At 60.3% G+C, this 110,621-nt stretch carries 98 protein-coding genes, 1 tRNA gene, 1 other RNA gene and 2 pseudogenes (1 of these 102 cut by a window edge); 37 read left to right on the top strand and 65 right to left on the bottom strand.

Going from position 1 to position 110,621, the window contains the following annotated elements; genetic code table 11:
- Nucleotides 1-64 precede the first annotated feature (64 nt).
- The 4 genes from deoD to CCANI_RS03530 all read left to right on the top strand — a co-directional run bounded on the left by deoD (nt 65) and on the right by CCANI_RS03530 (nt 4,233).
- Nucleotides 65-781 carry a purine-nucleoside phosphorylase gene (gene deoD / locus CCANI_RS03545; protein ID WP_146325471.1) on the top strand — a complete coding sequence of 239 codons (717 nt, stop codon included), beginning with the start codon at nt 65-67 and terminating at the stop codon, nt 779-781.
- Nucleotides 782-783: 2 nt separating this feature from the next.
- Nucleotides 784-2,205 (top strand): MFS transporter, encoded by a 1,422-nt coding sequence (locus tag CCANI_RS03540; protein WP_146325470.1) that lies wholly within the window; start codon nt 784-786, stop codon nt 2,203-2,205.
- Nucleotides 2,206-2,280: 75 nt separating this feature from the next.
- Nucleotides 2,281-3,207 carry a CPBP family intramembrane glutamic endopeptidase gene (locus tag CCANI_RS03535; RefSeq protein ID WP_146325469.1) on the top strand — a complete coding sequence of 309 codons (927 nt, stop codon included), beginning with the start codon at nt 2,281-2,283 and terminating at the stop codon, nt 3,205-3,207.
- A gap of 90 nt (nt 3,208-3,297) precedes the next feature.
- Complete coding sequence (locus CCANI_RS03530) at nt 3,298-4,233, top strand: CPBP family intramembrane glutamic endopeptidase (protein ID WP_146325468.1); 936 nt, start codon at nt 3,298-3,300, stop codon at nt 4,231-4,233.
- Between the two features lie 21 nt (nt 4,234-4,254).
- On the opposite strand, the gene CCANI_RS03525 is transcribed toward CCANI_RS03530, so the two are convergent.
- From CCANI_RS03525 to CCANI_RS03490, 8 genes are all read right to left on the bottom strand, one after another.
- Entirely contained in the window at nt 4,255-5,253 is a 999-nt protein-coding gene (locus CCANI_RS03525) for a nuclear transport factor 2 family protein (RefSeq protein ID WP_186750379.1), read from the bottom strand.
- 1,603 nt (nt 5,254-6,856) lie between these two features.
- Nucleotides 6,857-7,234: a transfer-messenger RNA gene (gene ssrA, locus CCANI_RS03520) on the bottom strand.
- A gap of 185 nt (nt 7,235-7,419) precedes the next feature.
- Nucleotides 7,420-7,911: an SsrA-binding protein SmpB gene (gene smpB, locus CCANI_RS03515; protein ID WP_146325467.1), complete on the bottom strand. Its 492-nt coding sequence runs from the start codon at nt 7,909-7,911 to the stop codon at nt 7,420-7,422.
- A 19-nt stretch (nt 7,912-7,930) separates the two neighbouring features.
- Nucleotides 7,931-8,833 (bottom strand): permease-like cell division protein FtsX, encoded by a 903-nt coding sequence (ftsX, locus tag CCANI_RS03510; RefSeq protein ID WP_146325466.1) that lies wholly within the window; start codon nt 8,831-8,833, stop codon nt 7,931-7,933.
- Between the two features lie 20 nt (nt 8,834-8,853).
- Complete coding sequence (gene ftsE, locus CCANI_RS03505) at nt 8,854-9,543, bottom strand: cell division ATP-binding protein FtsE (RefSeq protein WP_146325465.1); 690 nt, start codon at nt 9,541-9,543, stop codon at nt 8,854-8,856.
- A 171-nt stretch (nt 9,544-9,714) separates the two neighbouring features.
- Nucleotides 9,715-10,131 carry a YbaN family protein gene (locus tag CCANI_RS03500; protein WP_146325464.1) on the bottom strand — a complete coding sequence of 139 codons (417 nt, stop codon included), beginning with the start codon at nt 10,129-10,131 and terminating at the stop codon, nt 9,715-9,717.
- A 45-nt stretch (nt 10,132-10,176) separates the two neighbouring features.
- The gene (gene prfB / locus CCANI_RS03495) at nt 10,177-11,277 is read right to left on the bottom strand and encodes a peptide chain release factor 2 (protein ID WP_146325463.1); all 1,101 of its coding nucleotides are present in this window, start codon (nt 11,275-11,277) and stop codon (nt 10,177-10,179) included.
- 55 nt (nt 11,278-11,332) lie between these two features.
- On the bottom strand, nt 11,333-11,800 hold the full coding sequence (locus CCANI_RS03490; protein WP_146325462.1) for a hypothetical protein: 468 nt from the start codon (nt 11,798-11,800) through the stop codon (nt 11,333-11,335).
- Nucleotides 11,801-11,882: 82 nt separating this feature from the next.
- Between CCANI_RS03490 and CCANI_RS03485 the strand changes: the two genes are divergently transcribed.
- Complete coding sequence (locus CCANI_RS03485) at nt 11,883-12,710, top strand: inositol monophosphatase family protein (protein ID WP_146325461.1); 828 nt, start codon at nt 11,883-11,885, stop codon at nt 12,708-12,710.
- Between the two features lie 4 nt (nt 12,711-12,714).
- Nucleotides 12,715-13,494 carry a histidinol-phosphatase gene (hisN, locus tag CCANI_RS03480; RefSeq protein ID WP_146325460.1) on the top strand — a complete coding sequence of 260 codons (780 nt, stop codon included), beginning with the start codon at nt 12,715-12,717 and terminating at the stop codon, nt 13,492-13,494.
- Nucleotides 13,495-14,122: 628 nt separating this feature from the next.
- On the opposite strand, the gene CCANI_RS03475 is transcribed toward hisN, so the two are convergent.
- From CCANI_RS03475 to CCANI_RS03460, 4 genes are read right to left on the bottom strand one after another with little or no spacing between them, the layout of a single operon-like run.
- On the bottom strand, nt 14,123-14,479 hold the full coding sequence (locus tag CCANI_RS03475; protein WP_146325459.1) for a biotin/lipoyl-containing protein: 357 nt from the start codon (nt 14,477-14,479) through the stop codon (nt 14,123-14,125).
- Nucleotides 14,480-14,488: 9 nt separating this feature from the next.
- On the bottom strand, nt 14,489-14,740 hold the full coding sequence (locus tag CCANI_RS03470) for a hypothetical protein (protein WP_146325458.1): 252 nt from the start codon (nt 14,738-14,740) through the stop codon (nt 14,489-14,491).
- Nucleotides 14,741-14,743: 3 nt separating this feature from the next.
- Nucleotides 14,744-16,300, bottom strand: coding sequence for an acyl-CoA carboxylase subunit beta (locus CCANI_RS03465; protein WP_146325457.1), 1,557 nt, complete (start codon nt 16,298-16,300; stop codon nt 14,744-14,746).
- 13 nt (nt 16,301-16,313) lie between these two features.
- Nucleotides 16,314-17,810: a methylmalonyl-CoA carboxytransferase subunit 5S gene (locus tag CCANI_RS03460; RefSeq protein ID WP_146325456.1), complete on the bottom strand. Its 1,497-nt coding sequence runs from the start codon at nt 17,808-17,810 to the stop codon at nt 16,314-16,316.
- A gap of 745 nt (nt 17,811-18,555) precedes the next feature.
- Between CCANI_RS03460 and CCANI_RS03455 the strand changes: the two genes are divergently transcribed.
- Nucleotides 18,556-19,143, top strand: coding sequence for a DM13 domain-containing protein (locus CCANI_RS03455; protein ID WP_146325455.1), 588 nt, complete (start codon nt 18,556-18,558; stop codon nt 19,141-19,143).
- 38 nt (nt 19,144-19,181) lie between these two features.
- On the opposite strand, the gene CCANI_RS03450 is transcribed toward CCANI_RS03455, so the two are convergent.
- Both CCANI_RS03450 and CCANI_RS03445 read right to left on the bottom strand, forming a co-directional pair.
- The gene (locus CCANI_RS03450; protein WP_146325454.1) at nt 19,182-20,561 is read right to left on the bottom strand and encodes an MFS transporter; all 1,380 of its coding nucleotides are present in this window, start codon (nt 20,559-20,561) and stop codon (nt 19,182-19,184) included.
- A 117-nt stretch (nt 20,562-20,678) separates the two neighbouring features.
- Entirely contained in the window at nt 20,679-21,326 is a 648-nt protein-coding gene (locus CCANI_RS03445) for a hypothetical protein (RefSeq protein WP_146325453.1), read from the bottom strand.
- 90 nt (nt 21,327-21,416) lie between these two features.
- Here CCANI_RS03445 and CCANI_RS03440 point away from each other — a divergent pair, with 90 nt between their 5' ends.
- From CCANI_RS03440 to CCANI_RS03420, 6 genes are all read left to right on the top strand, one after another.
- Complete coding sequence (locus tag CCANI_RS03440; RefSeq protein ID WP_146325452.1) at nt 21,417-22,034, top strand: SOS response-associated peptidase family protein; 618 nt, start codon at nt 21,417-21,419, stop codon at nt 22,032-22,034.
- A gap of 13 nt (nt 22,035-22,047) precedes the next feature.
- Nucleotides 22,048-22,347: a hypothetical protein gene (locus tag CCANI_RS03435; RefSeq protein WP_146325451.1), complete on the top strand. Its 300-nt coding sequence runs from the start codon at nt 22,048-22,050 to the stop codon at nt 22,345-22,347.
- Between the two features lie 920 nt (nt 22,348-23,267).
- Nucleotides 23,268-23,597: a hypothetical protein gene (locus tag CCANI_RS03430; RefSeq protein WP_222432969.1), complete on the top strand. Its 330-nt coding sequence runs from the start codon at nt 23,268-23,270 to the stop codon at nt 23,595-23,597.
- Between the two features lie 359 nt (nt 23,598-23,956).
- Nucleotides 23,957-24,079 carry a hypothetical protein gene (locus CCANI_RS03425; protein WP_290211537.1) on the top strand — a complete coding sequence of 41 codons (123 nt, stop codon included), beginning with the start codon at nt 23,957-23,959 and terminating at the stop codon, nt 24,077-24,079.
- Nucleotides 24,080-24,381: 302 nt separating this feature from the next.
- A complete protein-coding gene (locus CCANI_RS13565; protein WP_353959427.1) occupies nt 24,382-24,852 on the top strand; it encodes a transposase family protein in 471 nt (156 codons plus the stop codon).
- A gap of 227 nt (nt 24,853-25,079) precedes the next feature.
- Nucleotides 25,080-25,508 carry a hypothetical protein gene (locus CCANI_RS03420; RefSeq protein WP_146325449.1) on the top strand — a complete coding sequence of 143 codons (429 nt, stop codon included), beginning with the start codon at nt 25,080-25,082 and terminating at the stop codon, nt 25,506-25,508.
- Nucleotides 25,509-25,557: 49 nt separating this feature from the next.
- Here the strand turns inward: CCANI_RS03420 and CCANI_RS03415 are convergent, their stop codons facing one another.
- The 8 genes and pseudogenes from CCANI_RS03415 to CCANI_RS03390 form a co-directional block, all read right to left on the bottom strand.
- On the bottom strand, nt 25,558-25,830 hold the full coding sequence (locus tag CCANI_RS03415; protein WP_146325448.1) for a hypothetical protein: 273 nt from the start codon (nt 25,828-25,830) through the stop codon (nt 25,558-25,560).
- 289 nt (nt 25,831-26,119) lie between these two features.
- The gene (locus tag CCANI_RS13560; protein ID WP_353959426.1) at nt 26,120-26,296 is read right to left on the bottom strand and encodes a DUF4411 family protein; all 177 of its coding nucleotides are present in this window, start codon (nt 26,294-26,296) and stop codon (nt 26,120-26,122) included.
- Nucleotides 26,297-26,392: 96 nt separating this feature from the next.
- Nucleotides 26,393-27,199 (bottom strand): hypothetical protein, encoded by an 807-nt coding sequence (locus CCANI_RS03410; protein ID WP_146325446.1) that lies wholly within the window; start codon nt 27,197-27,199, stop codon nt 26,393-26,395.
- A gap of 153 nt (nt 27,200-27,352) precedes the next feature.
- Nucleotides 27,353-28,099, bottom strand: a complete 747-nt coding sequence (locus tag CCANI_RS03405; RefSeq protein WP_146325781.1) for an ATP-binding protein — start codon at nt 28,097-28,099, stop codon at nt 27,353-27,355.
- Nucleotides 28,096-29,760, bottom strand: coding sequence for an IS21 family transposase (gene istA, locus CCANI_RS03400; protein WP_146325780.1), 1,665 nt, complete (start codon nt 29,758-29,760; stop codon nt 28,096-28,098). The genes CCANI_RS03405 and istA overlap by 4 nt, the downstream gene beginning before the upstream one ends.
- A 307-nt stretch (nt 29,761-30,067) precedes the next feature.
- A pseudogene (locus CCANI_RS13555) lies at nt 30,068-30,205 on the bottom strand (ATP-binding protein); the annotation flags it as partial.
- Between the two features lie 48 nt (nt 30,206-30,253).
- On the bottom strand, nt 30,254-30,748 hold the full coding sequence (locus CCANI_RS03395; protein WP_146323810.1) for a DUF4411 family protein: 495 nt from the start codon (nt 30,746-30,748) through the stop codon (nt 30,254-30,256).
- Nucleotides 30,748-31,905, bottom strand: a complete 1,158-nt coding sequence (locus CCANI_RS03390) for an ImmA/IrrE family metallo-endopeptidase (protein ID WP_146323811.1) — start codon at nt 31,903-31,905, stop codon at nt 30,748-30,750. Before CCANI_RS03390 ends, CCANI_RS03395 begins: the two co-directional genes overlap by 1 nt.
- A gap of 208 nt (nt 31,906-32,113) precedes the next feature.
- On the opposite strand from CCANI_RS03390, the gene CCANI_RS03385 reads away from it, so the two are divergent.
- On the top strand, nt 32,114-32,563 hold the full coding sequence (locus CCANI_RS03385) for a hypothetical protein (RefSeq protein WP_146323812.1): 450 nt from the start codon (nt 32,114-32,116) through the stop codon (nt 32,561-32,563).
- A 319-nt stretch (nt 32,564-32,882) separates the two neighbouring features.
- On the opposite strand, the gene CCANI_RS03380 is transcribed toward CCANI_RS03385, so the two are convergent.
- A tRNA-Met gene (locus CCANI_RS03380) sits at nt 32,883-32,956 on the bottom strand.
- A gap of 97 nt (nt 32,957-33,053) precedes the next feature.
- On the bottom strand, nt 33,054-36,029 hold the full coding sequence (locus CCANI_RS03375; RefSeq protein WP_146323813.1) for a UPF0182 family protein: 2,976 nt from the start codon (nt 36,027-36,029) through the stop codon (nt 33,054-33,056).
- 75 nt (nt 36,030-36,104) lie between these two features.
- Between CCANI_RS03375 and CCANI_RS03370 the strand changes: the two genes are divergently transcribed.
- Nucleotides 36,105-36,614 (top strand): PPA1309 family protein, encoded by a 510-nt coding sequence (locus tag CCANI_RS03370; RefSeq protein WP_146323814.1) that lies wholly within the window; start codon nt 36,105-36,107, stop codon nt 36,612-36,614.
- Between the two features lie 51 nt (nt 36,615-36,665).
- Nucleotides 36,666-37,340 (top strand): hypothetical protein, encoded by a 675-nt coding sequence (locus tag CCANI_RS03365; protein WP_146323815.1) that lies wholly within the window; start codon nt 36,666-36,668, stop codon nt 37,338-37,340.
- On the opposite strand, the gene CCANI_RS03360 is transcribed toward CCANI_RS03365, so the two are convergent.
- On the bottom strand, nt 37,304-38,380 hold the full coding sequence (locus tag CCANI_RS03360) for a YlbL family protein (protein ID WP_186750133.1): 1,077 nt from the start codon (nt 38,378-38,380) through the stop codon (nt 37,304-37,306). The genes CCANI_RS03365 and CCANI_RS03360 overlap by 37 nt on opposite strands.
- A gap of 81 nt (nt 38,381-38,461) precedes the next feature.
- Between CCANI_RS03360 and CCANI_RS03355 the strand changes: the two genes are divergently transcribed.
- Entirely contained in the window at nt 38,462-40,024 is a 1,563-nt protein-coding gene (locus tag CCANI_RS03355; protein WP_146323816.1) for a zinc-dependent metalloprotease, read from the top strand.
- 99 nt (nt 40,025-40,123) lie between these two features.
- Here the strand turns inward: CCANI_RS03355 and CCANI_RS03350 are convergent, their stop codons facing one another.
- Complete coding sequence (locus CCANI_RS03350; protein ID WP_146323817.1) at nt 40,124-40,567, bottom strand: hypothetical protein; 444 nt, start codon at nt 40,565-40,567, stop codon at nt 40,124-40,126.
- A gap of 1,184 nt (nt 40,568-41,751) precedes the next feature.
- Here CCANI_RS03350 and CCANI_RS03345 point away from each other — a divergent pair.
- Complete coding sequence (locus tag CCANI_RS03345; protein ID WP_146323818.1) at nt 41,752-42,741, top strand: putative endonuclease domain-containing protein; 990 nt, start codon at nt 41,752-41,754, stop codon at nt 42,739-42,741.
- Between the two features lie 1,093 nt (nt 42,742-43,834).
- On the opposite strand, the gene CCANI_RS03340 is transcribed toward CCANI_RS03345, so the two are convergent.
- Together CCANI_RS03340 and CCANI_RS03335 are read right to left on the bottom strand one after the other, a co-directional pair.
- The gene (locus CCANI_RS03340) at nt 43,835-44,290 is read right to left on the bottom strand and encodes a hypothetical protein (protein WP_146323819.1); all 456 of its coding nucleotides are present in this window, start codon (nt 44,288-44,290) and stop codon (nt 43,835-43,837) included.
- Between the two features lie 21 nt (nt 44,291-44,311).
- Nucleotides 44,312-44,806: a M48 metallopeptidase family protein gene (locus CCANI_RS03335; RefSeq protein ID WP_146323820.1), complete on the bottom strand. Its 495-nt coding sequence runs from the start codon at nt 44,804-44,806 to the stop codon at nt 44,312-44,314.
- Between the two features lie 28 nt (nt 44,807-44,834).
- Between CCANI_RS03335 and CCANI_RS03330 the strand changes: the two genes are divergently transcribed.
- Nucleotides 44,835-45,692 carry a hypothetical protein gene (locus CCANI_RS03330; protein WP_146323821.1) on the top strand — a complete coding sequence of 286 codons (858 nt, stop codon included), beginning with the start codon at nt 44,835-44,837 and terminating at the stop codon, nt 45,690-45,692.
- A 299-nt stretch (nt 45,693-45,991) separates the two neighbouring features.
- Here the strand turns inward: CCANI_RS03330 and CCANI_RS03325 are convergent, their stop codons facing one another.
- The 9 genes from CCANI_RS03325 to CCANI_RS03285 form a co-directional block, all read right to left on the bottom strand.
- On the bottom strand, nt 45,992-48,052 hold the full coding sequence (locus CCANI_RS03325; RefSeq protein ID WP_146323822.1) for an ATP-dependent DNA helicase UvrD2: 2,061 nt from the start codon (nt 48,050-48,052) through the stop codon (nt 45,992-45,994).
- On the bottom strand, nt 48,036-48,770 hold the full coding sequence (locus CCANI_RS03320) for an NAD(+) diphosphatase (RefSeq protein WP_146323823.1): 735 nt from the start codon (nt 48,768-48,770) through the stop codon (nt 48,036-48,038). The genes CCANI_RS03325 and CCANI_RS03320 overlap by 17 nt, the downstream gene beginning before the upstream one ends.
- Entirely contained in the window at nt 48,767-49,843 is a 1,077-nt protein-coding gene (locus CCANI_RS03315) for a potassium channel family protein (RefSeq protein ID WP_146323824.1), read from the bottom strand. The genes CCANI_RS03320 and CCANI_RS03315 overlap by 4 nt, the downstream gene beginning before the upstream one ends.
- Before the next feature lie 49 nt (nt 49,844-49,892).
- Complete coding sequence (locus tag CCANI_RS03310) at nt 49,893-53,183, bottom strand: ATP-dependent helicase (RefSeq protein WP_146323825.1); 3,291 nt, start codon at nt 53,181-53,183, stop codon at nt 49,893-49,895.
- The gene (locus CCANI_RS03305) at nt 53,176-56,289 is read right to left on the bottom strand and encodes an ATP-dependent DNA helicase (RefSeq protein WP_146323826.1); all 3,114 of its coding nucleotides are present in this window, start codon (nt 56,287-56,289) and stop codon (nt 53,176-53,178) included. The genes CCANI_RS03310 and CCANI_RS03305 overlap by 8 nt, the downstream gene beginning before the upstream one ends.
- A 1,392-nt stretch (nt 56,290-57,681) precedes the next feature.
- Nucleotides 57,682-58,533: a TIGR02569 family protein gene (locus CCANI_RS03300; RefSeq protein WP_146323827.1), complete on the bottom strand. Its 852-nt coding sequence runs from the start codon at nt 58,531-58,533 to the stop codon at nt 57,682-57,684.
- Between the two features lie 10 nt (nt 58,534-58,543).
- Entirely contained in the window at nt 58,544-59,659 is a 1,116-nt protein-coding gene (moeB, locus tag CCANI_RS03295) for a molybdopterin-synthase adenylyltransferase MoeB (RefSeq protein ID WP_146323828.1), read from the bottom strand.
- On the bottom strand, nt 59,607-60,473 hold the full coding sequence (locus tag CCANI_RS03290; protein WP_246118181.1) for a DUF3152 domain-containing protein: 867 nt from the start codon (nt 60,471-60,473) through the stop codon (nt 59,607-59,609). The genes moeB and CCANI_RS03290 overlap by 53 nt, the downstream gene beginning before the upstream one ends.
- A 139-nt stretch (nt 60,474-60,612) precedes the next feature.
- Nucleotides 60,613-60,837: a DUF3107 domain-containing protein gene (locus tag CCANI_RS03285; RefSeq protein WP_146323830.1), complete on the bottom strand. Its 225-nt coding sequence runs from the start codon at nt 60,835-60,837 to the stop codon at nt 60,613-60,615.
- A gap of 127 nt (nt 60,838-60,964) precedes the next feature.
- Between CCANI_RS03285 and CCANI_RS03280 the strand changes: the two genes are divergently transcribed.
- Nucleotides 60,965-62,380, top strand: coding sequence for a DEAD/DEAH box helicase (locus CCANI_RS03280; protein WP_146323831.1), 1,416 nt, complete (start codon nt 60,965-60,967; stop codon nt 62,378-62,380).
- Nucleotides 62,377-63,537 carry an Rv3212 family protein gene (locus tag CCANI_RS03275; protein WP_146323832.1) on the top strand — a complete coding sequence of 387 codons (1,161 nt, stop codon included), beginning with the start codon at nt 62,377-62,379 and terminating at the stop codon, nt 63,535-63,537. Before CCANI_RS03280 ends, CCANI_RS03275 begins: the two co-directional genes overlap by 4 nt.
- Here CCANI_RS03275 and CCANI_RS03270 read toward each other — a convergent pair.
- Nucleotides 63,534-63,947 (bottom strand): hypothetical protein, encoded by a 414-nt coding sequence (locus tag CCANI_RS03270; RefSeq protein WP_146323833.1) that lies wholly within the window; start codon nt 63,945-63,947, stop codon nt 63,534-63,536. The two genes, CCANI_RS03275 and CCANI_RS03270, sit on opposite strands and share 4 nt — an antisense overlap.
- A 450-nt stretch (nt 63,948-64,397) precedes the next feature.
- On the opposite strand from CCANI_RS03270, the gene CCANI_RS03265 reads away from it, so the two are divergent.
- A complete protein-coding gene (locus CCANI_RS03265; protein WP_027012530.1) occupies nt 64,398-64,658 on the top strand; it encodes a WhiB family transcriptional regulator in 261 nt (86 codons plus the stop codon).
- A gap of 70 nt (nt 64,659-64,728) precedes the next feature.
- Nucleotides 64,729-64,803 carry a 50S ribosomal protein bL37 gene (locus CCANI_RS13600; protein WP_390885311.1) on the top strand — a complete coding sequence of 25 codons (75 nt, stop codon included), beginning with the start codon at nt 64,729-64,731 and terminating at the stop codon, nt 64,801-64,803.
- Nucleotides 64,804-64,900: 97 nt separating this feature from the next.
- Here CCANI_RS13600 and rsrA read toward each other — a convergent pair whose 3' ends face one another.
- Nucleotides 64,901-65,158: a mycothiol system anti-sigma-R factor gene (gene rsrA, locus CCANI_RS03260; protein WP_146323834.1), complete on the bottom strand. Its 258-nt coding sequence runs from the start codon at nt 65,156-65,158 to the stop codon at nt 64,901-64,903.
- Complete coding sequence (locus CCANI_RS03255) at nt 65,155-65,760, bottom strand: sigma-70 family RNA polymerase sigma factor (RefSeq protein WP_146323835.1); 606 nt, start codon at nt 65,758-65,760, stop codon at nt 65,155-65,157. The genes rsrA and CCANI_RS03255 overlap by 4 nt, the downstream gene beginning before the upstream one ends.
- A gap of 33 nt (nt 65,761-65,793) precedes the next feature.
- Here CCANI_RS03255 and ybaK point away from each other — a divergent pair, with 33 nt between their 5' ends.
- The 4 genes from ybaK (at nt 65,794) to CCANI_RS03235 (ending at nt 70,018) form a co-directional block, all read left to right on the top strand.
- Nucleotides 65,794-66,309 carry a Cys-tRNA(Pro) deacylase gene (gene ybaK / locus CCANI_RS03250; protein ID WP_146323836.1) on the top strand — a complete coding sequence of 172 codons (516 nt, stop codon included), beginning with the start codon at nt 65,794-65,796 and terminating at the stop codon, nt 66,307-66,309.
- A 17-nt stretch (nt 66,310-66,326) separates the two neighbouring features.
- Nucleotides 66,327-67,601: a 3-phosphoshikimate 1-carboxyvinyltransferase gene (gene aroA / locus CCANI_RS03245; protein ID WP_246118176.1), complete on the top strand. Its 1,275-nt coding sequence runs from the start codon at nt 66,327-66,329 to the stop codon at nt 67,599-67,601.
- A complete protein-coding gene (rsgA, locus tag CCANI_RS03240) occupies nt 67,594-68,574 on the top strand; it encodes a ribosome small subunit-dependent GTPase A (RefSeq protein WP_146323837.1) in 981 nt (326 codons plus the stop codon). Before aroA ends, rsgA begins: the two co-directional genes overlap by 8 nt.
- A 142-nt stretch (nt 68,575-68,716) precedes the next feature.
- The gene (locus CCANI_RS03235) at nt 68,717-70,018 is read left to right on the top strand and encodes a chloride channel protein (RefSeq protein ID WP_146323923.1); all 1,302 of its coding nucleotides are present in this window, start codon (nt 68,717-68,719) and stop codon (nt 70,016-70,018) included.
- Nucleotides 70,019-70,741: 723 nt separating this feature from the next.
- Here CCANI_RS03235 and CCANI_RS03230 read toward each other — a convergent pair.
- From CCANI_RS03230 to CCANI_RS03205, 6 genes are all read right to left on the bottom strand, one after another.
- Entirely contained in the window at nt 70,742-72,370 is a 1,629-nt protein-coding gene (locus CCANI_RS03230) for a hypothetical protein (protein ID WP_146323838.1), read from the bottom strand.
- A 171-nt stretch (nt 72,371-72,541) separates the two neighbouring features.
- Nucleotides 72,542-75,007 carry a DUF5979 domain-containing protein gene (locus CCANI_RS03225; RefSeq protein WP_146323839.1) on the bottom strand — a complete coding sequence of 822 codons (2,466 nt, stop codon included), beginning with the start codon at nt 75,005-75,007 and terminating at the stop codon, nt 72,542-72,544.
- A 199-nt stretch (nt 75,008-75,206) separates the two neighbouring features.
- Nucleotides 75,207-76,487: a fatty acid desaturase family protein gene (locus CCANI_RS03220; RefSeq protein WP_146323840.1), complete on the bottom strand. Its 1,281-nt coding sequence runs from the start codon at nt 76,485-76,487 to the stop codon at nt 75,207-75,209.
- Between the two features lie 8 nt (nt 76,488-76,495).
- The gene (locus CCANI_RS03215) at nt 76,496-77,536 is read right to left on the bottom strand and encodes a ferredoxin reductase (RefSeq protein WP_146323841.1); all 1,041 of its coding nucleotides are present in this window, start codon (nt 77,534-77,536) and stop codon (nt 76,496-76,498) included.
- An 85-nt stretch (nt 77,537-77,621) separates the two neighbouring features.
- A complete protein-coding gene (locus CCANI_RS03210; RefSeq protein WP_146323842.1) occupies nt 77,622-78,125 on the bottom strand; it encodes a DUF6912 family protein in 504 nt (167 codons plus the stop codon).
- Nucleotides 78,125-78,535 (bottom strand): HAD family hydrolase, encoded by a 411-nt coding sequence (locus tag CCANI_RS03205; protein WP_146323843.1) that lies wholly within the window; start codon nt 78,533-78,535, stop codon nt 78,125-78,127. The genes CCANI_RS03210 and CCANI_RS03205 overlap by 1 nt, the downstream gene beginning before the upstream one ends.
- An 89-nt stretch (nt 78,536-78,624) precedes the next feature.
- Here CCANI_RS03205 and CCANI_RS03200 point away from each other — a divergent pair, with 89 nt between their 5' ends.
- Nucleotides 78,625-79,086 (top strand): Rv3235 family protein, encoded by a 462-nt coding sequence (locus CCANI_RS03200; RefSeq protein ID WP_290211536.1) that lies wholly within the window; start codon nt 78,625-78,627, stop codon nt 79,084-79,086.
- A 59-nt stretch (nt 79,087-79,145) separates the two neighbouring features.
- On the opposite strand, the gene secA is transcribed toward CCANI_RS03200, so the two are convergent.
- The 10 genes and pseudogenes from secA to CCANI_RS03150 form a co-directional block, all read right to left on the bottom strand.
- Entirely contained in the window at nt 79,146-81,779 is a 2,634-nt protein-coding gene (secA, locus tag CCANI_RS03195) for a preprotein translocase subunit SecA (protein ID WP_146323845.1), read from the bottom strand.
- 237 nt (nt 81,780-82,016) lie between these two features.
- Nucleotides 82,017-82,130, bottom strand: a pseudogene (locus CCANI_RS03190) (sigma 54 modulation/S30EA ribosomal C-terminal domain-containing protein); the annotation flags it as partial.
- A 599-nt stretch (nt 82,131-82,729) separates the two neighbouring features.
- The gene (gene hpf, locus CCANI_RS03185) at nt 82,730-83,392 is read right to left on the bottom strand and encodes a ribosome hibernation-promoting factor, HPF/YfiA family (protein WP_146323846.1); all 663 of its coding nucleotides are present in this window, start codon (nt 83,390-83,392) and stop codon (nt 82,730-82,732) included.
- Nucleotides 83,393-83,505: 113 nt separating this feature from the next.
- On the bottom strand, nt 83,506-84,114 hold the full coding sequence (locus CCANI_RS03180) for a ComF family protein (RefSeq protein ID WP_146323847.1): 609 nt from the start codon (nt 84,112-84,114) through the stop codon (nt 83,506-83,508).
- Entirely contained in the window at nt 84,114-85,808 is a 1,695-nt protein-coding gene (lpqB, locus tag CCANI_RS03175; protein WP_146323848.1) for an MtrAB system accessory lipoprotein LpqB, read from the bottom strand. Before lpqB ends, CCANI_RS03180 begins: the two co-directional genes overlap by 1 nt.
- On the bottom strand, nt 85,805-87,409 hold the full coding sequence (mtrB, locus tag CCANI_RS03170) for an MtrAB system histidine kinase MtrB (RefSeq protein ID WP_186750135.1): 1,605 nt from the start codon (nt 87,407-87,409) through the stop codon (nt 85,805-85,807). Before mtrB ends, lpqB begins: the two co-directional genes overlap by 4 nt.
- A 6-nt stretch (nt 87,410-87,415) precedes the next feature.
- Nucleotides 87,416-88,096 carry an MtrAB system response regulator MtrA gene (gene mtrA / locus CCANI_RS03165; RefSeq protein ID WP_146323849.1) on the bottom strand — a complete coding sequence of 227 codons (681 nt, stop codon included), beginning with the start codon at nt 88,094-88,096 and terminating at the stop codon, nt 87,416-87,418.
- 18 nt (nt 88,097-88,114) lie between these two features.
- Entirely contained in the window at nt 88,115-88,723 is a 609-nt protein-coding gene (locus CCANI_RS03160; RefSeq protein ID WP_146323850.1) for a dTMP kinase, read from the bottom strand.
- Nucleotides 88,723-90,162, bottom strand: a complete 1,440-nt coding sequence (gene ahcY, locus CCANI_RS03155) for an adenosylhomocysteinase (RefSeq protein WP_146323851.1) — start codon at nt 90,160-90,162, stop codon at nt 88,723-88,725. The genes CCANI_RS03160 and ahcY overlap by 1 nt, the downstream gene beginning before the upstream one ends.
- 152 nt (nt 90,163-90,314) lie before the next feature.
- On the bottom strand, nt 90,315-90,668 hold the full coding sequence (locus tag CCANI_RS03150) for a DUF4259 domain-containing protein (RefSeq protein WP_146323852.1): 354 nt from the start codon (nt 90,666-90,668) through the stop codon (nt 90,315-90,317).
- 108 nt (nt 90,669-90,776) lie between these two features.
- Between CCANI_RS03150 and CCANI_RS03145 the strand changes: the two genes are divergently transcribed.
- The gene (locus tag CCANI_RS03145) at nt 90,777-92,186 is read left to right on the top strand and encodes a hypothetical protein (protein ID WP_186750137.1); all 1,410 of its coding nucleotides are present in this window, start codon (nt 90,777-90,779) and stop codon (nt 92,184-92,186) included.
- 1,197 nt (nt 92,187-93,383) lie between these two features.
- Here CCANI_RS03145 and manA read toward each other — a convergent pair.
- From manA to CCANI_RS03125, 4 genes are all read right to left on the bottom strand, one after another.
- Nucleotides 93,384-94,586: a mannose-6-phosphate isomerase, class I gene (gene manA / locus CCANI_RS03140; RefSeq protein ID WP_146323854.1), complete on the bottom strand. Its 1,203-nt coding sequence runs from the start codon at nt 94,584-94,586 to the stop codon at nt 93,384-93,386.
- A 10-nt stretch (nt 94,587-94,596) separates the two neighbouring features.
- The gene (locus tag CCANI_RS03135) at nt 94,597-95,580 is read right to left on the bottom strand and encodes a hypothetical protein (RefSeq protein ID WP_146323855.1); all 984 of its coding nucleotides are present in this window, start codon (nt 95,578-95,580) and stop codon (nt 94,597-94,599) included.
- Nucleotides 95,581-95,600: 20 nt separating this feature from the next.
- A complete protein-coding gene (locus CCANI_RS03130) occupies nt 95,601-96,977 on the bottom strand; it encodes a phosphomannomutase/phosphoglucomutase (protein WP_146323856.1) in 1,377 nt (458 codons plus the stop codon).
- A 64-nt stretch (nt 96,978-97,041) separates the two neighbouring features.
- Nucleotides 97,042-97,503: a DUF3499 domain-containing protein gene (locus tag CCANI_RS03125; protein WP_146323857.1), complete on the bottom strand. Its 462-nt coding sequence runs from the start codon at nt 97,501-97,503 to the stop codon at nt 97,042-97,044.
- 130 nt (nt 97,504-97,633) lie between these two features.
- On the opposite strand from CCANI_RS03125, the gene CCANI_RS03120 reads away from it, so the two are divergent.
- Entirely contained in the window at nt 97,634-98,086 is a 453-nt protein-coding gene (locus CCANI_RS03120; protein ID WP_146323858.1) for a metallopeptidase family protein, read from the top strand.
- A 367-nt stretch (nt 98,087-98,453) separates the two neighbouring features.
- On the opposite strand, the gene CCANI_RS03115 is transcribed toward CCANI_RS03120, so the two are convergent.
- The 4 genes from CCANI_RS03115 to rfbD form a co-directional block, all read right to left on the bottom strand.
- On the bottom strand, nt 98,454-98,765 hold the full coding sequence (locus CCANI_RS03115) for a WhiB family transcriptional regulator (RefSeq protein WP_027012498.1): 312 nt from the start codon (nt 98,763-98,765) through the stop codon (nt 98,454-98,456).
- 274 nt (nt 98,766-99,039) lie between these two features.
- Nucleotides 99,040-100,131: a mannose-1-phosphate guanylyltransferase gene (manB, locus tag CCANI_RS03110; RefSeq protein WP_186750139.1), complete on the bottom strand. Its 1,092-nt coding sequence runs from the start codon at nt 100,129-100,131 to the stop codon at nt 99,040-99,042.
- Between the two features lie 17 nt (nt 100,132-100,148).
- Nucleotides 100,149-101,036, bottom strand: coding sequence for a glycosyltransferase family 2 protein (locus CCANI_RS03105; protein WP_146323859.1), 888 nt, complete (start codon nt 101,034-101,036; stop codon nt 100,149-100,151).
- A 5-nt stretch (nt 101,037-101,041) separates the two neighbouring features.
- Complete coding sequence (gene rfbD, locus CCANI_RS03100) at nt 101,042-101,884, bottom strand: dTDP-4-dehydrorhamnose reductase (RefSeq protein ID WP_146323860.1); 843 nt, start codon at nt 101,882-101,884, stop codon at nt 101,042-101,044.
- A 61-nt stretch (nt 101,885-101,945) separates the two neighbouring features.
- On the opposite strand from rfbD, the gene CCANI_RS03095 reads away from it, so the two are divergent.
- The 7 genes from CCANI_RS03095 (at nt 101,946) to CCANI_RS03065 (ending at nt 109,540) form a co-directional block, all read left to right on the top strand.
- Nucleotides 101,946-103,553, top strand: a complete 1,608-nt coding sequence (locus tag CCANI_RS03095) for an LCP family protein (protein WP_146323861.1) — start codon at nt 101,946-101,948, stop codon at nt 103,551-103,553.
- A gap of 569 nt (nt 103,554-104,122) precedes the next feature.
- On the top strand, nt 104,123-104,770 hold the full coding sequence (locus tag CCANI_RS03090; RefSeq protein ID WP_146323862.1) for a TIGR03089 family protein: 648 nt from the start codon (nt 104,123-104,125) through the stop codon (nt 104,768-104,770).
- 151 nt (nt 104,771-104,921) lie between these two features.
- Nucleotides 104,922-106,196 (top strand): ABC transporter substrate-binding protein, encoded by a 1,275-nt coding sequence (locus CCANI_RS03085; protein WP_146323863.1) that lies wholly within the window; start codon nt 104,922-104,924, stop codon nt 106,194-106,196.
- 96 nt (nt 106,197-106,292) lie between these two features.
- Nucleotides 106,293-107,246, top strand: a complete 954-nt coding sequence (locus CCANI_RS03080) for a carbohydrate ABC transporter permease (RefSeq protein ID WP_146323864.1) — start codon at nt 106,293-106,295, stop codon at nt 107,244-107,246.
- Nucleotides 107,243-108,064: a carbohydrate ABC transporter permease gene (locus CCANI_RS03075; RefSeq protein ID WP_146323865.1), complete on the top strand. Its 822-nt coding sequence runs from the start codon at nt 107,243-107,245 to the stop codon at nt 108,062-108,064. The genes CCANI_RS03080 and CCANI_RS03075 overlap by 4 nt, the downstream gene beginning before the upstream one ends.
- A 16-nt stretch (nt 108,065-108,080) precedes the next feature.
- The gene (locus CCANI_RS03070) at nt 108,081-108,287 is read left to right on the top strand and encodes a hypothetical protein (protein ID WP_146323866.1); all 207 of its coding nucleotides are present in this window, start codon (nt 108,081-108,083) and stop codon (nt 108,285-108,287) included.
- A 263-nt stretch (nt 108,288-108,550) separates the two neighbouring features.
- On the top strand, nt 108,551-109,540 hold the full coding sequence (locus CCANI_RS03065) for a putative endonuclease domain-containing protein (RefSeq protein WP_146323867.1): 990 nt from the start codon (nt 108,551-108,553) through the stop codon (nt 109,538-109,540).
- 1,047 nt (nt 109,541-110,587) lie between these two features.
- Here the strand turns inward: CCANI_RS03065 and CCANI_RS03060 are convergent.
- Nucleotides 110,588-110,621, bottom strand: partial view of an ATP-binding protein gene (locus tag CCANI_RS03060; protein WP_146323868.1) — the 3' portion only. Its footprint extends 1,085 nt past the window's final position; 34 of the gene's 1,119 nt are visible here — the last part of the coding sequence; its start codon lies off the right edge, out of view; the stop codon is at nt 110,588-110,590.

The following is a 110,621-nucleotide window of genomic DNA, read 5'->3' as shown; positions in this document are numbered from 1 at the left end:
GCATGAGATTAGATACAGGCGTTTGTAAAACGCCCCGCTCCAACACCCCACTCGAGGAGAAAACATGTCCGAAAAGAGCACCCCCCACATCAATCCGCGCGGCGTGGAGATCGCCCAGACCGTCCTCATGCCCGGCGATCCGTTGCGCGCGAAGTACATCGCCGAGAACTACCTCGACAACCCGGTGCAATTCAACGAGGTCCGCAATATTCTGGGTTATACCGGCAGCTATCAAGGCATGCCGGTTTCCGTCATGGGCAGCGGCATGGGCATGCCCTCGATCTCCATCTACGCCTGGGAGTTGATCCACATCTTCGGCGTGCAAAAAATCATTCGAATCGGCTCCTGCGGCTCGCTGCAAAAAGACCTGGACCTCTACGACATCGTCGTCGCCCAATCCGCATCCACCGATTCAAACTTCCTTTCGCAGTACAACCTGCCCGGCACCTACGCCCCCACCGGATCCTGGCGGCTGATTTCCGCGCTGCTAGACCAGGCGCAGCAACAAGGCGTCGAGCTGCACATTGGGAACGTGCTTTCTAGCGATGTGTTCTATAACGCCGACGAGACCGCCAATTCCCGGTGGGCACGCATGGGCGTCCTCGGCGTAGAGATGGAGACCGCAGCACTCTACGCGATCGCCGCCCACGCCGGCGTCGACGCACTCGGCCTTTTCACTGTGTCCGACAACATTGTCACTGGTGAGAAGACTACGGCCGAGGAGCGCCAGACCGCGTTCACCACCATGATGGAGCTAGCGCTCCCCCTTGCAGGCGCATAGCTATGTCGGATACAGCAACAACGGCGGCGTCGAAAAGCGGGGCGCAACGCAATCCGAAGGCGGCAGTGCCTATTTTGCTGTTCAGCTTCGTGTTTTGCCTGGTCATCGATAATGGATTCAAATTTATGTCGCAGCCGATCGCCGATGACCTGGGGCTTTCGGTCACGGAGGTGAGCCTGCAGGCGACGCTCGCGGGGATCGTTATCGGCATCGGCGCCGTGGTGTACGCAGCCATGGCCGACGCCATCAATATTCGAACGCTCATGCTGATAGGCGTGTCGCTGATCTGCGTGGGCTCGCTGCTAGGCTTCCTGTTTAGCGGGTCCTGGCCGCTGGTGCTCGCCGGCCGCATTATCCAAACCAGCGGTCTCGCCGCAGCCGAAACTCTGTACGTTATTTACGTCACCAAATACCTCTCCCGTGACGACCAAAAAACGTACCTCGGCTTTTCCACCAGCGCGTTCCAGCTCGCACTGTTGATCGGCACGCTCACCAGCGGCTACGTGGCCACATACATTTCCTGGACGGCGATGTTCCTGATCCCGCTGGCCATGCTGCTCACCGTGCCGTTCATTATCAAACAAATTCCCGAACAACAGGCGACCCAATCCAGCCTGGACGTGCTCGGCCTGCTCCTGATCACCGTGATCGCCACCTCGGTAATGCTGTATATGCAGCAATTTCAGCCGCTCTACCTGATCCCCATCGTGCTCGGCATCGGGTTCTTCGTCTGGCATATCAATATCAGCCCCAAGGCCCTAGTCAAACCTGCGTTCTTTAAAAACGGGCGCTATGTGTGGGCCATTACCCTCGTGCTGATCATTTATTCCACGCAGCTCGGCTACATCCTGTTTCTCTTCCCCTACGCCATGCGTGACCTGCAGGGATTAACGCTGGACCAGGCCTCGCTGATGGTCGCCCCCGGCTACGCGTGCGCCGTGATCGTGGGCGCGCTTTCCGGCAAGATCGGGCAATTTATGTCCTCACGCACCACGATTTTCGCGGCGTTGATTGGCATTACTGCCTCGCTGGCGGCGTCCGCGGTGACGCTCGAATCCGGCCGCATACCGCTCATACTTTCGGCCATTGTATTCGCCTCCAGTTTCGCACTCATGTACGCACCGCTGGTGGCGACGGCAATCAGCAATATACCGGCGGAACAATCCGGCGTGGCCATCGGTTTCTACAACCTGACCATCAATATCGCCATCCCCGTCGGCATCGCATACACCGCAAAACTCATCGACCTCAAGCTCAACCTATTCGGCGCACTCACCGCCGCAACCACACAAACGGGCGTAAACTACGCCTCCGTGATGTGGATTATCACATTGATTGCCCTGGTTGGCACGGTCATTTACTTCCTTGCAGACCGCACAATGCTCCGAAACGAGCGTCGAACAGCAGCGCTCAGCAACGCCTAACGTTTCGCTTATCGACGCCCCCCGCGGCGTCGATAAGCACTACCCTTACGGCGCGCACTATTGGAGGAGGGCGCGATGAACACACCGAGCTATACTTGGCCGGCCATCCTGGCGTTTTACGTGATCGCGTTCGCGCTCGGCTGGTTGGTAGTACTGCCGCTATGGCGCGCCGATGACCTCGCCCACGAGTTCGCAACACCCCTCGTCGCGGCGCGAATGATTGTTCCAATGATCGCCCTGATGTTCGTTGCGCGCCTGGGACGCCAAAGCGGGCCGCCAAGCGCGAAAGTCCGATCGGGCAATGCGGCGAACCCCTATGTCTGGATGGGCATCGCGCTCGCCGCCGGCGTCGGCGTACCGCTGGTATCCACCTTCCTCGGCGCGGCGCTCGGCTGGTATCGGCTCGACCTTATCGACTTCTCCGGCGCCATGCACCTCCCCGACTTTGTAGCGCTGGACCTTTCGGAAGGAACCGGGCTATTCTCGCGACGCGTGCCCAACGGCTACTACGTGTACGCCATGTTCGTCGCCGTGCCCATCATCGCCGGCATTTACAGCCTGCTTGCGGCGGCCGAGGAAACCGGTTGGCGCGGCTGGCTACTCCCCGCCCTGCAACACAAACTAGGCACCTGGCCTGCGCTAATACTCGCCGGCGCGCTCTGGGGATGCTGGTACGCGCCGCTGGCCCTGCTTGGGTATCGCGTGGGCGTCGGCGGCTGGCAGGGCGTCGAGTATACGGTGATTGCCTGCACCTTTTTGGGCGTGTTTCTCGGCTGGCTTTATTTGGTTACCGGTTCCGTTCGGGCCCCTGCGCTCTTCCGCGGAGGTTTCGACGCCGCGCTCCTCCTCTGGCCCCTGTTAGTCGCCGCCGACCAAGATGTGGCAGACAGCGCAATCGCCATCTTCGTGTACGGCAATTCGCTCCTTATGGTGCTGTTAACCCTCCTGCTCAAGCCCGAAATTCGGGCCTACCAGCGCACCCGCGCAGCCAGATCAGGCTAGCCTAAAATCGGCAGCGAAACGCCTGCCTAGTTTTGGAGTGTTGGCCGCGCCAGGCGTGGTCGGCCCTGTCAGGGAAAGCGGAGGACAATAATGGCAAAATACCGGATACAAACCACGCTGATCTTTTATGCCGGTGCGTGCGCACTCGCTTGGTTGGTCACCCTGCCGCTGTGGCTTATGGACTCCGGACTTGCCAGCCCACTGACCACCCCGCTGCTGGTGATCATGATGCTCACACCCGTCACCTCGGCTGTTTTGGTATCCCGCTATGCGCACGGCATCCCGTGGAAACAGCTCCCGCAGTGGCTCGGCCTCGCCCCAATCAAACCGTACGGCCGCACCCTTTTGTGGTTGGCAGTCGCGCTTGTCATCGGTTTAAGCATCGCCATTATTAATACATTTCTCGCCGCGGCGCTGGGCTGGTTCAAACTCGATTTGGTGGAATTCTCCGCGTTTCGGGAGCAGCTTTCCGCCGCTACCGGGCAAAACGCCGGCGATGAGATTCCGGTCCGATTGATCGTATTCGTACAAATATTCGCCTTGCCCCTGGGGGCGATCACCAATTCCGTCATCGCCGCCGGAGAGGAAATCGGCTGGCGCGGCTACCTGCTCCCCGCCCTGCAGCACCTAGGGACCTGGCCCGCGCTGGCCCTCACCGGAGTGTTATGGGGCCTGTGGCACAGCCCGATTATCCTGCTCGGATACAACTTCAACCGCACCGATTGGACCGGCGTCGCCTACATGACAATCGGATGTATGTTCCTCGGCATTCTCATCGGATGGATTTACCTGTTTAGCAAAAACGTTTGGCCTGCCGCGCTGTTCCATGGGGCCTTTAACGCAGCCGCCGGATTCCCCCTGTTAATCGGCGCGCTCGATCAGGATCCGGATCCCGCGTTATTTAGCTCACTCGGCGTTTCGGGTTGGATCACAATTTCCCTCATGTTGATTCCGCTGATCCCGGCGATCCTCAAATATCACCGCGCCGACCCCCAACCACAGCAAATGGACATGGCTGCGGGGTAGGTCACGGCGTCGATAATCGAACTAATGCGCGGGGGCGCCTTCGGGCATAAGTGAGGAGTGCTGGCTCAACACCTGCCACCCGCCATCTTGCCAGCGATAGGTGAAGGTAAAGCGGGCATCCACGGTATTCCCATCCGCGAAGGTCACGGTATACAACCCGGAATCCGTTGCGGTATTACAATCGACACTGGTCCAGCGCTTATCTACCTTGACCTGCGGTTTCTTTTCCACAAACGACTTGAAATAGCTCATGCGTTCGTCATTGGAAAAGAGCAATTCATTGGCGTCGAGAGGCAGCACGAGCGCATTCTCTGCGTAGTGCTCCGTCACCTTCTCCGCATCGCCCGCGGACATCGCGTCGCCCCAATCCGTGAACTCGCGCACCACATCCGCCTCACTTGCGGCCGCACACTCTTTCGGATCGAGCGCTGGCTTGGGAGACCCCGTCGCGCGCTCCGCCGGCGGCAATTCCTTATCCGCGCCCGGCTGCGGCATCGCCGAGGAATGATGCGTGAGAATCTTCCACTCGTCCCCCTCCGTTCCATACACAAATGTGTATCTAGCTGCGACTTTGCTGCCATCGGCGTACGTAAACGTGTAGACTCCGGCGTCCACCGCGCGATTGCAATCCAGCTCGATCCACCGCTCATTGACCACACCCGAAGGCCCCTTCTCAAGCCAATGAGTGAAGTAATCCTGCTTCTCGTCAGGGGTGAGTCGAACCTTATTCGAAACCGTGGGGATTAGAATGCTCTCCTGCGCATAGTTTTCGACAACACGTTTGGGATCGCCGCTGGCTAGGTCCTCATTCCAACGGTCGAACAAAGAGGCAATCTCTTGCTCGGTGACTGGGGTACAAGCATCCGGCGCAGAGGCACCGGACGTAGCCGACGAATGCGACTGGTCACCACCCGAACTCGAACTGCCCGTCGCGGCGGTGGTAACTTCTTCACCTTGCCCGCAAGCTGCCGTCAGGAGAGCCAAGGCGGCGACAAACGAGAACGTAACTTGACGTTTCACGTGCTTCCTTTCTTCGAATGCATTGGCGTGGACTGGAATGCGAAATGCCAATGAACACTAAAAAGAAGGCCGAAACGCCGCGTATGAAAGACGAGACGAACTATTGTTTTAAAGTGGAAATCAGTATCAAACAACCATGAGTATAGCTGCGATTTAATCCCTGCGGGCCAAAATGGTTTTTTGCTAGAAAATGAGGGTGGGGGTCTTGTTTGGGCGGCGGATTGAGGGTTGGCCAATAGGCATGTCAATACATTTTTATCCACAATCCTACTCGGGGGTGATGGGTGTTGATCTGACAAAACCATCGGGGCGTGGTGGAGCGCGTGGCCCATGGCTTGGACCCCAAGCGGCCAGACACACACAGGAAGGCGGTCAAAATAATAAGTCGCGCACTTCACATGAAGTTTTTTACACACGAAAGCCGGATTTTGTGTAATTTTCATCGTTCGGGGCCGCCGAGGGCCGCCGCCGCGATACTTTTTACACAGATTTCGGGATTTTGATGTAAAAAATATCAGTAGACACCGTTCAACCCTGGGCGCGGCAATAGGTTGTGGGCGACGCACTTGCCGAAATGAAACCACTTTGCGATATTCGTCCATAGTCCACTAAGGGTAGCGGACTTCGAGGGCGTAGCGGCGCTCCTATGGCGTTTTTCGAAAAGATTTAATATACGAAATATCTAGGGCACACTTAATCTCGGTGGGCGGCGTGCTTCTCCTCCTGAATCGTGGCAAAACTTAGGGTTTATTCACGGTGCTTGTTTGGGTGAACAAGAACGCTTCAAAACAGAATTGCGCTTGGCCGACTCATTGGTGCGCGCCATCGGTAACGGCCGCTTGGCAAACACTGGAAATGACATCGATTGTGTACCGCCGGAGTGCACCGCCAGGGTCCGCACCGAACGCCCATGTACGATCTGCCTTGCCGCGCGGGATCTGCCTTGCTTTCGGGCCAGATTATCCTGGGGAAATGCGGCCACGCAGCATCTGCCTCAGGCACATCTGCACACGGCTGGCAGCAGATGTGCAGCGGGCGGGATTCTTGGCCACCCAAATAAGCCCCGTGAATAAACCCCGGAACTGACCACTGCCAGAAGAAATGAGTCGTGCACGTCGCATGAAGTTTTTTACACCAGAATCGCAGATCCTGTGTAATTTTCATCATCCGGGACTGCCCAGGGCCGCCGCCGCGATATTTTTTACACAGATTTCGGGATTTTGATGTAAAAAATATCGGTAGACATCGTTCAACTTGCGTCGCATGAATAGGTTGTGGGCGACGCACCTACCGAAATGAGGCTACTTAGCGATATTCGGCCATAGTCCACTAAGGGCAGCGGATTTCGAGGGCGTAGCGGGGCTGCTAGAGCTAATAAAGAATTGTGGACTCCGAATCAACCTGTGCGTGGCGGGACCCCATTAGTAGTTGGCCGGTGGCGGGAACCCATAGGAGTGGCGCGCGGTGGAACCCAGTGTGATGAGCGGCGCGTGGCGGAGCCTGAACCGCTCCCAAACCCCCACACAACCCCAAACCCTACCGGACCCCAACCCACACAACCCACAGACCCCCTCCCAGCCGGGCCGGGAGGGGGTCTGCGTAGTAGTGGAGCTGCCGGGAATTGAACCCGGGTCCTTCGTCATTTTGCCAGGACTTCTCCGTGCGCAGTTCGCACGTGATCTCTGCTCGGCCCTCCGGATCAGACGAACATGTCCGGATGATAGGCCCAGTTGTCGGTAAGTGTCCCGCTGCACCCCGTCAACACGATGCGGCGGCAAGTCCTTTCAACGATGCCAGATTCTAGGCCAAGGACGGAACCTAGGCTGACAGACACGCGGTCGCTGAATTAGGCAGCGAGGGCGTAGTCGCGCTGAGTATTCTCTGCGCTTATTTTTTGCTGCGACGCTTAACGGTGGTCTCTAGCCTGCACCGGCACGCTTCCCCTGGCTTAATGTACGGAGTCGAAACCTAAATCAGCCCCATAGCTTTCCGGCGGGATCTGCGCCTTCCGTGAAAGCTCCACAAGTATAAGCCACCTTCATGCCCCCGCGCAACCCCCATTTTTACCGAGCTTCCGCACTGGATCGTACCAAAAAAGCGCAGCGGTGGCCGCCCCCGCAGCCCGGGCATGAGGTGGGTGCGGCAGGCGCGGCGTCGATAAGCAAATCAACCGCGCATGCCTTTAACTCGCCGCCCTAATTCGCGGGTAACGTCCCGCTCGGCGGCGCGGCGCTTGAGGTCCTGGCGCTTATCGTAATTCTGCTTACCCTGGCCCAAGCCAAGCTCCACCTTGAGGCGGCCGTTCTTGAAATACAGCTTGAGCGGGATCAGCGTACGGTTGCCGTCGCGCACCTTGCCCATGATCGCGTCGATCTCGCGCCGGTGCAGCAACAACTTGCGGCTACGACGCGGGGAATGGTTCATCCAGGAACCGTGCGAATATTCGGGGATGTGCAGGTGACGCAGCCAGACCTCGCCGTCGTCGATAGTTGCGAACGCATCGTTGAGGGTCACCTTGCCCTCGCGGAGCGCCTTAATTTCCGTTCCTACAAGCGCCACTCCGCACTCGTAGGTCTCTAGGATGTGATAATCGTGTCTTGCTCTGCGGTTGGTAGCGATAACCGGGTTATCCACCGCCTTCTTCTTTTTCTTAGCCATAGCGTGCTTAAGCTTACAGCTATTTGCGTACGTACATCCGCAACGTCACCTGCGCGGTCGCCGCGGCGAACAAAATGCCCACTATCGCCACGATCGGCGACACCACCCAAATATCGGCGGCGGTGATCGGGGCGATGAGCTTCGACTCGTACAGGCCGGTCAGCGCGCGGTCGAGCACGAACTTCTTGCCCGCGACGAGGCCCGCCATGGCCAGCAGCGACCCGAACACCACCGCGACGACGGCCTCCATCACGAACGGCGCTTGGGTGTACCAGCGGGAGGCGCCGACCATGCGCATAATGGAGATCTCCTCGCGGCGGGCATAGGCCGCGATTTGGACCATGTTTGCGATCAGGAAAATGGCGGCGATGGCCTGAATAAACGCGATCAGGAAGGTGGCGTTGCGGACGGCGTCGAGGTTGCCGGTGGCGGAACGGAGATCATCGACCTGGTCGATCACATCGGACACCTGTTCCATATCGCGCACCGGGTCCAGCGGCGAAGGGTCGAGCGGGTCGACGAGCCGCACGTGCAGCGCGGCAGGCAGGGCGTCTTTGCTGGTGGAGGCGACCAAAAGCGGGTCCGAGTCCTGGAACACCTCTACGAAACGCTGGTAGGACTGCTCGCGCGAACGGAACGTCACACTTTCGACGCCCTCCGCACCCTGCAGCTTGTCGCGCACATCCTTGCACGCCTGAGAGGAGCAATCGTTATCCTGTGCGGATACCTCGTCGGTGAATTGCACCATGACCTCGACGCGATCCAGGTAAATATCCTTGGTGCGTTCCGTCATGCCGGTAACCAGGAAGCCGGTGGCGAGCAGGGCCAACGAGATCGCCGTGGTGATCACGAGCGCGACGGTCATGGTGAGGTTTCTGCCCAAGCCTTGCAGCGCTTCCCGCAGCACAAATCCCAATTTCATGTCAGTGCAATCCTCTCCCGTTAGCGGCCGACACCGTAAACGCCGTGGGCGTCATCGCGGACCAATTTGCCTAGGTTTAATTCGATCACGCGCCGCCGCATCGCATCCACCGCGGCCGCATTGTGGGTAGACATGACCACCGTAGTGCCGGTGCGGTTAATGCGGTTGAGCAGCACCATAATGTCATTCGCCGTTTCCGGGTCGAGGTTGCCGGTGGGTTCGTCGGCCAATAACACCAACGGCCGATTAACGAACGCACGGGCGATTGCCACGCGTTGCTGCTCGCCGCCGGATAATTCATTGGGCATGCGATTGGCTTTACCTTCGAGGCCGACGAGCTCGAGGGTTTCCGGCACAAGCTTGTCAATAACGCCGCGTTTCTTGCCGATCACCTCGAGGGCGAAAGCCACGTTATCGTAGACGCTCTTCTTTGGCAGCAAGCGGAAATCCTGGAACACGTAGCCGATTCGCTGACGCAACTTATTCACTTGGGCGCCGCGCAATTTATTTACGTGGAATTCACCTACGTGAATATCGCCGGAAGTGACGTTTTGCTCGCGCAGCATTAATTCCAGAAAGGTGGATTTGCCGGAACCGGAGGGCCCAATAAGAAATACAAATTCCCCGCGCTCGATGGTCAACGAAATATTGTCCAGGGCGGGCCGGGTGGAAGTTTTATATATTTTGCTTACACTGTCGAAGGTGATCACTCACCCCACACTAGTTGACACCAGTCACATGATCTAGTGGACACGGTAAGTTTCCCTCAAAGTGATCACAAGCTGCACGAACGCTAACCTTATGGGGTGCGGCAGAAGTTCTTAGGCGGGTGGCCGCGGGCCTGCCTGGGCCGCCCTAGGCGTCCGCCGGTGGCCGCGGGCCTAGGAGCCGGGGTTGGTCTGGCACACCTCTACGGGGTGCTCGTCCGCGGCGTCGGGGGTGCGCTTTTTCTTCGGTGCCATCAGCAATAAGTGAATGGTCACGGCGGTGCCGATCACGCCCAGCACGATATACACGGGAAGCTTTCCGGTAAAGAACGCGGAGCAACCGAGGCCGATCCACAGCAGGGCAAGCGTCCGGAGCTTATCGGACACGGTCAGCGCGCCCGATTCATAGCGCTGCAGGTATCCGCCGAAAACCGAGTGCCCGTAAAGGTATGCGTGCAGGCGTTCAGAGCTCCGCGCGAAACAAAACGCGGCGAGCAATAGAAATGGTGTCGTGGGCAGGAGCGGAAGCACAACGCCGACGGCCCCGACGCCCAAGGAGAGTAGGCCAACAACCTTGTAGACGGTTTTCATAGCTGCCACTGTAATAGGCAAGCCTAAGGTAAGACCAATAGTTCCCTATTCGCCCATGTTCGCCATGCGCCAACGGATCCCCGCCTCGAGGAAACCGTCGATATCCCCGTCCAGCACCTTGCTGGGATCGCCCACCTCATAGTTCGTGCGCAAATCTTTCACCATCTGGTAGGGGTGCAATACGTAGGAACGCATCTGGTTGCCCCACGACGCATTGCCGCCGGCACCGAGGGCGTCGAGCTCCGCGCGCTCCTCCTGGCGCTTACGTTCCAGCAGCTTCGCCTGCAGCACCCGCATCGCCGACGCGCGGTTTTGGATCTGCGATTTTTCGTTCTGACAGGTGACCACGATACCGGTGGGCAGATGGGTGATACGCACGGCGGAATCGGTGGTGTTTACGGATTGCCCGCCGGGGCCGGAGGAACGGTACACGTCCACCCGGATCTCGCTATCCGGGACCTCGATGTGGTCGGTGGATTCCACCACCGGCAGCACCTCGACCTCGGCGAAGGAGGTTTGCCTGCGGCTCTGATTATCAAAGGGGCTGATGCGCACAAGCCGGTGCGCCCCCTGCTCCACAGACAAGGTTCCGTACATGTATTCGCCGTGCACCACGAGCGTGGCGGATTTAATGCCGGCCTCTTCCGCGTACGAAATATCGTAGATATCTACCTTGTGGCCAGCCTTTTCCGCCCACCGCACATACATGCGCATCAGCATTTCGGCCCAGTCCGCGGCGTCCACCCCGCCGGCGCCGGAGCGGATATTCAACACCGCCTCACGGGCGTCGTACTCCCCGGAAAGCATGGTCTTTACTTCCAAGGATTCGATATCCGCCCGCAATAACGCCAGCTCCTCATCGGCGCTGTCCGTGCCTTCGCCTTCCTCTTCGGCAAGCTCGTACAGCACGGGCAGATCCTCGAGGCGCTGCCGCAGGTCCTTGAGTTTGCGCAGGCTGGCCTGCACGGCGGAAAGTTCGCTGGTGACCTGCTGCGCGTGGTCCGGATCATCCCACAACGAAGGGTCGGACGCCTGCGCCTCCAGCTCCCGGATACGCACCGTCATTTCCTCGGGGTCCATCACTTTTTCGATGGTGGTAAGGGTGGTTTCCAGAGCGGAGCATTCAGCAGCAAGGTCCTGTCGCATAGCGAACAAGTGTAGCGGACGGCGCGCACCCCCAGCATCTTCACCGTGCGCGCGCTCAACCACAGCGGAAACGCACCGTGGCCGCCGCGATCACGCTAAGCCCCAGCAGCGACCAGATCACGATGCCGCAAAGATGCTCGAAAAACACCCCCTGCTGCAGGTTTGGTTGCGCCCAGATCGCCCACGGCATGGCCACGCCTAGGACCGTGCCATAGGTTACGCAAGCGGCGCTCCCCCATCGGCGGCGTCCGTTCCAGGTACCCACGGACACCAGTGCGATACAGGCCAAGGCGAGCAGCGTGAAGAGCAGACCCATCACCACCCCGCCCATATCGAACACAATCCCCCAAAACGGGAATATGATCCAAAACAGCGGGGGTAGGAGTATCCCCGCCAAAAACAGCGAGGAACCGCGCATGCCGTTTTCCCAAAACACGCCGTGGTTTGCATCGAAACGCTCTTTGATTGCGGGCACGCCGAGCAGCGCCACCAGCATCGTGAGAGCGAAACACGCAAACATCATAGGTCGAGCGTACAGGCTTCTATAAGATCTATTAATATTCCCCCCTATTGGTAGGTTCTGCGCCCGCCCTCAAACAGGCACAATGGAACGCATGAGCACAGCACAAAACCTCGAAGACATGATCAATGCAATCACCAAGACCTTTGTGATTGCACACGATAAGGATAGCGACGAGCACCTCGCCCAAGCCCTAGTTTTCAACGCCGGCAGGCTGGCCTGGCGAATGCGCGAGGCGGGGGTAAGCACCGAGCAAAAAACCAATATCACCGACGTGGTCACGGAGGCGGATAAGGCCGCTGAGCAGTTCATTTCCGGAGTCTTGGCGGCGTTGCGCCCCGCGGACGGCGTGCTTGGCGAGGAGGGCGCGGAGAGGGCGTCGACAAGCGGTCGAACGTGGGTGATCGACCCCATCGACGGCACCTACAATTACGCCTCTGGCAGCGATTATTTCTGCGCGGCGCTGGCGCTGGCGGAGGGCAACGAGCCGCTTTTTGGCGCGGTGCACCGGCCGGCGATGGGCTACACGTGGTTCGGCGGCAGCCGCTTTTCGACGACGCGCGACGGCCACCCCCTACCCCAGCTTCAGGATGTGCATTTGAACAGGCTTTCGCTGGGTACTTATTTGCACCCTTCGCACACGGATGCGGTACAGCGAGCATGGCTCAAAGTTGCGAGCCAAGCGGGCACAATGCGGATGTTCGGCGCCGGAAGCATCGACCTGGCCAGCGTCGCAGACGGCACGCTCGGCGCCTGGTTCCAACATTCCGTGCCGGCGTGGGATTGGCTGCCGGGCCGCGCGCTAATCGAAGGTGTGGGCGGACGCTGCATACGCCTCGACGCAGCGGGTGTCACCTGGAGCATCGCCGGAAACGCGGCGGTAGTCAACGACATTGCCGCTGCTCTAAGCTAGATCCATGTATACAGACCTTGATATTGCATTGCAGCTTGCGGCCCGCGCGGACGCCATCACCCTGCCCCGCTTCGAAGCGGCGGACCTGAACGTAGATTCGAAACCCGACATGACGCCGGTGTCAGACGCGGATCTTGCCTGCGAGCGCGAATTGCGCGCCCTGCTTGCGGAGATCGCTCCCGAAGACGCCATTGTGGGCGAAGAGTTCGGCGGCACTGTAAGCTCCGGACGCCAGTGGGTCATCGACCCCATCGACGGCACCAAAAACTTCGTCCGGGGGGTACCGGTATGGGCCACCCTAATCGCACTGCTTATCGACGGCCGCCCAGTCGTCGGCGTGGTTTCCGCACCGGCACTGGGGCGCCGCTGGTTCGCATCTTTGGGCAAAGGCGCCTGGCGCACATTCATGGGCAGCGAACCGAAGAAACTCGAAGTATCATCGATTTCCCAACTCGCGGACGCGTCGGTTTCCCTCTCTTCGCTGGAGGGCTGGCGGGACCGTAATCTACGCGAAAACGTAATCGAATTGTCCGATAGCACGTGGCGGCTGCGGTGCTTTGGGGATTTCTTCTCCTATTGCCTCCTCGCGGAGGGCGCGGTGGATATCGCGGCGGAACCGGAGGTCTCCCTGTGGGATCTGGCACCACTGGCGATTCTGGTCACGGAGGCCGGGGGCCGGTTTACCTCCCTGGCCGGGGTGGACGGGCCGAGCGGCGGCGATGCGCTGGCCACCAATGGTTTGCTGCACGATCAGGTGCGCGAGATGTTGGTCAAGGGGAACTAGGAGAAAGGATAGGGTGGGGTTGTGCGCCCAAGGCGATGGGTTGCGCGCCTAGGTCGATGGGTTGCGCGCAACCGCTCGGGGCTTAGCCAGGCCTAGGCCCAGCGTTGCATCCGAGGGGCGATGGGTTGCGCGCCCAGGTCGAAGGGTTGTGCGCAACCGCCGACCTGGGGCTGGTCTTTCTATTCTTCATTCGGGGGTCTTACGAAGAAATTCCGGACGAATCTTGGCCAAAAACGCCGCAGCTCGTCTTTCCATTCTTCGTTGGACACCCCAATGAAGAAATTCCGGACGATCGCAGGTCAACGGCTGCACACAACCTATCGGCAAGCAAGGGCCGGCGAAGCTTCCCAGACGACGAATGTCGAACTATCCCGAACCATCGGCTCCGCCGGATCTGCCTCAGGCAGATCTGACACGGCAAGTTCGGCGTCCTGCGGAAACACCACCGCGCTGCGGCTGGCGTGTCGGATCTGCCTTGGCGCGGAGCTCGGCAGCCACTGCAACCCCTCCACATCACGTGGCCACCGGTAGGTTGCACAAAACCTACCCGGCCGCAGTCAAGGGCAGCTAGAAATGCGGCAACGCCCCAGACCTTCGCGGGAAAGTGTGGGGCGCGCTGAGTGGCTGGTTAGTTGATTTCCACGAGGGCTTGGCCGCCTTGCACGGCGTCGCCAACGTCGACGTGAATGACGCTGACGGTGCCTGCGGTTGGTGCGGTGATCTCGGTTTCCATCTTCATGGCTTCCAGGATCAGCAGGACTTGGCCGGCCTCGATCGCCTGGCCCTCCTCGACAAGGACCTTGAACACGGAACCTGCCAGGGGCGCGACGACCGCGTTCGCGGAGACGCCCTGCACGCTGGCGGTGGCGGGTTCGGAAATGGTGGAGTTGCCACCGAAAATAATGGATCCGAGTTGGCGGTGTTCTTCCTCGACCTCGACGTCAACGCTGTAGGCGATGCCGTTCACGGTCACTTTAAGTTTCATGACTTCTCCTTACAGGTTGCGGGAGCGGGACTGGACTGCTTGACGGCCCTGGGCGGCCCAGGTGCGGTGACGGCTAAAGCGCACGGCACGCACTCGGCCCTTATTGCCCATGTATGCGGATACCGCTGCGGAAATGGCCATCAGTACGTCTTCGGGGATCTCTTGGTCCGAACGCTTTTTCAGTTCTGCGAGTTCGGCTTCGACGGAATCAAGGCGGGTTTGCAGCTGCTGAACAAGCTTGAAAAGCTCAGTGTTGTCCATCGCTTACACCGGTCCTAGGCCGTGCTTCTTGGCGGGACGCGTCACGCGCTTATTGGTAAGCACCTCGAGGGCCATCGCGATCTCGCGGCGGGTGTCGGCGGGATCAATGATGTCATCGACAAGGCCGCGGGAGGCAGCCATAAACGGCGTGGAGAACGTGTCCTTGTAGAGCTGGATCAGCTCGGCGCGCTTGGCTTCCTTGTCCTCGGCGGCCTCGATCTCGCGGCGGAACACCACGTTAACGGCGCCATCGGCGCCCATGACGGCGATCTCGGCGGTAGGCCAAGCAAACACGCGGTCCGCCCCGAGGTCCTTCGAACACATGGCCAGGTACGCGCCGCCGTAGGACTTGCGCAGCACCACCGTGATCTTCTGCACCGAGGCGGAGGAATAGGCGTACAGCATCTTCGCGCCGTGGCGGATAATGCCGCCGTGCTCTTGGGCCACGCCGGGCATAAAGCCGGGCACATCCACAAAAGTGACCAGCGGGATATTAAAGGCGTTGCAGAAGCGAATAAACTGGCTGCCCTTATCGGAGGAGTTGATGTCCAGCACGCCGGACATCACGCTCGGCTGGTTGGCAATAATGCCGACGGTGCGGCCAACGATGCGGCCGAAGCCCACCACAAGATTTTGGGCGTATCCGGCCTGGACCTCAAGGAAATCGCCGCGGTCAACGATGCGGCCGATCACGTCGCGGACGTCGTAACCCTTCTTGGCCTCGACGGGAACGATATCCCGCAGGGATTCGTCCGGCTCGACGATGTAGTCGGGATCGACCACCGGCGGTTCCTCGGTGTTATTTTGCGGCAGGAAACTCAATAGTTTTTGTGCAATCAAGATGGCCTGCTCGTCGTCTTCGGCGACAAAGTGAATATTGCCAGCCTTGACCATATGGGCGTCGACACCCCCGAGGGCCTCTGGGGTGACGTCTTCGCCGGTCACGGACTTAATCACGCCGGGGCCGGTGATAAACATCTGGGCACCACGGGTCTGAATAATAAAGTCCGTCAGCGCCGGGGAGTACGCCGCGCCACCCGCGCAGGGGCCCGCGATAATGGAAATCTGCGGGACCAAGCCGGAAAGCAACACGTTCTGATAGAACACTTTGCCGTATCCGGAAAGGGAGTCGATGCCCTCTTGAACGCGGGCACCGCCGGAATCGTTGATAAACACAAACGGGGTGCCGGTGATGACGGAGGCCTCCATCATGGCGGCGACCTTATTGGATTGGGTTTCGCCCGCGGAACCACCCATCACGGTGAAGTCTTGTGAGGCGATGTGGACGGGGCGTCCAAAAACAGCGCCGCAACCGGTGACCACGCCGTCGGCCGGTGCCACAGCGGTGTCCATGCCAAAGTGGGTGGTGCGGTGCGTTGCAAACATGCCCGTTTCTTGGAACGTACCTTCGTCCACAAATGCTGCGATGCGCTCGCGCGCGGTCAGCCTCCCACGCTCGTGCTGCTTTTCGATCTTATCTTCGCCACCGCCGAGGGATACCTTGGCGCGGGCTTCTTCGAGTGCTGCAAGTCGCTCTTGCATGCTGGCTTCGTGTGCCATGGTTGTTGTCTCCTTAGGCCGGTTCGACCTTGACGGTCTGGGTACGGCCACCCACGGTGACCTTGTAGCTGATCGGTTCACGCACGGCATTTGCGGCACCAGACGCCGCGGCCTTTTCCTTTTCCAGCTGCTCGGCGGTCTTGCCCACGTTCTTCGGACCCTCCGGACGGCTCTTTAAAAAGCCCGGGGCCACGCCTGGGAACAGCGCCACGGTAAGCACGTCTTCGTCCGTACCGTCGAATCCCTCCAGCTCGGTGGCGTCCTCGCGCAGCTTGTCCCACTCAGGTTCGAGCAAATCTGCGGGACGGCAGGTAATGGAATTCTTCTTGGTCTGCTTCTCCGCTTGCTTGATCAGCTCGGGGTTGCGTTCGCCGATACATTCGCCGTAGTAGCCCAGCATGAGGTCGGCGAACTCTGCGGTCATGACCTTGTAGCGCCCCATCAGCACGTTAAACACGGCCTGGGTGCCCACGATCTGGGAGGACGGGGTGACCAACGGCGGGTAACCGGCGTCCTTCCGCACCACCGGCACTTCCCGCATCACCTCGTCGATGCGGTCGCCCGCACCCTGCGCCCGCAGCTGCGACTCCATGTTCGAAAGCATGCCGCCGGGGATCTGGGAGAGGAAAATGTCCGTATCCACAAGGGTCTTGGATTCGAACTCCGCATACTTGGGGCGGATTGCCTTGAAGTGGTCGCGGATCTTAATCAGCAGATCCATATCCAAGCCGGTGTCGTAGCCGGTGCCCTCCAGCATTTCCACCAACGATTCAGTGGGGTTGTGGCCGGGGCCAAGAGACAACGAAGAAATAGCCGAATCGACCACATCGGCGCCAGCTTCGATGGCCTTCATCAACGTCACCAGCGTCACGCCGGTGGTGGAGTGACAGTGCACATTAATCTGCGTATCGTCACCGTAGGTCTCTTTAATGCCGCGCACAATATCGTAAGCGGGCTGCGGTTTCAGCAACGCCGCCATGTCCTTGAGCGCGATCGAATCTGCCCCCATATCCAGCAGGCGGCCCGCCTGTTCGATATAACCTTCGACGGTATGCAAGGGGGAAATGGTGTAGCAAATGGTCCCCTGGGCGTGTTTGCCCACCTGTTTTACGGCGCGCATTGCGTGCTCAAGGTTGCGGGGATCATTTAATGCGTCGAACACGCGGAATACGTCCATGCCGTTTTCTGCAGATTTCTCCACAAATTTATCCACCACCATGTCTTCATAATGGCGATACCCGAGCAAATTCTGCCCGCGAAGCAACATTTGCAGGCGGCTATTTGGCATCAACTTGCGGAATGTCCGCAACCGTTCCCACGGATCTTCATTAAGGAAGCGGATACAGGAATCGAACGTTGCGCCGCCCCAGCATTCGACGCTCCAATACCCAGCCTGATCGATCTCTTCGCACACCCCGACCATGTCTTCCAGCGCCATGCGGGTAGCCATAAGGCTCTGGTGCGCGTCGCGTAATGCGACTTCTGTTACGCCAATCTTTCGTGGACTCATACCTCCAAATCTAGGGGAAAATATCGACATATGCAGGCGGAAAACCGGTACAGATGTCCGGTTTTTATGTGGTTTTCCGCGCATAAACCCCGGCACACAATGTCCGATCGGGCATAACTCCTTGATAATGAACCATTCGGGGATACCTTCATTTGTAAAAATATCAACACCACCGCCGCAAAACAGTGAAAAATATCGCATTTTTCTATTCACGGTACGGCTCGTCGTGGCTCGTCGCGGCCCGTCGCGGCCCGTCGCGGCCCGGCAGGGCCCAGGACGGCCCAGTACGACCCAGCACGCCGCCCAAACATGCCCAAACAAGGCACATTAACCGCGCTCCCCTTCACGGCACCCCCGATACGCCAGCCAGCCACCTCACAAAAAGCGCGCTAAAGGTGACACAGGTAACCAGCCGGTGTGACGCGGCTACCATTTCTCTCGGCCCCGCCAAGTCCCCCCAAAGCTCCCCTTTTCCGGGGAACACGGCAACCCTTGCCTCCCGCGATTGCCTAGAATTGTTCGGCTTTCCGCACCAACGCGCCCCCAGACCACCAACGCGCCTCCCCCAAACGGAGGAGACCCCAGACCAACCCGCCCCACCCCACCCACTTTTTATTCACCCGGCACACGATTTTTCACCGATTTGGGACTATTTAAATGCCCCGCCGTGTTGCATAGTGCGGACCCTATTTAACTCGAAAGCGCCCGTGAATTCATCACCCGAATTGTTTGTGAAAGGCTTAAGATGACCTCAAACCGGCGCCTATTTGTCGCGGCCGCTATTGCCGCTGTTGTGATTGCCCTGGGCATTGCGCTCGCGGTATTTAAACCGTGGTTGCTGTTTGTAAATACCGAAGTCAATGACGCTATTCCCAGCGCCGCCGCCCCAACCAGCACTGCGCTCACGGATGGCGCGACCAGCGCGACTATCGACGCCGCGACCAGCGAGCAGCCCGCCAGCCAACCCGCCGACGCCGGCCCCAAGGTGGTTTCCCAAGGCGAGTTCGTGTCCCATGAACACCACACCAGCGGAACCGTAAAGGTGTTTGAATTGCCGGACGGCACGCATCAGCTTGCGCTGGAGAATTTGGATACCTCCAATGGCCCCGACGTGCAGGTGTGGTTTTCCAAGGGCCCCGTGGTTGAGGGCTTGGCGGGCCTCACCACCGCCGGCCAGTACGAACACTTGGCCATCGCGCCGATCAAGGGCAATAAAGGCAACCAAGTGTACGATCTCCCGGCAGATTTCCGACCCGCCGATTGGCCGACGCTAGACCTGTGGTGCGAGGACTTTTCCGTGTCCTTTGGCGCCGCGGCACTTTCCGCCCCCTAACGTTCGCAACGCCCGCTTATCGACGCCGCGCCAACAACTCACTTGCCGCACCCCAGCCTTGCCTTTACCCACAGCCCGATGGCAGATACCAATCCAAACGCGAGTGCGATTGGCACCCACATCAATCCAGCCGGGAACCGGTGCGCGGTGACGATCGCGATGCTCACGCCCGCCAATGCGATTCCTAGCCCTTGGCCTACCTGACGAGCGGTCGATGCGAACGCACCGGCCATCCCCGAACCCGTTTTCGGCATTTGAGACATGGCCAAGCTATTCGTTGGCGTATTCGCTCCGCCGACGGAAAGCCCGAGAAAGAACCCGACAATCGGAATCGCAATGGCAAGATTCGATGGGGATACAACAATCCCCGCAAAAAGCACCGTAAGCAACCCAATCGCTCCCGCGATCACCATTGCCGAACCTACCGACCATCGGCTAATTACCCTTGTGGCAGCCCGCGAGCCGAGCGCATATCCCAGCGCCAATGGCAGCAATAATAAACCAGTTTCGCCAGCTGAAATTCCCGCGCCTTGCTGCAGCACCCCAATTGAAATGATCGTTATTCCACCGCCGAGACCAAGGTAATTCGCTGCCGCTACGGCAAGCGCCGGCACAAATAGCGCCCCGCGTTGCCGCGGCATGGGAAAAGGATCAAGTCCGCGCAATTTAAAGCGAATTACCAACGCGATGGCAATAAGGATCGCGGCCAACATGCATACCAGCGAGCCGGTCCCCAATCCCGAGGCGTTCAAAAGGATTGCGACGGTAATCAAGGTAGTGCATGCAGTTAAAGACGTAATCCCGAGCCAGTCACAGCGAACCCCCAAATCCCGCTCTCGGGATTGCGGAAGCAGCACCTGGCTGGCCAGTAGAAAACCTCCGGCCACAAACACCGCGGAAGCGGGTAAGGCCCGCCATGTGATGTATTGGGTAAATAACCCTCCGATCAGCGGCCCCATAGCCATGCCAACCCCGACCGCAATACCCCACAGGGAGGTAAATCTCTGCAGTTCGTCTTCGGTTGCGGCGAGCATTCGAATAATAGCCAACCCCATTGGGACCAATGCAGCGGCACCCAGCCCGGCAATCACGCGCGCCACAATAAGCATCTCTACGCTCGCCGAAAGCGCGGTAATTATCGACCCCAAAATGTATACGCCTAACCCCCAGCCTAAAAGGCGTCTGCGTCCAAAACGGTCGCCGCCCCACCCCATGTATAGCTCGGTCGCCGCCAATGCCAATGTAAATGACCCCAAGATCCAGCCAGCGACACCGGCCGCCGCGGCAAATTCCTTGGTAATTGTGGGCACGGCGACTTGATATGCGGTGTTATCGATATTCACTAAAAACGTGGAAAGCGCACATATCGCAACCGCGACGAGTTTGCGACGCTCAGATCTACATGATTCATCTGCCATGAGAAGTGCGCCACCTAACCTCGTCCGGAATCCGCGTTGGTGTTTTAGATTATAGTCACAAATTCCCAAAATGTGGCGGAAATCATAGTCATTCGTCGCCGCTTTGCAGCGTACAAACTACAGGTGGAACGCGCCGACGATCATCAGCAATATCGCCACCACAAGGCCGGATATCCGCGCCACCGCCTCATCGTTTTCGCGCGCCCACACGAACGCGTGCCCCAGTTTGCTTTCCGGCTTGCTCCGGATATACCCCACGGCGATCGCACATAGTGTCGGTAAGCTGAGCGCCAGCGTCGCGTATAAAAACAGCGTCACGTAGCGCGTCACCACGCTGAAACCACCGGCCGAAAGCAGTAGCAATCCGCCGTAAAACGGTGCGGAGGTCAGCGATTGCACCGCCCCCAGCACGAAACCCATGCCCACCGTGCCTATCGACGCCGTGCGCAACGGCGCCATAATGCGTTCCACCAGGCCGCTCGAATCACCGCCCCGAATCGCCAGGACCAAGGCGATCGCGCCGGTGGCGATGAGAACCCACCCGAAGATCGGCGAATGCACCAACGAGCTCACTGCTTGGCCGATGGAATCGAAAAAGATCAAACAGATCACCGAGGCCACGAAGACCCCCAACCAGTCGCCCGCGATCAATAAGGAGGCAATCTTTCCGTACTTGCTTCGCAACGCCACACCGATGGCCACCACCACCCCAATGAGCAATAGATTCACGGAATCCAAAAGTGCAAACACAAGCACATTGAGCATGAAACAACCTTTCCGGACCGAAGCGGCGAACGCTATCGAGAACCTTACCAAGCCCCCAAACTCGCCAAGCATTGCAATACCATTTGAAATATGTGTGCGACATACGGCTTGGACCCGAACCAGGTTTACGATCTACCACCCCTCGACGAGCGCGAACACCGAAACGTCCTCGAACAATGGATCGATCAGCGTAATGGGACCGCAAAGATCACCGGCAAAAAAGCCCTGAATCTCAACCCCCTTATCACCGCCGATGCCGAAGGCAAACGCGAATTGCACCTAGCCTGGTGGTGGCTGCACATTGCCAACGAACCCGCCAAATTCAGCGCATTCAATGCCCGCGACGACAAACTACTTTCCTCCAGGGTATGGAAAAATCCCTTCCGCGCGCATCGCGCATTAGCGCCCGCAACTTGGTACATAGAAAAAGGCCGCATCTTCGCCCTACCGGACCGCAGCGCGTTCGGAATCGCCGCGATTACCACAAACAGCAACCACGGTGGCGTCGATAAGCTCACGTATGCGCTGGTCACTCGCGACGCCGTGGCGCAGGCCGCAACCGTGCACCCCCGAATGCCACTAATTTTGCCCACCGAAATGCATGACGACTGGCTAAACCCCCAGCTCGCCGGAGACGCCACACTCCTAGCCGAAGCCCTCGCCGCATCGAAAGAAGTCAGCGAATCAATGGAGATCGTCGGCGGCTAACACGTAGCGGCAAATGGATCGTCGCGCGGATCCCTATGATTCCGGACTTCCACATCATCGACTATCTGATCCGCAGTTTCAGCACCGGCAAGGCTTGAAATTAACGCATGTGCCATATCTATCCCTGCTGCAATACCTGACGACGTCCGTCGAACTCGATCAACCACCCACCTTGTGCGTGGCTGCCAAACAACGCGATCAGACCGTTGCACAACCCAATCAAATGCGCGTCTATTCGTTGTTGCCCGATAACCATCAAGCAAACCTGGGCAGACCATTAAAACCGCGCCAGCGCAAATTGAAGCTAATTTAAGTGCTAAGTTTTATTAGTGGGGCTGTTGGGTGGGTTTGCGCCTGAAATATGGTAGGAGCGAGGCATCGTGGCGTAATTGTATGAAGTGCGAAAACGCACAAATTTAGCACCAGGCCCCGCACCGCTGACGCTAGCACACTTTCCCATAAGAATTTCTTAACTTTGACGCATCTGATTGAATACACCGGAATCAATCATCGCTGCCCAACCTTGTTAGGTCTTTTCACGCGGCGATGACCGTTACTATACTGTACTTGGAAGAAACTATCCGCCAACAGATACTGGCTACCATTTTTAAGGTATCTCAACCAACTATTTCCAGAGAAATTACTCGCATACCTAATGTCTTAGATTCAGTCCTGCCGTCTCCACCGACTCCGAAAGACCTCGACCCGCATCGATTTTATATTATTGATGGCACCCTCGTGGAATACCGGGGTGGAAAACCACCAAAAACTATATAGCAGTAAACATAAGAAAACTGGTCTCAACCTGCAAATACTTACCGACCAAACAGGAGGAATCTACTACGTATCCAACCCGATACCTGGATCATGACACGATATCAACGCCCTGCGTCAGACCAACCTACTTGATAACATTCCACCCGATCGCATCACCGCTGATTAAAATTTATCGGTTCCGAATGCGACGTTCCCTTCCGCAGGCAACCTCACACAGACCTACAAGATTGGCAACAACGGTTTAACTAAGGCATCCGACGCATCCGCTACGCCGTCGAACGAGCAATAGCACACCTAAAAACCTGGAAAATACGAGCCGCCCCTTGAATAAACTTCTAAGAGTATTGAGTCAAACAAATTGGAATTTGTAACTGAGATTTTTCGCATTTTACGAAGGGAGAGTATTAATTTATGTTCTCAATATTAGGTGCAGTATTATTTGGAGTTATAGCGACTATGACAGTTCTTGTTGCGTGCGGCTTGCCTTTGGGCGAATTTACAATGGGTGGACAACATAAAGTCTTACCTATGGGATTTAGAATTGCGGCAGTCATTTCGGTAGCCATCCAAATTTTTGCAATATTAATTATTTTGCAAGCTGGCGGTTTTATTGCCTTGTGGTTGCCTTTTAAGGTTGTTAAAAATATTTGTTTCTTCTTTGCCGCCTACCTATCGTTGAATACTATTATGAACCTGATTTCAAGAAGTAGGAAAGAGAAATATGTCATGACTCCACTTTCACTTATAGCCGGAATATGTTTTTGGATAACGGCATTTCAGATGTAGTGAAGTTTGATGGTTATTCAACCGCTGCGGCTTTGCCTGGCAGACTTTCCGACCCCAATACCCCCGAGCACAGCAAAGGCTTTTGCAAGGTTTACGCATAATGAATCTATGCCAAAACGCAAATGCCTTGAACACTTAAGCCAATACTGGCAAATGTTCAACCGATGAGATTATCGCGTTGGCCAACGACATCGAAACCGCAGGTTATACGCATAACGCCGCGAAAGTTTGGGGTTAGTCAGCAGCCTGCAATGCGCCTTGGAGGGTTATTCATCCGCTGGGGCTTTGCCGGGCAGACTTTCCGACCTCAATACCCCCGAACATAGCAAAGGCGATACAAGGTTCCGCATAATGAATCTATGACAAAACAAAACACAAATGCCTTGTACCGCTGGGCCAATACTAGCAAATGTTCGACTGATGAGATTGTCGTCTTGGCCAACGACATCGAAACCGCAGGTTATACGCATCATTGCCGCTAAAGTTTGGGGTTGGCCAGCAGCCTGGAATGCGCCTTGGTCTACTACTGGAGTAAAGAACCTGGCGCAACGTGTGATCGCCACGATCTATGGGGTGTCCCAACCCACTATTTCCGGTGCCATCAACGCAGTCCTTGACCTTTTGGAACGCTTTCTCCCAGCCGCACCAACCGTGGACGAGCTCGTGCCAACGCGCCATCGCGTCCTCGATGGGACATTGGTCCCATGCTGGTCGCGGAAAGGGCACCGGCAACTGATCAGCGGCAAACGCAAAGCCACCGGCCACAACCTCGCGGTCGTAACCGATCAGAGCGGCAACACCTACGTGCATCAGCCCGCCCATGCCTGGGAGCTCCCACGATCAGCGCATCGCAGACACGCTGCGCATCACCACCGTGTTGCCAGGCGACTCTGTCACCGCCGACCTTGGATACGAAGGTACCGGTTTTGACATCCCCCAGAAACGCAAACACGGGCAAAAAGTTCTTGAGCCCTGGCAGCAGCGCTTCAACAATGCCCTTGCATCCATCCGCTGGGTCACACGAACAAGCAATCGCCCACATCAAAAACTGGAGAATACTTCACAACGACTGCCGATTACCCATAGCCACCACGAAGCGCACAAAACAAACCCTCACCAAACTATTCTTCTACAGAAACCCCCGAATAACCTTCATAGTCGAAAATCTTCAAACTGGAGCGCTGTCGGATTTAAGGCTAGAACGGAGTGCAGCCAACCGGTCGCCGGCATCCAGCACATCTCTGACCTGCGATAAAGTACTATGCATGGTGGAGCAAAGCCCTCAGCAATGTCACCGCAACGGCATACAACACCAACCGCCTCATTCAGAAAAACGTCACATTTCAAAGCAAGGGTGACGTCAGCACAAAGTTCGCTGGAGCTACTCTCGGAACCATCGTCTACAACGGAAAGACCTATTACGCACGCAACTACTCAAAAGTCGCAACCCTTAACTGCAAGGTGTAGGTGCAAGGTGTAGGTATGTCAGGACAAACGATCACCGTTTACGTGGTCTACCCACGCTACCCAGACAACACTGAGCCGCTCGGCGCATTCGTGGATTCGGAAGAAAAAGCACGTGAGATTGACCAATGGCTCCGTAGCTTGCCTGGAGACATGATGGGCACTTGGGAAGAATTTGAAGTTGAGATAACCAGCCCTACTCAAGTCCTTTTCGGTGTCTTTACTGGGACCCCCTCTCTAGAGATCGCCGACCCAGCTTTCTGGGACCCCATATGCTACGGGGTCTTCGCTGAACAGTCAGAAGCAGAAAACGCAGCCCAACCGAAAACGCGATTGGAAAGGGATGATTGTCCGGTAAAGTTCGTCCTCCCATTCCGCCTGGGATGGAAAAGTGACCTATATTTCCCCGACGGAGCATCCTGGCCACCGGACGCCGAACATACCTAACCCGCTGCCACAGAACAATTTGAAGCGCAACTACCGCTAGAGAAACCACCTATTCCAGCACCTGCGCAGACTCCGCCGTAACATCGCTTATCGTCTCTGCATCGCTCTCCGACTCGTCCATGGCCTCGGCTTCTTCCTGCGCAAGAGCCGCGTCAACGCCCTCAGGAAAAGCAGAGTACGCAAACTCCACGCTCTCCAACGGCAGGACTTCCTCAGCTTTATCGCCTGTGGCCATCGGCTCCACCGCCACCAAAGCTTCGCTCGCTCCTAACGCGTCTGCCTCCGCCATCAGCACACGGAACTCCCCTACTGCAGCAGCCACAGTTACAGACGCTCCTAAAACCATCCCCACGGCAGCGGCATCATCGAGCGCACCGGCCCTGCTACGCACAAAGGAAATGCAATGCCGTTATCACAAGCAACTCAGTGGAGACTGCCGTTGCGCGAACATCCCTTTCCCACGGCTCTGCCCTAAGAATGCTGGTCGAACGCACAATTGACATCACGGAGTCCGCTCACGCGATCTGGATTCGAGCGCAACACCAGTTCAGCATGCAATGTCGCATGACGACCAAATGGTTTGACGACCCGAGTAACCCTTTGGGATTCATCTAAGTAGATGCGACTAGGTCCAAGATCACTCCGGTCCTACGCAGCATTTGAAACGTATCTACTGTATCCACACCCATCTCCAAACACGCGTCTGGGATGAGAATCCTCTTTTTTGAGTGCGGTCGGGAGCGCTCATGAGTGACGACCGTGAGCCTATGTGACACCTCACTCCTCATCATACTTTGCAATGGTTATGGGACAAGAATCGTCTATGTAGGTCCTTGTCTCTCACGAACCCAGTGCTCCTCAAACTAACAATCTTCTCGTCTGATTTAGTTCACCATCCAACCGACATTCCGGAACCATCCTCTAGGAACAAGGGGGTTCCTGTCAGCTTCATTCGCGGTATCGTGGATGATCGCGTCGATTAGTTGACAATTGACATACTGGGTGACCGATCCGGAATTTAGTTCTAAAGTTGAAGATTCAATTACGGAATCCACGAAGAACAAGAAGACCTGGGATTTAAATACCCACATGTTCTTGATCAAACAATCCTTAAAGAAAAAAGACGGTCGCCACTCGGAGGCGTCTTCAGGTTTGGGAAAGTTCAAGAACCTTAGAAGCAGCTCATGCCCAGTGGCGAATGTGCACCGACTAAATTCAATGCAGGAGGATGACTCAATAGCTGAGAAATGCACAGCGCTGTCAAACGTACAGTCTGTAAACTTCAACTTTTCAAAGGATAAACTTGAAAAAACCAACGGGTCGGCAAAGTTTACCTCTTTGAACTCGATTCTCGGTGGATGGTTCGAGCCCGCCCCGTCGCGGCCACCCACCGTCGTAATTCGCCTCTTTATGGCACTAATGGATCGCTTCTCTATGGAAGCGTGCAGGTCGACGTCAATCAATCCGTCTCGCAACAGACCACTGGAGGCAGCCAGCAATTTTAGAGATACCTCAATGTGCCTGTCCGCTACACTCGGGTCCTCATCTGCAACAGTTGTCTGCAACTCGCCGTGCTCACCAGAATCAACTAGTGGCTGATCGTTGAGTATTTCATTAGCAACTTCGACATCGCGGGCAGAGCCGTCCCCAAGAGCTAAATTGAGAACTTTTTGTCTAAATTGATCCATCATTCCTCCGGACGGTCCACTCAATTGATAGCGTTTTCTGCAACCTCTTGAATGTTTAGAACGCGTTTTTTGAAGTGCTTTGGTGGTGATCGTGAAGCGCCAGAGTGGGCATCGTGTAGTGGTGATGTTGGCTCTGGCGCTTGGTGGTGTGTGTGGTTAGGTCAGTCGCATGTTGGGCCCGTCGAGGTTGATGATTTCGGCGCCGCCGATGAGGCGGTTGAGTAGTGATTCTGCGACGACTTTATCGGGGATGGATTCGTACCATTGTTCTGGTACGAATTGTGATGTGATCATGGTGGATCCGCGGTGTTCTCGTGTTGCCAGGATGTTAAAGAGGGCGTGAGCGGTGTCGCCGTGGATTGGGGTGGTGAGGAAGTCGTCGAGGACTAGGAGATCTATTTGGGCAAGCCGCGTGGTGAGTTCGAGGCGTTTTGGATCTGTGAAGTCTAGGACGGCGAGTTGGGCTGCGAGCTCGTTGGTTCGATAGAACAGGGCGGTGTGTTCGCGGCGGCATGCTGCGTTGAGCAGGGCTTCGGCGAGGTAGGTTTTACCGACCGATGATTTACCAAGGATTACAACGTTGGTGTTGTTGGTGATCCATTGACAGGCGGCGAGGCGTGTTATTGACTCGCGGTTGAGGGTGCGGTCTGGCCGGTAATGGAGCTCTTCTATGCAAGCATCAGGGTTTGGCGACTGGGATTGCTTGAGTAGTTTGGCGATTTTTCGTTCCTGCCGGGCTGCGACCTCTTTGTCCAGCGCGTACGCAATTTTTTGGCTGAATGTCCAGTGATCGAACGCGGGATCGTTGGCGATGTCGATGGCCGCTTCACCGAATGCTGTTAAGCGCAGTTTGGTGAATGCGGGTAGCCATGTGTGGTCGAGGTGAATTGTGGGGTCGGTCATCGCGTTGTTCCTTCTTGCTGTTCGACGCCTGGATTAGTGGTGAGATTGCCGAGGCGGAATTGATCGGCTCCGCCAAGCATGCCGTTTCTGTTTGCAAGCAGCGGCAACGCTGTTTGGGATCCGCGCTGCCGATCATCTGGCATGGCGCTGCGAGTACTGGCCTCTGGGCGTGAGGCGGCCTCTGCACGAATAGCCGCCATCATCGTTTTCACCGCTGTATACGACACGGCTCGTGGCTTGTCTCCTGCAGTCAGGCGTTGGCAGGCAAGTTCAAGGATGCCTTTATTGTCTCCCTTGCCCAGCGACAAGATTGACCGTGCTGGCTGGTAAGCCTGGGCGATGATTGGGCGGGAAGCCAATAATGAATCCATCGCTCGTCGGGTTGCGGGCCCGATACGGGATGCTTGGGAGCGAAAATAGTCGGCTGACCACAAATTACCCGGCACTTCCAGCCCGGGAGGGCCATGTAATTCAGCTTCCGTGGAATACGCCCCCCGCCGCGTTGCTTTAGCGTGTTGAGCGACAAGGGCCCCATCGTGAAATACATCAACCGCCATACCACGAATCCGCACGTCGACGGTGCTGCCGATGAGGGTATACGGCACCGAATAGTGGGCGGTATCAAAAGTGATGTGCCAGTTGGGCGCCACCTTTGATTTGCGCCATTGGACCGGTTCGTATGGCCTGGCTGGCAGAGCCCCAAGAAACGAAGCCTCACATTCGGTAAAGATCTGCCGGCGCGAGACCTGCTGATCCCGAAACGGCACATGATCATTGATCGCGTCGACCTGGGCAGCAATCGCCGCATTCAAATCATCCAGCCAAGCAAACGATCGGTTCTTAAGTTTTCCGATGACCCGACTGCTGACAACTTTTACGCCTGCTTCGACGTTTCCCTTATATGTCGGCGACGCCGCGGGCGTGGCATAGGCAGCCGTGCCGTAATGCGCCAAAAACTCCTCATACGCATCATTGATCCTTCGCGGTCCGCGCCCGCTACGATGGACCGAATTCGTCGCGGTCGCAGCATTATCCGGCACAATCACCTCGGCAACACCGCCAAAATACTCAAACGCCAAGCGATGAGCCTCATGCCAGTTATGCTGACGCTCATCCAGCCTGCCCGTCGCAAAAATCATCCCTGAATACGGCAGCGTCGCAACAAAAATGCTGACCCTCGTACGCTTGCCCGTCACAGGATCCTTCAGATGCATCTTGGTACCCGCCCAATCCACCTGCATCGTCGCCCCCGGCGAATGCACAATCCTCGCGGTAAAACCCCGAGACGCCACATCAGCTGCCACAATCTGACGAAATCGCTCATACGAATAGTGCCGCAACCCAATCGGCGCAGGCTGCTCAACATAGCTAGCCCACAACACATTCAACGGTGTTTTCTTCCGACCGGTCCGCGCAGCGATCACCGCATCCATATCGATCGGCACAAACTTATCCGACACAGCCCGACGCCGATCACCAACAATCCTGGCAAGATCCTCATCCGACAAACCACGAATCTGCTCCACCGAGGTAATCCCCTGGGAGGCCATAGCTTTCACAGCTTTAGAAATGGTCGCCGGCGCGGCACCCGTCTGCGCCGAAATGACACGATACGGCACCTTGTCCAACGCAAGCCGCATCACCTTACGGTAGTCAACCATCGTTGACTCCTTTCTAACACCACATGACCCAGTGCCATGCGGTACTAGAAAGACTGACTTAAACCCCCACCACGCGCTACACGATACTCACTCTAACGCTTCACGAACGTCACCACGCCGCTTCAAAAAACACGTTCCTAACATTGAAAGCCGCCAAGTCAGAAAAACTATTCTCCGTCAAGCATGGGACACGAAATGCTAGGAGCGTGTGCTTGGTACTGGGTTTGTGGTTAGTTGGTACCGGCCCAGGTTTGTTGTGCGGCCGGGTTGTGTGGGGTTAGTCGTTGTGGGTGGCGGCGAGGTGCTTTCAGATGTCGTAGCTGCCGATTTGGATTCGTTGGCCGCTATTGAGTCTGCTGACGAGTGAGTCAGCGCCGATTGCGTTTGGTAGTGTTTGCCGCCAGTAGGCTGCGGTGGACTGTGATGAGATTATCGTCGGGAGTCGCATGACAACCAAATGGTTTGACGACACAAATAACCCTTTGGGACTCATCTAAGTAGGTGCGACTAGGTCCAAGATCACTCCGGTCCTACGCAGCATTTGAAACGTATCTACTGTGTCCACACCCATCTCCAAACACGCGTCTGGGATGAGAATCCTCTTTTTTGAGTGCGGTCGGGAGCGCTCATGAGCAACGACGGTGAGCCTATGTTCGCAGGCATAGGTGACAAGCAGGAAGTCTGCGTGGTTTCCCGTAAAGGCAGCAATTGCTTCAGCGCTATAATCGCGTGAAGTGGCCCAAGCTGAGAGAGTTGTGAAATGGCTAGTCGTCGGCTGATCGATCGGCTTAAAGAAACCTGCGTTTCTTTCCGTCCGCTCAGCCAGCTCGTCGTCACCTTCGAGAATTTCGTCTCTGACAGCCTCGATACTGCAAACCGATCCCTGCTGGTGAGCATATTCAAGCCACGTCCAAAAACCAGGGGCAATGTCAAACGCGTAGTAACGATTCTTCGCCTCGATGAGAATGTTGGAATCGACCAGAAACATTATGCGACACCCAATTCCTCGGCTAGATTCTCAAACGTTGTACGTTTCTTCGTTCCGAGCAATTGATATGCCTCTCGGTAAGAGGTAGAGCCCTCGAAAGCACTCTCGACTACGGCGCGCGAAAAGGTTCGACTAAGCCGAAGGGGTTGGGTGTAGTAGTAGTTTCCGCCGCCCTTGTCTCGGCGCCTCTCCGCTAAGATATCCATTACGCGCTGCTTTTCTGTCTCATATGCCTTGAGGTATTCAGCCCAGGAAATGGCGTTAGCATCATAAAGCCGCTTGAGTACAACCAACGTACTGACGCAGTAGCACTTGGCGAGACGTTCAAGTTCGTCGACGGTGACACTCCCCTCGAAATCTGCAAGCAATGCGGTCATAGGTACGAGCACTTCAGCAGCAACTTGATTGCACCAGAGTTCTTCTTCTGGGCCCCCTCCCGCGGTCATGGCAGCATCGGAAAGCGCGCTATTACCTAGCCAAATGTGAGCCAACTCGTGGATCAACGTGAAGATCTGTGCTGCCTTAGTGTCCGCACCATTGACAAAAATTAACGGTACGAGCGGATCTGCCAATGCAAAACCGCGAAACTCACTAGGATCTAATCTCCGATGTGTATTAGACCCCACAACACCATTCACCATGACCAAGACTCCGGCATCCTCAATCCGGTCGATTAACTGCCGCAGTGCCTGTTCCCAATTGGGAAACGCAGCCCTTTCTTCGAGGCCGAAACCAAGAACACCACGGATCTGCTCAGCTACGAGAACAACCGGCGCATTTACTGTGACAGACCCCACAAAGGAAAGCTTCTCAAACCCGTTTAGCAACGCGTATTCCCGATACCAGTCTTGGCGCCTCTGGCACAGATAAATGGTGTCTAGAAGATCTGCCGAAGGTTGTTCGACACCGAGATTACCCATAGTTCTCATGTCAGGAATTGGAACAGCCTCTTCAGGCGGCTCCGGAAGAAAAAGCAATCCCAATGGCGTGTGGGTGCCTTTGGCAAACTTCTCTAATTGTTTAAGCGTGGGGCGTTCAGTTTCTGCGAGCCAGGCACGAAGCTTAGGAGCATGCTGTAACGCAGTCTCCTCATCCCAGCCCTTGCGACGGATGGCCCAACGGAGAAGCTCAGGGGCCACATTAACGCGCACAGTCACCCTAACCACCTCCATCGTTGCAAGGACCTAGCTTGCTAGCTTTATAGCAACCTATCTTAGTGCCCATCCTTCGTGGCTCGATGATTTGAATGCTGCGATTGCTGCCCAAAGTCGACACCGTCGATCAATCGAAACCACGCAGCGATACACCAAATCCCGCAGCAACATTCGCTGCGTACCCAGACTCCGGCGATCAAGCTTCATTGTCATGGTCATTGTGCAGCGCACGCCGGCCCACGCAGCTTTGGTCAGGCAGATTCGACACGCCGGCCGCTGCGCGGTGTTGTTTCCGCAAGACGCTGAACTCGCACTGTCAGATCTGCCTGAGGCAGATTTGGAACGGCCGATGGTTAGGAAACATTCGACTTTGCATCTACGGAAAGGCCATGTCGGGATCGGTGCGCTCTTGGTCTCGTGCGGTTCTGTGGACGCGCACAACTCATTGATGTTGTGTGGTGGTTTGGGGGCCGAAATCAGCCGACGATTTTCCGCGCTCAGGCAGATTCGACACACCGAGGTGATTGGGGCGCTGTTTCCGCAGGAACGCGAAACGGCCATGTTACATGTGCCTGAGGCAGATTCGACAGGGCCTGATGATTTTAAAAATATTCACACTGTGCGCAGGAGACGAGGATGCGGCGGCTGGCGTCCGGACTGATTGAGCCGCACCCCACACGGCACTAGCGCCACCGCTGCAAGCGCCACCGCTGATCAACAAACAAAAGACAGCGAAATGACCAAATCACTGCGCAACCTAGGAGGTTATCGGCAGTTGGTGTGAAGCATTCGCCAGTTTTTGATGTGGGCGATTGCTTATCGTGGGGAGCCTTACAAAAACCCTTGCTGTGTGCGGGGATATTGAGGTCGGAAAGCCGCCGAGCTTTCCGGCGTGATTGTCGCCGAGCTGCTCCCCCGCCCTACCCCCCACACGCAGGAAACCCCCGGTCCGCGTGTGCGAACCGGGGGTTTCAATTTCGTAGCGGGGGCAGGATTCGAACCTACGACCTCTGGGTTATGAGCCCAGCGAGCTACCGAGCTGCTCCACCCCGCGTCGGGTGATTATTCACCGTTACCGTGTTTCGCGGCAACGATGAGTTACTTTACACACTGGTGTAATTTCACGCAAATGCGGGGTTTAAGCTTGGGTTTTACTGATGGTCTTGGTAGTCCTTGATGGCCTTGTCTAGTTCGTCAAGCGCCTTGCCGAATTCTTCGAAGCTGCCGTTTCGTGCTTGTTCGACCTTTTGCAGCGCCTTGTTGATCGCCTCGACGCGGGATGCTTGGTCCTGCGAGGTCGTCGAGGAGTCCTTGGATTTGTCTTGCTGCTTGTCGTCCGCTGCGGTGTCGCCGGATTCGGGGTCTTTGGTTTCCCCGGCTTCCACTTCGGATTCGGCGAGATCGGAGGCTTCCTTCGGGTCGATACCCACCTGGCTGAGGGCCTCGGCGATGGTGGGCGCGTAGCCTACCTTGCCGTCGTAGGAGACCAGTACGCGCAGCAGCTTGGGGAAGGCGGAGGTTTGGCCTTTGCGCTGTGAGTAGATGGGTTCCACGTAGAGGATTTGGCCGTCGCCAACCGGCAGGGTGAGCAGGTTGCCGTTTTTAATGTCGTTGGTGTCCTGCCAGAGGCTGCGGTCGCGGGCGATCTGGTCAGAGGACATCATGGTGTCCTGCGCCTGCTTCGGGCCCTGGGTTTGGGTTTCCGTGGGCAGCACGCGGACAGTCAGGCGGCCGTAGGTATCCGGGTCGGAGCTGGCGGACATGTGCGCCGCCAGGAATTCGCGCTTCAGCCCGCGGAACGGCGTGATCAGCTGGAAGCTGGGTTTGCCGGTTTCCGGGTCGGCGGCAACAACGTAGTAGGGCGGCTGGTTCGGGGTCCGCTCGTCGTCGGTTTTTTCCTTGGAGTTGGGGTCGCCCGGCACGGACCAGAAGGCATCGTTGGTAAAGAACACGCCGGCATCGTCGACGTGGTAGCGGGAGATCATTTCCCGCTGCACTTTAAACATGTCTTCGGGGTACCGCAGGTGCTCCATAAGATCGTCGGTGATTTCGCTCTTCGGCTTGACGGTATCGGGGAACACGCCCCGCCAGGCCTTGAGCACCGGGTCCTCGGTGTCGAATTCGTAGAGTTCCACCGTGCCGTCGTAGGCGTCCACCACGGCTTTTACGGAGTTGCGGATATAACCCACTTCTTCGTTGACCACGGGGTTTTGCAGCTGTCCGTTGACCGTCTGGGCGTCGACAATCGCCTGATTGAGGTTCGTGCGGGAAGCGTACGGGAGGCTGTCCAGGGTGGTGTAGCCGTCGACGATCCACTTGATGCGGCCGTCGATAACCGCGGGGTACGTGGTGTTATCCGTTTCCAGCCACGGTGCCACCTTTTCCACGCGGGCACGGGGGTCGCGCTGGTACAGAATTTTCGAATCATCGCCAATACGGTCGGACAGCACCATGTTAATTTCCTGGTACCGCAGCGCGAAGGCAATCCGGTTAAACATGCCGGAAATATCCACGCCGCCACTGCCATCGTAGGTGAAGTTCGAGCCGTCGGTATCGTACTCGACAGGGGCGGAACCCGCCGCGCCGACGATCGCGTAATCCTCGAGCGGGCCCACATTGGAGATCACCGGGCCGTAATACACGCGCGGCTGGTCCACCTTAATGCCCAGCTTTTCGGCGCGTTCCTTATCGCTTTGCGCCTGCAGGTCGGACACGGTGTACACGGGGTAGCCGCCGCGGGTTGAGCCGACGTCGCGCGCCACCTCGTCCACCTGATTGGCGGGGGCTGCGACGATGCCATTGCCGTGCGTGTACACGGTGTGCCGGTTGATCCAGTTTTTCTGGTTTTCACTCAAGGATTGCGGGTCAAGCTCGCGGGCGGCAACCACGTAGTCGCGCAATTCGCCGTCCACGGTGTAGCGGTCCACCGTCAGGGTTTTCGGGAAGCCGTAGAAGTTTTTCAGCTGCTGTTGCTGGGTGAACGTGGCGGAGAGGATTTCTGGATCAAGGAGGCGAATATTGGAGAGCGTGGCGGCGTCGTTAGCCACCTGGTCGCGCTCTTCTTTCGCGTCTTTATTCGCACCCCAGTTCTTTACGTAGTTCACCTTGTCATTGGTGATCCCGTACGCGAACCGCGTCGCCTGAATATTGCGCGAAATAAACTCCGCTTCCTTGGAGGCGCGGTTCGGCTTTACCGAGAATTCCTCCACCATGAGCGGCCAACCGTTGCCCAGCACGAGCGCACTCAGCACCATCAAACCGGTGGCCAGCGCGGGGATGCGCAGATCTTTCAGCACCACGGCGGAGAAGAACGCCAACGCCACCACCAGCGCGATCACCATCAGGATGATCTTGGCGGGCAGCACGGCGTGAATGGCGGTAAACCCGGCGCCGGTGAAAATATCGTTGCGCACATTGAGCAGGTCGAAGCGATCCAGCCAATAGGAGGCAAGCTTGACCAGCATCCACAGCCCGGCGGTCACCGTGAGCTGAATGCGCGCGGCGTTGGACACGTGGCCGCGCTGCCCGAGCGCCTGGTTGCCCACCCGGATGCTGCCAAATACGTAGTGCCCGATCAGGGCGATAAAGAAGGCCACCACCAGCAGCGCGGAAAACGAGTTTGTGAGCAGCCGCAGAAACGGCAGTGTAAAGGCGTAGAAGCCGTAATCCATGTGGAATTGCGGGTCTTGCTGCCCAAAGTCACCGCCGTGCAGGAACATTTGCACCGTGCGCCAATTGCTTTGCCCCACGAGGCCGGCGAGCACGCCGATGGTCAGCGGCAGGAACAGCAGCGCTTTCCGCAGGCCCGCTTCGGCGCTGGCGCGGAAGGCCACGATCGGGTGCTCCGGGTCCAAACCGAACAAATGCTCGGGGCGATTGCGGATCACCAGATAGCCGGCGAACCAGGAAATCGCCGCCGCCACCGCGCCGAAGGCGAGGAAGAGTAGCATGCGGGTGACAAGGACTGTTGTGAAGACACCACGGAATTGCACCTCGCCGAACCATAACCAGTCGGTGTAGTAGCCGACGAGCCATGGGACGATAAATACCAACAGGAACACTGTTGCGATGAGGAAGCTGATCACGCGAGGTGGTCGTTTCACGGGTGGTGTAAGGCCGGTAGCCAACTCCAACTCCTTATGGGGTGATGGTGCCAGGTATCCTCACTACTCTACGCAGGAACCGTAATGCAAGGAATTTTGATGAATGCTTCAGACTTAACTATTCAAGCACTCAACAAGGCAATGTTGGAGGCCGTGGAGTTCGTGCACGCGGAGGGCTGGGATGCTCCTCCGACTCTGTTTGCGCTCGTGCCCAGCGCTTTGCTTATCGACGCCCTGCCTGCCGAAGACGATGCGGCGCCCTTAGCGTTGGTGGTCCAAGATGGGATTCCGGCGCACCTGGAAGGCGGCAGCGATGAGCTCGGCGACTTTATCTCGCAGCTGGCATGGCCGGAGGAGGTCGCCGGCGTGATCTTGGCGCAGGAGATCTTGTTCGCTTCCCCGGATGCCCCGACGGAAACCCAGCCCGCACGTTTGTTCTCCGGGGTGCTGCGCGGCGGGGTGGATCAAACATTGTTGCAATTGCGTCCGTCGGAGGCGGAATTAGACGAACCATTCGCCGAAGACAATGTGGAGTTACGCGGTGGCACAGGTGTGGCTCCTGGGGTGATTGCTGCCCTGCGGTACACACTTGACGAGGTCGAACTGTAGATTTGAGGTACGGTACTTGACCCTGTTATTGGCTAGCCAGGAGTAAAAGAAGTGTTGCACAATCGCTTGTGGGTTTCAGCATTCGCGGTGGGCGCGCTGGCGTGCGCGCTGACCGGCTGCACGCCTGGTGACGGCCCCGAACCCTCCCCCACCTCCACCAATAGCACGGCCAGCCCCACCACGTCTGGGGCGGATAAGACCGGGGAGTCCAGCTCCGCGGAGACCACCGACGCCTCGGATGCCTCGGATAAAACCAGCGCCTCCAAGACCCCTTCCACCAGGGGGAAGCACGACGATACTGTGGCCAAGGCCTATGAACGTTTCGGGTCCTTAGCCCCGAAATCCCTGTTCGATCAATTGGAAACGTGCATGCCCGGGGGCGTCGATAAGTCCCTGCAATGCTCGGGCCCGGAGGTTGGGCAATTCCAGTTTTTCGAATCCGAAAACAAGGCGCTGACCACCACCCAGCTGCTCACCGGCCTGGACAGCTCCCGCATCGTGGAGCGCGACGGCAATAGGCTCGTCGGCTGGTCCTCCCTCGGCTCCACGGCCGTGATCACCGTGGTGGACACGGACAAGGGCCTAGTGATGCAGCAGATGATGAGCTCGGAAAAGGAAGAGCCCAAAGACCGGATCATCAAACTCGGGCTGGTCAGCGACCCGGATAAGGACTCCGAATCCACCACGGATCAGGAGCAGGTCTCCACCTCCGCGCCATCCGAATAGTTTTTCAATTGCTGGATCGCCTGATCCAGGTCTGTGATTTTCAGCACAACCATATCGCCGGTGTCGCGGCTCACCGCCTCCTTGCAATTGGCCTCCGGCGCCAGGAACACCTCCGCGCCCAGGCCCTGCGCCGAGCGCACCTTGTGCTCGATGCCGCCGATCGGGCCGACCTTGCCGTCCTCCGAAATCGTGCCGGTACCCGCCACAAACTTGCCGCCGTTCAAATCGCCGGGGCTGAGCTTATCTATCACCGCGAGCGTAAACATCAACCCGGCGCTCGGCCCGCCAACCTCCTCCAGGTTGTATTTCACGCGCACCCCATCCGCCGGCTGCGTGGTCATGGTCACACCCAGCAGTGCCACATTCGGGTCATCCGGATGCTTGCCCAGCTTTACCTCGACGGTGGTGGCGGCGCCCTTCTCGCCTTCCTTCGCGGCGTCGGAATCCTTACGCAGGCCCACCCGCACCGTGTCGCCCGGCTTATGCTTCTGCACAAACGCGCGCACCAACGCCGGCTTATCCGTGGGAATGCCATCGATGCTGGTAATCACGTCGCCGGAGGCAATCACCCTCGCCGCGGCGGAATCCTGTTGCACCTCCGCCACCGTCACCTCCACCGGCCGCTGCAGGTATTGCATGGCGGCCAGCGTCGCCGTGGAACCCGAGGCGGAAAACGCCATCGAGTTTTGGTTACGCACTTCCTCTTCCGTGAGCTCGGGTGGGAAAATCTGCTCGATGGGCACCAAGGTGTCATCCGTGGTCAGCCAACGCACGATCGCCTGGGATAAAGACATGCCGTGACGCACGGAAACGGTGGTCATGTTCAGGTTACCGTGGGTGTCATCGACGTCGGCACCCTCAATATCGACTACCTCAACCCCGTCAACGTCGCCGAGCGTATTAAAGCTAGGGCCGGGCCCCTCGGCCGCATATGGCACGGTCAACGGAATATCCGTCCCCGGAATATGGTCCGCAACCACCAGCGTAGTAAAAGCGGCAACCGGCAACGCGCCCCACAGGAAAGTACGAAGGAGTTTCACAGGGCACTACCCTACCGTGTTCGCTCACAGCGTCCCGCAGATGCATAGTTTCTGTAGCTCAACCACGGTACGTTGGAAACCATGAATAACAACGGCTTCGGTTTTAACCCCAACAACGATGACGATGACGAAGATCGCCGCAATAACCAGAATCCGTTTAGCATTTTCGGTTTCGGAAACGGCGGCGGATTCACTGGCTCCGGTTCCGGCCCTGGCGACGGCGGATTCGGCGATATATTGAACCAAGTCGGCCAGATGCTGTCCGGCATTGGCTCCAGCTTTGCCAACCAGGAACCGGGCAGCCCCGTCAACTACAATATCGCCGAACGTACGGCCGAACGAAGTATTGGCAATGTGCCGCCGATTAAGGAATCGGACCGCGCCGCCATGGAGGAGGCCGTCCAGCTCGTGGAGCTCTGGCTCGACGACTCCACCATTTTGCCCACCTCCGGCAGCCGCGTCGAAGCGTGGAACGCCCTGGATTGGCTACACAAGACGCTGCCCACCTGGAAGCGGATGGTCACGCCGGTGGCCAAACGTATGAACGAATCGCAGCTGGATAACGTGCCGGAGGAAGCGCGCGATATGCTCAACGCCGCCGCCAGCATGATGCAACAGATGTCCAGCATGCAGGTCGGAGTCGAACTAGGGCGCGACCTTGGCGAGCTGGCCACGCAGGCGCTTTCCGGATCCGATTTCGGGGTGCCGGTGGCGCCGGCGGGGACCATTGCGATCCTGCCCGCACACATGGCGAAAATGACCAAGGACCTGCCCGTGCCGCCGCAGGACGCCATGGTCTACCTGTGCGCCTTGGAGGCCGCCCGCCAGCGCTTGTTCAAACACGTTCCGTGGCTGGTAGAACGGCTTATTGCCTCCGTTGAGGAATACGCGGCGGGGCTGGAAATGGATTCCTCCCACGTGGAGGAGGCGCTGCGCGAAATCAACCTCGAAGGCGATATGAATCAGCTGCAGGACATGATGGCCCAGCTGCAAGACATCGACTTCTCCCCGCGGATTTCGTCCCGCAACGCCAGCGCCACGTCCCGCCTGGAAACGCTGCTCGCGCTTATCGAAGGTTGGGTCGAATACGTGGTCACCGAGGCGCTCAGCAAGCGCATTCCTTCTACCGTGGCCATGAACCAAGCTTGGCGACGCCGCCGTGCCACCGGCGGTTCAGCCGAACACGCTTTCTCGAAGGTTGTGGGCATTGAATTTGCCACCCCGAAGGTGAGCGAAGCCTTGGAGCTGTGGCGTCGCGTCACGGTGGCGGTCGGGGCGGAGCGCCGCGACAAGATCTGGGACCACCCGGACTTCCTGCCCGTCGCCGCCGACCTGGACAACTCCGCCGAGTTTATCGACGGTCTGCTCGCCGAAAGCGATTCCTTCGACCCCATCGCCGAAATCGATGCGCTGGAAAAAATGCTCGCCGCGGAGGCCGACAAGAAAAAGGCCGAGGATGCTGGGTCTGGGGCTGGTGAGCCTGGGGCCGGTGAGCCTGGGGCCGGCGAGTCTGGGTCTGGAGCTGGTGAGACTACGTCCGGCGAGTCTGGGTCTGGGGCGGACGAGCCCAGCGACAAGGCTTCCGGTGACGAACCGAAGGACAAGGGCGGCGAGGACGGAAAGGGCGGCGAGGAGCAGGCCTAACCCTTCGCCACTGCGGGAATCCACTTCCCTAGCGGGCTCTACCAGCGCGGGAATCTATTTCCCTGGCAAACGCCAACGCGGGTGGCGAATCGAACGCGGTTACGCCACCTGCTTACGCAAACCTTTTCGGGCAGACAATTGGGTGGTGGCTGCGCTGGCGAGAATCAAGAGGCCATTGATAAAGCCAAACAGGTGAATGGCGATCCCAACGAGCCCTAAGCCGATATTGACTCCGCCTCCAGGCCCGCTCGCGAGATCCACGGCCAATATCACCATAAAACCTAAACCGAACAAAAGCACGATTGCCGACATGATTCGGATGCCCCACGATGGCGGAACCCCACGCCACCATTGCACGCACACGATAATCGCACACATGATGGCAAACACAAGGGCGATAATAGAGGTAAAGAAAACGTCAATTGCGCCTTCAAATTCACCCTCCGGCACGGTAAGCACCCACGTAATCGCCACGAAGATCAAGGTCAAAACTGCGGATGCGTAATTGATTATTGAAAGCGCCTTCAACTTTCTGCCTTTCATTTTCCAGTTGTTCATTTTAGTTCCGTTTGATTCGGTTGTGATTCGGTTGCAACACCAAACCTACCTTGGTGGTAGCACTCATTCATGCCCCGCAGCACCCACCATGCGGCGGCCCATAGGATTAAACTACTAGTTCGTTTATATTCTTTTGATATGCATATAGTCTGGTGCCGAAACCCCCAGTGACCAGTAGCTCGCCACCAAAGTCCCACCCCGAGACTTGCAATACACAACGAATCTGCCACCCCGTGATGGAGGGGAACTCACCCCTTAAAGACGCTTCTCCATCCGGGAACCCGAATGCCGCGCAGCCAAATACGGTCCCCAGAGGCAATTCAAATTGCAAGCGGTCCATTTAGCCCCCTCAAAGCCCTTGGAGCTCCCTACCCAGACCCTAATATCGCCAAATCTCCCACAGAAACAAATCGGTCGTATGCTGCTTAACAAGTTAAGCCGTGGCCCGTGCTATTTCTTACACAGAATTCGCGTATCGCAGAGTTTATTCACGGCGCTTGTTTGGGTGAACTAGAATCCCCCGCGTTGTGGCGCGGAGCCACACATAATGAAACTTTTGGTAGCGGATTACGTTGTCGCAGGACTCAACGGCGTCAACTAGGCCGCCGTCAGCTATTTGATCAACCAACCCGCTGCGAAAACGCTTCCCAGTCACTGCCGCTGCATATCTGCCGTCAGCCATGTGCAGATGTGCCTGAGGCAGATGCTGCACTGCCGCGTTTCCCCAGGAAAATCCGGCCCAAAAGCAAGGCAGATCCTGCGCGGCGAGGCAGATCTTACAGGGGCGCTTGGTGCGGACTCCGGCGGTACACGATCGATGTCATTTCCAGTGTTCTCCAAGCGGCCGTTACCGATGGCGCGCACCAACGACTCGGCCCAGCGCAATTTTTTGGGGTGTTCTTGGCCACTGAAACTAGGACTGTGAATAAACCGCCCGCGCGCTACCACACCACCACTAGAACCACTCGAATAGTCCTGCTTACAACGCTGTTTTCCACCGTCTCCCCTGCAGTAGCGGACGGCATTGTACCCGTTCGCTTCGCTGGGCGCTACCTTGTTGCTGCTGGAACCCTGTGTGCCTGTGGATTGTTTCAAGTTATCCACAGGTTGGTGGGGTGTGTTTGGGAAACCCCTAGGTTTTGTGCTGTTTTAGGGTTATCACTGGTGCTATGGGTTTGTTTCAGCGTCGCACCAAACTGCTCGACACCTCTTTCATCAACATCACCCGCCGGCTTGCCATGCCGCGTGGGTACTGTCGGGCGAGCCGGGAGGTGGAGTGGGGTTCGCGGTATCACCCGCAGCGCCTAGGGTTTGCCGCCCCGATCATGCTGCGGGCACGGGCGCATTTCACCCAAACCCCGAATGTCATTATCGGCGGCTGGGCCGCCGCAGCCTACGCCGGTTTGAAGTACTGGGTGGATGACGCCCACATCACCGTGCATGTGGCCAGTAATTTCCAACGCAGCCACAGCGTGTTCGACGCCACCCGCCGCAGGCTGCGGCCGGGCACCAGGGTGTGGACACCGGATCAGGAACTGCCCGGCATGCAGGTCGTTGCCCCCGAATACGCCCTGGTGGATTGCCTGATTGATCTGCAGCGCGACCGCCACTCCTGGTGGGTCTACCAAGTACCCAACCTTGCTAACTGGGAAGTCCGCGCCATCCAACTCATCGACGCACTGCGCGCATGCACCACACTAAACTTCCAGCTGGTGCGTGACATCGCCCGCAATATTTTCAGCGCCCGCCAGCTGAAAAAACTACTGAAGCTATCCCGCACGGGTGCCCAGTCGCCCCCGGAGACTGTGTTGCGGTTGATTGCCGAGCAGCTTCGCCAACACCTGGAGGTACAAATCCCGATCTATAACTCCGGTGCGCTGGCAGACGACGGCACACCCCTGCTGACCGTGCTTGATTCCGGCTGGCCCGATATCCGCGTTGGTTTGTTCTACGACGGTGCCCACCACCTCCAACGCAGCCAACGCGACTACGACGCGAAAGTGTTGATCCGGCTACGCGAACTCGGCTGGGAACCACTACGTATCACCCACGGGCTGCTGCAACAACCCCACGAACTGATCACCACCCTACGCCGCGCCATCCACCGCGCCGAAACCAACACACAAACACCAAATCCTGACGCGAATCCGAACGGCTAAATCCTCACGGCGAACCTTAACGGCCGAAACCTCACGGCTGAATCCTAGCGCTGAATTCTCACAGCCGAATACTCGCTCCACCCCAGTACTGCGGCTTGTTTGCCGACCTGCCTTGTTGCTGCGCGCCCACCACACCCCTTACAACCAGCACGGTGAAGCTCAACACTGTTCGGTGAGCCCCGAAACCCGGCGCACCCCGGCTCATTTTGTGCCCTGCGCCTGCACCGCCATTTCCGTCTGCCCGCAGCACCTCGTAGCTGAAGCGCCCGCTTTCCCCAGCCACGTACAATCTGCCTGGCTACGGTCCGGCCTCGTCACATCTGCCTGGCTCCGTCGGATCTGCCTGATTTTTGGGCCGAGTTGTCCTGGGGAAATGCGGCCGTGACGAATCTGCCTCAGGCACATCTGCCACGGCAAGCGACGCAGGCAGATCCTCACACCAGGTGATGTGGCGAGTTGGTGGCCGGGATTTTCCGCGCTCAGGGCCAACGATTTCCATGCCCAGGCAAATTCGACACGCCGCTCGGCGCGTGGTGGTGTTTCCGCAGGAACGCGAAACGGCCGTGTTACATCTGCCTCAGGCACATCTAACACGGCAGACACCGAAGGCAAATCCTCCACACCATGCCGCAAGGGGCAGCTCATTCTTTCGTGCGAGAGGTCACGGCCGCTGCACCCACGTTGGAACCACATCGATTGTCAACCACCGAACCCGCACTCACCAGCCACGCACAATCTGCCTGGCTGCTGTCCGGCCCTGTCACATTTGCCTGGCTGTGCCGGATCCGCCTGATTTTTGGGCCGAGTTTTCCTGGGGAAACGCGGCCGCGTTACATTTGCCTCAGGCACATCTAACACGGCAGGCACCGCAGGCAGATCTGACACGGCGGACACCGCTGGCAGCAGATATGCAGCGGGCGGGTGATTAAGAGGCGTTTTCGCAGCGGGTGAGTTAATCAAACGGCTGACCGTACCGCTCGGCCGACGGCTTTAACACCGGCGACAATGCAATCAGCTACCGAAAGCCTCGTTATATATGGCGGCGCACCACAACGATATATGGCGGCACGCCACAACGCGGGCGGGGCTGCGGCTAGAACTTTTGGGTGCCGTCGCCGTGCAAGCGGATCCCCGCGTAACGGATGGGGTAGGTGAGCACCATGGGGATCAAGAGCCACATGGGCCAGAAGTAATGGAGCCCCGCGCTCAGCGCGACCAATGACCAAATGACCACGCACAGGGCAAGGACGGCGGTGGTGGCATAAAACGGGATACTCATGGCCACGATCTTTTTCTTATTGCGCTGAGATTCCAGGCTTTGCCGCTGCTGGGCTTGACGGGCCCGCGACAGGGGTTCTTCGAGGTCGGCAATAAAGGCGCGGGCGGCCAAGGGCGAACTGGCGGAAGCGATGCCGGCGAGGCGACGGTCGAGGTCATCGACATCGATCCAGCCGTTTTCAAACGCGGTCTGCGCCATGGCCGTCGCATCGGCGTAGGTCACCGCCGGCAATCCCGAAAAGTCCGAATTCTGAGGTCCATTCAAGGTCATATTCAAATCTCCCTGTTTAAACTATCCCCCACCATACCGCTGATATGCCTCAAGGAACCCTTTCGCCCGCTCCGCCTGCGGGGCGCGATCCGCCCATTCCCAGAATTCGGCGGTGTGACCATCGGGGACGAACGTATGCACCAATTCGTGCACAATCACGGCGCACAAAACGTACTCGGGCACATCCTGCAACCTGTGCGAGATGCGAATATCCCCGGTAGCCACGCTGCAGGAGGCCCACCGTTTGTTCTGGTTGGTCACCCACCGGATGCTCCGAAACGAGGCCCGCCCGCCAAGGAGTTCGGCGTTGAGCTTATGTGCGAGGTCGGCGAGGTGGGCGTCGATACGCGGGGTGGAGCGCTGTAACTTAGCCACCACGCGGGCGACCACAGCCTCCTCCTCAGCCGCGGACAAATAAGCGGGCACGCGGACCTGGATGCGGCCGTCCACAAACTGGGCCTGCACGCTGCGTCGACGCCGCGCAGAACGAATAATTTCAACCTCGGGGGTAGCCATAGCAAACCATTGTATTTACACTCGATATATGCACGGGGAGGGAAACTATAGCGTCCAACTTTCCGCAGCCGCGCAAATATGCATCCGCCCAGGGCCGGCGATACAATTCGGCATCGACGCCAGCCGCGCGGGTGTATTCGACGCCCTAACCCCCGCCGCCGTACAGGGCGTAGCGCTTGCGATACTTACCGCTCGCCACGCCGTGCCAAGACGGACCGTGGCCGCGGGGCTTGTCGCAGCCGGGCTCAGCGACGCGGGGGCGCAAAGCCTGATCGAAGACCTGCTTAACTACCGGGTCCTCCGCGCGCTCCCGCCGAAACCAGCCGTGGCCGTGTTGGGAGAGGACAGGCTTACCGCAAACATCAGCGATATGCTTCGGCGCAGCGGCGTTACCGTGCGCGAGCCAGTCCCCGGGGAGCGTGACGCGGCATTTCTGGCGCGGGTGTGCGCCAAACGAGACATACCGGTGGTGGCAGTGAACCGGCCCGCCTCCGAGGCCGCGGAATTAGGCGAACACGCCGCAACATGGTTTCCCGTAGCCTTGCTCGACGGGCGCGGGCAGCTCGGCCCATTGCGTATCGACGGCGCGGGGGCCTGCCCATTGTGCCTCGAATTACGGCGGACAGAAATCGACCCCATGTGGTACACCGTGGATCCTTGGGAAGGCCCACCGATCCCGGACCCGCCCGTGATGGCCGCGACGACGGCACGAGTAGTGGCGTGCGTGTTGTCCTTCCTCGGGTGCGGGTCGGAACCGCCGGGGACTCGGAGAATACGGCTTCTGCCTGGGGAAATGCAGGAAATCGATGTGTATGCGGATGAGATTCGGCGGTGGTACATCGAACCGCACCCCACGTGCCCGGCGTGCTGGGCGCGGGAGGGGTGAGGTTTTGCGGGGTTTTTCGGGAGTCGGCGTGCGGGAGACATGGCCGGCGGCAGCCGCTTCAACCCCTCCACATCCCACCGCCGATGGGTTGTGTACAACCGCCGACCTGGGCTGGTCTTTCTATTCTTCATTCGGGGGTCCAACGAAGAAATCCCGGACGAATCTGGCCCAAAAACGCCGCAGCTCGTCTTTCCATTCTTCGTTGAGCGCTCCAAAGAAGAAATTCCGGACGATCGCAGGTCAACGGCTGCACACAACCTATCGACCCAAGGCGACCCTACGCCCAAGCCGCGCTCGCATCAGGATTCGATGCCGGCGAGAACCTCGAGAAGGCCGGCGCCGTAGCGTTCCACCTTGATGGGGCCAATGCCGGGGATGTCTAGGAGTTCGGCTTCTGTGGTCGGAAGCCGTTCGGCCACGGAGGTGAGGGTGGCGTCGGAAAAGACGATATAGGCGGGGACTTTGAGCTCGCGTGCCACCTCGCTGCGCCAGGCGCGCAGGGCATCGAAGGTGGCGGCGTCTGCTTCGGATGGGCAATCCTCGCAGCGTCCGAGCACTTTTTCGGTTGTGGATTCGAGCGGCATGCCGCAGACTCGGCACTTCTTTTGGCGTTGTTTCCGGGGCGCGGAGATGGGCTGCTCTTCGGGGGCGATGCCGTCGAGGAAGCGGGACCTCGTGCGGGATTTGCGGCCGCCTTCCTGCCTGGCCGCCGCCCAGGAACAGCACAGGTGTTCGCGCGCGCGGGTGACGCCGACGTAGAAGAGCCGGCGTTCCTCTTCGATGTTTTCATCGCCCGCCTTGATGGCGTGGGTGATGGGCAGCGTGCCGTCGACGAGGCCCACCAGAAACACGGCGTCCCATTCCAACCCCTTGGCGGCGTGGAGGGAGGCTAGGGTGACGCCTTCCATCGTGGGCGGATGCTTGGCCTCGGCGCGTTCCTTGAGCTGTTTCAGGGCGCCGTGGATATCCAGGTCGGGGGTGGCTTGGCCCAGCTCGTCGATAAGATCTACCAGCGCGTTGAGGGATTGCCAGCGTTCGCGGGCTTGGGTGCCGGTGGGCTCGGTGGGGGTGAGCCCCATGGGGGCCAGCACGGCGCGGGCCACGCGATGCAATTGATCGCCGACGGCTTCCGGCGGGAAGGTGGTGCTATTGGCGGCGCGCACGAGTTGCGTGATGGCTTGCCGGATTTCGGGGCGTTGGAAAAAGCCTTCCCCGCCGCGCACTTGATAAACGACGCCCGCGTCGGCCAACGCTTGTTCGAATACTGCGGATTGCGCGTTGATACGGTACAGCACGGCGATCTCGGAGGCCGGAACGCCTTGATTGATCAATTTCTGGATTTTGGCGGCGACTTCGCGGGCCTCGGTGGGCTCGTCGTCGTAGCTGTGGAATTCGGGTTCGGGGCCGGCGGGGCGCATGCCCATCAGTTCGAGGCGGGTGCCGGCGACGCGGCCGGCAGCCTTGCTGATGATGGTGTTGGCCAGCCGCGTGACCTGCGGGGTGGAACGATAGTCGCGCTGCAGGCGCGTGACCACCGCGTCCGGGTAGGTCCGGGAAAAGTCCAGCAGGTAGGACGGGGTGGCGCCGGTAAAGGAGTAGATGGTTTGGTTCGCGTCGCCCACCACGGTGAGGTCGTCGCGATCCCCCAACCAGGCGTCCAGCACGCGCTGCTGGAGCGGGGTGACGTCTTGGTATTCGTCCACCACGAAGCTGCGGTATTGGGCGCGGAATTCCTCCGCCACTGCCGGGGAGTTTTCCAGGGCGCCGGCGGTATGGATCAACAGATCGTCGAAATCCAGAAGCACCCCCTCCGGGCTCAGTTTAGATTTTTCGTAGAGTTGGTAGATCCGGGCCACAGTCTCGGCGGGCAGCGGCGGGGTGCGCTTGGTGCCGGCGATCCGCTCGACATAGCTATCGGGGCTGATCAGGGAGGCCTTGGCCCATTCGATCTCGCTGAGCACATCGCGCACGGTATCAGTGGTGGATTCGACGCCCATGGTGCGTACCGCGCGGCCAACCAAGGGGAATTTATTATCTATGAGCTGCCAGGGCAGGTCCCCGGCCACCTGCGGCCAAAAGTAGCTGAGTTGGCGGCGGGCCGCCGCGTGGAAGGTGCGGGCCTGCACCCCTCCGATGCCCATAAGGTTCAGGCGGTGGCGCATCTCACCGGCGGCGCGGGCGGTAAAGGTGACGGCCAGCACGCGGGTGGGGCTGACAAAACCCGAACCGATCAGGTGGGCGATCCGGTACGTAATCGTGCGGGTTTTGCCGGTGCCTGCGCCCGCGAGGATACACACCGGTCCGCGCCGCGCGGTGGCGGCAATGCGCTGGTCATCGTCGAGGTCATTCAGGTTGATCATGCTTCTGAGCCCACTTCTGAATCATGCGGTGCGCCAGCGAACCGAGCGGCGCCAACGGCAGGGTTTTACCTTGGATGTCGTCGAGGGTAATCCATCGGATCTCGGCAAGCTCGCCATCGCACGTCCCCACGGCCGCATCGTCGGCGGTTTTCGCCTGCACGCCAAACATCAGGGAGCTGGAGGTAGGCCACGGCTGGCTGGCCACATAGGAGATATCGGATACCCGGCGGCCGGTCTCCTCCCATACCTCGCGTTCAAAAGCTTGTTCCATGGTTTCGCCGGGGGCGATATAGCCGGCGATCAGGGAGAAATAATCGCGCCGCACATTGCGCCCCACCAGCAGCCGCGGCTCCTCCGCGTGTTCGATAAGGCCGATCACGGCGGGGTCGATACGCGGGAAGAACTCCCGCCCGCCGGAACCAAACGCGCGGGTATTATCGGCGGACCAGGTCATTTCCTCGCCCGTCAGCGGGTCGAACGCGAACGCTTCGCGGTGCCGCACCAACGCCACCGCCTGGCTCACCAAAAAGCCGAACTCCGTATCGAATAGCGCGCGCGGTTCCACACTGTCCGGGTGCTCGGTAGGAAGACGCGCTGCCCAGTGCGCGGCGTCGATACGCACTTGGAACAGCGCGCCACTGACGGCGGGCCACAGGGGGCCACCCGCGGGGTTTAGGCAAATGCGGTCGGCGGCGTCGACGAGGATATAGCCGGTCACAGCTCACGCACTTCATCGTTGAACACGCGGCGGACATACAGCAGGCGATCGCCCGGCTCGACGATCTCCGCCTCCGGGGAATCGATGCGGTACAACTCGCCGGAACGCACCACGCCCAGCACAATATCGGCTAGGTGGCGGGGGTTGGCGCCCACCTCGTCCTCGCGCACCACGCGCTCCGCAATGGAAAAGCCCTCGTCCGGGGAGAGCAGGTCCTCCATCATCTCCACCACGGACGGCGTCACCGTGGCCAAGCCCAACATGCGGCCCGCGGTTTCGGAGGAAATCACCACGGAATCCGCCCCGGACTGCTTCAACAGGTGCAGGTTTTCGGATTCGCGCACGCTGGCCACGATCGTCGCGCTCGGGGCGATCTCGCGCACGGAAAGGGTGACCAGCACCGCCGTATCGTCCTTGTTCGGCGCCACCACCACCGCGCGCGCCCGCGTCACGCCGGCGAGCTTCAACACATCCGCCTTGGTTGCGGAACCCTGCACCGTGACCAACCCCTGGCTGGAGGCCATATCCAAGGCGTGCTGGTTGGTGTCCACCACCACAATCTGGTTCGGCGGGGTGCCGTCCGCCAGCAACGCCGCCACGGCGGAGCGTCCCTTGGTGCCGTAGCCGACCACCACTGTGTGATTGCGCATCCTCTTCCTCCAGCGTTGGATTTGCAGCGCCCGCCGCGTCTCCTCTGTAAGCACCGATAAGGTGGTACCGACCAATAGGATAAGGAACGCGATCCGGACCGGGGTAATAATCGTAATATTGATCAGCCGGGCGTGCTGGGTCACTGGGGTGATATCGCCATAGCCGGTGGTTGAGAGGGAGACGGCTGTGTAATAGACGGCGTCGATAAACGTGAGGTCTTCGCTGTAGCCGTCCTTATCCACGTACACCAGGACGGACACCGCCGCCATCAGCAGCAGCGCGTACGCCACGCGGCGGGTGATCAGCGCCCACGGACTGTACGTGCCCTGCTCCGGGATGCGGATGATATTGAGCAGCGCGTGATCGGGGAGATCATCGAGCTCGGGCTCTACCCGGAACCGCTGACGGAAGGTTTTGCGCATGCCGCCTACTCCTTCGTGCTCCTAGAGGAAACGCACTCAACCATAATGGTTAGCTCAGCATCGCTTCCAGTTCCTTTAATTGTGGCAGGTGATCCGGCTCAAACGTGTGATTCCAGCCAACATAGTGGAACGCGGCGCGCACGCGGGCGGGGTCCACGCCCTGAAGTTTCGCCCATGCGTGCCTATACACCGCCAGCTGGATCATGGCCGCGCGCATGTCCGCGCCTTTGGGCGGGCTGCCGGTTTTCCAGTCCACGACCAGCCAGCCTTGTTCGCCGTCGCGGAATACCGCATCCATGCGTCCGCGCACCAGGTGTCCGGCGATGGCTACCTCGAAGGGATGCTCCACGTACGCTGGGCTTTTCGACGCCCATTCACTGGCCAAAAAGCGTTCCTTCAGCCGCTCCAACTCCGCGCCGTGCACATCGGGTTCGGAGTCTTGGAAGAGTTGGTCTTCATCGAGGAGGCTGCTGCGGCCGTAGCGGTCTTCGATCCATTGGTGCAGGGCCGTTCCGCGTTTGGCAAAAGAGTTCGGTTTAAAGGGCACGGGCCGGCGCAGGCGGCGGGCGAATTGGGTGGGGCTATTGCGCAGGGCAACCATGTCGCTGGCGGTCAATTCCCGTCCGATTTCCACCTCCACTGTGGGGTTGCTCAGGCGGCGTTGCTCCTCCAGGATGGCGGTGACTTCCTGTTCCCACAGGGTCTCTAAGTCGCCTTCGGTATTGGGCGGCGGCAGGGCGTCCAGGGCTTGGCGCACGAGAGCGGCGCCGGCGGCGATGCCTTCCGCATTGGTGGTAAAGGCCGGCGCGGGGAAGATGGCGCTCGGCGGCGTTGCGGCGGCCTCGTCTTCGGCGTCCGCACCCTCGAACCATTCGGACACGCATTCGGGCGCTAGGTCCGCGAGCAGCGCGAGTCCGTGGTAGGGAGCGCCCGCCGTGCCGGTGTCGCTCAGCTGGGATCCCGTCACATAGAGCACACGTTCGGACCTGGTGAGGGCGACATAGAACAGCCGGGTGGTTTCCTCAAACACGCCCGCCTTGAAATCCTCGCGGTGCGCCTTGAGCGCATCCTCCAATTGCTTGCGGTTTTCCGCATCGGTGACATCCAGCACGGGGGCGCCGCCGCCGGTGCCATCGTGGTCCGCGTCACCGCGCAGCGAGGACGGGATCTCCTCCACCTTGGTCACCCAGGTGTTCACCTTGACGCGCGGCGTGCTGTCGTCCTCATAGGTGGTATTGGCGGCGTGCAGCACGCTCACCACGTCCCATTCCAAACCCTTGGCTGCGTGGGCGGTAAGGATCTGCACGCGATCCGCCCGCACCTGCACCTCGCCGCGCGCAAACCCCTTGTCCTTGGCCTTGGCCAGCTGGAAATACGCAAGCATCCCCTTTAACGAGGCCCCGGGCACCATGGCATAGGCGTTGACCTCCTCGGCGAGGCGGTCGAGGTGGACGGTGCCCGGCGCGCCGTCGGCACGCGGATCCTGGCGCGCCAACACCTCCGTGCGCACGCCCAACACACGTTCTATTTCGGCGAACAAATCCGGCAGCGGCTGCCCCAGGCTGCGGGTGCGCACATGACGCAGCTCCGCGGCCAATTCGGACAGGCGCTCAAAGCCCGCGGGCGTGTAGCGTTCGGGCTCACCGAGGTCGGCCACGGCGTCGGCAAGCCCGACCTGCGCTTCGGGTTCGGCGCGCATGGTCTGCTCCACAATCTGGTGCAAACGTTCGAGCGGGTCGGTGGCCACCGGAGGCAAATCCGCCACCGCGCGGCCCGCCAAATTGGTCACGCGATTGCCCAAAGCCAACAGGTCGCTGGCGCCCAAACCTACGTGCGGACCGGCAAGAATGCGCAAAGCGGACGCCGTATCGAGTGGGTTCACCAACATCGCGGCGAAGGCGATCACATCCGCCACCTCCGGCACCTCCAACAGGCCGGACAGGCTCACCACCTCCACGGGAATGCCGCGGGCCTGCAATTGCGCCGCCATCGCCGCGCTATGCCGGTTCTTGCGCACCAATACCGCGCCCGTAAACGTCTTCCCGGCATCCTTGCGCGCGTGGTATTCCTCCGCCAGCCGGTCCGCCACCCACGCCTGCTCCGAAGCGGCGGTATCGAACCACCCCAGGTGCACCTCGCCGGGGGTAGCGCCCGGACGCGGGGTCAGCGGCTGCACCGTACGATTCGGCGCGTTCGCCGGGCCCAGCACCTCCGCGGACACCCCATTGGCCAGGTGCAACACCTCCGCCGGATTGCGCCAACTGGTGGTCAGCTGCTTTTTCGGCGCCAAGCTGGTGTCGCCCTGGCGGTCCACCACGGGGAAATCGCTCATAAAATGCTGCAGATTGGCGGCGGTGGCCCCGCGCCAACCGTAAATGGATTGCATGGGGTCGCCCACGGCGGTGACCGTCAACCCCGGGTCCATGCCGCCGCCGAACAGGCTGCGCAATAGCACGCGCTGGGCGTGGCTGGTGTCCTGGTATTCATCCAGCATGACCACGCGGAAGCGGCGGCGCAGCGCATAGCCCACCTGGGGGCGGGTCTCCGCCAGCCGGGCGGCCAGCGACATTTGCTCGCCAAAGGTGACCACATTGCGCTCCGCCAGCGTGGTTTTTAGGGCCTTGACCAGCGGCAGGTACTCCATGCGCAGCTGCTGCTGATCGCAAATGCGTTGACTGTCCTTGTTCAGCGCGTCCCGCTGCCGCGGCGCCTTGGGCAGCTCCTGAAACAGGCGCAACAGCGGTTCCGTTTCCGCCACGATATCGTCGAGGCTGACCATGTGGTTATCTATGCTGCCGGTGAGGTTCAGCAGCGTATCCGTCACCGATGCCGGGCTCGACGAAGTGGTGAGGTTGCCGCCGTAATCGCGCACCAGGTCCCAGGCGATCTGGAACAATTCCGTCTGGCTGATCACCCGGGCCGAGGGTTCCACCGGCAGCAACAGGCCGAACTCCCCCACCACGCGGCCCGCGAAGGAATCGTAGGTGGACACGGTCGGGGTGATGGCTTGCAGGGCGTCGCCAAGCTTTCCGGTGGGGTCGATATCGCGCAACCCGTCGATGCCGGCCAGCACGCCAAGCCTGCGCCGGATGCGTTGCGAAAGCTGTTGGGCCGCCTTGCGGGTAAACGTCAGGCCCAGCACCTGCTCCGGGGTGGCCAGGCCGTTGGCCACCAGCCACACCACGCGCGCCGCCATGGTTTCGGTTTTGCCCGCGCCCGCGCCCGCGACCACCAGCATGGGTCCAGGGTCGGCGCCGATCACCGCCGCTTGTTGTTCGGTGGGCGGGAATTCTTGCCCAAGGGCTTGGGAAAGCGCGATCGGCGAGATGCGGCTACACATGGGTGGTCATCCGTCCTTCGGGTTGCAGCGGGCACAGGGCGCGCAGGTTGCATTTGGCGCAGGCGTCAGTCACGCGCACGGCCAGCTCCGGCCCACGGATTTCCAACGCCAGTTCGGGCAGCCAGGCGGCCAGCTCATCGAGCTGTTCCGGGGGCAGCGCTGCCTGCATGCGCACCGGCACTTTTTGCTGCTCCGGCGCGGGGAACACCAGTACGCCACCGCCGACGGGTGCCGGGGTTTCGTCGGCGCGGGCGGTGCGGACCCTGCCGTCTTCCACCACGCCCCGGGACAGCGCCAATTGATACGCGGCGAGCTGCGCATGTTCGCTCATACTTTTGTCCGGGGGCATGGTTTTGCCGGTTTTCAGGTCCACCACCACCAGCGCGCCGGAGCCTTCACGCTCGAGGCGGTCCATGCGCCCCTTGATGGCCACGCCTTGCCCGTCGGGGGTTTCGCCGATGGTCACCCGCAGCGGCATTTCCACTCCTACCTGCGTATATGCCGAACGGCTCGTGGAAAGCCAGAGGTTTGTGCGCGAGATAAGGTGCTCCCAATCCGCCAGCGCGGAGGGCATTTTCCACTCCGGTTCGTTGAGCAATTGCTGGTACGCCTGCGTGACGATGCCCTGCGCCTGCTTCGCGTCCACCCCCCGCGCCACCGCCTCCGCGAACGCATGTACGAGGGTGCCGCGGAGCAGGTGAATGGGCGTATCCTCCTCGGTTTCCAGATTGCCGAGGGTCGCCTTGAGCGGGCATTGCGCAATAGCCTCAATGCGCGATGGCGAAAGCGTGAGCGACTGCCCGGGGTCCTGCAAAGCGCCACCCGTGACGGGCCGCAATCCCCACCATTCATCGGGGTGCGCACCGTACACCCCAGCCTCGGCCAAACGTGCTAATTGCCGGGCCGCTTGTCGACGCCGCGACTCCCGCTCCGCCCCGTCCGATACCACCCGCCGCAGCTCGGCGATGAGCGATGGCACGGACAGGACCCGCAATTGCTCCGGATCTTTACCCTCCACCTGTTCTGCATCCCCGCCAACCCGTTCGACCGACACGTCGAGTTCCCACATAAACCGGGAAGGCTCCATCACCTCATTGGAATCGGGGCTTTCCACCGCCGTGACCAAGAGCCGGTGGTTGGCGCGGGAACAAGCCATGCGGAACAATCGCCGCTCCTCTTCCAGGCGCTCCACGGCGCGGCTGATGGGCTGGTTGGGGTCGATGCCGTCGTCGATAAGATCGACAAGCTCCTCCTGGCCGAACAGGGTGCCGGTCTCCCCCAACGACGGCCAACCGCCCTCCTGCACCCCGGCGATACACACCGTGTGCCAATGCCTGCCCCCGGTGGCGTGCGCCGTAAGCAATGGCACCGCCTCCGGGGTAATGCCCCGACGATCCCGAGCACCGGTGGGCAATTGCTGCTCTTCGATATGTCGAATAAAGCTTTCAATGCTGGCGCCGGGGCGACGCTCGACGAAGTCCCCCGCGGCGTCGAAAAGCGTCATCACGGCGTCGAGGTCGCGATCGGCCTGGGAGCCCGACGCCCCGCCGCGCAGACTGGCAGCCATCAGGCGCTCGGCAAGGCCCGTCGCCTCCCACAACGCCCACAACACCTGCTCCACGGAACCCGCGACGGCAGCCTGGGAACCCGCGGCCAACACGGTGCGGATGCGATCCAACACCGCAACCTCGCGTTCGGTCAAACCTTCAATCACCTCGGGGTCCTGGGCGTCGCGGCGGGGCAACACCAAATCCGCCAACACATCGAGCGCGCGGCGCTGACCGCCACGGCCGAGCTCCCCCTGGCGCAACCCGCGCAACAGGCGACGCAGAGTCACCGGGTCCGCGCCACCCACCGGACCGAGGGCAAGCTCCTCCAATTCATCGTGGGTGAGATCGCGTTGCAGGGAACGCACGCCCAAGATCAGGGAGGCGACAATGCGCTGCTCCGCAAGCACCACGTCGGTGGGATCAAGGTGCACGGGCACGCCGGCGGCCAATAACCCGCGCCGCACCGAGCCCAATTGGCCGGCCGAACGCACGATCACCGCCATGTCTTGCCACGGCACGCCCTGCAGCAGGTGGGCGCGCCGCAAAGTATCCGCGACCAGGGCGATCTGGGTTCCCGGGGTATCGGCGATCACCGCGGAAACCTTAGGCGAATAAAACGCATGTGTGAGCGTGAGTTCGTGCTGCACCGGGGTGCGCATCAAAAAACTCGGGCGGGCACCGCGAAACCGAAACACCGATTGCTCGGGATCGCCGGCGAGCAACACCAATTTCGCTGCGGGCATCAAAGTACGGAACAGCTCGGCGGTGCGTGGGTCCATGTGCTGCGCGTCGTCGATAATCATGGTGTGGATGCGGCGCTGCGTGCGTTCCAACACCTCCGGATGGAGCTGCAACACATACAACGCGGCAGTAACCAACTCGGACGCGTTATAGCCACGGTAGCCCGAAAGCTCCATCGTGCGCTCGTATTCGCGCATAAATTCGCCTGCCGCAGTCCACAACGGGCGACCATGCTGCCGGCCCAGGTGCTCCAAATCCTCCGGGCCGAGGCCGCGTTCCTGAGCGCGCAGCAGGAAATCCCGCAGGCCGCGCGCGAAACCCAAAAACCCCAACGCCTCACGCTGCTCCGCGGGCCAGATCGCCGCGCCGTGCTCCACATGGCCGGCCAGCAATTCCCGGATCATGGCATCCTGCTCCGCGCCGGTAAGCAACCGGGCGTTCTCCTCACCCAGGCGGACGATAGCAAACGCGAGCGAATGGGCGGAACGGACGAGGGGGCCGTCCGAAACGAAACCAAGGTGGGCGATCTGGTCCGCGATCTCCTGGCGCAACTTCGCGCCGGACTCCTTCGAATGAGCGACAACCAGAATGCCGGAAGGCGGCACGCCGCGGCGCAGCGACTCCAACACCACATCGACCACCAAGCGGCTCACCCCCGAACCCGCGGGCCCAGTCACGCGCCACGTGCCACCGGTTTCCACAATCTTCACAGCATCGGCGCTGGGTGTGCGCGGTTGCGTGGCTTTGCTGGGGACAAGGCGGACGTCCGGGTGAGGGGGCTGCTGGAATCTCCGAGCGGGCTCGAATTCACTCATGCCCTCCAGTGTGTCAGACGCTGCAAACAAGATCCCCCACCGGTCCCTCCGCATTCGCACATTTGTTTGGGCGGGTGTGGGGGTGTGACCTGCGAGGTCGCCGACGGTTTGCGTGAAAGTCGGGGTGTCCGTACCTCGAATCGCCCACGTATAGTTTGAACTTTTTCGAACCATTGAGCCTGTCGAATCTGCCTGAGGCAGATGTAACACAGCCGCTTCGCGTTCCTGCGGAAATGCCACCACGCGGCTGCTGGCGTGGCGGATCTGCCTGGGCGCGGCGGCTGGCGTGGCGGATCTGCCTGGGCGGGGAACTCTACAGACGCTTCAACCCCTCGAAATCACCCCGCCGCCGGTAGGTTGTGGTCGCACGCCGGTGGCCGAAAAGTCACTGCCGCCGCCGAGGCCGATGGGCTGTGCACAACCACCCAGGTCAATGGGTTGTGTACAACCGCCGACCTGGGGCTGGTCTTTCTATTCTTCATTCGGGGGTCCAACGAAGAAATCCAGGACGAATCTGGCCCAAAAACCCCGCAGCTCGTCTTTCCATTCTTCGTTGAGCGCTCCAAAGAAGAAATTCCGGACGATCGCAGGTCAACGGCTGCACACAACCTATCAGGGCAAGTTGCCGGCAAGGCCGTGAAGCACAGACAAGATTGAACCTTTGCCAGCCATCGGCTCTGCGACATCTGCCTCAGGCAGATCTGACAGCTCGAATTCGGCGTCCTGCGGAAATGCCACCGCGCGGCGGCTGGCGTGTCGGATCTGCCTTGGCGCGGAGCTCGGGAGACGCCTCAACCCCTCCACATCACACCGCCGATGGGTTGTGCACAACCGCTCGGGGCTTAGCCAGGCCTAGCGCAGCGCTACATCTGAGGGACGATGAGTCGTGCGCAACCGCCGACCTGGGACTCGTCTTTCTATTCTTCATTCGGGGGTCCAACGAAGAAATCCAGGACGAATCTGGCCCAAAAACCCCGCAGCTCGTCTTTCCATTCTTCGTTGACCACCCCAATGAAGAAATTCCGGACCATCGCAGGTCAACGGCTGCACACAACCTATCGGCAAGCAAGGGCCGGCGAAGCTTCCCAGACGACGAATGTCGAACTATCCCGAACCATTGGCCCCGCCACATCTGCCTCAGGCAGATCTGACAGGGCAAGTTCGGCGTCCTGCGGAAACACCACCGCGCGGCGGCTGGCGTGTCGGATCTGCCTTGGCGCGGAGCTCGGGAGACGCTTCAACCCCTCGAAATCACCCCGCCGCCGGTAGGTAGCGCGCAACCGGTAGGTTTGCGGGGTGGATTTGTTCAACCGATCGGTATGCGGGGTGGTTGTGTGCAAGCGATCTCGGCGTGGCGTGGCCCGCGAAGCGGGGCGGCTACGCAGGGGGCACTTAGAGGCCTCGGACGAGGTAGGCGACGAGCTTCTCCATGTTGGCGCGGGTGGATTCTTGGGCGCTGGGGTGGAGGGTGTGCACGAAAAGTCGATAAAGGGTTGCGCGCAGGACGAGTTGGCCGATCTCGGGGATATGGGCGAACCGGCGGATGATCTTATAGTCGACGGCGCCGGCGATCATGCCGTCGACCATGACCTGGACGGCGGTATAGCCGTGGGGGCGGGCGACCGGCAGAATGTCCGTAACCACCGGCATGTTTGTGCCTTGGTACAAGGTGGTGGCCAGCATATCGGCGTGGCCGACCTGGCGGCGGGAACGAAGCTCCTTAAGATGCGGGGTGATCTTGGCAGCGAGATGCAGGGCCGCGAGCTGTTCTTCCTTGGGGGTGGCCGTGACATCGAGGCCGGATTCCAACACGCCGGCCGGGTTCGCCGACCAGGCCGCGCGGTCCGCCACGGCGAATAAATCGTGATGGGACCAAGGCGCGCGGACGGAGGAAACGGCGCTGTCGGGTACGGGCAGGTCGGCCAGGGCGTCGGCAAGCCGGAGCGCGGCACACACGGTTTCGTCTACACGCCGGGCCACCTCGCCCTCCACAAATGCGGAGGCGCGCCAGCCGCTCACCACGAGGCGACCATCGGTGGCGCGAACGGGGCGGACCATGCGCACACCCAAAGGCTGTAGCGTTTCCCGAACCTTCGCGGACCACGAAGCCTGCACCGGGTCAATCACCTGCGACAACACGGTGTGATTGATGCGGACACCATAATCCCAGGCTTGCCCCAACACTTCGGCAGGGCCGGTGCCTACATGGAAGGCGCTTCGAACACGGTCAGGAATCAGGTCCATGGCGGACATTTTAATCACGCATCCACCAAGCGGTGATACCGCCATCCAAGGAGGTCACATCAACGAAACCCGCGCCTTCCAGCAACAGCGCCGCTACCCGGGAACGGGCGCCGGCCGCGCAATACACGGCGACAGGGCGCTCCCTATCTAATTGGGCAACGCTGGAAAAATCGTCGTTGCGCAGGGCGGATAAGGGGGCGAACACAGGCTGCCCTAAGACCCCGCCGCGCCATTCGTGTGGCTCGCGGACATCGATGATCGTGACGCCGGAAGCAACCAAATCCTGCCACTCGGAAACCGGAACCGAACGCACCTGTGTGGGGGATTCCAATTCGCACGCGGGGGCCTGGGAAAACGTATGCCGCAACGCCTCACTATCCGGGGATTGCGCAAAGCGCACCGTGCGGAAATTCGCCCGGGCGCCGTCCCAAATACCGATCCTGCCTACCAGGGGCTCGCCGACTACGGTGATCAATTTGATTACCTCCGCAGCCATCATCGTGCCGATCACCCCGGGCAGCACTCCCAACACGCCGGCCTCGGCGCAATTTTGTGCGTTCGCCGGGGGTTCCGGGTACACGTCGCGCAGGGTATAGCCCTCCGCAAACACGGAAATCTGGCCTTCGAAACGGTACACCGCGCCCCACACCACGGGGATCCCCAGGTCCGCGCAATGGTCCGACACGAGGTAGCGGGTGGCAAAATTATCGGAGCCGTCCACCACAATGTCGTAGCGGGACAGGGTATCCACCACATTGCCGGCGTTCAGGCGGGAATCGTATTGCTCCACCTTCACGTCCGGGTTCAGCGCCTCCACCCACTGCGCCGCCGAGGTTACCTTCGCCTCCCCCACCGCGCGCAGGGAGTGAATTACTTGGCGCTGGAGATTGGATTCTTCCACCGCATCTCCATCGATAATGCCCAGGGTGCCTACGCCCGCAGCGGCAAGGTATTGGATCACGGGGGAACCGAGTCCGCCGGCGCCGACGCACAACACGCGGGCACCCAATAACGCGCGCTGCCCCTCCAGGCCAATGCCGGGAAGGGTCAGGTGGCGGGCGTAGCGGTGGGCGTTAACCGGCGTGGGGGAAGGGCCACGGGTTTGTCGCGCAGGTTGCGTTGTCATCCGGGTAGACCTCCTCTGGGTTAATCCCATGCAACTCGGAATTATTCACACTCAACGTCTGCTGCATCATAATCGGCGCCAATTCGCCGTCTTTCGCACACGGCTGGTGGCTGGCAAACCCAATGCCATGGCCCACCTCGTGGTTCACCATGTACTGGCGGTAAGAGCCCAGGTCACCTTCGAAAGGAAGTGCGCCCCGCACCCAGCGAGATTCATTTAAAATCACGCGATTGCCGGCTGAGGTAAAGCAGCTAGTCTCCATTTTAATATCAAAACCGCAGTTGTTGTGCGTAGTTTGGGCGGAAGCCAGCTGAATTCTTAAATCGGGCTCCTCGTCCGGGCCGACATGCCGGAAACCGAACTTAGGGTCGCCGATCCAGCCCTTCGGATTCCCCAAGGTCGCATCAATCATCGCGGCGAAGCTATCGTCCCCGCCGTACACAGTCGTATCAATGCCGTCTTCAATCTCCACCACATAGGTAAACACCCGCTCCAGGCCCTGCCCCATTTGCTCGCCGGGCGCACCCACCAGGCGGAAGGTGCCCACCCCGGCCTCCGCATAGGGCGCGCCCGGGGGCAGGTCCCCGGTGGCCAAGTGCGGTTTCTCCGATTCCGCAGGATTCGGGCCACTGCCACGACCGGTCACCGCGGAGGTAACCACGGAGGTCGCGGCGGTTCGATCCGCCGTGGTATTGGTGGCACCATCGGTGGTGCTGCCCAATAACACATCAACGAACACCCAAATAGTAATCACAAACAGCACCGGAATCGCATACGCCCGCCACCCGAATTCACGGGCAAATCGAACGAGCAGCGGTTCCGGCTCTGGACGGCGTTGCCTAGAAATGGCTTACTCCCTTGAACGAGCCTGCATGATGAACGAAAATCAACATTCACCCTTGGGTAAAGGGCGCTAACCGGAGGGGATCACACACGCGCACAGCCGGGAACGCTTACCCGGCGAAACCAACCTGTCGCGCTTGGTTTTTCCCCACCTCCACATAGGCAATGCGGCTATTACGCACCACATACTGGCGGCCTTTATCGTCGGCCAGCTGCAGGACACCAGCGTCATCGGCCACCGCGGCGGTTACCAACGCAAGCACTTCGTCCTGCGTCTGGTTGGATACCACAACGAGTTCCCGTGCGGAATCGCTAAACCCAATTTTAATGTCCATTTACTCCACTCTTTCTTGAAAGCATGCATGAAAGCGCACATCCACTACATGAAAGCTCACGGCACCGCGTGGCTTCAAATACTGGCTACTGCCGGCTTTCATACTTTGCCTATGCAGTACTCATGCTATGTGCTTGTGGCGGAAAAGCCGTGCACTGACGCGCCCTGAATCGAGGGCCCTGCACCATCATAGACACCAGACAACTAGTATCAATGACGTGTCTGCTCAAGTTCACGGTACCCCAGGTTCAGTCGGCCCGACCTTCGCGGAACTCGGCGTCGCAATCGAAATTACGGACGCCCTCGCCGCCGCCGGGATCACGCACACCTTTGCGATTCAGGAGCTCACGCTGCCAGTCGCGCTGGATGGCGGGGATATTATCGGCCAGGCCCGCACCGGCATGGGCAAAACGCTCGGCTTCGGCATCCCCGTCTTAGACCGCGTGTTCGACTCCGCCGATGTCGAGGAAATCGACGGAACACCCCGCGCGCTCATCGTCGTGCCCACGCGTGAACTGGCCATCCAGGTAGGCGAAGACCTAGAGGTAGCAGCTAAAAATCTGCCCCTAAGAATCCTTACCATTTATGGGGGCAAGCCCTATGAGGAACAGATTTCCGCCTTACAAAAGGGCATAGACATTGTTGTGGGCACACCGGGCCGCCTCATTGACTTATATCAGCGACACAGCCTCGCCTTGGACCGCGTGGCAATCCTCGTCCTTGATGAAGCTGACGAGATGCTAGACCTAGGCTTCCTCCCGGACATTGAAAAGCTGCTCAAGGCGTTGACGCACCCGCACCAAACGATGCTGTTTTCCGCCACCATGCCGGGCCCGATCATTACCTTGGCGCGCAGCTTTATGCACAAACCGATGCACATTAGGGCGGAATCGCCGAATGCGGGGCAGACGCATTCCACCACGCGCCAGGTGGTGTTCCAGGCGCACCGAATGGATAAGACGGCGATTACCTCGCGGGTATTGCAGGCGGAAGGCCGCGGCCGGACGATCATTTTTACCCGCACGAAGCGCACGGCGGCGCAGGTTGCGGAAGAGCTCGCGGCCTGCGGGTTCACGGTAGGCGCGGTGCACGGGGATATGGGCCAGGTGGCACGGGAGAAATCGCTAGCGGCGTTCCGCGACGGAACGATCGATATACTCGTGGCCACGGATGTCGCGGCCCGTGGCATCGATGTTACGGATGTCACCCACGTGATCAATTACCAAACCCCCGACGATGAGATGACGTATGTGCACCGCATCGGGCGCACGGGCCGCGCTGGACATTCTGGTACCGCCGTGACTTTGGTGGGCTACGATGAGCTGCCGAAATGGCAGGCGATCAATGCGGAGCTGGGGTTGGAGCAGCCGAACCCTCCGCAGTGGTTTTCCACCTCGCCCGAGCTTTTCAGCGCCCTCGACATCCCCGCCTCAGCCACCGGCACCGTTGGCCCCGCCCGCAAGGTTTTCGGCGGTGTCGGGGCCATTCGGACCCAACGGCAATTGCGCGGCCCGCGTCGCACCGGAACTCGGCGGCGCCGATGAATCGCAATATCGTTATCGCCGCGGCACTGACCACGTGCGCCGTCTTGGGCATAGGCAATGTTTGGTACCACGCGCCGGCGCGCCACGCGGAGCTCCAATCCGCCAGTGAGCAATTCACCCCTGCCCCAACGCCGACCTCCCCGCCGCGTTCGGTCACCCAGATTTGGGAGGCCACAGATACGTCGGTGGGTGCCCGCCCGGTGAATATTGACGGCATTGTGGTCGCGGCGTCGAAAAGCACGGTTACGGCGATGGACCCCAGCACCGGCGAAACCATATGGACCTACGCCCGTGACCTGGACGTGTGCTCACTCGCGGCGGCGTTTCACACGGTGGTGGCAACGTTCCGCAATAGCGCGGGCTGCGGCGACGTCACGTCTATCGACGCCGCGTCCGGCACCTACCGAGCAACCCGCAGCGCCGCAGCACCCGCCGAAGTCTGGCCGCTCAGCTCCAACGATGCGGTAGGAACCTATAACGAGGAACGCGTGGAACTCTGGCGCAGCGACATGGTGCGCACAGTCGAATACGGCGACTCGCCGATCAAGGCGGAACCGAACCTGCAACCCCACGAAGAATGCGTAATCCACAGCGCCGGAACCCGGAAATCCCTGGTGGCGGTCGTGGAAACCTGCCCGGAAACGATGCTGCGCTACCAAAAACGCGTGCCGGATGATTCGCGGGAACCGAAAATCACGCGGGATATCTCCATTCCGGGTTCCGAGGCGCAGCTCGTGGCCGTGGGACAGACCGGGGCGGCCGTGTATGTGGCTCAGCCAACTCCACGGATTCTCTCATATGTCACCGAGCATCCCATCGTGGCGGAGGTGGAACGGGCGCCGGTGCCGGACTCCCGGGAAATGGCGGACCTGCCGCACCACATGACATGGTTCGATGGGGCACGGCTTTACTTGTTAAAACCTGAGGATCTGAGCGTAACTCACATCTTTAAGGACGCCCTGGGCACAGGAACCGCCGTTGGGGATAGGTTGCTGTTCCCCGTGCGGGACGGTATTGCCGTAGCCAATTGGAGCAATGGGGAAATCGAATATACGATCCCCGTGGATCGGAGCGGCTACGAGGGCAGGGTGTCGCTCGCTTTGGTGGGAGACACCTTGGTGGAAAAGCGGGGCGAACAACTGGTCGGTTTGCGCTAGTCCCGGTAGCGGGCGGTGGTCCAGCTGACCGCCGTCTTGCTAAACAATTGGCTGAGCCCGAAAATGCCGAGGAGCAGCACGGGGACCCCCCAAATCCACTGGCCCGCTTGGGCAACGTAATAAGCCAGCGGGAGGAGGAAAATGTTCCACATGACAACCGGGCCGCGGCCCCAGCGGCGTCCGCGCACCATCATCCAGGCGGCCACGCCTACGGTTCCGAACACAATGATCAAAAACAGCGGGGTGCCGAGGATTAGGTAGAGCCCGCGCGGGTTTTCCGTCCAAATCTTGCCTATATCCTGGTGAAACAGCAGAAATATCGCGAAGATAATGCCGACGACCGCCTCGGCTAGGCTCAACCACCCAGCGCGGCGCACGGTGGCCGGCGGCAAATATTTCGAATCAGTCACAGTGAACAAGTTTACCTGCGCACAACTTTGCCCCCGCGCTCAGGAAACACACCCGTGCGATCCCCCTGCTGCAGATTCCGCGAATTGACGGAATGGCGCACAATATACTCACCGCGACAAAACAATTATTTCCGCAGGTAGGGGCGGTGTTTTTTGGCGCGGCAGGTGGGTAATTCGAGGTGTGCACGATCCATATAACGCAGCCGTCGTGGCACCCTCTCTTGTGATTTCTGACACATTTTCAACCTAAACTCTAGCCAAGAAACTCGTAGCGTGCCATTATTTTGCAGTAGCCGGAGACGTCATACGATTTCATCAACGAAGTCCGATAGCGATCTCCTCCCCCGTTTTACCCCGATCTCGTGAGAGTGCTCACGCACCCCTTGCGAGTATCAATTATGCAGCGTAATTTTAAGCTGAGAACAACCTGACACGAGAAGGAGAACAAACATGGATTGGCGCCACAAGGCAGTGTGCCGCGATGAAGACCCCGAGCTCTTCTTCCCGGTCGGCAACTCGGGACCCGCACTCGCACAGATTGCAACCGCTAAGGTTGTGTGCAACCGTTGCCCCGTGACCTCCCAGTGCCTGGCATGGGCACTGGAATCCGGCCAGGATGCTGGCGTTTGGGGCGGCATGAGCGAAGACGAACGCCGTGCACTCAAGCGCCGTAAGAACCGTGGTCGTACCCGCACCCGCGCGACTGTCTAAAATTTTATCCCACGCTCAGAAGCGGCTACAGTGGTGAGAAGTTTTCACCCCGATTTCCAAGGAGAAACGCATGAGCAAGCGTGGACGTAAGCGCAAGGACCGTCGCAAGGGCAAGGCAAACCACGGCAAACGCCCCAACTCCTAAGCCCAAGCTTGGAGTGTAAGGCCGTTATCCCTCGGATTGGGATAACGGCCTTTCGCGTGTTTGGGGGTAGTTGGACCAGCCGCCTGTCCCCCGCAAATTACCCCCGCCGTTGCTCAATCCGGATGGCTATCGTGATGCGCTCCCGCAACCGCACGGGCGCATGCACGCCGCAGCATTGGCGCACGAGCGCCCGGACTTCCTGTTCGATCCCTAGCGCTTCGAAGCAGGCGGGGCAGGCCAGCACGCGTTCTTTGAGCCGCTGGGCTTCGGCTTGCTCCATGTGCCCGTCCAGCAATAAGAAGAGCGCTTCGTAGGCGTCTTCACAGCCGCAAAAGCATTCGTGGTCTTCTTTCATTTTGCCGGTGCCTTCCGCTTGGTTGTTTCCACCTTTGGGCGTGTGAGCCCAATGCCGTGTTCTTGAGCCACATCCTTCAACACGGCTCGGAGTTGTTTTCTTCCCCGATGTAGTCTGCTCATCACCGTGCCGAGCGGCGTATCCATGATTTCGGCGATTTCTTTATATGCAAGCCCTTCCACATCGGCGTAGTACACCACCATTCTGTATTCTTCCGGCAGGTTGTTCAGCGCTTCGGTGATCTGCGAGTTTGGCAGGAGTTTCAGCGCTTCCACTTCGGCGGATTCAAGCCCGGTGGAGAGGTGTTGCGAGGATTGTAGTAGCTGATGGTCGGTGATTTCTTCGGTGGGGAGTTGCGACGGTTGCCGTTGCGCCTTGCGGTAGGAGTTGATGTATAGGTTGGTCATGATCCGGTATAGCCAGGCTTTCAGGTTGGTGCCTGGTTTGAAGCTATCGAAGGCTTGGTAGGCCCGCATATAGGTTTCTTGTACGAGGTCTTCGGCGTCGGCGGGGTTGCGGGTCATGCGCAGCGCACCGCCGTAGAGCTGGTCCAGAAGCGGGAGGGCTTCGGCTTCGAACCGAGCGGAGGAGTTTTCCGTCATGAGGCACTATTTTAAGGGGTATAACGTGAAACTATGGCAAAGAAGAAGAAGCACGCGGCCGCCACTGCCGCTCTCCAGGTGCTTATCGACGCCGCGATTGCCCACCGCGTGCATACCTTCGACGCTGGCGACGGGGACTATGGTGCCCATGCTGCTGAAGCGCTCCAGCTGCAATTGAACATAGATTCCAATCAGGTTTTTAAGACATTAGTGATAGATCTCACAGCCGGCAAGGGTTCCAAGCGGCAGCTTGCCGTTGCCGTGATCCCCGTAACGCATTCGCTGAGCCTCAAGAAAGCGGCCGCAGCCTTCGGCGTTGCTAAGGCTGTGATGGCGGATTCCGCGGATGCGCAACGCTCGTCTGGCTATATTCCGGGCGGGATTTCCCCGCTTGGCCAGAAGCGCCCGCTCCCCACTGCCATCGATGCGAGCGCCGAGGGGTTTGCAGAGATTTTCGTATCGGGCGGCAAGCGCGGCTTGGATATCGGGCTGGCACCTGCGGACCTTGCCGCGGTGACCAGCGCAAGGTTCGCTGATCTGGTTGCGTAACCCTTTATCATGGGAGTGTGAGTGAATTAACAGCATCGGCAACACCGTTGTGGGCCGCCCCCACGGCGAGTCACCCTATCGTGTGGACGCAGCGCATCCCGGGTTCGAAATCGATGACGAACCGGGCGTTGATCCTAGCCGCGTTGGCGGACGGGCCCTCCACATTGCTGGGGGCGCTGCGCAGCCGGGACACCGACCTGATGATGTCCGCGCTGCAGAACCTAGGCGCCGAGCTGGATATTGATGGCTCCACGATCCACGTTCACCCCCGCCCGCTGCATGGCGGCGACGTGGACTGCGGCTTGGCCGGCACCGTGATGCGCTTCGTCCCGCCGGTCGCGGCCCTGGCCAAGGGCAACACGCATTTCGATGGCGACGCGCAGGCGCGGGTGCGCCCGATGGATACGATCCTCAACGCCTTGCGTGACCTCGGGGTCACCGTGATTGGCGAAAGGCTGCCGTTTAGCATTAGCGGCGGCCAGCCCGCCGGCGGGGTTGTCACCATTGACGCCAGCGCGTCTTCGCAATTCGTTTCGGGCCTATTATTGGCCGGCGCCCGCTACACAGATGGCCTGTGTGTTCGCCACGAGGGCCGCCGCATCCCAAGCACCCCGCACATCGATATGACGGTGGAGATGCTGCGCGCGGCGGGCGTGACGGTGCGCACCGGCGACGCGGAGTGGAGCGTATCGCCCGGCCCGATCCACGGCCGCACGTGGCAGATCGAACCGGACTTGTCCAACGCCACCCCGTTCCTTGCGGCGGCGGCCGTCACCGGCGGCACGGTGCGCATCCCGGATTGGCCGAGCCGCACCACGCAACCGGGCGATGCGTTCCGCGGCATCCTAGAGCAGATGGGCTGTTCGGTCACGCTTTCCAATGGCACTTTGACGGTAACCGGCCCGGATAACCCGCTCCAAGGCGTGACGTTAGATCTTGGCGATATCGGCGAATTGACCCCCACCATCGCCGCCTTGGCCGCGCTCGCGGAGGGCGATTCGCGGCTGACGGGCATCGCGCATTTGCGCGGCCACGAGACGGACCGGTTGGCGGCATTGGCCCGCGAGATCAATAATCTGGGCGGCTCCTGCATCGAATTGCCTGATGGTTTGCATATTTCGCCGCGTCCCTTGCGCGGCGGAATTTGGTGCAGTTACGCGGATCACCGCATTGCCACGGCGGGCGCGATCCTTGGCCTGCGGGTGCCCGGCATGCAGATCGAAAACGTTGAGACCACCGATAAGACGCTGCCCGGCTTTGCCCAGATGTGGGGGGACATGGCCAATGGCTAAGCGCTCGTGGGACGAATCAGATGTTCGAATCCGCCCTGGGAAGGGCTCGCGGCCGCGAACCAAGGACCGTCCCGCGCACGAGCACGCCGAGGTGGGCATGGTGGTCACAAAAGACCGCGGCCGGTGGGGGGTAATTATCGACGGCGCGGACACACCGGTTACCTGTATGCGCGCCCGCGAACTCGGCCGCACGCCCATCGTGGTTGGTGACCGCGTAGCCGTGGTGGGTGATACTTCGGGGACCCCGGGCACGCTGGCGCGAATCGTGCGCCTTGAGGAACGTACGAGCGTATTGCGCCGCACGGCGGATGATATCGACCCATACGAACGCGTGATCGTTGGCAATGCGGAGCAATTATTGATCGTCTCCGCCATCGCCGATCCGCCGCCCCGTTCGGGGTTTGTAGAGCGCGCATTGATCGCCGCGTTCGTGGGCGGCGTGCGCCCGATTATTTGCCTAACCAAGTCCGATCTCGGGGATCCTACGGAGTTCGCCGCCTTGTTTACGGATCTGGAGGTGCCGGTGGTGGTGTGCGGCATTGCCGATCCGATCGAACGCGTGGAGGAATTTGTCGACGGCCACATTACCGCCTTAATCGGCCATTCCGGCGTGGGCAAATCCACCTTGGTAAACCGCCTAGTTCCGGATGCGGATCGCGCCACCGGCGAGGTTTCCGGCGTCGGCAAAGGGCGGCACACATCCAGCCAGTCGGTGGCGTTGCGCTTGCCCCACGGCGGTTGGATCATTGATACGCCCGGGATTCGTTCCTTCGGCCTCGCCCATGTGGAAGCCGATACAATCATTAGTGTGTTCGATGATCTTGCGGCTGCTGCAGCGGAGTGCGCCCGCGGCTGCGATCACCTGACGGATCCGGATTGCGGGCTGAATGCATTGTCGGGGTCCAGCGCCCGCCGGGCCGCGGCGGTGCGTACGCTGCTGCAGGCGCTACGCAGCAACGAGGATTGGTCCTAACATGGGCTGGTGGGTGGGTAGTGGGCATTCCCGCAGCCACGATCGTTCCGGCCGGGGGTTGAGCGAACGTAAGCTTATCGACGCCCATCACGACCGCATCGTCGCAGAACCCCCCATGTTGCCCGCATTGGACCGCGAGGCCATGACGGAAACCCCGCTGAATCGCCTCGCGCTGATCTCGGTCCTAGCGGGCGCAGTGACGGGCCTGCTGGTGGCAGGTTTGAACTATGCCATCGTGCTCACGGAGGAACTGGTGTACGGAACCAACCACCTGATCACCCTGGATCCGGGTTCCGCGGTATCCCCTGCGCGCTTGGCGGTAAGCCTGATCGTGGTGGGTTTTATCACCTCCTGGGCGTGGTATCTCTTAGGCAGATTCGGGCGTCCGATGGTCTCGGTTCCCGGCGCGATGCAGGGCCGTCGGATGCCCACCGTGGAAACGCTGCTCAGCGTGTTTATCCAGGTGATTTCCGTGGCGGCCGGCGCTCCCGTTGGCCGCGAAAACGCCCCACGCCTTGCGGGCGGCCTATCGGCTACCAGCATCGCGTCTTGGTTCCGCTTGGATCTGCATTCCCGCCGCATCGTGATCGCCTCCGCGGCGGGGGCGGGGCTCGCGGCCTCGTTCCATTTGCCGCTCGCCGGCGCATTGTTCACCTTGGAATTGTTGCTGGTAGAGATGTCCACCCGCACCGTGGTCACCGCGATGCTCACCTCCGCCACGGCGGTGGCCACCACTGGGCTGTTTATCACCCCGCACCCGATCTATCACACGGTGCCGCTCACCGAAGATTTTCATAATGTGGTGGCCGCCGTGATCGTCGGGTTCCTAGCGGGCATGGCGGGCCATTGGTTCGGCATCGCGGCCCGCGCAGCCGCGGCCGCCCGACCATTGGATTGGCGCATCCTGTGGCAAATGCCGCTCGCGTTCTGCGGGGTGGCGGTGGCCGCCTATCTGATCCCCGGGGTGAGCGCCAACGGCCGCTGGGCCGCCGACACCATTTTCACCATCGGTCTGCCGCTCGGCACCCTCTGCGTGCTGGGGATCGCACGGGTGATGATGGTGCTGATCTGTTTCCGAGTAGGCACAGTCGGCGGTACCCTCACCCCAGCGTTTTCGCTCGGCGCGATCATCGGCGCCATTATCGGCCTGCTTATTGACCCCCTCTTCCCCCAAGTCCCCCTCGGCGCCTGCGCCCTGATGGGGGCGGCCGCGTTCCTGTCCACCACCATGGCCGCACCGATGTTCGGCATGATTGCCGCCATCGAGTTCACCGATATGCAGGCCCAAGGCTACCTTCCTATGTTCGTAGCAGTTGTCGCGGCGGCGCTGGCAGTCCGACTGTGGGGCATCCTTACCGACAAGGATCAGCGCATGCAACCGTTTACCACCGCAACATGGACTCGGGACACCACCGATCACACCCCTCGGCACGACAAGAGCTAAATCCACGCGCAAGTACACCTGACCTTAATGGTCGACCGCGCGATGGCCCAAACCGCACCCAGTCCGACCGGTCGGCGGGCGAAAGCAATAGGTCGTGCACGGCAGATGAAGTTTTTTACACACGAAAGCCGGATTTTGTGTAATTTTCATCATCTCGGGCCGCCCAGAGCCGCCAGCGCGATATCTTTTACACAGATTTCCGGATTTTGATGTAAAAAATATCGGTAGACACCGTTCAACTCAGCGCGTGGAAATAGGTTGTTTGTAACGGATCGCCCGCGCTTTTCGTCACTGTGACGTAATTCGGCCACACATGTATATAGGCGAGCCAATTGCAGCCCGCAGCAGGCCTGTAAATATAGAGCACAAAATAATAGCAAGCCACATTCCTAGGTGTTGCCATATAGCCCCGACTTAGACCCCCGAAGACACCACGGACTGACCGGTCGGCGGGCGAAAGCGATGGGTTGTGCACTGCAGATGAAGTTTTTTACACACGAAAGCCGGATTTTGTGTAATTTTCATCATCTCGGGCCGCCCAGGGCCGCCAGGGCGATATGTTTTACACAGATTTCCGGATTTTGATGTAAAAAATATCGGTAGACACCGTTCAACTCAGCGCGTGGAAATAGGTTGTTTGTAACGGATCGCCCGCGCTTTTCGTCACTGTGACGTAATTCGGCCATGCATGTATATAGGCGCACCAATTGCAGCCCGCAGGGATCAGGCCCAGCGGCGGGACAAGAGTTGAGCCACGCGCAGCACGTTGTGATATTCGGCGAGCCATACCGGGTCATCCCAATTCCGCGCGCGAATCTGCTGGTCAAACTCCTGGACGGACCACGAGTGAGGATCCCACTCGTCCTCGACAATGCGCAGGCTGCCGTCGCTGCTGCGGTACAAGGTGACGTTCCGGCCCGGCCCAATATTCTCGAAAGATTTCACGTGATCCCCTTCCGTGATATCCGCGCCGGCGGCGAGCCACGCGTCGCCGCGGATGACTGCGTTACCGGCCACCCGGGCGTCGTCAAACAAACTTATGCTGCCGCTTAGCCATGCGTTGCCACCGGCGTAGGCGTCGCGGCAGACGAACACATCGTCGGCGAGGCAGGCGTGCCCATCCACCACGGCATTGCCCGTGACGCGACACCGGCCGGTCACCTCGGCGGCGCCCCCGATGCGTGCGTTGCCGTCGGCGATCACGGAATCATCCAATACCGCCTTGCCGAACACTTTTGCGTTTTCTTGAATGCGGGCGTCGGCACGCAGCTCCGCATTATCGTGCAACCATGCGGTTCCCGCTATGCGCGGCTCACCACTGCTTGTAAACGCCCCGGCCACCCAACCGCCCAAGTCCCCGCGGCGTACCCCCTGCTCCGGAATATCCCGGGTGGCGCGGATCCGCACCAGCACCTCCGGGGAAAGTCCCACGGCCTTTTGCACATTGGTGAGTTCGAAACTTAGACCGGGTGCAGGCGGTGCCGTGGCGACCCGCCACGCCTTGATCTGCGCGCGCAATATCGGGAGCCACTGACGCCACCTGCGGCACTCCCAACGACGCACCTCTCGGTGGAATTCCTTCCACGAGTCGCACGCCCATCCGCCCAGCGTAATGCGTGGGGAATTGTCTCGTTGGCGGGTGATCATCAGCGTTTCCCCCGCCGGGCCGAACGGGGAAATGAGCACGCAATGCGAGCTGTCTCCGACGCTGGCGGTGCCGCCGATGCGGCCATAGCACGGCACGCGCACGCCGCCGAACAGGTGTGCGTCGTCGGAGATTTCCACCTGGCCTTCGAGGGTGACGTCCTCAACCTTCGCGCGGCCGGATACCCGGACGAATTGGGTGAGTTCGCTATCCCCCACCACGCGGGCCTGCTCCGCCACGCTGGCATGGCCCCGGACCCATGACATGCCCGCCACCACGGCCTTGCCCGCCACGATCGCCGAATCGAACACCTGGGCGTGGCCGGTGAGATGGGCTTGTTCTACCACGCTGGCGAAACCGAACACTCGGGCGTGGCCGGACACCTGGGCGCGACCCGCCACCCGCGCCTCCCCATACACGCGGGCATTGCCGCGAATGCGCGCCCGGCCGCGCACCACCGCATGGCCGGAAACGTGGGCTGACCCGCTAAGCCGCGCTTGGTCCAAAAGCATGGCCTCCCCACTCAACCACGCGTGCTTGCCAAGCCGGGGCTTGCCCTTATCGGTGCGTTCGGAGGCGACCCAGCCGCCCCGATCCCCTTTACGCACCCCGTGGTGTGGGATATTGCGCAACGCCCGGATGCGGTACACGCGCACCCCGTCCACGGTGAGCTGAGATTCGCCGGTGAGCTGAAAACTTACACACACGGTGGCCGCCTTTCTGCTAGTTCCCGTACCAGCTAAACACGAATACGGGCCGACGCCAGCGCGATGCGCAACACCTCAGCGATTTTGCTACATCCTGTTATGCTGCGGTTATCTTACATTTGGGCGGGGCTACTTCTTCCTCCCTCGAATCAGGCACGCGCACCACCGGGGTCACTTGGCTAAGCCCCCGAGCAATGGGATGCCGAGCAGCCACCATGGGATGCTGGAGTGCGGGCGCAACACCGACGATTGGGCGCGTGTATAGGTATTAGTCACGGTGGCAACCTCGCCGGCTGCAACCTCGCCGGAAACTTTGAGCGTCCAGTCCGCGCCGTCGATACTCGCGTCACGCTCGGTGACGGTGCACTTATAGCCGTACGGGACGCGGGCGGAGGAACCCGTGGCGCCGGCCTTTACATTGGTCACCTTGCCCACGATGTCCTGCTCGCCGGGTTTGGTGCAGCGATAATCAAAGCTAAAGCTCTCCGGGGTTTTCATGCCGGGATCGGCCTTGACCACCTTTTTGATGGTAAAGGTGCCCTGCAGCGGCACGATGCGCCGGTACACATTGGTTACCGAAATGGCCTCGCCAACCTTGACGGTGCCGGGGTTAAGAACTTCTAGGTCGGCGCCGTCGATATCCGCGTTGAGCTCGGTGACCGCACAGCTGAAACCTTCGGGCACGCCTGGGGATTGCGTCGGGGTATTGGGCAGCACCTTTTCCAGCTTGCCGGTGAAAATGTCCTCGGTGTCCTCGCGTTCGCAACGGTAGGCGAAATCGAAGGTCGCTGGCACCGCCAGGCCCGGATCCGCCTCGACCACTTTGGTGAGCGTGAAATGCCCGAGTTTGCCGTGGTCACGGGTATAGGTATTCATAAAATGGAAGGTGTGGCCGCCGGCCGGGATCTCCACCGTTTGGGTCACCGGCTTTTCCAGCCGATAGCCTGCGGGCACCGAGGAATCCTTTTCCGTTATGGTGCACTTCTTGCCCACCTCGTAATTGCCCACGCCGGTTTCCTTGTTCACCTGGACGCGGATCTCCCGGTCCGCCGCGCCCTCGCATTGCACGTGGAAATCGAAGGATTGGGGCGGGTTTTTCAGGTCTCCCTCGACCTTTTTAAAAATCTTGACGGGGGCTGTTTCGCTGACGATCTTTTGGATCGTATTGGAAAGCGACACCTCCTGGGTCTTCAGGCTTTCAATGATCAGGCTGCTCGGCTGGAACACCGGGGCCTTCCACACGATGCCGGGCACGCGGGGCAGCACCTCGGAGAACTCCACCTTGGTGCCCTTGGGCAGCATGCCGTCGAGCACGCCCTGGAGCCTGCCGTCCTGAGGCAACAGCGCCACCAGCACCTCGCCGCCGGTACCGGCCTCGTTCAGGGTGCCGGGCGCGGCATAGCCAACGCCATCGACCTGGTAATCCGCAGCCCGGGTATCGTCGGGGAAGGTGTACTTCGCCTTCACCTGGTACTCGGCATCAAGGAACTGATCGTCCGGGACGCCGTCCGGATTGTGGAAGGTCTTGCTGATGGCAAAGCCGCCGAAACCGGGGGCCAGCGCGATATTGCCGCCGCCGGCGTCGGTGCAGCGCACCGGGCTGGATTTCGCCTGGATATTCGCGCCGAGCAGGGTGATGTCATTGCGATAATCAAAACCACACACCCGGTTCTGGAACTCCGAACGAATGGGCATATGCGCGCTCAACGCATAATTGGCGTCTGGGCGAAACGGGCCGGTTAGCGCGATGGTGGCGGTACCCTGCTCCGTAAACTCCACCTTCATTTCAAAGCCATCGGCCACGGAAGCGCCAACCTTGGCAAGCATGCGGCGCGGCTGGCTTGGGTCCGCCTCCGAATTGGTTTCCGCAAGGCCCCAAGTGTTCAGCACGCTCGCGTATTCCTCGCCCGCGGGGAGCACTTGGCGGGTGGTATCGGGGCGAGCCTCAAACTCGATGGTGTGCACGGTCGCACCGTCGAAGCTAAGCCCAAGATCGGCGGCGACAACGCCACCATGAAAGCGCACGCTCCACGGAATGGACTTCACATTGGGCAGGATCGGGGTACTCACCACATCAAAGGCTTGCACCTGAAAACCCTGAGGCCGCTCCCTCACACCCAATGGCACCGGGGCAACCGCAGGGACGCCGTTGACGTCGAAGCTAAGCTCGGTGCCTTCGGTGGGCCGCGCGACCGTCGATAAGAACCACAGCTCGCCGGCGGCAACGTGCTCGGGGAACCCTGCGGCGAGCGTGCACACAATTTCCTGCTCGGCCGGCTGGCACGAACCTGCGGGGTGCTCCGCGTCCTCCGCGAAACGCAGCTGGAAGGGCGCATCGGGCTGCACCGTGAGCTCGGGCGGGGTGCGCACGGTCAACGTATCCCCGGGCTGCGCGTCGGCGGGATTGAGCACATCAAAGCCGATGGACACGCGCGCCACATCGCCGCTATACAGCTGGGCCCGGTCGCCCTCTGCGGCAGGCACGCCGGTTGCATCGGATTTGATCAGACTGGCCGAGGTGACCTCAACACGTAGCGGGTTTTGCGCGTGCGCGGTCGGAACCACGAGTGCGAACAACACCGTGACAACCGCGAGCAGTGTGGTCACCGCCCTCGTGCCCAGTCTCAGCTGCAACATATGCTTTGCCTTCCGTAATTCATGGCCACCTCGATGGCTCTCGAAGCTCCCAATATGCCATTTTGTCACTTTTCCTACAAACAGCTCAGGTTCGCTACCCCCGTATGGAGAGCGGCGCGCAAAAGGGCTGAATGTGCAGGTAGACACATACAAGGGAATTACGAAAGGCTCAGCTTTCTCTCAGCAAATTAAGTTTTGCTCAATTTTTCTTTGTGCGGCCGAGATAACAACCCACTACTTCGCGCACTCCGGGTCGAATTGCTTTTAACAATTTCAATCCCTGTTTCAAACCGTGGCGCACGCCGTGCTCGTCGGCGCCGATATGCAATTGGCACTCCACATCCGGGTTCTCGCGGAACGCCTCATTAGAGCGCACCTCGGGGGCGTTGTGCGGCGACGCCACCAGGAAACGGTTCGGCAGCGTGAGCTTCAACAAGGTGCGCTGCACCTTCAGGAATTGCATGGGGAAGGAATCCACGTTATAGGGCAGATCAAACTCCGCCGCCAGCTGCTGCACCTTTTTACCCACCTCGGCCAGCCGGTTGGAAGGCATATCGGGGAACAGGTGGTGCTCGATCTGATAGTTCAGGTTCCCGGAAAGGATAGTCAACGCCTTCCCGCCGTGGAAATTAGCGGACCCGAGCATCTGCCGCAGGTACCACTCGGCGTGGGTCTCGGTGCGCAATTGCTCCTTGGTAAAGGTCTCCGCCTCATCCGGGAAGTGCCCGCAGAAGATCACGGCGTAGGCCCACACGCTCCGCGTCCAGTTCGCCACGGCGTTGGCGGCGACGGTGTGCAGGAAGTTCGGGCCGCTCAGCGCGGGATACAGCACATAATCCTTGAGCACCTGATTGCGGGATTTGCGCACGGCCTCCCAAAATCGCGGCGCCGTTTCCTCCCAGGTTTGTTTGCCCGCAAAGAAGCGCCCAAGCTCCACATCGTAGAAGGCAATGGCCCATTGAAAAAGCGAGGCCAGCACCACATTGGTCACCGGCTGGAAGGCGTACATCGGGGACCAGGCGCGGTCGCGGGTCACGCGCAGGATTCCGTATCCGACGTCGTTATCCATGCCGATGATATTGGTGTACTTGTGGTGCACAAAGTTATGCGAGTGCATCCATTGGGAGCTCGGGCAGGTCATGTCCCATTCCCAGGTGGTGGAGTGGATTTCGGGGTCGTTCATCCAATCCCACTGCCCGTGGATCACATTGTGGCCGATCTCCATATTTTCCAAGATTTTGGAAAGCGCCAGCATGCCGCTGCCCGCCCAGAAACAGGGCCGCTTGTGGCTGAACAGCAGGGTGGCCCGACCGGCCAATTCAAGGCCGCGCTGGAACCGGATCAGCCCTTTAATATATGCAACGTCGCGCGCACCGAGGGAGTCTTCCACCTCCTGCTTGATGGCGTCCAGCCGCCGGCCGATCTCCTCGATGTCTTCATCGGTCAAGTGCGAATACGCACGGATATTATCAATTGCCATTGTTTCTCCTACAGCCCGATCCGTAAATTCCCCGCAGCAACACAAACACACGTACGAATGCGCTCCCCGGGGTGATGGGTTTCCCCGGTGCGCAAGTCGTGCGCATGACCGTCCTCAAGCGGCCGCACACACGTTTGACAGATGCCCATGCGGCAACCGAAAGGCAGCTGCACGCCCGCGCCCTCCCCCGCCTCCAAAATGGTGGTGGCCCCGTCCGCGGACACGCTAGCGCGATCGCCGAAACTGATCACCCCGCCGGTAGCATCCGAGGCGCGATCCAGCGTAAAGCGCTCGGTGCGCACCTCCGGCCAACGCGCCTCCAGCTCATCCAACATCGTGGAAGGCCCGCAGGCGTACATCACGCGCTCGGCCACGTCCGGCACCAACCGCTCAAGGTCGGCGGCCCCCAAGCGCCCATCTTCGCTGGTCACCTGGATATGCACCGGGATCGGCAACCCCTGAAGCACCTCCGCAAACAGCAGGTCCCCACGGTGACGCACCGAATGCACCACCACCACGTCCCCAAGCTGATCGCGCTCCGCCAACGTACGCAGCATCCCAACAATGGGGGTAATCCCGGTGCCCGCGGAAACGAAAAGCAGCTTCTCCGGCACCGGATCGGTGAGATGAAACTCCCCCGCCGGGGCCGCCAGGCGCACCATCATGCCGGGCGTCGCCGTGCCCACCAGGTGGTTCGAAAGCTTCCCGCGTTCCACCGCCCGGACCGTAATAGTCAATAGGTCGGCGGCGGGCTGCGGGGCGCAGGTCAGTGAGTAGCTACGCCAGGTGAAGCGGCCGTCGATAGGCACCCCTATGCCTATGTATTGGCCGGCGTGAAAGTCCACCGGCACCCCCCAACCGGGGCGGATGCTCAGGCTTACCGTATCCGCCGTGGGCCTGTCCACGTGTTCGATTCGCCCACGCAATTCGCGGGCCGACCAAAGTGGGTTCACTAGCTGCGTATAGTCGTCCGGAAGCAGCGGCGTGGTAAAGCGTCGGAGCGCGCTCCGCAAAGAGCGCAAGCCGTCGCGCGGGAGGGCTGGTGCCACGTGAGGCTCCTATCGTGTGCTGAAGTAACGTCACCGTAGCTTACGCACACGTAGGTTCATTTGAAAATCCGAAGCCCGCCAGAGATTAGAACAAAGATACAAGTAGCGGAAGCTCTGCCGGATCGTACCAAGCCATCAGGTTATCGATAGCATCGCCGACCGCCAGCTCCGCGTCCTCATCGCCCAAATCCGCCGCATCCACCGCAGCCACTGCCGCCGCGGTCGCCGCCTCGCTTTCCTCAACATCCACGTGAATCGCCGCTACCTGCGCCAATTCGAGCTTCGCCGGGGCCAGCCGCACCACGGATTCCCCCAGCTCCGGCTGCAGCGTCACCTGCGAATCCGGCACCTCCACGGTGACCACCACGCGACGCTGCGGAAACGGCGTGTCCCCACCGCTCAACAGGCGTAACGACGCCCGCGCGGCATCATCAAAGGCGGAATGCGCAATCTCTTCCTCGTCCCCCGCCGTGTAAAAATCCAGCAACGCGGGGGTAACCGCAAACCCCCAACCCGAGCGTGCAAAAAACTCGCCGCGATCGTGGAGCTCGCCGAGAATGCTGAACGTGGCAGGAACATACACTCGCACTAGAATTCGCCCTCTAGACCGAATAGCCCCGTGATCTCTACGACAGCACGATCGAATTGCTGGTAGTACACCCCCACCAAACCGGCATCCACCGCGGCGCGCACATTCAGGATTTCGCTATCCACGAGCACGCAATCCCTGCGATCCAACTCCACCACATCGGCCGCGATCTGGAAGGCCTCCGGCTCCGGCTTTTCAATGCCCGTGTCCTTGGAAAGCACCACGGCGTCCACCACGCCGTCGGCACGCAATGCCTGCATGGCGGAGATTCTGCCCGCATCCTCTTCATTCGAAAGAATGACCGTACCTATGCCTTGCGCGCGGGCGGCGGCTAACAGGTTGCGCCACCTGCGCTGATCTTCGTCTGTTCCGTCCAATACGCCGTTATACTCAACGACTAAGCCTCGCACCGTATATTCTCCTTCGGTTTAAATTCAGCGCCCATGCGCCCGCAATTCGTGTCATAGTAAAACTATCCCGAATACCCACAGTTGTCACCGTGCGCAATATAAATTCCTTTGGATTCTTGGGGGGTCCGCACATGCTCACCGCTATTCCCGGCTGCAATCACCTGAAAATTTGGCAGGGCGGCCCAGACGATGCAACCGCCGATCCGCTGCCGCCGCCGACTACCACGACGGGCCCCCTCCCCTGCAACGAACGCATTGTGCACCGCCTGATCACCGCCGCATTAGAGGTTGCCGCAGGCAGAAAACCTCCCGCCAGCTTATCGACGTCCCGCTACTCCCCCGCCGTCGTACGCCACGTCAGCGTGCGGCGCAAGGTTTACGCGCAACGCGGCAACGCCAGCATCCGATCGATCCATGCGCACCGCTGCGCCCCCGGCACCCTGAACCTCGCGGGGGCGTGCAGCCTCGCCGGCTTAACTTACGCCTACGCCGCCAAGATCCAGGTGACCCCCGACGGCGACATCCGCCTGGAATCCTTGCGCATCCTTTAGCGCCCGCCTGTGAGGTCGGCTAGGCATCCCGCCCGCACCTAGGCCGGTGGAACGCCGGGTTAAACCTCGGCGGGGCCGCTCATGCGCAGGTCGCGGGGGTCGCGGCGTCGAACGCCAAGGTCGCTGGCGTCAACCTTGCCGTCCTTGTTTACGTCCGCGCTGCCGGCGGCCTGCATATCGGGCAGGAATTGCTTGCGCAGCAAGAAGAGCTCGCGGACGGTTTCTTCCTTGATGCCGTCCTTCATGGCATTGAACATATCGCCGCCCTCCTTTTGGTACTCCACGAGGGGGTCGCGCTGGGCCATGGCGCGCAGGCCGATGCCTTCCTTCAGGTAGTCCATTTCGTACAGATGTTCGCGCCACTTTTTGTCCACCACATTAAGGATCACCATGCGCTCGATGGCACGCATCTGGTCCTCGCCAGCGATAAGCGCGACCTGGGATTCCAGGGCCTTGTACTGGTTGTGGGCGTCCTCGATCAGGGCGTCGCGAAGATCGGTTGCGGAAAGCTCGCCGCGGCCGCCGTACTCGGAGCCTTCGAGCATGCTTTCCCACGTCATGGAGGGCCCATAGAGGCCTTCCAGGGCGTTCCAGAGGGCGTCCATATCCCAGTCCTCCACATAGCCATTGGCGGTGGCACCCGCGACGTACGCTTCGATGGTCTCATCGATCATGTTTTGGACCTGGTCGCGGACATCGCGGCCATCGAGGATCTCACGGCGCTCGCGGTAGATCACCTTGCGCTGTTCGTTCATCACCTCGTCGTACTTGAGCACGTTCTTGCGCATCTCAAAGTTCTGGTTCTCCACCTGCGTCTGCGCGCTCTTGATGGCGCTGGACACCATCTTCGCCTCGATCGGCACATCGTCCGGCACATTGAGGCGGTTCATCATCGCCTCCATCGACTGCCCGGAGAAACGCACCATCAGCTCGTCGCGCATAGACAGGTAGAAGCGCGTAGTGCCCGGGTCGCCCTGGCGGCCGGAACGACCGCGCAGCTGATTATCAATGCGGCGCGACTCGTGGCGTTCCGTGCCCAACACGTACAAACCGCCAGCGTCGCGCACCTTATCCGCTAGGTCCGACGAACGCTGCTTCATGCGGGTGATCTCATCGTCCCACGCGGCCTCATACTCCTCCGGCGTTTCCACCGGGTCGAGGCCACGAGCGCGCAGATTCAGGTCGGCGAGGATATCCGGGTTGCCGCCCAGCACGATATCGGTACCACGACCGGCCATATTGGTGGCCACGGTCACCGCGCCCGGCAAACCGGCCTGGGCCACGATCTCAGCCTCTTTATCGTGGTGCTTCGCGTTCAGCACGTGGTGCTTAATGCCGCGACGCTGCAACAATTGGGACAGGTATTCGGAACGCTCCACGGACGTAGTACCCACCAGGATCGGTTGCCCGGCCGCGGAGCGCTCGGCGATATCGTCGGCCACCGCCGCGAACTTCGCTTCCTGCGTCTTGTACACCAGGTCCGTAAGGTCCTCCCGCTGGTTCGGGCGGTTCGTGGGGATCGGCACCACATCAAGCTTATAAATCTGATGCAGCTCGGAAGCCTCGGTTTCGGCGGTACCCGTCATGCCGGCAAGCTTCTTGTACAGGCGGAAATAATTCTGCAAGGTGATGGTGGCCAAGGTTTGGTTTTCGTTCTTGATCTCCACCCCTTCCTTCGCCTCGATGGCCTGGTGCATGCCCTCGTTGTATCGACGCCCCGCCAGCACGCGCCCCGTGAACTCGTCGACGATCATGACCTCACCGTTGCGCACAATATAGTCCTTGTCGCGGGCGAACAGCTCCTTGGCCTTAATGGCGTTATTGAGGTAGCTGACCAGCTGGGAATGCTCCGGCGCATACAAGTTATCGATGCCGAGCTGATCCTCCACATATTCGACGCCCTTTTCCTTCACACCGATGGTGCGCTTCCGCTCATCGATCTCGTAATGCAAGTCGCGGGTCATGCGAGGAACGATCATCGCAAACGCGGAATACCATTCGGAAGAGCCCTCAGCCGGGCCTGAAATGATCAGCGGTGTACGCGCTTCGTCGATAAGAATGGAGTCCACCTCGTCGACGATGGCGTAGTTATGCTCACGCTGCACGAGCTCGTCCACGGAACGCGCCATATTATCGCGCAAATAGTCGAACCCGAACTCGTTGTTGGTGCCATACGTAATGTCCGCGTTATAGGCAATGCGGCGCTGATCCGGCGTCATCTCGGACAGGATCACGTCGGTGGTCAAACCGAGGAAACGGTGCACGCGGCCCATCCACTCCGCGTCGCGCTTAGCCAGGTAATCGTTCACGGTGACCACATGCACGCCATTACCCTCCAACGCATTAAGATACGCGGGAAGCACGCAGGTCAGGGTCTTGCCCTCACCGGTGCGCATCTCGGCAACATTGCCAAAGTGAAGCGCCGCACCACCCATGATCTGCACAGGGTAATGCTTTTGGTTCAACACGCGCCAAGAGGCTTCGCGGGCGACGGCGAAGGCTTCCAACAGAATGTCATCAAGGTCTTCGCCGTTCGCCAGACGATCCTTGAATTCTGCGGTCTGACGCTTGAGCTGCGCATCGCTCATCCCAGAGTATTCCGTCTCCAAATCGATCACAGCGTCGGCAATCCTCTGGAGGCGTTTTACGGCGCGGCCTTCACCAATTCGCAGGATTTTGGACAGTCCAAACACGGGCTTAAGTCCTTACAAAAATTGAGGGTTTTTATCAACAGTCTCGGCCATTCTACTCTCTGAGCCCACTCATCAGCGAACCCACCTCCACGGGGTGGCGCGCCGCGAAAAAGTAGAAAAGCTTGAGGCGTCAAAGCCGACGCCCATCAGGCCATACGCTACTCACCCTCACGTTGAAGCGATCGATTTAGCCTATGAGGTTCTAAGGTGGACAAGTTTTAGGCGTCAGCTGCCAAGCAGGCGGAAATCGCGTCTAACCAACTCCATTTCACTGAGCGCATCACCCACGCTCATCGGGGTTGCAGGGTAGCCGAATGTGCGAACAATCTGGCCGGGCATCACATCGCGCACCCCTTTAAATACTTTGACTTTTCCGAGCCAACCAAGCACAGACCGGCTCGGGACACGACCGATCCACACATGCAAGCTCGAAGTATTCGAGCCATCAAGCCCTAGCAGATCTGCCTCAGGCACATCTAACACGGCCGTTTTGCGTTCCTGCGGAAACACCGTCCCGAGCACCCCGGCATGTCGAATCTGCCTGAGCAGGGGTTTCGCGAGCCAGCGTCCGCAGCAAAATAACCACGACGAAACCCGACCGCCGGGGCTGAGGCGCGCGGCGGGCGCGAACCCAGGTTTTTCGCAGCCCGAACCGCGCGCACAGTTAGAGATTTTTCGAATCATTGGCCCCGCTAAATCTGCCTCAGGCACATCTAACACGGCCGTTTTGCGTTCCTGCGGAAACACCGTCCCGAGCACCCCGGCATGTCGAATCTGCCTGAGCAGGGGTTTCGCGAGCCAGCGTCCGCAGCACAACTACAACGGCGAAGCCCAACACATCCGCAACGCATTGTCCTGCTAAACCTGCGCAACCCAGGTTCTACGCACCAAGCACATGCAGCAACGAACCCGCCTCCACAAGGAGGCGGGTCCGCATAATTGAAAAAATTTTAGGCGTCAGTTGCCAAGCTGATCAGGCCATAATCAAACGCGTGGCGGCGGTACACCACCGACGGGCGGCCGGTCTCTTCATTGACAAACAGGTAGAAATCGTGTCCCACCAGCTCCATTTCACTGAGCGCATCATCCACGCTCATCGGGGTTGCAGGGTGTTCCTTTGTGCGAACAATCTGGCCAGGCATCACATCGCTGACGGCGTCTGCATAGGGATCCTCATCGAATTCCCCCTTCACCTCGACCTTCGGGGCGACCTCGGTAACGAGCTCGGCTGCTAGTGCACCCGTGCCCATCGGCGCGCGGTGCCCTGAACGACTGATCTTCCGGCGCGCCTTCACCTTGCGCAGCGAGCGCTCCATGCGTGCAAGTGCGGTCTCCAACGCGGCGTAGAAGCTATCTTCCTTCGCCTCGGCGCGGGCGATATGGCCCTTGCCGGTCGCGGTGATCTGGATCTTGTCACTCTCATCAGCGCGGCGCGGATTCGGCTCATGCTGAAGCTCAACATGGAAAAACGTGAGGGTGGGATCGAGGTGCTCGATCTTGGCAAGTTTCTTTTGCACTCGCTCCGCGAAATGCTCAGGAACTTCCACATTACGGCCGGTGATACTCACCTGAGTTTCGGGGCGCAGAACGTTGCTTTCAGCAGGTCTGGTCACGTGCTCTTACCTCCCGGTATCGGCCACCGCACACTGTGGGCGGATTTACTCACAGCGTCCAACGGTGAACTGCACCCTCAGAATACATCTGGTCATAACCATCCCGCCATGCGTTATGCCGAACATACAACCAAGATGCCGGTGACCTGCGCACCCGCACTTCGTAGCACGCTCGCTGCGGCTTCCCCCGTTGCCCCCGTGGTCACAACGTCGTCCACCAACAGGATTTTTCTGGGCACATCGTGTACGGCTACCAGCCGCACTCCGTGGGCGAGATTCGCCCGCCGCTGTCCGGGACTCAACCCAACGGAGTCTCGGACCTTGCTACTGTGTTCGAGGCAACACGCGGTGGGAAAACCGCTCGCGCGGCAGATCGCGGTCACCGGATCCCCACCCCGCAATCGAGCGTTTTTGCGACGCGTCGGGGCGGGCACCAGCGTGACATCATCGGCCACCTCCCCGCGCGCGATCAGGAAGCGAATCGCCGCCCCGATCACCGCCCCGATATCGGCTCGAATATCCATGCGACCCCGCTCCTTCATGGCTAGGATTACCTGCCGGTGCACGCCGGCGTACGGAGACAGCGCCCATACCGGAGCGAGCGGGTCTACGGGCGTCGCAACGCGGTATGGAGGATGTCGCAGGCCCGTTCGACAATTCGCACACAGGCGCGTACCGGCGACACCACAGCCGGCACAGGACTGCGGCAGCAATAATTCCATTAGTCCGCAACCACGGGTGCCGCGCGGGTACCCTGCAATGCGGGCACCTCGCGCCAGAAGGCCGAACCCTCAGCGGAGGTAGGTAACCGCAGCACAGCGCGGGAATCGGTGATATAGATCGTGTTCGAACTCGCCGCGATAGCCACCACGGGAGCGGTGACATTGCCCGTGGGCAACGAGGACAGCGCGGAACCGTCGACCTCCACCCGCCACACCGGCGCCTCCGAGCTTGCGGTGCCCACCAGCAGCGAATCGTCTTGCTGCCAATCGAGCGTGAGTGCGGTATCGCCAATGGTCGGCGCCACCTCGATCACATCCACGATCTTGCGCTCCCCGGCGGCCGGGCGCGCCACGGTCCCCACGTAGACGCGGCCTCCCATAATCACCGCGACTCGCACGCCAGTTCGCGAAAGGCGCAGGACGCTAATGGGCTCCTCGGATTGATCAAGCTCGGTGGTGTCCACCTCGATCTGCGCCAGCTCGCCGGTGGTGGTCGAGCGCGCCACGCGGACGACCTGCTTGCCGTCGGAAACCGTCCACAGCGCGGTGCCATCGTGTTCGAACGTAGGTCTGGATAACGAGCGGGCCTGCAGCACCTCGCTAACCTGCCCATCTTGCCGGGACAGCTCCAGCGTGGACTTCCGGTCCTCCCCCTCGCCGCGCGCTATCACCGCCGCCGTCACCCCCGCACTGGAGGAAACATCCGCAGATTCTATCGAACCGGAGGATCCGAACTTCCCGGCCACCGGGGCCGCGCGCGAGGAGTCCACCGTGTATAAGGAACCGCTGCTCAGCGCGTACAGGGGAGCGATCGCGCCGTCGTCGGCATTGGGGTTGAACTCGGCCACGTCTTCGACACTGAGATCGGTTTCCTGCGAGCCATCGAAGTCCACGCTATAGGGCGCGTTCACCCCCGCCGAAGCCAGCGTCCACGTGAGCTGCGCGGTAAAGCGATGCCGGGCTTCCTCGTCCAATTCGCCCAGGCCTGTGAACGTATATTTGCCTTCGTGTTTGCCGGTAAAGGCGGAATCCTTGGGCACCTTGGTCACCACGCCTTGGGCGAGCGGCCCCTGCGGCCCTTCCATAAGCAGCGAGATCAGCGCCGTGTCCAGGCTGGCTTGGCCGTTGTACACCCAACGCCGGTCGCGCACCAGGAATTTCTCGGTGGGGTCGAAGAAAAACAGGTGGTACGGCTGGTAATTCTTGCGCATTTCCGCGCGTTCCATGATCACCCCGGCGGGCAGCCCGGAGATGCGCCACTCCCCTTCTTCGCGCCGGAGTTCGATAACAGTTTCGTAGTCGCCGTGGTCGGGCCGGTACACGCCGCCGGTGCCCAGCGAGCCGACAACCGTGCCGCGCACCACGTACGAGATCGCGTCGTTCGAGGCCCCCGGTTTCGCGTTCAGGTCGATGCGATCCAGGATCATGGTCGTCGATTGATCGTCCCACTCCTCGCCCATACGTTTGGTCAGAAAGGCGCGCGCCGATTGGTGACGCTGCGTGGGCACCGCCGAAGCCGCAAAAAAATCGCGCAGCAGCAGGTCCGGCTCCCGCCCCGCCACCGGTCCCGCGGCCGCCGTACTCGTTTGCGCCGGCGTGAACGAACGCAAGGCTTGCGGCGAAGAGTCCCCCGGCACCGTCGTACAGGCGGCGAGTATCGACGCCGCGACTACCACCACGCCGAGCCTCCTCATACGCTTACCTCCTTCGACGGCGACTGTGCGGCATGTTTCGGACCCGGCACGGGCGGCAGCTCCAATGGAATAGGGCTCTCCTTGTAGGGGGCCTTGGGCTCGCGCGGCAAGGTCAATCGGAACCTGGATCCGCGCCCCGGTTCGCCGACCGCGTCCAGCCTGCCGCCGTGCAATTGGGCGTCCTCATGTGCGATTGCCAAGCCCAGGCCGGTGCCGCCGGAATGGCGCTTGCGCGCCGGATCGGCCCGCCAGAAACGGTTAAACACCAGTTCTTCCTGGCCCGGCTTCAACCCCACGCCGTGATCGGTGACGGCGATGGCCACGGCGTCGTCAGTAGCCACTACGTCTACCTCCACGGGCTTGCCTTCGCTGTGGTCAATGGCATTGGCCAGCAGGTTGCGCAAGATACGTTCGATGCGGCGGGAATCCACCGTCACCGGCACCGGCCCCTCCGGCTGGCTAAAGGTCACGGTGACGCCTAGCTTCTCGGCGAGGTGATGCACCTGCTTCCACGCGGCGGCCACGCACGTCTTAATGTCCGTCTGGCTTTCGGAAAGATCCGCCACACCCGCATCGTGGCGGGAGATCTCCAGCAGATCATTGAGCAGGGATTCAAAACGATCCAGCTCGCGGACCATCAGCTGGCTGGCGCGTTGCGTATACGGATCCAGCGAATCCGAATTATCCGCGATCATGTCCGCAGCCATGCGCACGGTGGTCAGCGGCGTGCGCAGCTCGTGGGACACATCCGAGGTAAATTGCCGCTGCAGATTGCCATACTCCTCCAATTGATGGATCTGCTTGGACAGGTTCTCCGCCATGGTGTTAAAGCTCACCGCGAGGCGGGCCATCTCGTCCTCGCCCTCCACCACCATGCGTTCGCGCAGGTGGCCAGCGGAAAAGCGCTGCGCGATGCGGCTCGCCGAGCGCACCGGCGCGGTGACCTGTTGCGTGAGCAGCCAGGCGATGCCCACGATCAACACCACAAGGACCACACCACCCGCCGAAAGCAGGCCGCGCATCAGGGCCAGCGTGGATTCCTCCGCCTCCAAGGGCATGACTAAATACACCTGCAGCCCGGGGATATCGGAATCCGTCGGGGAGCCGATAATCAGTGCCTTATAGGGGTTTCCGTCGACGCGATTGATCGTGGCGTATTGGAAGGACACCTGCCCTTCGCTCACAAAATGACGCAACCGTTCCGGGATCTGGTATCCCTCCGGCGAGGTGATGTCCGAGCCGTCGTCGACGATCAGCACCGGCTCGAACACCGTCGATGGGTCGGCGGCGGCACCGTTGCGATTCGCCAGCGCCGCGCGCGCGGAATTCACCCGGGTTTGTAGCGAGTTCGACGAGTCCGTAGCGGCAATCTGCTGCTCCACCGCGATGCGAGCACGGTCAATCTCCGAGCTCGCGATCTCCAGTTTGGCGTCCACCAGTCGCTGTGCGACCACGTTCACCATAAACAGGCCAAGCACGGCCACCACCAGCACGGTGGCAGCCAAAATCGAACCAATGACGCGTACTTGCAGAGACGTGCGCCAAAGTTCTACCGCTTGGTGGCGGAGTAGGAAAAACTTCCGCCGGACGTCGGCAACCACGATGGACTACTCGCCGAATCCCGTCTTATAGCCCACGCCTCGCACGGTGAGAATAATCTGAGGATTCTCCGGATCCTTCTCGATCTTGGCGCGCAGTCTCTGCACATGCACGTTCACCAAGCGAGTATCAGAAGCGTGGCGGTAACCCCACACCTTTTCCAACAGCTCCTCCCGGGTAAACACCTGGCGGGGCTTGCTGGCAAGCTCCAACAGGAGATCAAATTCGAGCGGCGTGAGCTGGATTTCTTCACCACCGCGGGTAACCACATGCCCCGGCACATCGACGGTAAGATCACCGATCTCGATCACCTCGGCGGGATTATCCTCGGTGCGGCGCAAGCGCGCCCGAATCCGAGCAACGAGCTCCTTCGGCTTAAACGGCTTATTTACGTAATCGTCCGCGCCGGACTCCAACCCAAGGACCACATCAACGGTGTCGGTCTTCGCGGTCAGCATCACAATAGGCACGCTTGAGGTTTGCCGGATGGTGCGACAAATATCAATGCCGTTCATTCCGGGCAGCATCAAATCCAGCAAGATAAGGTCCGGCTGAACCCGTTCGGCGGTGGACACAGCTTCCGCTCCGTCCATCACCGCCACAATATTAAAACCCTCAGATTCCAAGATGATGGAAAGCATCTCAGAAATTGCGGGGTCATCATCGACGACAAGAATGGTTGCGTTCATGGCTCCTATAGTTGCACACTACATTCCAAAACGGTGGAGGATCACCTCTGCTACGGCCCCCGCGTCGGCATCATGCGGGGCCACTAACCACTCGGAAGCCCAACTCCGAGACGCCAACCGACGATATACCTCAGCCGTTCGAGTTTGCAAGCCCCCATCGACCTCATATGCGTCCCGCGCGCGGGACGCATCCTGCTGCGCGCGCAATTCCGCACGCTCGGCAGCCAGGCCAACCGGGGTATCCAACAGCACCTGCAGGTCCGGCAACGGCAGCCCAAGGGTGCCAAACTCCAGCTCGTACACCCAATCGATCACCGCATCATCCCCCGAACGCGCGGCCGAATAGGCCGCATTGGAGGCAACATATCGGTCCAGCAACACCAACCCGGAATCGCCGACCAATTCGCCCTTAGCGCCGAAACGATCCAAGGCGAACAAAGTTGCCATCCCATAAATGCTGTCGGTGAGGTCACCCATCTGGCCGTGAAGGGCCCGTGCGGCCAGTTGTGCGTGGATCGAGCAAGCATAACGCGGAAAGGCGATGACGCGGGCGTCGATACGCTCCGTTAACGCGCGGACCAGCGTATTCTTACCCGCGCCGTCGATACCCTCAATTGCAACAATCATTAGTAGCGGTAATGCTCCGGCTTATACGGGCCCGCCACGTCCACGCCGATGTACTCAGCCTGTTCTTTGGTGAGCTCGGTGAGCGTCCCGCCCAAAGCTTCGACGTGAATGCGTGCGACCTTTTCATCGAGGATCTTGGGCAGGCGGTACACCTCATTGCGGTACTTCTCGCCGTGGCAAAACAGCTCGATCTGCGCGATGGTCTGGTCCGCAAAGGAGGTGGACATCACAAAGCTCGGGTGCCCCGTCGCGTTGCCCAGGTTCAGCAGGCGGCCCTCGGACAGCACCACGATGGAGCGGCCGTTCGGAAGCGTAAACTCATCGACCTGCGGCTTAATGGTCAGCCGGGACACATCATCGCGGTGCAGCAACGAGTGCATATCAATCTCATTATCAAAGTGGCCGATATTGCCCAGCACGGCGTGATCCTTCATCTGCAACATGTGCTCGAAGGAAATAATGCCGAGGTTACCGGTGGCGGTGATCACAATATCGGCGTCGGCAATCGCCTGCTCAACGGTGACCACGGGGAAGCCGTCCATAAGCGCCTGCAATGCGTTAATGGGGTCCGCCTCCGTCACCTTCACGCGCGCGCCCTGCCCGGCCATGGCCTCCGCACAGCCCTTGCCGACGTCGCCGTAACCGCAGATAAGCACGTTCTTACCGCCCATCAACATATCGGTGGCGCGGTTAATCCCGTCGATCAAGGAATGGCGGGTTCCGTACTTATTATCAAACTTCGACTTTGTCACGGCGTCATTCACGTTCATCGCCGGGAACGGCAGCACCCCTTCCTCGGCGAAATGATACAGCCGATGCACGCCGGTAGTGGTTTCCTCCGTCACGCCCTTAACCGCCTTGCCGATGCGGGTCCAGCGGGTGGCGTCCCGCTCCAAGGAAGCGCGCAACATGGCGAGGAAGGCGATGTACTCGTCGGAATCACCGTCCTGGACGGGCGGAACGAGGCCGGCCGCCTCGAATTGCGTGCCGCGGATCACCGCCATGGTGGCATCGCCGCCGTCGTCGAGGATCATATTGGGCAGGATTTCCACGCCGTTCGCGTCCGTACCCCAGTCAAACACCTGGTCGAGGCACCACCAGTATTCTTCGAGGGTTTCGCCCTTCCACGCGAACACCGGCACGCCTTGGGGGTCCGCCGGGGTGCCGGCGCCCACGACCACGGCCGCCGCCGCTTCGTCCTGGGTGGAGAAAATATTGCAGGACGCCCACCGGACCTCGGCCCCCAACGCCGTGAGCGTTTCAATGAGCACCGCGGTTTGCACGGTCATATGGATGGAGCCTGCGATGCGCGCGCCCTTGAGAGGTTGCTCGGCCGCGTACTCCCGACGCAATTCCATCAGCCCGGGCATTTCGTATTCCGCGAGGCGGATCTGGTGGCGGCCCGCCTCGGCCAAAGAGAGATCAGCGACCTTAAACATTCGTGAGTGTGCTCCTGAAGCGTTGAGAAAACCTACGCACCCTACTGTAGCCACCCGGAGCCGATTCTCAGGAACATGTACCAGAGTGAACAATGTGACTACCGCGTGACTAAACTCACTTTGTGATGTGGAGCACTTTCACGAGGAATGGATCAATTGAGCGCTTCCAAATAGACATCGAGGTCTTCATCGACCTCAATCTTCTCCAAAACTTCAGACGCCGCGGCATTGAGTTCTTCGCTGCCGGAACCAGCGAGTTCTCGAATAAATGGATACTCATCCACGACGTCACCTGCGGAATACGGCGCGCCCGCCCAAATCGCCGCAATAGTTGCAGCGCAGAAACCATTTTGCTGCTCGTCGACGGACACCTTTGTTTCACTCAAAACAAGCTTGCACGCATCTTCGATCGCTTCGATGATGTCTTCGTCCTCCAAACCGGAAAGCTCATCAAGAAAGTCCACATTGGTGTCTTCGGCGAATATTTTCATGTCCCAGGTGCCCATGGCATTCCCCTACTTTGACGGAAGGTATTGAGGTAGATTCGCTGGCCGTGCTAGTCTCAGCGCTGTTACCAGCTTGTTACCTGTCAATGTAGTTGAGGAGCGTCGCCGTTGAAAGCGGAGACCCAGAGCTTTCTCGCCTTTGTCGCTGCGGGGTGTTTCGCCGCAGCGGTCATTGGCATTCTCGTGTGGAAGTTTTCTGAGGCCACACCACGAGAAACTGTGGCTGGCATGCAGCACACCACATCTTCCTCTCAATCTCAGCTCTCCTACTTTTCAGCGCCAGCGCCCGCGTCGACGATGCCTTCCGCACCAGGTACAACGGACCTCCCGCCGATCATTGCCGCCCTGCGTGGGGACCCGTTTCTCGCGCCGAACGCACACATTTCTACCGGCTCGGCGAATACTCCGACACGCCTGTACCGGCCGCAACCGGATAACGTCAGCACAACCACCGCTATGACGGTGGTTTCTACTACTGTCACAAACCCCGGCGCACCCGCTCAACCCGAGCCCACCGGCAGTCAGACCGTAGCTCCCCAGCAGCCGGGCAACACCACCACGTCCACGCTTATCGACGCCCCGGCCGCACCGAACGACAACCAAGCTCCGGCCCCACAACCTCAGCCCCCTGCCCCGAATCCGAATCCGGACCACGGTGGGCAGCCCGGCCCGAACGATAACATTTCGGAGCCGAGCGAGTCCGCTCCGAACCCGCCGCACTCGGAGTCCCCGCAGCCCGAGCCGCCGCGGCCAACCACGCCGCGCCCCGAGCCGAAGCCTTCCGATCCGACCTCGGAACCGGAGCCCGCCCCGAACCCGCCGGCGCCTAATCCCCCGGCGCCGAACCCGCCTACCTCGAATCAGCCTGCGCCAAACCCGCCGGCTCCAAATCCACCGGCGCCGAATCCCACGACTGAGCCCTCGCCGGAGCCACCTGCCCCGCAGCCGAACCCGCAGCCTGAGCCCGAACCTCAGCCTCAGCCGCAACCCGAGCCTCAGCCTCAGCCTCAGCCGGTGCCAACGCCGACTGCCCAGCCGCAGCCGGAACCGGAACCGAACCCGGCTCCGCCACAGGATCCTCCAGCGCCTCCGGCACAGACCACCGAACACGAGGTCATCATCCACGATGATGACGCCGACAACGGTGACGCCGGTGGCAACGGCGGCGACGCCGTTCTCGTTGGCGAACGCCGTGGCCTGTTCGGCGTGTTGGATTTGCTGAAGCCTTCCACCCCGAAGACGTCTACCCCTAAGCCCGAAGCCCCCGAGCCCAATGGCACGGACCTTGACGTCGACGCAGATAAGGAACCCACGGGCGAGCCCAATCCGGACGAGACCGAGGAAGAAAAGAAGGCCCGCGAGGAAAAGGAACGCGAAGAAAAAGAACGCGAAGAGGAACGACAGGACACGTCGGATAAGGCCAAGCGCGAGCGTGCAAAGCGGGATGAGCAGTCCACACAAAGCGCAAAGGAAACCAAGACTTTGAAGCCGTCTAGGAACACCGATTCCGATAAGTAACCCGCGTCACTAAAGCCCTCAACCCGCCCCGATCCAATCGGAGGCGGGTTTCGTTTGTCCAAAACCTTCCTGCCGCGCCCCACGCCCCACAAGCTCCGCAAAATCCGAGCTCAGGCAGATTCGACACGCCGACCGCCGCGCGGTGGTGTTTCCGCAGGACGCCGAACTTGCCCTGTGAGATGTGCCTGAGGCAGATCCAGTTAAGGAGGTTGGTTCGAGAAAGTTCGAACCGTATCGTCTGGGAATGCTCTCCCGGCAGCCTCCACCGACAAGTCGTGTGCGATTCCGGATAGAGTGTGCACGACCGTTGACCTGCGATCGTCCTGAATTTCTTCTTTGGAGCGCTCAACGAAGAATGGAAAGACGAGCTGCGGCGTTTTTGGTCAGCGTTTTTGGCCCAGATTCGTCCGGAATTTCTTCGTAAGACCCCCGAATGAAGAATAGAAAGACGAGTCCCAGGTCGGCGGTTGCGCACAACTCATCGGTGACCTCGGCGGTGGCGCACAACTTACTGCCGCTGGGATGACTTGGGGTCCGAAATCGGCCAATGGTCTTCCGCGCTCAGGCAGATTCGACATGCCGGGGCGTTCGGAGGGATGTTTCCGCAGGTGGGCAAAACGGCCGTGTTCGATGTGCCTGAGGCAGATCCGGCGAAGGGGGTTAGTTCGAGAAAGTTCGAACTCGACCGCACGAAAAAGCCTTGTGTGACTGGGCCGCGGGTGATCCGCCGATAGGTCGCGTGCGGCTCCGGATAGGTTGTGCACAGCCGTTGACCTGCGATCGTCCGGAATTTCTTCATTGGGCACCTCAACGAAGAATGGAAAGACGAGCTGCGGCGTTTTTGGTCCAGATTCGTCCGGGATTTCTTCGTTGAGGTGGTCAATGAAGAATAGAAAGACCAGCCCCAGGTCGATGGTTGCGCACAACTCATCGGTGACCTCGGCGGTGGCGCACAACTTACTGCCGCTGGGGTGACTTGGGGTCCGGAATCGGCCGATGGTTTTCCGCGCTCAGGCAGATTCGACACGGCGGTCGCCGAGTGGTGGTGTTTCCGCAGGAGCGCCAAACCGCCGTGTTACATCTGCCTGAGGCAGATCTGACAGGGCGGATGGTTCGATATATTTCTAACTTTGCGCGAGCGGTTCGAGGTGCGGAAGTGGTTTCCGAAACGGCCTGAGATTCGTGGACGTAGGCTCGTTAGACGGTGGCGCGGAAGAGTTGGGTGCCGGGGTGTTGGCTGATGAGCTCCACCGAGCCCGCACCGGCGGGCAGCCAGATGGCTTGGGCGGGGCCAATGGTGAGCTCTTCGGCGCCGCTGCGGGCCAACGCGCGGCCGTTAGTGCACAACACGATTGTGGGGCCGGTGATGGCAAAGGCGCGGGATTCGTCGGCGTTCAGCGTGGTGGCGGCGAGGGAAAACTCGTCGATGGGAACCGGGTAGTGGTCCCAGCCGGAGTCGTCGGACTCAGGGTGCCGGACCACGCGGCGCAAACTGTGGAAGTCAAGGACCTTGACCAGCTCGGGAACATCGACGTATTTCGAGGTCAGGCCGCCGCGCAATACGTTATCGCTATTGGCCATGATCTCCACGCCCATGCCGTGAACATAGGCATGAAGCTGCCCCGCCTCCAGGTAGATTGCCTCGCCCGGTTGCAGCGTGAGCTTATTCAAAAGCAAGGCACCGAGGACGCCGACGTCGCCCGGGTAGCGGTCCGCCAAAGCCAACAGGTTTTTGCAGGCCTCCTCAATCCAGCCGCATTCCGAGGTGCTGGAAAGATGGTCGCGGGCGCGCTCCACTAGCGCGTCGATAAGCTGGTGGCGGGCGGTGGTGGGAATGGTGATCCAGGTGGTAAACAGCGCCCGAAGGTTAGATTCCTCCTCCGCCGGATCCCCCACAAGCATGCTGCGGTAGCGTTCTAACGCTGGGCAAGCCAGGGCGTCGAAAAGCACAGACGTTTCGGACAGCGGGCGGAAACCCGCCATCGCCTCAAACTCGGTGAGCGCCACTAATAATTCCGGCTTATGATTATCGTCCTTATAGTTGCGCATCGGGGCGCTCACGGGAACGCCGGCGGCATTCTCACGTTGATACCCCTCCATCGCCTGGGCGCGGGACGGATGCGCCTGCAACGATAGCGGCTCGGCGGCGGCGAGGATCTTCATCAGGAACGGCAGGCGTTCCCCGAACTCCGCAACCACCCGGGGGCCGAGCGTGCCAGCGGGATCGGCGGCAATGATATCAATGAGCGGGGTACCGGCGATCAGCGACGAACCGCCCGGGTGCGCACCGAACCAGAGTTCGGCTTCCGGGGCGGAGGTGGGCTGTTCGCCTCGTAACCTTGCAATCGCGGTGCGGGAGCCCCAAGGGTAGGCACGGATAACACCAGACAGCAATTTCACGAAGTTTGTCCTATTCATCAAGTTCGAAGATGGCTGCGGCGGCGGCACGCACGATAAAACGCGCCGCCGTTGCTAAAGCACCCAAGTTTGCATCCGCGCAATGCTGCGCGTAGGTCGCCGAAGCAAACGCAACACTAGGGGCACCCTCGGCGCCCCACACAACAACCTTCAAGGGTAGCATTTCGGGCGCATCGTCCAAGAAGGGGTCATGAAAAATATCGTTGCTTACTGGATTGTCGTGGCTCAACGCCTGCAACGCCGTGTGATCTGCGGCGAAACACGGGATCCCCCAGCGTTGCCACACGCGGGCGATCACCTCGGCGGCGGTTTGGAATTCCGGGGTCGCCGTGTGCACCACGCACGCATCGGCGGTGGAATATCGCAACGCCTTTGCCGGGTTTACGGAAAGGTCGCGCTGCGGGCTGAGCGCCATAAGGTCCTCATCCAACACGTCGGCCACGCGTTCTAATTCCTCCGATACCACGCGTTTATCCAGCGTCAGGGAGCGGGCCACGGCGGCCACCGCGTAGGCCAAGCGGACGGGATTCTGGGCGGCCCCGGCAGTCGGCGGCACGGGCAAAACCGGGGCCCGCGTTTCGTCCCTCAGTTCGGCGGAGCTCTGCACCAAAAGCACGCGCGCCCCGCGTCGCGACGCCTCGGTAAGCGCGGCGGTGGCCTGCTCCTCGGCGTTCAGGGAACCATCGGTGGCAACCAGCAGGATATCCAGCGGGCCAAGGAACAAGGGGAACCGAGAAGTCACCATCACCGGGCACGGCACCTCGAGCGCGGACACCACGAGGTTGACCACGGCGGCGTCTTCGGCGTTGGCGGAATACACAATCACGCTCCGGGCGCTCATGTGTTCTAGGTCCGCCAATTCCCCGGCGGCGACATATTGGGAGATGGCACGCACGTGGGCCCCGGTATGTGCGACATCGAAAAAGCGCACGAATTCTGGGTCGTAGCGAGAACCATCCGAAGCGGAGACGTCCATACCGTCCAAGAGTAGCGGACCTAGGCGCGAATGATCCCCAAAATCTCCGCCACCAAAGAATCCACTTCTTCCTGCGTAGGCGCCTCAACATTCAGACGCAGCAACGGCTCCGTATTGGAGGCGCGCACGTTGAACCACGCGGGGGTACCTGCGAGCTCAACCGTCACGCCGTCGAGACGATCGATGGCCTCGGTACGGTGCGCAAACGCGTCCAACACCGCCTGCGTACGTTCCTGCTGCGCGGCGGCGGACTCCAACCTGGAATTGATCTCGCCGGAGGCCACATACGGGCTGTATTCGGCCATAAGCTGGGACAATGGCTTGTCCTGCTGCCCCAGCGCCGCCAGCACATGCAGGGCCGCGAGCATCCCGGAATCCGCATTAAAGAACTCGGTGAAGTAATAGTGGGCGGAATGCTCGCCGCCAAACACGGCACCGGTCTCCGCCATGCGCGCCTTAATAAAGGAATGGCCGACGCGGGTGCGCTCCGGGACGCCGCCCGCCGCGCGGATCGATTCCGGCACGAATTTAGAGGTGATCAGGTTATGAATAATGGTCGCCCCCGGGTAAGTTTCCAGGTACCGCCGCGCCACCAGCGCGCAAATGGCCGACGGGCTGACCGGCGCACCGGTTTCATCTACGACGAAGCACCGGTCGGCGTCACCGTCAAAGGCAAGGCCGATGTCCGCCCCCGTGTCCACCACGAATTTCTGCAGGTCAACCAAGTTTTTCGGCTCCAGCGGGTTCGCCTCATGGTGAGGAAACGTGCCGTCCAACTCAAAATACAAGGGTTTCACGGTCAGCGGCAGGCCCTTAAGCACCTCGGGAACGGTCAGCCCGCCCATGCCATTGCCGGCGTCCACGGCCACCACCAGCGGGCGGATGCCGGTCAGATCCACCAGCCCGCGCAAAAACTCACCGTAGCCAACCAGCACATCGCGATCTTCGATGGTGCCTACGGCGCCGGAGTATGCGGGGACGCCGTTAATCAGGTCGTCGATAATCGTGCGTAAGCCGGACTCCTGGCCCACGGGTCGCGCGCCGGATCGGCACATCTTAATGCCGTTATACTGCGCCGGATTATGGCTCGCGGTAAACATCGCGCCCGGGCATTCGAGCACGCCGGAAGCGTAGTACAACTCATCGGTGGAGGTAAGCCCCAGCGCGATCACATCGAGCCCCTGCGAGGCCACGCCCGAGGCAAACGCGGCGGAAAGCTCCGGCGAGGAATCGCGCATATCGTGTCCGACCACGACCACGCCCGCGCCCTCCCCGCGCATCAGACGGCCAAAGGAAGCCCCCGTGTCACGCATGAAATCTGCGTCGAAACCGTCACCTACCACGCCGCGGACGTCATAAGCCTTGATTACGGCCTCAACCGATTCCCGGGTACGCATAGAACACTCCTTGGGGTGCGTGAAAACCAATACCCGAGCATTCTACTTTGTTTCCGGCAAAAGCCTAGGGTGAGGCCTCCGTGTCGGGCACAACGAAAAGATGTCCCTTCCGGTGAATCGGCGGTGTTTTCGGACGATGCACCGGGTGATTCGTCCCCGTATTGTTCCGCTGCGCCCGTTGCTGGCGTTGCGCCCGCGGCTGCCGCTGCCCGTGCGCGTGGCCGTGGCCGTCGAATTCTTGCAAGACCAGCCCGCTCGCATTCCGCCCCGCCTCGCGCACGGCCTTTGCCAGCGCGGTGAGGTCATCATCGGCATCGTCGTGTTCAATATCGTCCACGCGGAGCATTTCCCAGCCGAGCGGCGCCGTGATTTTCGCCGCGTGGGCCTCGCACAGGTCCCAGCTGTGCGGCTCGCTATTGGGCGCAAGTGGCCCGACCACCGCCGTGGACTCCGAGTAGGCGTACGTCAGTGTCGCCACGGCGGGTTTGCCGCAGCCTGGGCGGGAACAGCGTCGGAAATTGCTCACAAGTGCAGAGTTTAGACCTAAAGTTCACCTTTAGGTAGCCCGCCACTCCCAAGCGCTGCGCAACAGGCGCATAAAAAGACCCGGCGTGCCCGACTGGTTTCTGAGGCGAAGATGAATAGAGTATTGCAGTATGCGGATACGGAGTTTTCGGGATCGCCATGGGCGCGGGGTTCGGGGGCCGCTGTTTCCCCGCCAAGTTCCCCGCTACCGCACACGTTCCCAGCGTTTCGACGCCTTGGTCCTCGACGCCTACGCGCCCCTTTACCGCCGCTACGCTCAGCAATTAGGCAATCTTGATATCGCCGTTGACCTGGTGCCGCGCATGCGGCTGCATGGCATAGAATTCTTTACCGACGAGGTGTTTGCCGATGGCCAAGTGCCGCTCGGCCGCGTGATCCCGGCGGGCATCGACGCCAAGGGCAACCCCACCCGGCCCCGCATCGTGCTGTTCCGCACCCCGATCGAGCAGCGGAGCCGGACGTTGGAGGAGCGCCAGAATCTGATCCACACCGCACTCGTGGCGTTGCTGGCCACGCACCTAAACATTGCCCCACACGATATTGACCCCGGTTACCAGTGGTAAACCGCTTGACGAGGTTCGTGGTGGTGGCGGCGCCGCCGATGGGGTGCGGCCGCCGACCGCGCGCTGCCGATGGTGCGCCGGACCGCGCCTGCCGATGAGTTGCGCGCAACTACCGACCTGGGGCCGGTCTTTCTATTCTTCATTGGGTCCGCTAACGAAGAAATTCCGGACGAATCTGGGCCAAAAATGCTGCAAATCGACTTTTTATTCTTCGTTGACCACCCCAATGAAGAAATTCCGGACGATCGCAGGTCAACGGCTGCACACAACCTATCAGGGGAAACCGACCGTCGCGTCGAATCTGCCCGAGCACGATATTGGCCCCGGTTACCAGCGGTAAACCGGGGCCATTGTCAACGCTTGCACATCAACCTATCTGACGCTTAAGGCGGCGGCGTTCTCGTTCGGAAAGCCCGCCCCATATGCCGAAGCGTTCGTCATGCTCCAGCGCGTACTCTAGACATTCGTCCCGCACGGCGCACGCTTGACAGATGCGTTTAGCTTCGCGAGTGGAGCCACCCTTTTCTGGGAAGAATGCCTCCGGGTCAGTTTGAGCACAAAGGGCCTGTTCCTGCCACTCTTGCTCCACAAAGCCAAACAGCTCGTCCAGAGTAAGGGCCGAGCTATCCACACTGCCCGTGGCGTCGCGGAGAGTTGCGTCGCTAGCGAAATCTTCCACGCTACGCTCCTCAGTTTCTCCGTTACTTTGGTTCCATGCCGCGCTATATAAGCGGCGTGGAGATGAACAGTTGTGATTACACATTGCTTCCGAGGCGATCGTCAACCCACTTTGAAAGATGTGTGATTTTCAAGCTAATTCTGTTTCACTTCTTTACCAACAGTCACTCCAGCCACATAATGACAATGGCGGGGGTGAACAGCAGGGGTACTACATGTAGTGGCAATACGGCTTAATTAACTCTATGTACCACCAGTACTACGCACAGCCCCCGTTAAGCATCGGATGAAAAACGAATCCCATTATCCGGGATAACTACCCCCGGCCACACCCGCATACCTTTGCGCAATTCGCACCGCGCGCCGATCTGCGCGCCTTCGCCGATAACGCAATCGGCAATACGTGCATTGGCCCCAATATGTACCCCGGAGGCGATTATCGAATTTTCTATCACCGCGCCAGGCTCAATCGTGACACCGTCAAACACCACGGTGGCATCGAGGCGACATCCGGCACCAATCTCGGTCCCGCGCCCCACCACCGTGCCGCCCAACAGCAGCACGCCGTCCTTCACGCCGGCAGTTTCATCAACGATACTTTCCCCGGTCCGCCCTTGCAAAATGGGCGAATACGCGATGCCGCGAACCAGGTCCGAAGAGCCCCGCACAAAGTCGTCCGGGGTACCCATGTCTCGCCAATATGCGTGATCCACATGGCCATACACCCGGCGCCCTTCCTCCAGCAGCCGCGGGAAGGTATCGCGCTCCACACTCACCGCCCTACCTGCGGGAATGCTTTCAATCAGCTCCCGCCGGAACACATAGCACCCGGCGTTGATCTGATCCGTCGGCGGATCCTCAGTCTTCTCCAAGAACGCTTGCACGCGCCCCTCCCGATCGGTGGGCACGCACCCAAACGCGCGCGGATCGGCCACCCGCACCAGGTGCATGGTCACGTCCGCATCCTTGGCCACGTGGGTGTCCAGCACGGCGGTCAGATCGGTGCCGCCCAATACGTCCCCGTTGAACACCATCACGGTATCGTGCCGCAACCGGTCGTACACGTTTCTGATTCCGCCGCCGGTGCCCAGAGCTTCCTTCTCCACCACATATTCGATTTCGAGCCCTAGCTCAGAGCCGTCACCGAAATATTCCTCAAAAACCTCAGCCTTAAAGGATGTGCCCAACACAACATGGGTGATCCCGGCCGCCTTAATGCGAGCCAAGAGATGGGTCAAAAATGGCACACCCGCCGTGGGCAGCATTGGCTTCGGCGTGGACACGGTCAGCGGCCGCAGCCGAGTCCCCTTCCCGCCGACGAGAATGACGGCATCGGTATTGCTCGCCACGGTAGATATATCGCTCATCGTCACAAGAGGGCCTTTCATGCGGAAGTTTTGGTACGGATCTTGGCCACGCCGACCGCCAGCACGGCCCGGGCTTTGAGCGCCACCCACAGCGCCGCGCGCAGCGGGGCTTGCCACCACGCGGCGTGCCGATCCGCCTGGAACCGGTAGGCGCTGTCGTGGTGGGCGGGCAGCATGATTTCGGGGTGCGCCCCCGCGGCGTGCCCCTTAGCGTGTGTGATCTGCGCCGCGGGACAGAACATATTGAGGTATCCGGCGCGCCCCAGGCGATCGCCGAGGTCCACGTCCTCCATGTACATAAAGTAGCGTTCGTCGAAGCCGCCGATGGCGTCGAAGGCGTCCCAGCGCAGCAGCAGGCAGGAGCCGGAGAGCCAACCGGCGGGGCGTTCCCGGCTCATATCGGCGTCATCGCGATAGGCCCGCGTCCAGGGGTTAGTTGGCCATATCGCGCCGAATAGCGCGTGCCCGATGCCGTTGCGCAGCGTGGGTACCGCCCGCGCCGAGGGGTATGCGGAGCCGTCGGCCTCGCGGATATACGGCCCGATTGCCGCCGCCGTGTCGTGGTTGCGCGCGCACTCAATCATGCGGTCGATTGCACCGGCGTCGAACACCACATCGGGGTTGCTCACCACGAAGAACTCCCCGTCCACTTCCCCCGCTTTTCGACGCCCCGCCAGCGCCCTTGCCGCCGCGTTCACCGCACTGCCGTACCCGATATTGCCGCCGGTTTGGAGCAATTCCACGCCCGGACCCACGGCCGCCTCCGGCGCCCCATCGGTGGAACCGTTATCGGCCATCACCACGAGCGTTGGCCTTTCGGTCGCGCCCGGGACGGATTGCAGGAAGTCTTTCAGGTACTTGCCAGGCGAGTACGTGACGGTGATTACGGCTATGGGAGTCTTCACAGCCACTAGATTCTAGCCATAGTCGCTCGTGCTACACCCGTTTGCCACGCTGGCAATGGGCACAAACCCGCAGCGGTCCATGAGCTTGTGTCTAATACCGACCAAGCCGGACGTGCCGCTGGCCTGGGAAAATCCTCAGAAGAACATGCTAAAACCCGATTCGGATCTTCTCCCGCCGCCGCAAAGGTCTCCCGGGCCACCTCCCACCACGAGGCCTGGCCCGCACCCACCGCATGCAACACGCCCGTCGCCCGCGATTCCGCCAATTCCCACAACCCCCGGGCCAAATCCAACGCATAGGTGGGGCTGCCAATTTGATCATCAACAACACGGATTTCCCCGTCCCCGGCGGCCGCCAAGCGCAGCATGGTGGACACAAAACACGTGTGTTCCGGAAGCGTATTCCCGCTATAGACCCAGGCCGTTCGCACCACCGCCACATTGTTCGAAGCCGCCAAGGCTGCGCGCTCGCCCGCCAACTTCGTTGCGCCATAAACGGTGGTGGGGGACGTCGGGTCGTCGATACGCAACGGTCTACGCAAATTACCCCCGAACACGTAGTCGGTGCTTAGCTGCACCAAGTAAGGGCCCCGCTGCGCCAAAAAACCCGGGGCGGCTGCATTCACCGCCTGCGCTACCTCCGCGCCGCGCTCGGCATCATCTACGGCCGTGTACGCCGCCGCGTTGATAATCACGTCCACGTCCAGCGCGGGATGTGTGGCCACCGCCACCGAATCAGTAATATCAAGATCACCGCGCGTAAGGTAGTGTGCCTGAGCGTGAGGTGGTTGTGTCAGACGCAACGCGGCGGCGACTTGGCCGCCTCCACCTGTCACTGCGACACGCATGCCTTAGACTCCTTGAACTAGAAATACAAACAAGGACCATCGTAACTTTGGGAGATTCTCAGTGACCGACCGGTACCGGACCGTCCGCAACATTAAAGCCGCACCCGCAAAACCCGCGGTGCTGCGGCAAGCAGGCCCCCGAGCCGTTCGCATCCTCCTAGCAATCATGTCAACCCTGGTCCTTGTGTTCTCCGGCATGGGCTACCAATTCGTCGGCGTGCTCAGCCAAACCGTGGCCGGCACCGGCGACCTCGGCCTGGGCGACGGCGATACCCGCCCCGGGCAGGCCAAAGACGGTGCCACCGACATCCTGCTGGTGGGCTCCGACTCGCGCTCCGACGCCCAAGGCAACGCGCTCACCGACGAAGAAATCGCCATGCTGCGCGCCGGCGATGAACCCAACGACAATACCGACACGATCATGCTGATCCGCGTGCCCAACGACGGAACCTCCGCCACCGCGATCTCGATCCCGCGCGACACATATATCCACGACGACGAGTTCGGCAATATGAAAATCAACGGCGTGTACGGCAACCACAAAGCCAAACGCCTGGGCGAACTCATCGAAGAGGGCGAAACCGACGAATCCAATCGCGAAAACCAAGCCAAGGACGCTGGGCGCCGCGCCTTGAGCGAAACCGTGGCGGGGCTTACCGGCGTGACCGTGGACCACTACGCCGAGGTGGGTTTGCTCGGCTTCGTCCTGCTTACCGACGCCGTTGGCGGCGTAGACGTGTGCCTCAAAGAAGCCACCTACGATGAATTCTCCGGCGCGAACTTCCCCGCCGGCCGGCAAACCCTCAATGGGCCAGACGCACTCTCGTTCGTGCGCCAACGCCACGGCCTGCCGCGCGGCGACCTCGACCGGATCGTGCGCCAGCAGGTATTTATGGCCTCGCTGGTAAACAAAGTGCTTTCCTCCGGCACCCTCTCCTCCCCCGGCAAATTGAACGAACTTTCTACCGCCGTGATGCGCAGTGTGACCATCGACGAAAACTGGGACATCACGCAATTCGGCCTGCAGCTGCAAAACCTAGCGGGCGGCAACGTGCACTTTGAAACCATTCCGGTGACCAGCATCGATGGCGTCGGCGACTACGGCGAATCCGTGGTCACCGTGGACACCAAGCAAGTCCACCGGTTCTTCGAGCAATTGCTCAAGCCGGTCGAGGAGCGCACGGAAGCCAGCGGCACCGAAAGCACCGAGCACAGCACCAGCGAAACCCCCGCGGAATCCCAAGAGCCAAAACCGCAGCACACCGCCGATATCTACGTGCTGAACGCGGGCGGAGTCTCCGGCGAAGGCGCCCGCGTGGGCGGGCACCTTACCGAACTCGGCTACAACGTCGTGGAGATCACCAACGCGCAGGCCGGCCTTTACACCGACTCTCGTGTGTTGGCGGCGAATGCCAACGACCCCGCCGCCCGCGAACTGGCAAAACTGCTTGGCGACGTCCCCGTTGGTGTCTCCCCCTCCCTCGCCGCCGGCGAATTGGCGGTGGTGGTACACACCGACTACACCGGACCCGTCTCCGAAAACGCCGATGCCGTGGGCCAAAGCAGCACCGCCTCGAGTTCGGTTGGCCAGCCCGGCGAGCCAGTAAGCGAAGAGAGCGAATCCCCCAGCTTCGACGCGGGCGGCGACGGCCCCCGCTGCGTGAACTAGGAGATTGGATAGGTCGGGCGCCTGGGCGGTGGGTTGTGGTCGGGCACCCAAGTTGCCGATTGGTTGTGCGCAACCGCCGACCTGGGGCTGGTCTTTCTATTCTTCATTCGGGGGTGCAACGAAGAAATTCCGGACGAATCTGGGCCAAAAACGCTGCAAATCGTCTTTTTATTCTTCGTTGACCACCCCAATGAAGAAAATCCGGACGATCGCAGGTCAACGGCTGCACACAACCTATCGGCAGGCAGGGCCAGCGGCGCTTCCCAGACGATGGGGGTTAAATTTTCGCGAACCAACCCCCTTAGCCGGATCTGCCTCAGGCAGATCTGACATGGCAAGTTCCGCGTCCTGCGAAAACACCACCCCGCAACGGCCGGCGTGTCGAATCTGCCTGAACGCGGACAACCATCGGCCGATCTAACCCCTCGAAACCACTGCAACACCCGACCCCAAGCGCAAGCCCCACGCCGCCTATCTCATTTTTTACCCCGACCTATCAGCGTCTTTGCCGTCTTGGTTTTGGCACCCACTGTGTGAACTCGTCACCTTCTTCGCATACGCTGGGCCGCATGGAATTGCTACGTCACCTTCTTGAATCTGATGCCAGCGCTCCCCGCTTGACGGTGTATTACGAATCCTCCGGCGCCCGCCTCGATTTTTCGGCGACCACGCTGGACAATTGGGCTGCGAAGGTGGCAAATATGCTGTTGGATGAGTTCGATCTGACCCCAGGCGAGTCCATCGGCATCGACCTCCCGGCGAGTTGGCAGGCGGCGGTATTGGCGTTGGGCGCGTTCGCGGCGGGGATCACGCCGCATTTCGGCCCTACCGGGGATGTGTTGTTTACCTCTCCGGAGCGCGCGCGGGATTTGAACGGTTATTTGGCTTTTGTTACGGATGATCCGTTGGGCCGCGGCGTTGCGGAAACGGGTGGGGAGCTACCCCCGGGTGTTGTGGATTTTGGTCCGACGGTCCGCTTGTATGGCGATGTGTTTGATGCCCCGACTCCGGCGTTGCCTGATTTGGTGTCGTCGTCGTTGCCGCCGCGGGTGCGCACGTTGTCTACCGGCTGGATCGACGACGCTGGTTTTGCCGCTCAGGTATTGGAACCGCTGGCCGTCGGGGGTTCCGCGGTGATTGTTACCGGGCTTGTCAACGCCGCGCGTCTCGACGAGATTGCCCGCGCTGAGCGTGTGAGCCTTCCGCTGCTGCCGTGAATTTCAAAAATGCCGCGTGCGCTTCACCCCCGAGTTGGGTTAAATAGCCCACATCCTAACCAAGTGGGTGACTCGGGTTACTACATTAGGGGGGACGTGAATTTCTTCTGTCGCTTGCGTCAGAAAAACCAAACGAGAAAGAAGTATTCCCATGAAGCGCATTGCAGCAGCAACAATTTCACTGCTTGCCTCCGCCGCAATACTTGTCGGATGCGCCTCCGACGGCGGCTCGGATGGCACCACCAGCAGTGGCGCCTCGTCTACCGACGGGGCTTCTGGTGAGCGTGGCCCCATTACCTTTGCAATGGGTAAGAACGACACTGACAAGCTCAAGCCGATCATCGAAAAGTGGAATTCCGAACACCCAGACGAGCAGGTAACGCTGAAGGAACTCGCTGGCGAATCGGATGACCAGCGTGAAACACTCGTTCAATCCTTGCAGGCAAAGAGCAGCGATTACGATGTGATGGCGCTCGACGTGATCTGGACGGCGGACTTCGCCGCGAACCAATGGCTGGCCCCGCTGACCGGCGATTTGGAGATGGATACCTCCAAGCTCCTGCAGCCCACCGTCGAGTCCGCCACCTATAACGGCACCCTGTACGCGGTCCCGCAGAACACGAACGGTCAGTTGCTGTATCGCAACACGGAATTGGTGGCGGAAGCCCCCAAGACCTTTGCTGACCTCAAGGAATCTTGCAAGTCGCTGCCGGAAAACAAGGAATGCTTGACCCTGCAGCTCAAGCAGTATGAGGGTCTTACGGTGAATACCGTTGGCTTCATTGAGGGATGGGGCGGCCATGTGGTGAAGGAAGACGGTAAGACGCCGGACGTCGATACGCCTGCCGCTAAGGAAGGCATGCAGGCTATGGTGGACGCCTACAAGGACGGCACGATCTCCAAGTCCTCCACGGGCGCGACGGAAGAGGAAACGAACCTCGCCTTCGTCGGCGGCGAAACCGCGTACGCCATCAACTGGCCCTACATGTTCGATAACGCTTCCGAAGATAACTCCGCGGTCAAAGATAAGTTCGAGGTCCAGCCGCTAGTTGGCAAGGACGGCGTGGGCGTGTCCACCCTCGGCGGCTACAACAACGGCATCAATGTGAATTCCAAGGCAAAGGCCACGGCCCGCGACTTCATCGAATTCATTGTGAGCGAGGAAAATCAAACCTCCTTCGCCGAGGCCGCGTTCCCGCCGGTGCTCGCATCCATCTACGACGACGCCTCGCTGACGGAGAAATACCCGTACCTGCCGGCGCTGAAGCAATCGCTGGAAGCCGCGGCCCCGCGCCCGGTGAGCCCGTTCTATCCGGCAATTTCCAAGGCGATCCAGGATAACGCCTACGCGGCGTTGACCGCCGATAAGAGCATCGACGATGCCGCAGCAGATATGACGGCCGCTATCACGAATGCCGCAAAGTAATCAGCTTGCGGCCTGATTGAGGGGAGAGTGTAGTGCTCTCCCCTTTTGGTCGTTGTCCTATAAGTCGTGTATGTGAGGAGCACCTGAAGGAGCGCAATGTCTCACAAATCGAATCGCGCAGTCGTTCTGCTCATTGCCCCGACGTTGACGGTGCTGGCCATCGTCATTGGCTATCCGATCCTGCGGGCCATTTGGCTTTCGTTCCAAGCCGATAAACACCTAGACCCCACCACCGGCGTCTTCGTCGAGGGGGGCTTCGCCGGGCTGGAACACTATATGTACTGGCTGACGCAGCGCTGCATGGGTGCGGACGGCGTGGTGGGCACCTGCCCGCCCGGCGTGCTAGCCACCGACTTCTGGCCCGCCGTCCGCATCACCTTAATGTTTGCCGTGGTGACCGTCGCAATGGAAACGGTGCTGGGCATGTGGATGGCAACCGTGATGAACAAGGAGTTTAAGGGCCGGGCGTTCCTGCGCGCCGCGGTGCTGATCCCGTGGGCGATTCCCACGGCCGTTACCGCCAAACTCTGGCAGTTTATCTTCGCCGACAGGGGCATTGTGAATTCCCTGCTAGGCACCAGTATCCATTGGACCACGGACCCGTGGGCGGCCCGCGTCGCCGTGATTATCGCCGACGTGTGGAAGACCACCCCGTTTATGGCGCTGCTTATCCTGGCGGGCCTGCAGATGATCCCCAATGAGCTATACGAGGCCGCCCGCGTAGATGGCGCCAGCCGCTGGCAGATTTTCACGCGGATCACCATGCCGCTGGTCAAACCCGCGCTCATGGTGGCGATTTTGTTCCGCACGCTGGACGCGCTGCGCATGTACGATCTGCCGGTGATCATGATTTCCAGCTCGTCGAACTCCCCGACGGCGACGATTTCGCAACTGGTGGTCGACGATATGCGCCAGAATAACTTCAATTCCGCGTCCGCCCTTTCTACCCTGGTTTTCCTCCTGATTTTCGCCGTTGCGTTCGTGATGATCAGGTTCTTCGGTGCCGACGTTTCCGGCCGCCAGGCCCGTAAAGAAGGAGCACAACGATGAAAACCGTTCGCACATACGCCGGCGTGGTACTCATTTTGATCTGGGGCCTCGCACCGTTTTATTGGATGCTGATCACCGCCCTGCGCAATAAGCAGTTCACCTTCGATACCACGCCGTGGCCCACCCACGTCACCCTGGAGAATTTCCAGGACGCACTGGCCACCGACGAGGGCAATAATTTCCTGCGCGCGATCGGCAATTCGCTCTTGGTGGGCGCGGTAACAACCTTCCTGGCGGTGCTGGTGGGCGTGTTTACGGCGTACGCTTTGGCCCGCCTGGATTTCCGCGGCAAGGGCATTGTCACGGGCATTGTGCTCGGCGCTTCAATGTTTCCCGGAATTGCGCTGGTCACGCCGCTGTTTCAGCTGTTTGGCGACCTCGGCTGGATTGGCACCTACCGTGCGCTCATCATTCCGAATATTTCCTTTGCTTTGCCGTTGACTATTTATACCCTGGTGTCCTTCTTCCGTCAGCTTCCCTGGGAGTTAGAGGAGGCAGCGCGTGTCGACGGCGCGACGCGCGGCCAAGCATTCCGGCTCGTGTTGCTGCCCCTCGCCGCCCCCGCCTTGTTTACCACCGCAATCTTGGCGTTTATCGCAACGTGGAACGAGTTCATGCTGGCCAAGCAATTGTCCTCCACGGCGACGGAACCTGTTACGGTGGCTATCGCCCGCTTCTCCGGGCCCAGCTCGTTCGAATTCCCGTACGCTTCGATCATGGCTGCAGGATCATTGGTGACTATCCCGCTGGTGATTATGGTGTTGGTGTTCCAGCGCCGCATCGTCGCTGGTCTCACGGCCGGTGGCGTGAAAGCGTAATTGCTAGAATCGGGCTATGCGCGATGATAACGATCCCACCCGCGAAACAAGGAGGCGCCTCCAGCGTGACACCCTCACGGGCTTCCTTTCCTTCTTCGCGGTGGTATCGGTCATCCAAGCGATCCTCAACCTCTTCGCCCCCGAACCCGCAGTGTGGCCCGCCGCACTGGCACTCGTATTGGTCGTACTCACCGTGGTGAGTTGGCGCAGCAGCAGGAAATAGCCGCGTAACTCGACTTTCCCAATTCGCCTTAGTCACCCGTGAGGGCAGGCCCCTCGGTACGTTTTTTCGGCGGGCGAATTTCCATTTAAGGTAAATCGCGCTTCAAAAACCATGAACTTTATACTCCTCCTCCCTGCTGGGCGCCACCTTGTGGCCGCTGGAACCCTACATGCCTGTGGATTGTTTGGGGTTATCCACAGGTTGGTGGGATGTGTGCGGGGAAACCCTGGGTTTTGTGCTGTTTTGGGGTTATTCCTGGTGCTATGGGTTTGTTTCAGCGTCGCACCAAACTGCTTGATACCTCTTTCATCAACATCACTCGTCGGCTTGCCATGCCGCGTGGGTATTGTCGGGCGAGCCGGGAGGTGGAGTGGGGTTCGCGGTATCACCCGCAACGCCTGGGGTTTGCCGCCCCGATCATGTTGCGGGCTCGGGCGCATTTCACCCAAACCCCGAATGTCATTATCGGCGGCTGGGCCGCCGCAGCCTATGCCGGTTTGAAGTACTGGGTGGATGATGCCCACATCACCGTGCATGTGGCCAGTAATTTCCAACGCAGCCACAGCGTGTTCGACGCCACCCGCCGCAGACTGCGACCAGGCACCAGGGTGTGGACACCGGACCAGGAACTGCCCGGCATGCAGGTCGTCGCCCCCGAATACGCCCTGGTGGATTGCCTGATTGATCTGCAGCGCGACCGCCACTCCTGGTGGGTCTACCAAGTACCCAACCTTGCCAACTGGGAAGTCCGCGCCATCCAGTTGATTGACGCGCTGCGCGCATGCACCACACTGAACTTTCAGCTGGTGCGTGACATCGCCCGCAATATTTTCAGCGCCCGCCAGCTGAAAAAACTGCTGAAGCTATCCCGCACAGGGGCCCAGTCGCCCCCGGAAACCGTACTACGCCTGATTGCCGAGCAGCTGCGCCAACACCTGGAGGTACAAATCCCAATCTATGATTCCGGTGCGCTAGTCGACGACGGCACACCCCTGCTGACCGTGCTTGATTCCGGCTGGCCCGATATTCGTGTTGGTTTGTTCTACGACGGTGCCCACCACCTCCAACGCAGCCAACGTGACTACGATGCCAAAGTGTTGATCCGGCTACGCGAACTCGGCTGGGAACCACTGCGTATCACCCACGGGCTACTGCAAAAACCCCGCGAATTGATCACCACCCTGCGCCGCGCCATCCACCGCGCCGAAACCAACACACACGCGCCAAAACCCGACGCGAATCCGAACGGCTGAATCCTCACGCCGAATCCGACGGGCCGAATCCTTACGGCGAATCCTAGCGCCGAACTTTAACGCCGAATCCTCGCTGCACCACCCCAGTACTGCGACTTGCTCGCCGACCTGCCCCATTGGTGCGCGCCCACACTTTTCGGTGAGCCCGAAACCCGGCGCACCCCGGCCCATTCTCACGCCGCGCCAGCCGCGCCACTTCCGTCTGCCCGCAGCTCCCTGCAAACTACGCGTAGCTGAAGCTCCCGCTTTCCCCAGCTACGTCAAATCTGCCTGTTCGCGCTCCTGCTATGTCACATCTGCCTGGCCGCACGAGATCTGCCTGGTTTTTAGGCCGAGTTTTCCTGGGGAAATGCGGCCGTGACGAATCTGCCTCAGGCAGATCTGACACGGCAGGCACCGCAGGCAGATTCTCACCGTCACGCCAGGTGATGTGGCGAGTTGGAGGCCGGAATTTTCCGCGCTCAGGGCCGGCGATTTACCATGCTCAGGCAGATTCGACATGCCGCTCGGCGCGCGGTGGTGTTTCCGCAGGAACACGAAACGGCCGTGTTACATCTGCCTCAGGCAGATCTGACGCGGCAAGAAACCAGGCAGATCCTCAGTACCAAATGCCACCCCATGCCGCAGGGGCAGCTCACTCGTGCCTGCGATAGGTCACGGCCGCCTCGAACACGTTGCAACGACATCGATTGTGAACCACCGGAACCCGCACTCACCAGCCACGTACAATCTGCCTGGCTGCTGTCCGGCCCCGTCACATCTGCCTGGCTGCTGTCCGGCCCCGTCACATCTGCCTGGCTCCGCCGGATCTGCCTGATTTTTCGGCCGAGTTGTCCTGGGGAAACGCAGCCGCGACGAATCTGCCTCAGGCACATCTGACACGGCAGGTAACGCAGGCAGATTTCGCGGGCGGGGGTACGAGGGTGTGCGGGGGTATGTGGGATCGTATGGGACGTGCACTTCTTTAGCTGTGAAGCTGGGGCGCTTGTTACGGCCGTGGTGGCTAGGGGGTTCGGCGGCGGCGCGAGGGCAAGGGCCGTTCCAGCGTTAAGTGCTGAGCAAGAATTCCTTCATATAGGGC

The organism is Corynebacterium canis (genome assembly GCF_030408595.1).
In the GTDB taxonomy this organism is placed as follows: Bacteria; Actinomycetota; Actinomycetes; order Mycobacteriales; family Mycobacteriaceae; genus Corynebacterium; species Corynebacterium canis.
This window is presented reverse-complemented; position numbering and strand designations above follow the sequence as displayed.

What these genes read in the sequence shown, in the direction of transcription:
- hisN (WP_146325460.1), top strand. Translation starts at nt 12,715, where the DNA reads ATGTATACAGACCTTGATATTGCATTGCAGCTTGCGGCCCGCGCGGAC.
- CCANI_RS03475 (WP_146325459.1), bottom strand. Translation starts at nt 14,479, where the DNA reads ATGAAACTTAAAGTGACCGTGAACGGCATCGCCTACAGCGTTGACGTC.
- CCANI_RS03370 (WP_146323814.1), top strand. Translation starts at nt 36,105, where the DNA reads ATGAATGCTTCAGACTTAACTATTCAAGCACTCAACAAGGCAATGTTG.
- CCANI_RS03345 (WP_146323818.1), top strand. Translation starts at nt 41,752, where the DNA reads ATGGGTTTGTTTCAGCGTCGCACCAAACTGCTCGACACCTCTTTCATC.
- lpqB (WP_146323848.1), bottom strand. Translation starts at nt 85,808, where the DNA reads ATGAGGAGGCTCGGCGTGGTGGTAGTCGCGGCGTCGATACTCGCCGCC.
- CCANI_RS03325 (WP_146323822.1), bottom strand. Translation starts at nt 48,052, where the DNA reads ATGATCAACCTGAATGACCTCGACGATGACCAGCGCATTGCCGCCACC.
- CCANI_RS03540 (WP_146325470.1), top strand. Translation starts at nt 784, where the DNA reads ATGTCGGATACAGCAACAACGGCGGCGTCGAAAAGCGGGGCGCAACGC.
- CCANI_RS03460 (WP_146325456.1), bottom strand. Translation starts at nt 17,810, where the DNA reads ATGAGTCCACGAAAGATTGGCGTAACAGAAGTCGCATTACGCGACGCG.
- CCANI_RS03075 (WP_146323865.1), top strand. Translation starts at nt 107,243, where the DNA reads ATGAAAACCGTTCGCACATACGCCGGCGTGGTACTCATTTTGATCTGG.
- ftsX (WP_146325466.1), bottom strand. Translation starts at nt 8,833, where the DNA reads ATGAAATTGGGATTTGTGCTGCGGGAAGCGCTGCAAGGCTTGGGCAGA.
- CCANI_RS03225 (WP_146323839.1), bottom strand. Translation starts at nt 75,007, where the DNA reads ATGTTGCAGCTGAGACTGGGCACGAGGGCGGTGACCACACTGCTCGCG.
- CCANI_RS03315 (WP_146323824.1), bottom strand. Translation starts at nt 49,843, where the DNA reads ATGCGCAAAACCTTCCGTCAGCGGTTCCGGGTAGAGCCCGAGCTCGAT.
- CCANI_RS03070 (WP_146323866.1), top strand. Translation starts at nt 108,081, where the DNA reads ATGCGCGATGATAACGATCCCACCCGCGAAACAAGGAGGCGCCTCCAG.
- CCANI_RS03090 (WP_146323862.1), top strand. Translation starts at nt 104,123, where the DNA reads ATGGAATTGCTACGTCACCTTCTTGAATCTGATGCCAGCGCTCCCCGC.
- CCANI_RS03350 (WP_146323817.1), bottom strand. Translation starts at nt 40,567, where the DNA reads ATGAAAGGCAGAAAGTTGAAGGCGCTTTCAATAATCAATTACGCATCC.
- deoD (WP_146325471.1), top strand. Translation starts at nt 65, where the DNA reads ATGTCCGAAAAGAGCACCCCCCACATCAATCCGCGCGGCGTGGAGATC.
- CCANI_RS03080 (WP_146323864.1), top strand. Translation starts at nt 106,293, where the DNA reads ATGTCTCACAAATCGAATCGCGCAGTCGTTCTGCTCATTGCCCCGACG.
- CCANI_RS03300 (WP_146323827.1), bottom strand. Translation starts at nt 58,533, where the DNA reads ATGGACCTGATTCCTGACCGTGTTCGAAGCGCCTTCCATGTAGGCACC.
- CCANI_RS03265 (WP_027012530.1), top strand. Translation starts at nt 64,398, where the DNA reads ATGGATTGGCGCCACAAGGCAGTGTGCCGCGATGAAGACCCCGAGCTC.
- CCANI_RS03450 (WP_146325454.1), bottom strand. Translation starts at nt 20,561, where the DNA reads ATGGCAGATGAATCATGTAGATCTGAGCGTCGCAAACTCGTCGCGGTT.
- CCANI_RS03425 (WP_290211537.1), top strand. Translation starts at nt 23,957, where the DNA reads ATGACAAAACAAAACACAAATGCCTTGTACCGCTGGGCCAATACTAGC.
- prfB (WP_146325463.1), bottom strand. Translation starts at nt 11,277, where the DNA reads ATGCGACAGGACCTTGCTGCTGAATGCTCCGCTCTGGAAACCACCCTT.
- CCANI_RS03285 (WP_146323830.1), bottom strand. Translation starts at nt 60,837, where the DNA reads ATGGACATTAAAATTGGGTTTAGCGATTCCGCACGGGAACTCGTTGTG.
- CCANI_RS03420 (WP_146325449.1), top strand. Translation starts at nt 25,080, where the DNA reads ATGTCAGGACAAACGATCACCGTTTACGTGGTCTACCCACGCTACCCA.
- CCANI_RS03150 (WP_146323852.1), bottom strand. Translation starts at nt 90,668, where the DNA reads ATGGGCACCTGGGACATGAAAATATTCGCCGAAGACACCAATGTGGAC.
- CCANI_RS03130 (WP_146323856.1), bottom strand. Translation starts at nt 96,977, where the DNA reads ATGCGTACCCGGGAATCGGTTGAGGCCGTAATCAAGGCTTATGACGTC.
- CCANI_RS03535 (WP_146325469.1), top strand. Translation starts at nt 2,281, where the DNA reads ATGAACACACCGAGCTATACTTGGCCGGCCATCCTGGCGTTTTACGTG.
- CCANI_RS03275 (WP_146323832.1), top strand. Translation starts at nt 62,377, where the DNA reads ATGAATCGCAATATCGTTATCGCCGCGGCACTGACCACGTGCGCCGTC.
- CCANI_RS03220 (WP_146323840.1), bottom strand. Translation starts at nt 76,487, where the DNA reads ATGGCAATTGATAATATCCGTGCGTATTCGCACTTGACCGATGAAGAC.
- ahcY (WP_146323851.1), bottom strand. Translation starts at nt 90,162, where the DNA reads ATGTTTAAGGTCGCTGATCTCTCTTTGGCCGAGGCGGGCCGCCACCAG.
- CCANI_RS03340 (WP_146323819.1), bottom strand. Translation starts at nt 44,290, where the DNA reads ATGACCTTGAATGGACCTCAGAATTCGGACTTTTCGGGATTGCCGGCG.
- mtrA (WP_146323849.1), bottom strand. Translation starts at nt 88,096, where the DNA reads ATGAACGCAACCATTCTTGTCGTCGATGATGACCCCGCAATTTCTGAG.
- istA (WP_146325780.1), bottom strand. Translation starts at nt 29,760, where the DNA reads ATGGTTGACTACCGTAAGGTGATGCGGCTTGCGTTGGACAAGGTGCCG.
- CCANI_RS03235 (WP_146323923.1), top strand. Translation starts at nt 68,717, where the DNA reads ATGACGGAAACCCCGCTGAATCGCCTCGCGCTGATCTCGGTCCTAGCG.
- rsgA (WP_146323837.1), top strand. Translation starts at nt 67,594, where the DNA reads ATGGCTAAGCGCTCGTGGGACGAATCAGATGTTCGAATCCGCCCTGGG.
- CCANI_RS03280 (WP_146323831.1), top strand. Translation starts at nt 60,965, where the DNA reads ATGTGCTTGTGGCGGAAAAGCCGTGCACTGACGCGCCCTGAATCGAGG.
- CCANI_RS03310 (WP_146323825.1), bottom strand. Translation starts at nt 53,183, where the DNA reads ATGTGTAGCCGCATCTCGCCGATCGCGCTTTCCCAAGCCCTTGGGCAA.
- CCANI_RS03465 (WP_146325457.1), bottom strand. Translation starts at nt 16,300, where the DNA reads ATGGCACACGAAGCCAGCATGCAAGAGCGACTTGCAGCACTCGAAGAA.
- CCANI_RS03305 (WP_146323826.1), bottom strand. Translation starts at nt 56,289, where the DNA reads ATGAGTGAATTCGAGCCCGCTCGGAGATTCCAGCAGCCCCCTCACCCG.
- CCANI_RS03135 (WP_146323855.1), bottom strand. Translation starts at nt 95,580, where the DNA reads ATGGACGTCTCCGCTTCGGATGGTTCTCGCTACGACCCAGAATTCGTG.
- CCANI_RS03255 (WP_146323835.1), bottom strand. Translation starts at nt 65,760, where the DNA reads ATGACGGAAAACTCCTCCGCTCGGTTCGAAGCCGAAGCCCTCCCGCTT.
- smpB (WP_146325467.1), bottom strand. Translation starts at nt 7,911, where the DNA reads ATGGCTAAGAAAAAGAAGAAGGCGGTGGATAACCCGGTTATCGCTACC.
- CCANI_RS03530 (WP_146325468.1), top strand. Translation starts at nt 3,298, where the DNA reads ATGGCAAAATACCGGATACAAACCACGCTGATCTTTTATGCCGGTGCG.
- CCANI_RS03470 (WP_146325458.1), bottom strand. Translation starts at nt 14,740, where the DNA reads ATGGACAACACTGAGCTTTTCAAGCTTGTTCAGCAGCTGCAAACCCGC.
- CCANI_RS03330 (WP_146323821.1), top strand. Translation starts at nt 44,835, where the DNA reads ATGCACGGGGAGGGAAACTATAGCGTCCAACTTTCCGCAGCCGCGCAA.
- CCANI_RS03385 (WP_146323812.1), top strand. Translation starts at nt 32,114, where the DNA reads ATGGTCATTGTGCAGCGCACGCCGGCCCACGCAGCTTTGGTCAGGCAG.
- CCANI_RS03160 (WP_146323850.1), bottom strand. Translation starts at nt 88,723, where the DNA reads ATGATTGTTGCAATTGAGGGTATCGACGGCGCGGGTAAGAATACGCTG.
- CCANI_RS03500 (WP_146325464.1), bottom strand. Translation starts at nt 10,131, where the DNA reads ATGAAAACCGTCTACAAGGTTGTTGGCCTACTCTCCTTGGGCGTCGGG.
- CCANI_RS03335 (WP_146323820.1), bottom strand. Translation starts at nt 44,806, where the DNA reads ATGGCTACCCCCGAGGTTGAAATTATTCGTTCTGCGCGGCGTCGACGC.
- ybaK (WP_146323836.1), top strand. Translation starts at nt 65,794, where the DNA reads ATGGCAAAGAAGAAGAAGCACGCGGCCGCCACTGCCGCTCTCCAGGTG.
- CCANI_RS03490 (WP_146325462.1), bottom strand. Translation starts at nt 11,800, where the DNA reads ATGATGTTTGCGTGTTTCGCTCTCACGATGCTGGTGGCGCTGCTCGGC.
- CCANI_RS03405 (WP_146325781.1), bottom strand. Translation starts at nt 28,099, where the DNA reads ATGACCGACCCCACAATTCACCTCGACCACACATGGCTACCCGCATTC.
- CCANI_RS03410 (WP_146325446.1), bottom strand. Translation starts at nt 27,199, where the DNA reads ATGATGGATCAATTTAGACAAAAAGTTCTCAATTTAGCTCTTGGGGAC.
- manB (WP_186750139.1), bottom strand. Translation starts at nt 100,131, where the DNA reads ATGAGCGATATATCTACCGTGGCGAGCAATACCGATGCCGTCATTCTC.
- CCANI_RS03120 (WP_146323858.1), top strand. Translation starts at nt 97,634, where the DNA reads ATGCGGATACGGAGTTTTCGGGATCGCCATGGGCGCGGGGTTCGGGGG.
- CCANI_RS03065 (WP_146323867.1), top strand. Translation starts at nt 108,551, where the DNA reads ATGGGTTTGTTTCAGCGTCGCACCAAACTGCTTGATACCTCTTTCATC.
- CCANI_RS13560 (WP_353959426.1), bottom strand. Translation starts at nt 26,296, where the DNA reads ATGAGGAGTGAGGTGTCACATAGGCTCACGGTCGTCACTCATGAGCGC.
- CCANI_RS03430 (WP_222432969.1), top strand. Translation starts at nt 23,268, where the DNA reads ATGACAGTTCTTGTTGCGTGCGGCTTGCCTTTGGGCGAATTTACAATG.
- CCANI_RS03180 (WP_146323847.1), bottom strand. Translation starts at nt 84,114, where the DNA reads ATGGAATTATTGCTGCCGCAGTCCTGTGCCGGCTGTGGTGTCGCCGGT.
- CCANI_RS03440 (WP_146325452.1), top strand. Translation starts at nt 21,417, where the DNA reads ATGTGTGCGACATACGGCTTGGACCCGAACCAGGTTTACGATCTACCA.
- CCANI_RS03485 (WP_146325461.1), top strand. Translation starts at nt 11,883, where the DNA reads ATGGAACGCATGAGCACAGCACAAAACCTCGAAGACATGATCAATGCA.
- CCANI_RS03395 (WP_146323810.1), bottom strand. Translation starts at nt 30,748, where the DNA reads ATGTTTCTGGTCGATTCCAACATTCTCATCGAGGCGAAGAATCGTTAC.
- CCANI_RS03355 (WP_146323816.1), top strand. Translation starts at nt 38,462, where the DNA reads ATGAATAACAACGGCTTCGGTTTTAACCCCAACAACGATGACGATGAC.
- moeB (WP_146323828.1), bottom strand. Translation starts at nt 59,659, where the DNA reads ATGACAACGCAACCTGCGCGACAAACCCGTGGCCCTTCCCCCACGCCG.
- CCANI_RS03455 (WP_146325455.1), top strand. Translation starts at nt 18,556, where the DNA reads ATGACCTCAAACCGGCGCCTATTTGTCGCGGCCGCTATTGCCGCTGTT.
- rsrA (WP_146323834.1), bottom strand. Translation starts at nt 65,158, where the DNA reads ATGAAAGAAGACCACGAATGCTTTTGCGGCTGTGAAGACGCCTACGAA.
- CCANI_RS03085 (WP_146323863.1), top strand. Translation starts at nt 104,922, where the DNA reads ATGAAGCGCATTGCAGCAGCAACAATTTCACTGCTTGCCTCCGCCGCA.
- rfbD (WP_146323860.1), bottom strand. Translation starts at nt 101,884, where the DNA reads ATGCGTGTCGCAGTGACAGGTGGAGGCGGCCAAGTCGCCGCCGCGTTG.
- CCANI_RS03435 (WP_146325451.1), top strand. Translation starts at nt 22,048, where the DNA reads ATGGATCGTCGCGCGGATCCCTATGATTCCGGACTTCCACATCATCGA.
- CCANI_RS03445 (WP_146325453.1), bottom strand. Translation starts at nt 21,326, where the DNA reads ATGCTCAATGTGCTTGTGTTTGCACTTTTGGATTCCGTGAATCTATTG.